Here is a 105,919-nt window from a genome sequence, read left to right as displayed (position 1 = left end):
GGCCCGCCGCTGCGCCTCAGCCGTCCTGCTACGGGCATCGCATGAGCAAGAGCGGTGTCTGGCTAGAACTGCGCGTACATCCTCACCAACATCTGCAAGCGCGCGCAGGACTGCTCCCTTCGTTTTGAAAAGCGCCGGATGATAGAACTTCACGCGTTTGCCCGTCAATGCTTCGACGAAACGCGACAGCTTCGCGGTAAACCCTGGGTAACAACTCCGATGCTTCGCCTCATGCCCGGTCACGATTAGGGATCCGCCTATGCTCCCTTGACCGTTCTCGGGAATCATGACCTTGTTTGCTCCCGACTCGATCGCCCCGAGGCCAGCCAGCAGATAAAACATAAACGGGCGCGACCTGAAGCTAGGCTCAGCTCTCCGCATCGGCTTCACGGAAACCGGAACCCGAACATACTGAATATGTTCAGACGTTCTGCGGTTCAAACCGTCGCCATGGTCAACGCCGGAGATATGGGTATCAGCAAAAACGCAGACCACTTCCGTGTCCGGATGCTCGCATTGCCAGAGACGAACTTGACCGTAAGAGTCCAACCCATGGCTGAACGGAACGAACAGGAGATCCCGGTTGCTCAGAGATATGTCGGATAGTGGGGATTGTCCTAAGGTCGGCGGACGGCCCGTACGCTCCGTGAAGGAGAACGACCATATATCCCCCGTTAAGTAGTTCAGGCAATGTACGAGCGAGTCTTGAACCGATTGTTGAAGCCAGATGTTGAGTCTGAAGACAGGAAGCTCAATGTGCAAATAACGCTCCCAGCCCTTCGAGTGGTGACGCATGAGCTTCCGGTCAGCGTATTTAACTGCGCCAATCAGTGTCATCAGATCGTGAGCAAGGCCATCCGATTGACGAAAACAATACGCGGAAAGACGATCCGGACGCACTTTGATGTCGTCGCCCAAACGCACTACGTGGACCTTGGCTGACTTTCGGACGCGCCGATCGGCGACACGGAAAAAGGCCGAGGGTGAATCGGCACGCGCAGCAGCTTGTTGTTTCATACACTGATGTCTAGAGGTAGATCTAAGACTTGGTCCTTGCTCAGCTTCTTCCGCGTACGGGAAGCGGGCTCCGAAGTAAAGTCAATTTCGGCAGCTAGTTTAGTCATGGCGCGCCTTAGTTGGACGCTCTGCCCTTCGTTAAACTGATCGGCGACACTGAGCGCACAGTGCTCAATGCCTTGGCGCGCACAGTCGCTGATGACAGTGGCTTGGACCACACGCTCCAGCTTATCTATCGGTCCACCATAAGCGACTTGTCGAGCGACCTCGCACACACTTCTCTCGAGCGGCCGGCTAGCGCTGACCTCAAAGCTATCCACAACGGCAAGAACGCTGTCGACGCCAAACAGACTCGAGCGAGCCTCCTCGACTTGGTGAACAAGCCCCGCAAACCACTCCGCACGCACGCCGTCCTCCCATTCGCGGCATGAAGCTCGATGAATTTCGAGCGCCGCTGCGCTCTGGTCCGGCATTTCGACCGCGCGCACGGCTTTCCGCCAGTGTGGTCGCAAGGCCACCGTCGTATGTAGATCGTCACGCATCCCCGCTCCTGAGGAGATCACATGTAATCATATTAGGCCATAAATTGACAATGTCAAATATTTTTATTTAAGAAATCCGACATTGTCATAATTGGTTCGACCCCAGTCTGGCCAGCCCGCTGTGTACCAGCCGTAAAACGGGCAGGGCCGCTGCGTGTTGCGGACCTGCCCATACATGTCCTGGCTGCGCGACGCACTGAGGCATGACACGTGCAGCCGACAGGAACCCGGAGTCAAGGCGATGCGTACAATTAGGGCCGCATCGTCAGGACCTCATCGAGATACAACGGCATTCTGTCCTTCTTTTTGTCAATCACTTCCAGTTCTAACAAAACGCACACGCCAACGATTGTGATCTCCTACCACAATCGGCTACCGTCGTCGCCTGCATACGCGGCAGAAGTACTCTCGAGCCTCCGATCCCCTCGAAACGCACGAATATACGATGCGCCCGACTCGATCGGTGATTCGCGGCAAAAAGCGATCACGTCCATGAAACCGTCGGTTTCCTCGTGAGCGATTTTCTGCCAAACTCGAAAAACAGAATCTTGGCTTGACGACGATTACTAACTTATCTAGGCCCAAGTCATTCGGGCAAGCACTTCGGGGAAAAAATGAACGAAATTGTGGCGTATTGCGCTGCGGCGAGCACCGTCGTAGTTGCGGGGGGTATCGGATACTGGTTCTCGCGCGTCCGATCAAAAGCGGCGTTCCATCGAACGCTTGCGCCCACCGTGCAAGCCACCGACGACGTCACGCCGCTTTCTACTGCGGTCTCGGAGCAATCGCTATCAGAGTCATCGGTGCTCGGCATCAATCTGGATTTCGTCGATTCGACGGGGAACGTGGTGTTCAATACACGGGAACTCCCTCACTTTCCGTCTGACGCAGTGATTCTCGATGATACACAAGGCGTAGCGCTCGCCCGTGGAAGACAACTGGCCGCCGACGTGTTCAAAGGTAGTCTCGGTCTGCCGAACAAGACGGTCGAGATAGTTTTTGATCCGGATATCCAACGCAAACTGGCAGAGGGCACACTCGAAGTCATGCCAGCAATCGGCGGTGGGACTCGCGCTATGGCGCGTCGGGTCGACAACGGACAGATCGCCGGTCATGGCCGAATTCTTGAAGGTGGTCGCGTGAGGCAAATGGCCGCCGGAGCATTCCAACTCCTGAGCATTGCCGTAGCGCAGTCGCATCTCGACGATATCAGTCGAAATCTCATTTCTATCAAAAACGAGATCGCAGGCATTCGCGAGCAACTGCATATCAACGACAAGTCGAGGCTCACTGGGACTGTCGACTATCTGAGTCGTGTCGTGGCCTTGATCCAAAAGATGGCGTCACCCGACGAGATCCGTAGCGAAAAGAAAGTCGAAATGGAAGCCATCTCGCGTGAGGTGTCAGCGTGGATCGAACAGATTCGGCTTGAAGTTGAGGCCTTCAACAGACGGGTAGCGAATGTAGACGATCAGGATACGTTTGGCGGGACAGAAACCACATATAAATCGCTCAAACAGCATGCCGACGCAGCTCGCACCATCCTCGAGAAGCATAACTTGGTCCTCCGCATTGTGGCCTTGATGCGCCTCTGCGAGGCATACATCGCTCCATTGGAAACAGACTCCTTACCGGAGTCCTGGACGAGTCAACCACCCGCTACAACCGCCGATTTTGAGCGGTCGATGATCACGCTGCGTGACAAAGCCAATCAATTACTTTCGCGCGCTCTATGGAATAAACAGGAGACGCTGGAGCAGCGCCGCAACAATGTGATTTCAATGACGGAGCAGCTCCTCGGAACAGCCAGGCAAGAGTTCGCAGGATACGATTCCCTCATGGATCGCATCAACTTCAATCTGAAGCGACTGGCGCAAAAGGATGGCAAGGTTCGGATGGCCGTCTCCTTTGATGCAGATAGCAATGTGAACTCAGTCGCGCTTGTTTGAGGCGCCCCCCCCATCGAATTGTTATTGATCCACGCGCGCATGCCATTTGACCCAGCGTACGTGGCTCCGCTAGAACCATAGCTGTAAAATGTAATAAGCTAGAGCCATGCACGTCTTCGTACCAGACACGAACTTCTTCCTGCAATGCAAAGACTACGATCAGCTCGACTGGTCGTTGGCAACCAGTGACTCCGAGATCACAATTGCCGTACCCCGTGTCGTGCAGCGAGAGATTGACCGTCACAAGGACGGTGGAAACGCCCGCCGCGCATCAAGAGCCCGGAAGGCATGGACAACATTTGCCCAGATTATCGATTCCGCTGACAACCGCATTACGACTCGGGCCAGGGGCTGCACCATCAGCCTTGAACTATTGATGCCGAAGCTGAAGGCCGACGACTTCCCTCAGCTTGACTTGCAGAGCCCAGACGATCAGATCATCGCAGAAGCCGTCTGGGTACAGCAGCAACGCCCTGATGCGACGGTGACATTTCTTTCGAACGATACACCCGCACTTACAACCGCGAAGTCGATGGCACTGCCGTTCCGCCGTCCGCCGTTGCAGTGGGCGCTACCGCCAGAGAAGGACGAACGCGACAAAACGATCGAGGAGCTACGCAAGAAGATCGATCTGCTGTCCAACCAGTATCCTGCGCTCACATTCACATTACCTGATATCCCTGACAATCGCATTTCGACACAAGCCATCTGGTTTCCGGCTCTGACTCGATCCGAGATCCAGTTCTTGGTGAAAGACATGAAAAGGCTGTTTCCGATGGAAACCCACTTCCCGCAAGACCCGCCAAAGCGTGAGAACGGCCGACACTTCGGCTTTGCAGCAATCGCAACCTCCCACGAGCGGTGGGAACCCGCCAGGCCGGAAGACATCGAACGGTATCAAAAAAAGTCCTATCCTGAGTGGCTGCGACAGATTCAATCGGAATTGGAAAACGTCCATCAGAGGCTAAATAATGAATCGCTTCTGAAGTTTACTGTCACCATCGAAAACGTCGGGAGACAACCAGCAATGAATTTTTTGCTCTCCTGTCGGACCGAGGGTTCAATCATCTTCGATGTGCCGAATACCAAGCAAGACGACGAGGAATCTGACGACAATAAGCCACTATTCTCCGATGTCCCTACACCGCCGAGCGGCAAATACGTGAATCTCATGGATCGATTCGTGCAGATACATTCCGTCCGGAATACTCCGTTCGGAATCGAGTTTGACCGTCTTATTCCTAGCCTAGCGGGCAGCCGAGCAATTGAACGTCGGGATCCGAATAGCTTGTACTGGAAACATACCCGTCCAATTAGCAAATCTAGAGAATGGGTGCTCGAGTGTGACACGTTTCGGCATCAGCATGAACCTCATACCCTCGAGATCATCGTCCGCCCCGATACCACAACCGGAGACACTGCTAGCGGCGCCATTCGGTGTTCGGCGCATGCGTCGAACCTGCCCGCGTGCACCGAACTCGTCATTCCCGTACGCATTCAGATCGAGCGTGGGAACACGCTACAGCGAGTTCGAGAAGAGCTATTCCGATTACGCTGAAGAACAGGCAACCGCCCCAACCACGCCCCGCTATCGCTTGCGCTCGTCTCGGAAATACGGCCTGTCAGTGGGGATGTACGCTGATGCACGCGGCCGCCCCTGAGCGCCGGTGGGAGCGCCAATGAACCAAAAACACTGGCGGGCTGCCCGCGTGATAGCAACGTAGGCAAGCCGGAGAATCTCATGGCGCTGGGCTGTGTCGAACGGCGTAATGTCGTTGTCGGCACCCAGCCCTGCCGCGATATATGCCTGATTCTTGTACGGTGAGTCCGTCATGTGGACACAGTCACCAATTAGAAATACCGCGTCTGCCTCCAACCCCTTCGAGCGATGGTAGGTAAGCAGCTTCAGACGCTGCTTCTTTTCCGGAAGACGCTTGTCGACTTTGATCAAGTCGGCCAGCAATTGCTTCATCGCCTCTCCGTCGTCGCCTCGACGAAATAGAACCATGACAGAGTCCCCCCTAGCATATAGCTCGCGGACACGCTCCGTGAGGGCCGCATCGTTTCGATCAAGCACCACCACCGGAACAGGATCCGCCGCCGCAATGCCTGCGGATCGAGCCTTCTTACCAGGAATCGCCGGCGCCGATCTAACGATGTGCTCGGCCGCATCGATAACGTACTGGTGGCTGCGAAAATTCTCGCTCAGCATCACCTGCGTCGTGGCAGGCGATTCGAATTCGCCCTCAAACTCGAGGAAATACTTTGGCGAGCTGCCCCGCCAGCTATAGATCGATTGCCAGTCGTCTCCCACACAAAGCAAGGAGCTGTGCATAGCGTTGCGCCCAGCATGCAGCGCCGCGCCACGACGTCGAATCTCGGTCAACACCGCTCGAACCCATGACACGATCTGCGGTGAGATGTCCTGGAACTCATCGACCATCAGGTGCGACATCGTGCGCAACACCGGACCTGGCACAAGACGCAAATTGGCTGGTGAGTGCTCTCCGAACAGCGCGAACATGCGATTGAATGTCATGATTTTCGGCTGCTGAGCATCCAGGTGACTTTCGAATGCCGGCCAGAAAATCGCCAAAGCCTCGAAGAACAAACGATCCGGATCAGACGAAGTGAATTTCATCTGACCGACGGTCGCAGGCACGTCAAGCCCTAGGTTTTCAATGAACGACGCCGCCGAGAAAAAACACTGCAACAGCGACTCGGGCCTGATTTCGCCTGCAATTTGGTACTCGAATCCCGGAGGCGCACTCGCGCCGTCGGCCAACCATCTCAGCAGACCATCCGTCGCGTTTGGCTCAGTAAGCCAGACAACAGGCACGTCGCAGCAAGCACGGAAGATTGTTTGCTTGAGCCCCAGTTCCTGCCCCAGTCGATATTTGCTTCCCGGCCTGCTGAACGCCGAACCTGGAAGTTTGTCAGGCATCAGTATCACGGGCATATCGAGAGCGGTGATTCTGCCGTGAACGTAAAACGTGCGCCCTTGGACCTTGATGACTTCGCGGCACTCAGTAACGCCAGCGATCGGCCATTTACCAGCGCTTCGCCATTCGGCTTCAACTGCGTCCATCACGGCAACGTCATTCTCCGAAGCATTCTTGATCAGCCGAAGCTTTTTCTTCACCTCCTCATCATGCTCAACCGGCGGAAGGATCAACGAGCGCCTGTACAGGATCTGGACGAGTGCACGAAATGCTTCGTTGTCAGCGTACAGCTTGGTGAAGGTCTCGTTCAAAAGCTCCTGTTGCAGACTGTTCAGGCGAGTTTCGAACGGCAGTCGATCTTCGTCCTCGCCATCGTCGACACTATCCCGCTTCTTGACGAACTCAAATGCACTCACCTTCGCGTACCCAGGCAAGCCTCGAACGAAGGTCAGAATCTTTGAATGAAAGGTACAAACAACGTCTTTCGCCTCTTTGAAAGGTAAGTCGATACCCCAAAGCGCAAACGTCTCGATCAGCTTCGCAACGAAGTCCCAGCGCGACATGTTCGTAAACGTCACGACAGTAAGCGACGACAGCTCGAATCCGAGATAGTGATGCAGTAGCAGTATGCGGAGCACCAGTGTCGTAGATTTCCCGGAGCCCGCCCCCGCCACAACACAGGTCGAAGGCGTCGTACTGAAGATCATTCGCCATTGATCGTCAGTAGGCTGCTTGTACGCCGGCAGCTTCGCCCGGACGTCTGCTATGACGCGTTGCCGGAGCGATTCATCGATCGGAAGGGACCAGCTATCAAACAGATTGTTGTCAATTCCCGGTCTTGCAAAATCCTTACTGCGCCGATCGACGACTTCCAAAACCTGCTTACCCTCTTCCAACCCTTCCGCATATCCAGCCTTATGCCCAGCCTTCTCACCTACCCCCTTTCCCTTCGCATAGCCAGCTACATGCCCCTGTTCAAATGAAGGATCATGCAACACTCCAAGGCGCGTCAACGCTCGCGAGAGCAACGATGCAACGAGTCGTACTCGGAAAGGTTGGTGTTTGCTGGAAGCAAGTGGCACCGACGAAAAGAATTCATTCTGATCAGCTTCGGACAAGATGACGCCTTACGTAGAAGTTCGTTGTTCAGTATCACGGCTTGGTCTATTCTGACATACGCAGCGGAGATGTGACGGATTGATTTTGACGTTTCACACAAGCAGATATATTCTCTACAATGTCACATCATCCTTTACACACAACAACGGATAGTCAATACAGATGACGACAAGCGAAAACATTGCCGCAGAAATAGCCGAGCTCGAGCAGAAGCTCAAAGAGCTCCGAAAAGCCGCCGACGAGCAACTCGCCCGAGAGAAGGCAAGCATCATCGGTCAAATCAATGAACTCATAGCCAAGTACAGCATCTCCCCCCAAGAACTGGCCTTCCCCAAAGCAACCAAGGGCAGTAAGGCACCGTCATCCAAATCTCAGAAAGGAACTCCTGGCAAGCCCAAATACCAGGATCCCAATACTGGAGCGACTTGGACGGGCAAGGGAAAACCCCCGGCCTGGATCCGAGATGTAGCTAATCGCGACCAATTCTTGATCCAAAACTGAAGAGTCGACGAGAAGGGACGCCCCTTCTCGTTATTTTCTCGGTGCGCACGCTACTTAGATTTTTTATCTAAAGTTGCGTTGCAACACTCACGAGCCATTTTTTCCAACCCTATTACGCACCAGCCCAATTATTCCGATAAAATCGACTTCCCAAAGCTATCGAACAGTTTCCATGCAGGTGCGTGTCGCATACGAACATAGCCTAACCGATGCGCCTGACGACTTCATCGTACGAGTGCCGTCTCAGCTCATCGATGACGTTCCAGCAAACATTCCCCCTGTACTGCTTCCCGAGTACGTCACGAACCTGATTCTTCAACGATCACCTCAGATCGGAAAGGTTCGTAATCTTCGGCTGCTTTGAGGCTGAAGATTGCCATGATGCGCGCAGTAGAGAATGGCATTCGATTGTCCTGTCGGACATAGGGTAGATAGACTACTTATTTTAAAGATCAGTCTCGTGGTCGACTCGACCACTTCGAGTTGAGAACTACGCTGCGTGTCCTTAGCGCCCACAAGGCGCATTGGACACTTCGCTATTTCAAAGTTAGATCTCATCCCTTCACAGGGACTCGATAAGTTGGCGCTCCACGAGGAGTCCTCGTTCCGCTCAATAAAATTAGTCGGTGACCTTTGAGGGTCACCGATAAAAGGGTAACGCTACGCTTATGCTTAGCAGCATAAGCTCCGCTAATTAGCCTCGACGTTGCTTCGCTCGTCTCGGAGAACGGGGTTGGTTCAAACCATAAGCAATGCAATAAATTTTTATACAAAACCCCATGTTCAATAAACAAATTGCTTCCGTGCAAACTATCGGGCTAAAGCCCTATCGTTCGAACGAAAGCAATTTGTTGCGTACTATGTGATTTCCCCGAAGGGGAACCTGTAGTCAATTTTGTACCATGCGCGCCGGGCGCCTGCTCATCACTGGTAGTTCAATCAAAAAATCAAAACGCCCCACCGTGCGGAATGATGCGCCACCCAAGCATCAACGCGCTCACCACAATCTTCCATCCATTCCATCGAGGTAGCATCGCAAGACACTGCACCGAGCGCATCGATTAAGGTGCCGTGGGCTCGTCATATGGCTGCATACGGGGTGCGTACGCTGCGCTTTTGACAATACAACCGATCGTGGTCGCGCAGCCACAAGCCACTTTTTCGCCCTATAAAAGGCGAAAAAGCGGTTGGGGCATGAACGGTTTCATCTATTTTGGAGAGACGTGCGCACAGATCTTCCGGAGGCGCACGATGAAAAGGGACGAACAAGGCACTTAGATCGACAACACGAGTCACGCCTACTCACATCAGGCAACGATAAGCATCGGCATTAGGTAATTTTTACCTATGCAAAGTCGGGAGAATCGATGTTGCGGGTCATTTCGACCGCTTCTTAGCACGGGAGGAGTCGTCGTGATAACGTGTGCGGCGCCACATTGAAATTAAGGACTTCGGTGTGCTTGAGCCTGCTTCAAAAATGGAAGAAATTCCTCCAAGCTACCGTCGTCCACAAGCCGGTATCCATGACCAGGAGGGGACAGATCAAGTAATACAAATTCCGTCCCTTTCGTTGAGGATCCGACTTTTTCCGATCTTCTACGAACTATGCTTCTCTCGTTCAGCCACGCGAGTACCGTATCGTAATAAGTTGGATTATTTTTCAGACCGAATCGATGACAAAACTCGCGAAGTTCGTTCGAACGAATTCTTATATTCGCATCACCAGTTGTCGCGCGTTCAGGAACTCGGCCACCATTAGCCGCCGCGACGCGATCCAGCAACTTTTTGTAGACGTACTTCGCAGCTTCCTTGATCGATTTATCAGGATTGAATATCCTTGAAAATTCGTCCAAATACCAGTTGGCAACCTTAATTGCATCAACAAGTGTTTGCTCACCTATCTCCATGGCAATATCGATTCGCATGTCATCTGAATCGGTATGAGTCACGCGCGCACTGGCGAAGAAGTGAAAAAGAGCGGCGAGTCTAGCAACATGCTCAGAATATCGATTGACAAATTCTCGTTCATAGACGTACTTACCACCGTCCGCCATTCCGCGCTCTTTTTCATCATGCTCTCTTTCCCATCGAAGCTGAGCAGCAGGCGAAAACCGCAGGCGTACTCTGTTCCGAGCACGTGCCGCGATATCAAAATTCCCAGCATCGAGAAGCTCTTGTATCCGGCTATTGAACCTGTCAATCCATACGGTCGAACGCTGCTCCGTGCTGTCAATTGTGCGCGTTCCATATACCGTCTCTGGTCGAGCGATTAGCATCCGAGGAATGAATCCGATCGTCTTTGCGCGCTCGCCCTTCTTCTCGAGAAAACTGTCAAATACCGATGGTTGGATCATTAGCGACATCGTTAGACGAGGATCACTCACTGAAAATGTATCTCGCGGCGTTCGCCCGACTACATCTATTCCCTGTCCATCCCAAATTCGGTCAAGCCGCGCCATATCGGAATCACTTCGCGCATTCAGAAAGTCAGCCGCCTCGTTGCTAACTAGTCCTGCTGCCGGCCAATTCTCACACAATCCACGCTCGATCTCACGTATCGAGATGGCGGAATAGAGCATGCGACGAAACTTCGGCTTAGGATTTTGAAACGGCCTCGAACGCAACTCGCCAAGCTCTTCCTCGACCTGTGCGAGACGTGCCTCTACGTCCGCAGCTTTGTCTTCGGAAGTACTGCGAGTCTTTCGAATGAGAGTCATCAGCGTTCGCTGAAGCCCGCGCTCCATATCCTGCCGGTTCTTTAGCTCTATTTCGTAGGCTGACTTCTGCCGCTCGTACTCTACTTTCGCACGTCTATCGTAGGCTTCTATAGTTGGTGTAACAGCCCTGTCGGCACGCGTTTTGCGCGCACCAGAGTCAGCCACCACGAGCATGAAAAGCGAGCAAACGGATGCTTCACCGAAACCTCGATCAACCAGCACAAGATCTTGACAAGCAACCGATACAGCCGCAAGTGTCGCTTGGACCGCAATAGGGGCAGCGAGCTTGTCTCTCCGACAGATTTCTATTACGGCAGCCCGAATACTCTCCGGTAGCGCGTCCAAAGGAAAATTCGTGGCAACTTTGTATTCAGGAAACGAAAGGGCATCATCCCCTTGATTCTCGTGTGCAGTAAGAAACGTCGACATTCTTGATATTTCCGCAGATCCGTAATCCGTCCAGTTCGCCGGGAAAATCATTTGATTGTCGCCGAGCGTCACCACATATTCCCAACATACGCATGCACTGGGCCGCTGTCACGGACTAGCGCTCTGAGTAACGATGGGGACCAACACGAAAAGGCGATTACTTGTCCGACACGGTTCCTTTCAGGATGCGGTCAACCGAGTCGAGCGGCCAAGCAAGGGATCTATTTGCCTGCTTGGCTGGCGCGACACCACGATAGTGGCCGTCTTCCGAATGGCGTTTGTAGATCGTCTGCGGCTGAACGCCGAGTGCAGCTGCAAGCTCTTCAGTAGTCAGGTGTTGACGAAGGGGATTGATTGCAACCTGTGCGTCCCCGACACTAGACGCTATAGGCACTACGGCAATTGAGCCACGGCGCGCCGCTTTAATCGCACGACGATCAATCTCGTTAAGCTTCTCCAGGATCAACTCAAGCGGCTGGGCCGTCTTCGCAGCATATAGAGCCACCTCGAACGGCAAATGACCGCTCGGGTAGCCAACCATATCTTTGAATACGTCGATCCACTGGAAGCGATGGTGGACAGCAAACCGCTCTTTAATCTCGTCCTCGACGCACCAGTCGATGAACTCGATGGGTTTCATTCCGATCTCGGAATCGCGTCCGCGATCTTCGCACCAGTCTTTCCACTGCTTCAAGATTGTTCGAGCTTCGTGATACTGGCCGATCCCGAAGCCAACAATCTCGGTGCCATCCAGGCTGACACCACCACTTTTCGGAAGCTCGGCACTGTCACCTTGCGGCTGAATGCCGGATAGCAGCAACGCCGCCATCACCGGCGTCCAATTCGCCATATCGAGATAGCCGCGCAGTGTCTCGTGTAGCTTCGCGCTGAATTCGATGATTTCCTGTGGCGTCTTCTGGCGCGTCACTCTTCACCCCGCTCCGTTATAGCACCGCCGGCCGATCTGGCCTGCCCGAGCGTCGTATCGTGCCACACCTGAAGCGGAACGGACACACGATGGCTGCCCTGCCCCTCGGCTTTACTGCGCGCCATCAGGAGGGCCATTCTGAAGTGGATTGAGCGCGATTTGCGTAGGCCGCGAACACCTACACGGCGCCTACATGAACTTCTTGATAAGCGGGCATAGGATTCGAAACGCAAGCTAACCCGTTGATTTCATTGGCCCGCCCTACACGATTCGAACGTGTGACCTACGGCTTAGAAGGCCGTTGCTCTATCCAACTGAGCTAAGGGCGGTCGGGGAGAAAAGACACGGCGTGACGCGGACCGCATTCGGCACGGGCTTTTGAGTCACGAAGCAGCAGTACCGCCCACTGCCCCACGACACCTCAAACCCCCGAAACAAAACGGGCCCGGCATGAAGCCGAGCCCGAAATTATACCCGATCATCGCACCAGATCACGCGAGACCGGTGCCCACGGCATCAAACCGGCTGCGGATGCAGCATGAACCAGCCGAGACAGAACACGCCGGCGATCACGCAATACACGCCGAACGACGCGAGCCGGCCGCGGCCTTCGAAATAGCGCATCAGGAACCGCACGCTCAGATACGCGGCGATCGCCGTCAGCACGCCGCCGAGCAGCGCATCGGCGAGCTGGTCGCGCGCATGGAACAGCTTCGGCAATTCCAGCACGCCCGCGGCAAAGATGATCGGCGTGCCGAGCAGGAACGAGAATTCCGCCGCCTTCTCCGCCGTCAGGCCGGCCACGTTGCCGGCGATCATCGTCAGCCCGCTGCGCGAAAAGCCGGGAATCAGCGCGCCGATCTGCGCGAGGCCCACGAAGAACGCCTGCTTGAAGGTCATCTTCTCGGGCGGCTGATGCGCGCGGCTGCGCTGGATGCGATCGCCGACCCACAGCAACACGCCGTTGACGATCAGCGCGACCGCGACGATCCGCAGATCGTGAAACACGCGCTCGATGCGCTTCTCGAGCAGCAGACCGACGATGCCGGTCGGGATCGTGCCGATGATCAGCGCCCACATCAGGTGCCCGTCGTCGTTCTTGCGGCCACCGAGTTGCGCGAAGAAGCCGCCGATCAGCGCGATCCAGCGCGCGCGGAAGTACCACAGCAGCGCCAGCGCGGTGCCCAGATGGAGCGCGACGAGGAACGGCAGCAGTTGCGGCGCGTGCTTGTCGATGTGCATGCCGAACAGCGCCGGCACGAGCAGCGTGTGGCCAAGGCTGCTGACGGGGAAGAGTTCGGTGACGCCCTGCAGGACGCTCAGGAATACCAGAAACCAGAGGCTCACGCGTCGGTCCTTTTAGTGAAGATTAAGCGGAAGGAAGGCGGACGACGCGATGCGCGTCCTGAAAAACGCGCCCCGATTATGCCGAGCCAGGATTACTGCGCCAAGGCATTTGGCAGGATATTGCGGCGATGCACACAAACACTTGCAATTTGTAAGCGAGCAGAAAGCAAAAAGCCCGCCATTTGCATGGCGGGCCTGTCGACTTCGGCAGGAATTGCCGTCAGCGGCCGAGCTGATAGAAAAATAATACCGTGCTGCCGGTAAACATGCCGAACAGTGCGATTCCCATTGCCATTGCCAGATCCATGGCCCCCTCCACGAAGTGTCATGACCCGGCAACATCACCGGTTTAGAGGCATTATCCCGACGGTTGACAGTGTTAAAAACTCGCAATTTCCCGAGAAGGGTTTTCCCCGAGCGGCCGCGGCCCGATAATGGAACGCACGTTGCTCCCCTCACCCGCCCAACCCGATTCGCCATGCCGATCTTCCAGCAACACGACATCCACGAACTTCACGCCGGCCCGTCGCTCGTCCGGGTCGCCCCGCAATTCGGCGGCCGCCTCCTGTCCTGGCACGTCGATGGCGAACCGGTGATCTTCTGGCCGGAAACCGCCGACTGGAGCAACCTCGCCCGCGTGCGCGGCGGCAATCCGCTGCTGTTCCCGTTCCTCGGCCGCCACCGCGTCGACGGCGAGATCGGCCGCTGGCGCGACGCGGCCGGCGTCGTCCGCGACCTGCCGATGCACGGTTTCGCGCGCGATCTGCCATTCGACGCGCACCCGTCGGCCGACGGCGCCGCGCTGTCGATGACGCTCGACGCGAACGACGCGCTGCGTGCGAGCTACCCGTTCGATTTCCGGTTCGAAACGACCTACCGGCTGGCCGACGCGCATACGCTCGACGTCGCGCTGACGACGACCAATCGCGGCGACACGCCGCTGCCCTATTACGCCGGCCACCATTTCTATTTCGCGCTGCCGCACGGCGAGCGGGCCGACACCGTCCTCGAGCTGCCGCCGACGCACCGTTGCCGACAGCGCGAGGACGGTTCGATCAGCCCGTCCGAACCGGGCCAGGCCCGTTACCGCCTCGACGATCCGGACATCCTCGATCGGTTCCATTGCCTCGACGGCCAGCCGTCCGCGCCGGTGCGCATCGTGATGCCGGGCCGCCGCCGCACGATCGACATCGCACTGGACGTGCCGGGCTCGATCCCGTGGTACGCGGTCACGACGTGGACCGAAAAGCCGGATTCGGATTTCTATTGCGTCGAACCGTGGCTCGGCCTGCCCGATGCGATCCACAACGGCCGCGGGCTGCGCATGCTCGCGCCGGGCGCGACCGAAACGGCCACGCTTCGGATCCGCGTCGCGCCGCTCGCCGGCTGATTCGACACGCACCGAACCGGGGCGCGGAGCCGCACCTGCCACCGAAACTGCGGTGCGCGGGTCGAACCCGTTAAAATCTGACGTTTTGTGTTGCCTGCCGCGTCACGCGCGGCGGGGTTTTGCGAGGTTCAATGTTCGGAACAACAACGAAGCGACTCTTCGCAGCCGCCTGCGCCGCCCTGCTCGTCGCGTGCGGCTCCGCGCCCGTCGGCCCCGGGTTCTATCGCGTCGAGCGTGGCGACACGTTGTACAAGATCGCGCGCGACAACCGCACGTCGGTACAGAACATCGTGCGCTGGAACCAGATGACGAACCCCGACGCGATCGATGTCGGCCAGGTGTTGCGCGTCGCACCGCCGCCCGGCACGACCACCGCGTCGAGGCCGTCGACCACCGGCACCGGCAGCGCGGGCCGTGTCCGCCCGGCACCGTCCGCGCCGGTCGAATCGGCCGTGAAGCCGGCCACGAGCATTGCGCTGATCTGGCCGGCGGCCGGCAACGTCGTGCGCACGTTCGACGGCTCGAAATCGAAGGGCATCGACATCGCGAATTCGCCGGGCACGCCGGTGGTCGCGGCCGCGCCGGGTGTCGTGGTCTACGCCGGTAACGGGCTGCGCGGCTACGGCAACCTGATCATCCTGAAGCACAACGCCGATTACCTGACAGCCTACGCGCACAACCGCGCGCTGCTGGTGAAGGAAGGCCAGTCGGTCACGCAAGGGCAATCGATCGCGGAAATGGGCAACAGCGACAGCGATCGCGTCGCGCTGCATTTCGAGCTGCGCTACGGCGGCCGCTCGATCGATCCGTCACGCTACCTGCCGGCGCGCTGAGCGCGCGACAGACGGCACGCGACGCCGGCGCGCATCGCGTGCCGTCGCGTCGAAAACGGAAAAAGTCGAGTCAGCGCTTGCGCAGACGTCCGGTGAAACGGCCGGACAACGGATCGACGTGACGAGCAAACGCCACCAGCACCCCGATTCCAATCAGGCTGAACCCCGCAGCTATCAGAAGCAAATCCATGGTCACACCACTGTTTTGTCTTGATGTTATGCGTCATTGTCGAATCGTGCACTGAGCCTCACCTATTGGACGAGTCCGAACATTCCCTATCAGGAAACACCATTGTCGATTCGTCTACGTGAATTCCTGATGTAAGCCGTTCACCCGACGCCACGCTCGACACCCGGAGACCATGCGATGCTGCCCGCCGCCGATTGCTACGACCAGCTCCTCTCCCGCTTCCAGTGGGGCATTCCGGCGCGCTACAACATCGGCGTGGACGTGTGCGACAAATGGGCCGACGGCAGCGGACGCCTCGCGCTGATCCACGAAACGGCGCAAGGCGACGTTTTCCGCGTCACGTTCGACGACCTGAGGAATGCTTCTAACCGGCTCGCGAACAGCTTTGCGCGCGCCGGCCTGCGGCGCGGCGACCGGATCGCCATCTTTCTCGCGCAAGGCCCCGAAACGGCGATCGCCCACCTTGCCACGTACAAGTTCGGCGCGATCGCGGTGCCGCTCTTCACGCTGTTCGGCGTCGATGCGCTCGAGTACCGGCTCGCGAACAGCGAGGCCGCCGCGCTCGTCACGGACGCGGCCGGCTACGCGAAGATCGCGCCGCTGCGCGCGCAACTGCCGGCGCTGCATACCGTCTACTGCATCGGCGACGATGCGCTCGACGCGCCGGGCGTACTGCGCTACGACGCGGCGCTCGCCGCCGAAGCGCCGGATTTCGTGCCCGCGGATACGGCCGCCGACGATCCGGCCGTGATCATCTATACGTCCGGCACGACCGGCAAGCCGAAAGGCGCGCTGCATGCGCATCGCGTGCTGCTCGGCCACCTGCCGGGCGTCGAGATGTCGCAGCAGTGCTTCCCGCGCGACGCACGCCTGTTCTGGACACCGGCCGACTGGGCATGGATCGGCGGGCTGCTCGACGTGCTGCTGCCGTCATGGCATCACGGCGTGCCGGTGCTCGCGCGCCGCTTCGAGAAATTCGACGGCGACGCGGCGTTCGCGCTGATGGCACGGCACGGCGTCACCCACGCGTTCCTGCCGCCCACCGCGCTGAAGCTGATGCGCGCCGTCGCGGCGCCGCGCGAACGCTACGCGCTGTCGCTGAAATCGGTCGCGAGCGGCGGCGAATCGCTCGGCACCGAACTGACCGCGTGGGGCCGCGACGCGCTCGGAGTGACGATCAACGAGTTCTACGGGCAAACCGAGTGCAACATGGTGCTGTCGTCGTGTGCGGCGCTGTTCGATGCGCAACCCGGCGCGATCGGCAAGGCGGTACCCGGTCATGCGGTCGCGATCGTCGATGCGGACGGCACGCCGCTGCCGCCCGGCGCCGAAGGCCGCATCGCGGTGCGCCGCCCCGACCCGGTGATGTTTCTCGAATACTGGCGCAACCCCGGCGCGACGCACGACAAGTTCGCGGGCGACTACCTGCTCACCGGCGATACGGGCACGATCGACGCGGACGGTTTCGTGCGCTTCGTCGGCCGCGACGACGACGTGATCACGAGCGCCGGTTACCGGATCGGCCCAGGCCCGATCGAGGACTGCCTGCTCACGCATCCGGCGGTGCGAATGGCGGCCGTCGTCGGCATGCCCGATGCGACGCGCACCGAGATCGTCAAGGCGTTCGTCGTGCTGAACCCCGGCCACGTCGGCGACGACACCCTCGTCAGCGCGCTGCAGGCGCACGTGCGCACACGGCTCGCCGCGCACGAGTATCCGCGTGCGATCGCGTTCGTCGACAGCCTGCCGATGACCGCGACCGGCAAGATCGTGCGCCGCGCGCTGCGCGATGCGTGAGCGGCCCGGCCGCGCTCGGCCCGCCCGGCCGGATGGTTTATAGTGGCGCCACGCAGCCTTTCCAAGAAACCGATGTCCTCTGATCAACACGCCACCGCGGGCGCGTCGCACAGCCCGCTCTACGCCAAACTCCTCGGCGAGACCGCCAAAATCGACTGGTGCGATCTCGAGCGCTTCTTCGCGCAGGGCAAGCTGTTGTCGATCGCACGCGACCTCGATCTCGTCAGCGTCGCGGAAGCCGTCGCCAGCGACGACGCCGAACAGGTCACGCGCTGGCTGTCGTCCGGCCTCGTCGCGCGCATGCCGGCAGAGACCGCCGCCGACTACGCGGCGCGCAATCCGGAGCTGTGGGCGGTCGTCGTGTCGCCGTGGGTCTGCGTGCAGGAACGCGCCTGACGCGTCCGCCATGTCCGACTCCGCCTTACCGCACGGGGCCGGCGGCGCGTCGGCCGCCGTCACGCATCGGCGCGTCCTCGCGCTCGCGTTCCCGATCGTCGTCGCGAACCTGACCCAGCCGATCCTCGGCGCCGTCGACACGGCCGTCGCCGGCCACCTCGACGGCGCGCAATATCTCGGTGGCGTCGCGCTCGGCGGGCTGTTCTTCAATTTCGTGTTCTGGGGCTTCGGCTTTCTGCGGATGGGTACGACCGGGCTCGTTGCGCAGGCACATGGCGCCGGCGACGCCGCCGGGATCCGCCTGAACCTGCTGCGCGCGCTGATCGTCGCGTTCGCGCTCGGCGCTGCGGTACTGGCGCTGCAGGTGCCGCTGCTGTCGTTCGCGCTTTGCGCGCTCGGCGGCAGCGATGCGGTCCGTGCGACGGCCCTCGCATACAGCCATGCACGGATCTGGAGCGCACCGTTCGCGCTCGCGAATTACGTGGTGCTCGGCTACCTGCTCGGCATGCAGCGCGTCCGCCTCGCGCTCGTCGCGCAGGTGTTCGTCAACGCGGTGAACATCGCCGCCGTGCTGCTCTACGTGTACGGCTTCGGCTGGGACATCGCGGGTATCGGCGCGGCGACCGCCACCGCGGACGCATGCGGCTTCGCGCTCGGCGCGTGGATGCTGTGGCGGCTGCGGCCGCGCGGCCTGGCGCCGCTCGCGGTACGCGCGCTTGCCGACCGCGACGCGCTCAGGCGGCTGATCACGCTCAATCGCGACATCTTCCTGCGCACGCTGTGCCTGCTCGGCGCGTTCGGGTGGTTCGCGCATCTCGGCGCGAAACAAGGCGACGCGACGCTTGCCGCGAATGCGCTGCTGCTGAATTTCCAGACCTTCATGGCATACGGCCTCGACGGATTCGCACATGCGGCCGAGGCACTCGTCGGCGCGGCGGCCGGCGCGCGCGATCGCCGCGCATTCCGGCAAGCCGTGCGCGTCACGCTGTTCTGGTCGGCACTCGGCGCGCTGCTGTTCGCGCTCGTTTACTGGGCAGCGGGGAGCTGGATCGTCGCGCGCCTGACCGACCAGGCCGAAATCCGCGCCGTCGCGCTGCACTACCTGCCGTGGGCCGCGATCTCGCCGATCGTGTCGGTCTGGGGCTTCCTGCTCGACGGCGTGTTCATCGGCGCGACGCAGACGCAATCGCTGATGCGCGCGATGGTCGTGTCGTTGTCGATCTTCATCGCGGCCACGCTCGCAGCCGTCGGAACGTTCGGCAATCACGGCCTCTGGTTCGCGCTGCTGCTGTTCATGGCCGCGCGCGGCGCGACGCTCGCGCGCTACCTGCCCGCGCTGTTGCGACGCATTGGCGCCGACCCGCAGGCCGCGTCCGCGGCCCGCGCGTGACGGCGGGCCGGCCGAGCGTTACTGCACCGGCTTCGGCGACGGCGCGTCGAGCATCGATGGCGGCGTCATGTCGGTCGGCACACCGTGATAGTCGGCGGGATCTTCCGGCGGGTGGCCGCGGCGCGCCTGGTGCGGATCGCTGCTGCAGGCGGCAAGGAGGGATGCGGCCAGCACGGCCAGCATGAAACGGGTCATCAGGTCAGGCTCCGGAAAACGGCGCGCCCATCGCACGCCGGGACCGCGCCGAGTCTAGCGGAAATCCGGTTTCGGGGTTGCGCCGCGCATGTCCTACTATGTACGCATGGCGCTGTGCCGTTGAAAGGAGGCTGCCATGTCGTCTGAAGAAATTGCGGGCCTGATCGGCCTGTTCATCGGTCTGATGGTGCTGGCCGCCCTGTCGTACTTCGAGTCACGCGAATACAAGCGCAGCCACGAAGGCGAAGGGATGATCCACCACTGGATGGCGGAACACCACCTGCTCGACTGGCGGCGCAAGCACTGAGCGCGTCGCGGCCGTCCGGCCCTCCCGCAGGGCTGCGCGAACGTGCCGCTCGGCGGTACGGTAGTCATTGCGTGTCGCTGAAATTATCGGGGCTCGATACGCACCCATGGACCGGATACACGAACGCCGTCGCGCAGGACTTGCCACGCGACGGCGCTCGCTTGCGTGCGCCACAGGTCACCGGCGCGACGCGGTTCAGACCGTTTAGCCCAGGAAGTGGCGGGCGTAGCGCGCGTTGATGTCGGACAGGCGGAATAGAGTCAGGAAATCCGCGCAGTTGAAGTCGGGATCCCAGGCCGGTGCGCCGCAAATCTTCGCGCCGAGCCGCAGGTAACCCTTGATCAGCGGCGGCGGCGCGACGACGGTGCCTGTCTGCAGTTCGTCGACCGGCAAAGCCGTGTGCGGGAACGCGCGATACTCGGGCGCCGTCAGCGAGCCCGCCGACAGTGACTGGTACAGGTTCGCCGCGTAGTGGCCGCCGTCGGCCATCGACACGCTCGCGCAGCCCAGCATCGTTTCATAGCCGTTCTGCATCATGTACGCGCCCAGGCCGCCCCACAGCGCCATGATGACGGCGCCGCTGCGGTAGTCGCTGTGCACGCACGAGCGGCCGACCTCGACCATCTTGCCGCGCAGGTGCGTGAGGCGCGACAGGTCGAATTCGCCTTCGGCGTACAGGCGGCCGACGCGTGCCGCCTGGTGCGGCGGCAGCACGCGGTACGTGCCGACGACTTTCAGCGTGTCGAGATCGCGGACCAGCAGGTGGTCGCAATATGCATCGAACGGATCGACGTCGAGACCTGACGGGCCGCTGACCTGCGCGCCCATTTCTTCGGCGAAGACGCTGTAGCGCAGGCGCTGGGCTTCGCGCAATTCGTCTTCCGTACGCGCCCATGCGGCGCGCAGGCGATATTCCGATGTGACGGTTTCACTGGCGCGCGGCAGGTGGCGCCGCGACGTGTCGAGGGGCAGCGAGGCAAAAGGGAGCGTAGGCGTCGGCAGTTCTCGCATTAGGCTTTCCTGATCGTAAGGAATAGGACGACATGCCCGCCAATGTAGTAACCGGCCGTGACCGTTACGTGGCACGACCATGTCTTTTCAATGACGTGTCGCCAAATTGACTTTAGCAGAAAGCTTGCAAAACCGTATGATCAATCCCTTCAAACCCATTCAGGCAAGCTTTACACGAGTTCGGGCGTCAAAACCGCCCGCAGCACGGCCTGCCGGCTGCCGTCGCGCGTGCGGCTCGCGAGCCACACGATTCCGCCCTTCTTGACGCTCCAGCTGTCGTCGTCGCCGGCGATCAATTGCGCGGCGACGCTGCCGAGCGTCGGCTGGTGGCCGACGATCACGACCGTCGGCGCGATGCCTTCCGGCCAGCCGGCCGCCGCCAACACGTCGTCGATGCTGCCGCCCGGCGCGAGCGCGTCGATGGTCCGGTACTGGTCGGTCAGTGCCTCGACGGTCTGCACGGTGCGCGCCGCCGGGCTCGCGAGGATCACGGTATTCGTCTCGAGCCGGCCGCGCAGCCATTTGGCCATCGCCTGCGCGTCCTTGCGGCCGCGCACGGTCAACTGCCGCGCGAGATCGCTCGTCGCGTAATCTTCGGCTTCGGCGTGGCGCCACAGGATCAGGTTCATCATGATGTCTCCTTGCTTCGGCGAGCGGTCGCGCGCGCATGCGTGCGGGCCGGCCGATTGTCCCGTGAATTGTCGCAAATCGCGGGCCGCTCACCGCCGCGGCATTTACCCGCATATCGTGATTGACCGATTCGGCCATTCGACGTTATTATCTTTGGCTCGTCGGAGCGTAGCGCAGCCTGGTAGCGCATCTGATTTGGGATCAGAGGGTCGTAGGTTCGAATCCTATCGCTCCGACCAAGGAATCAAAGGGGTTACATGCCAAAAGCGTGTAACCCCTTTTTCCGTTTACGGGCGCTTTTTACGAGCCCTTGAATCGCCTGCCGCTTTTCAGGACTCGCCGCAGCGCGGGCCGAGTACGCACCAACCGCCGCGTCGACGCGCCCGCGCCTCCTCGCGCAGCCCGCGCACGGAACTTGCTGGAACACGCGATAATACGTGTGAACAATCCGCATCCGCGCATGAAAAACAACATTCTCGAAACCGCTCTGTGTGCGTCGCTGCTCATGCTCGCCACCGCCGGCCCTGCGTCGGCGAAAGCGCTCGACGACGCGCTCGACTGCCATTCGACCGGCCACAAGTTCGTCGCGCCGCTGCTCGCGGCCGGCGACATCCAGTCGGAGCCGATGCACGTCGAATCGAATTCGGTCAATGCGTTCCGCACGAACCGCTCGCTGACCGCATACGGCTTCGGCGTCTACGTCGTGCTCGGCTACCAGGCGAACGACCCGATCTTCCGTCCGGGCGACGGCAAGCCGATCGGCGACTGGGCTTACGGTGTCGTCGTGCGCGGCACGAAAAGCGCGGTCGAGGAAGCCGTGCGCAAGGCCGGCAGCGACGCAACCGTCAAACAGGCTTTCCCGTTCCTGACCGCGATCGTCTGCTCGTCGGATTGAGCGGCCGGTCAGCGCCCGCGTTGCGCGGCCGCTGACGATCGTACGGAGCGACGCCTGACGGGCGCCGCCATCGGCACACTCCAGTGGAACCCGCCGTACCTTCCGGGCCCGCTATCGGGCCGCTATCGCCCTGTCACGCACCGGTATAAACCACGCGATACGGGATACCGACTTTCTCCCACTCCGCCGCCTCCTGGCTGAGGCTGTAGTCGGTCAACGGGTTCTGCTCGACCCACGCGTTCGGCAGGCGCACCTCGTACCCGCCCTTCTTCATCTGCGAAACGGAAATATCGGGCAGCCCCGCATCGGTCCGGCGCCGGCACAGCAGCGCCGCGAGCCGCAGGCAGAACAGCAGCGGCCACTCGACCTCGCGCGCCTGCGACAGCTTGCCGAGCTTGCCCGCATGGCCGAGCACGAGCGCGGCGAGCCGCGCCTGGTCGGTGCGCGAGAAACCCGGCATGTCCGCGTTGCTCGCGATATAGGCCGAATGCTTGTGATACGCGCTGTGCGAGATCGACAGGCCGATCTCGTGCAACGCGGCGGCCCAGCCGAGGAACATCCGCCCTTCCTCCCGCGCTTCCTCGTCGTCTTCCTCGAGCTCGTCGTAGAAACGCGCGGCGAGCGCACCGATCCGCTCGGCCTGCGCACGGTCGACGCCGTAGCGGCGCGTGAACCCCTCGACGGTCACCGCGCGCATGTCCTCGTGCTGCGTCCGGCCGAGCAGGTCGTACAGCACGCCGAGGCGCAGCGCGCCGTCGGTCGTATCGACGTAGTCGACGCCCAGCTCCTCGAACACCGCCAGCATGATCGCGAGGCCACCCGCGAGCACGGGCACGCGGTCGGGCTTCAGCGCGATCAGCTTCAACCGGTTGACGTTCTCCGACTTGATCAGCGCACGCTTCAGCCGCTCGAGGCCGCCGCGCGAAATGCCGTGCGTGATGCCCGGATCGTTGAAGCCGTTCGCCTCGACGAGCTCCGCGAGCGCGCGCGCGGTGCCGGACGAACCGATCGCCTGGTCCCAGCCGGCCTTCTTGTATTCGCTCGAAATGATCTGGATCTCGCGCTTGGCCGCGAGCTCGGCCTGCCGCATCGTGTATTCGTCGACGTTGCCGGCCGGGAAGAAGGTGCGGCTATGGCTCACGCAGCCGATATAGAGGCTCTCCATCACGATCGGCGTGTAGTGCGAGCCGATGATGAATTCGGTCGAGCCGCCGCCGATGTCGACGACGAGCCGCTTGCCGGCGCTCGCCGGCACCGAGTGCGCGGCTCCCGCATAGATGAGGCGCGCCTCTTCGCGGCCCGCGATCACTTCGATCGGGAAACCGAGCGCCGCCTCCGCCTCGCCGAGAAATTCGGCGGCGTTCTTCGCGACGCGCAGCGTGTTGGTCGCCACCGCGCGCACGTGATCGGGATGGAAATCGCGCAGGCGCTCGCCGAACCGCTTGAGCGCCTCCCAGCCACGCTCCTGCGACGCGCGATCGAGCATCTTGTCGCTCGACAGCCCCGCGGCCAGCCGAACCGGCTCGCGCAGCGCGTCGACGGGATAGATCTGGCTGCCCGCCGGCGTTTCCTCGACGCGCCCGACGATCAGCCGAAAGCTGTTCGAGCCGAGATCCACGGCAGCCAGCAAGTGGGGAGTTGTAACCATCAGAAGGGGGCTCCGTGCGCGTTCTTCCGCGGTAGCCGTTCCGGCCACCACGGGCGATCAATCAAAGGCGACATTTTAAGCGTGGAACGCTTGCCGCTGCCACGCTTCACGGGCATGCACACCGCGCCATTCCATATAGCCGAAACATTTATGCGACGAAAGCGTTCGGGCGTAGAATTTCCCGATATAAAACCATGATTGTCATCAGCACGTCATCGTACCGTGAGAGTTTCCGAGCGTCCTTTCGAATCATCGCCTGAATTACCCCCTACTCTGCCGATGTCCGTCCGTTACCCGCTTCTCAATCGTGAACTCGGCATCCTCGGTTTCAACGAGCGCGTGCTGGCCCAGGCGGCCGACCCGCAAGTCCCGTTGCTCGAGCGCCTGCGCTTCATCTGCATCACCAGCAGCAACCTCGACGAATTCTTCGAAGTCCGGATGGCCGGCCTGCAGGAGCAGATCCGCGACAATCCCGGCGCACTGACACCCGACGGCATGTCGTTGCAGCACGCATACGATCTCGTCGTCGAACGCGCGCAGCGGCTCGTGCATCGACAGTACACGATGCTGCACGAAACCGTGCTGCCGGCGCTCGAACAGGAAGGCATCTACTTCCACGCGAGCGACACGTGGAACGACGAGCAGCTCGAATGGGCGCGGCGCTACTTCCTCGACGAACTGCTGCCCGTGCTGACGCCGATCGGCCTCGATCCGGCCCACCCGTTCCCGCGCGTGCTGAACAAGAGCCTGAACTTCGTCGTCGAGCTCGAAGGCCGCGACGCGTTCGGCCGCCAGGCCGTGATGGGCATCGTGCAGGCGCCGCGCGCGCTGCCGCGCGTCGTGCGCATGCCGCATGCGCTGTCGGGTTTCGAGCATGGCTTCGTGCTGCTGAGTTCGTTCATGCAGCGCTTCGTCGGCGAACTCTTTCCGCAACTGGTCGTGAAGAGCTGCAACCAGTTCCGGATCACGCGCAACAGCGAGCTGTTCGTCGACGAAGACGAAATCACGAACCTGCGTGTCGCGTTGCAGGGCGAACTGCCCGCGCGCCACCTCGGCAACGCGGTACGCCTCGAGGTATCGGCCGACACACCGCTGCACATCGTGCGACGCCTGCTCGAGGAAAGCGAACTCGGCGACAACGATTGCTATCGCGTCGCGGGTTCCGTGAATCTGGTGCGCCTGATGCAGATTCCCGATCTTGTCGACCGCCCCGACCTGAAGTTCGCGCCGTTCATCGCGTCGACGCCGGCGGCAATCGCCAACGCGCCGACGATGTTCGACGCGATCGATGCCGGCGACATCCTGCTGCACCACCCGTACGAGAGCTTCCAGCCCGTGCTCGAGCTGTTGCAGCAGGCCGCGAAAGACCCGAGCGTCGTCGCGATCAAGCAGACGATCTACCGCACCGGCACCGACTCGCCGCTGATGGACGCGCTGATGGAAGCCGCGCGCAACGGCAAGGAAGTGACCGTCGTCGTCGAGCTGCTCGCGCGCTTCGACGAGGAGACCAACATCAACTGGGCGTCGCAGCTCGAAGCCGTCGGCGCGCACGTCGTGTACGGCGTGGTCGGCCACAAGTGCCACGCGAAGATGATGCTGATCGTGCGGCGCGTCGTGCAGGCCGGCAAGGCGTCGCTGCGCCGCTACGTGCACCTCGGCACCGGCAACTATCATCCGCGCACCGCGCGCCTCTACACCGACTTCGGGCTGATGACGGCCGAGCAGAAGATCTGCGAGGACGTGCATCACGTGTTCCAGCAATTGACCGGGATCGGCGGTGAACTGACGCTGCACGAGCTGTGGCAGTCGCCGTTCACGCTGCATCCGCGCATCATCGATTCGATCCGCGCGGAGATCGACAATGCGCAGGCCGGCAAGCGTGCGCGCATCGTCGCGAAAATGAACGCGCTGCTGGAGCCGTCGGTGATCGCCGCGCTGTACGAAGCGTCGCAGGCCGGCGTCAAGGTCGACCTGATCGTGCGCGGCGTCTGCGCGCTGAAGCCCGGGGTGCCGGGGCTGTCGGAAAACATCACGGTGCGCTCGATCGTCGGCCGCTTCCTCGAACACCACCGCATCTACTACTTCCACGCGGGCGGCGCCGAGCACGTCTATCTGTCGAGTGCCGACTGGATGGACCGCAACCTGTTCCGCCGCGTCGAAGTCGCGTTCCCGATCCGCGAGCGCAAGCTCAAGCGGCGCGTGATCGCCGAGGGGCTGTCGGTGTGCCTCGGCGACAACCAGTCGGCATGGCAGATGCACAGCGACGGCCACTATCGGCGCCGCCGCACCGGCAAGACGATCCGCAACGCGCAGCTCGGGCTGCTCGCGAAGTTCTGCTCGTGAGCCGCCGGTGCGATGCGAGTCGCGCCGACGCATCGCCATGAAAAAAAGCAACCCGCGGGTTGCTTTTTTTCGACCGCCGAGCCGCTACGCGATCATGCTTCGTAAGCGGCCGGCCGGATCGCGATGACGCGCGAGCCCGGGAACCGCGCGGTGAACGTACTGCCGCGCCCTTCCTCGCTCTGCACGTACAGATGCGCGTCGTGCCGCTGCAGCACGTGCTTGACGATTGCGAGCCCGAGGCCCGTGCCGCCGGTATCGCGCGAACGGCTGCGATCGACGCGGTAGAAGCGCTCGGTGAGCCGCGGCAGGTCGGCGGCCGGAATCCCGAAGCCGCTGTCCGTGACGGAGAACACGCCCTGCGCGCCCTCGCGCCGCCACGACACGACGATCTTGCCGCCGTCCGGCGTGTAGCGGATCGCATTCGTGACGAGATTCGCGAACGCGCTGAACAGCTCCGTCTGCGCGCCCGTGACGCCCAGCGTCTCGTCGATCGAGAACGCGATGTCGTGATGCCCGTTCGACAGCGTGTGCGCATCTTCCTTCAGGTGGTCGAACACCGCCCGCATGTCGATCGCGTGATCGACCGGCGGCTTGCTTTCGCCTTCCAGCTTCGCGAGCACCAGCAGGTCGGTCACGATGTGCCGCATCCGCGACGCCTGCTGCTCCATCATGTCGAGATAGCGCGCGCGGTCCTCCTCGTTCAGCGGCAGCTCGCGCATCGTCTCGAGGAAGCCCGACAGCACGGTGAGCGGCGTCTTCAACTCGTGCGACACGTTCGCGACGAAGTCGCGCCGCATCGCGTCGGTGCGCTCGAGCTCGGTGATGTCCTGCGTGAGCAGCAGCTTGCGGTTCTCGCCGTACGGAAACACCTGCACGGCCAGCACGTTCTGCCGCGCGTCGCCCATGCCGCGCATCAACAGCGTCTCGTCGTAATGCTGCGCATTCAGGTAGCGGACGAAATCGGGATGGCGCACCAGGTTCGTGATGTGCTGGCGCAGGTCGCGCTTCGCATCGAGGCCGAAATGGACTTCGGCGATCGCGTTGCACCACTCGATCTGGTCGTGGTCGTCGAGCATCGCGACGCCATTCGGCGAGGCCTGGATCGCCTGGATGAAGCGCGAATGCTGCTGCTCGACCTGCCGCACCTGCGCATGCCACTGCTTCGCGAGCTTGTGCAGACGATAGTAGATCTCGCCCCAGATGCCCGGCGCGCTCGGCACTTCGCCGTAGACGGGCGCATCGAGCAGGCGCCACAGACGCTGCGTATGGAAGGTGCTGAAAAAGCCCTGCGCGACCAGCATCACGACCACGAACACGAGGCCCACGGTCGGGCCGGCGAAGACGCCGACCAATACGCCGATCAGCACGAGCAGCACGAGCGACACCAGAAAGCGCGCCCAGATGATGTTCATGATTCAGCGTCCGAAAGAAGGAACGACACGCCGCGGCACACGGCATGCCCGAATACGTTACGCGTGCTTCGCGAGGCGGTAGCCGCTGCCGCGCACGGTTTCGATCATCGCATCGCAGCCGGCCGGTTTCAAGGCCGCGCGCAGTCGTTTGATGTGCACGTCGACAGTGCGCTCCTCGACGAACACATGGTCGCCCCACACCTGGTCGAGCAGTTGCGTGCGGCTGTGCACGCGCTCCGGATGCGTCATGAAGAAATGCAGCAGGCGGAACTCGGTCGGGCCGAGATCGAGCTTGATTTCGCTGCCGTCGCCGTGCGCGGCGACGCGATGCGTGGCCGGGTCGAGGCGCAGCCCGTTGATCGACACGACGTCCTCGGTCAGTTGCGGCGCGCGGCGGCGCAGCACGGCCTTGATGCGCGCCATCAGTTCCTTCGGTGAAAACGGCTTCGTCACGTAGTCGTCCGCGCCGATTTCGAGGCCGAGCACCTTGTCCTGCTCGTCGCCGCGGGCGGTGAGCATGATGATCGGAATGTGTTTGGTCCGTTCGTTGTTGCGCAGGTCGCGCGCGAACGCGATACCGGACTTGCCCGGCAGCATCCAGTCGAGCAGCACGAGATCGGGCAGCACGTCGCTGATCAGGTTCTGCGCCTGTTCGGCGTTGTACGCACGGATCGGGCAATGACCGGCGTGCTGGAGATTCACCGAGATCAGTTCGGAAATCGCGGGCTCATCTTCAACGACGAGAATGTTGCTGGGCATCGGCACCTCTGTTCTTCCTATGGAGTCGATTAACTGTTGGCTTCACGATCGAGCGTGTCGCGCGGCTGGTGCCGCACGTCGGTGCCCTTCACGATGTAGATGATGAATTCGGCGATGTTCTTCGCGTGGTCGCCGATCCGTTCGATCGCCTTCGCGATGAACAGGTAGTCGAGGCCCACCGAGATCGTGCGCGGATCTTCCTGCATGTACGACACGAGCTTGCGCACGAACGCGCGGAATTCCATGTCGATTTCCTTGTCGTCCTTGACGATCTGCGCGGCGGCCACCGTATCGAGGCGCGCGAACGCGTCGAGCGCGCGGCGCAGGATCGTCACGGCCATCTCGCCCGACACCTTGATCTCGGCGATGTTGACCGCACGCGCGGACGGCTCGTCGACCAGGCGGCGCACGCGCTTGGCGATCTTCTCGGCTTCGTCGCCGGCGCGCTCGAGGTTCGTAATCGTTTTCGAAATCGACATCAAAAGACGCAGGTCGCGCGCGGCAGGCTGCCTCCGCGCGATGATGTTGCCGCATTCCTGGTCGATGTCGACTTCCATCGCGTTCAGCGTTTCCTCGGCCGCGATCACCTTCTCGGCCGTATCGCGATCGAACTCGTTCAGCGCGCGCATCGCGCCGACGATCTGCGACTCGACGAGTCCGCCCATTTCCAGCACTTTCGACGACACGGCATTCAGGTCCGCGTCGAACTGGCTCGACAGATGTTTATCCGACATGGTTGTTGTTCTCCGTCATCAGCCGAAGCGGCCGGTGATGTAGTCTTCCGTTTCCTTGCGCACCGGCTTGATGAAGATCTTTTCGGTGTCGCCGAACTCGATCAGCTCGCCCAGGTACATGTAGGCCGTGTAATCCGAGCAGCGTGCGGCCTGCTGCATGTTGTGCGTGACGATCACGACCGTGTAGTCGCTCTTCAGCTCCGCGATCAGCTCCTCGATGCGGCCCGTCGAGATCGGGTCGAGCGCCGAGCACGGTTCGTCGAGCAGCAGCACTTCCGGACGGATCGCGATGCCGCGCGCGATGCACAGACGCTGCTGCTGGCCGCCCGACAGCCCGTAGCCGCTCTGGCCCAGCTTGTCCTTGACTTCGTTCCACAGCGCGGCCTTCGTCAGTGCCCACTCGACGCGGTCGTCCATTTCCGAGCGCGTGAGCTTTTCGAACATCTTCACGCCGAACGCGATATTGTCGTAGATCGACATCGGGAACGGGGTCGGCTTCTGGAACACCATGCCGATTCGCGCGCGCAGCAGCGAGATGTCGCGCTTCGTCGTCAGCAGGTTCTCGCCGTCCATCAGGATTTCGCCTTCGGCGCGCTGCTCCGGATAAAGCGCGAACATCTTGTTGAACGTGCGCAACAGCGTCGACTTGCCGCAGCCCGACGGGCCGATGAACGCCGTCACCTTCCCTTCGGGAATGCGCAGGTTGATGTTCTTCAGCGCGTGGAACTTGTTGTAGAAGAAGTTGAGGTTGTTGACCTCGATCTTCGCGTTCAGCGGCGCGAGCGGACGGCCGTGCGCCGCGTCTTGCGTGCCGGCGGGCGCAGCGGTGCGCTCGACGGGATTCAGGTGGCTTTCTGCCATATTCATCGGATTGCTCCGCCGTTACTTTTTCGAGAAGATCGAGCGCGCCAGGACGTTCAGTCCGAGCACCCCGAGCGTAATCAGGAACACGCCCGCCCACGCGAGCGACTGCCATTCCGCGAACGGGCTCATCGCGAACTTGTAGATCGTGACCGGCAGGTTCGCCATCGGCTGGCTCATGTCCCACGAGAAGAACTGGTTCGACAGCGCGGTGAACAGCAGCGGGGCCGTTTCGCCGGCGATCCGCGCGACCGCGAGCAGCACGCCCGTCACGATCCCGCCGACCGACGCGCGCAGCGTGATCTTCAGCACCATGCGCCACTTCGGCGTGCCCAGCGCGACGGCCGCTTCGCGCAGCGCGTTCGGCACGAGCTTCAGCATGTTCTCCGTCGTGCGGATCACGATCGGGATCTGCAGCAGCGCCAGCGCGATCACGCCGGCCCAACCGGAGAAGCGCCCCGACTTCGCGACGACGATCGCATACACGAACAGGCCGATGACGATCGACGGCGCGGACAGCAGGATGTCGTTGATAAAGCGGATGGTGCTCGCCAGCAGGTTCTTCTGCCCGTATTCGGCGAGATAGACGCCCGCGAGGATGCCGATCGGCGTGCCGACCAGCGTGCCGAAGCCGCACAGCAGCAGGCTGCCGACGATCGCGTTCGCGAGACCGCCGCCTTCCGTGTTCGGCGCCGGCGTCGATTCGGTGAACAGTTGCAGCGACAGGCCGCCGACGCCGAGGTGCACCGTCGTGTAGAGAATCCACACGAGCCACAACAGGCCGAAGGCCATCGCGCCGAGCGACGCGGTGAGCGCGATCGCGTTGACGGCCTTGCGCTTGCGTTGCAGGCGATTGCGCATCGCGTCGAGCGCGGCGCCGCTCGGCCCCGGGAAATTCATGATGGGCTCGCTCATTTCTTGCCCTCTCCCTTCTCGAGACGAAGCAACAGCAGTTTGGAGATGGACAGCACGATGAACGTAATCACGAACAGGATCAGGCCGAGCTCCATCAGCGCGGACGTATGCAGGCCCGGCTGCGCTTCCGCGAATTCGTTCGCGAGTGCCGACGTGATGCTGTTGCCCGGCGCGAACAGCGACACGCTGTCGAGCAGGTTGGTGTTGCCGATCACGAAGGTCACGGCCATCGTTTCGCCGAGCGCGCGGCCGAGGCCGAGCATCACGCCGCCGATCACGCCGGTCTTCGTATAGGGCAGCACGACCTTCCACATCACTTCCCAGGTCGTGCAGCCGATCCCGTATGCCGATTCCTTCAGCAGCACCGGCGTGACCTCGAACACGTCGCGCATCACCGATGCGATGTACGGGATGATCATGATCGCGAGGATCACGCCGGCCGCGAGGATGCCGATGCCGATCGGCGGGCCCGACGTCAGCGGACCGAGCACCCAAACGTCCTGGAACAGGCGGCCGAGCGGCTTCTGGAAGTATTCGGCGAAGATCGGCGCGAACACGAGCAGCCCCCACATGCCGTACACGATCGACGGAATCGCGGCGAGCAGCTCGATCGCGATGCCGAGCGGACGGCGCAGCCACACGGGCGCCAATTCGGTGAGGAACAGTGCGATGCCGAAACTGACGGGCACCGCGATGACGAGCGCAATGATCGACGTCACGATCGTGCCGTAGATCGGCACGAGTGCGCCGTAGATGTCCGAGTTGGGATCCCACTCGGATTGCCACAGGAAGCCGACGCCGAACTTCTGGATGGTCGGCATCGACGCAATGATCAGGGAAACGATGATCCCGCCGAGCAGCAGCAGGGTCACGATCGCGGCGAGCCGCGCAAGGCCGCCGAACAGGATATCCCCGAGACGGCTCGGCGCGCGCTGCTGCGCATTGTCGGGCGATCGGGAGGACGGGTATGAAATATCAGACATGGGTGCCTGCTTTTGATCGCCGGGCGCCGTAACGCCCGGCTTTACCGCACACACTGCCCGACCGGCACGGCCGGGCAGCGAACCGCTGCAATGCTTACTCGGCGGCGACCGGCTTGCCCGACGCGTCCGTCACCTTCGTCTTCCACTGCTTGCGGATTTCCGTCTCGACCGTCGCCGGCAGCGAGATGTAGTCGAGGCTGTCCGCAGCCTTCTCGCCGTTCTTGAACGCCCAGCTGAAGAACTTCAGCGTTTCCGCGCCCTGTTCCGGCTTGTCCTGCTTCGCGTGCAGCAGCACGAACGTCGCGCCGACGACCGGCCACGCTTCCTTGCCTGGCTGGTTCGTCAGGATCTGGTAGAACGACTTCGACCAGTTCGCGCCTGCCGCCGCGGCCTTGAACGTTTCCGTCTTCGGCTCGACCACCGTGCCCGTCGAATTCTTCAGGGCCGTGTAGGTCATGTTGTTCTTCTTCGCGTACGCCCACTCGACGTAGCCGATCGCACCCGGCAGGCGCTGCACGAAGGCCGCGACACCGTCGTTGCCCTTGCCGCCCGTGCCCGTCGGCCAGTTGACCGTCGTGCCTTCGCCGATCTTCGACTTCCACTCGTCGTTGACCTTCGACAGGTAGTTCGTCCAGATGAAGCTCGTGCCCGAGCCGTCGGCGCGGCGGACCACGGCGATGTCCGTATCCGGCAGCTTGACCTTCGGGTTCAGCGCGACGATCGCCGGATCGTTCCACTTCTTGATCTTGCCGAGGTAGATGTCGCCGAGCACCGGGCCCGACAGCGTCAGTTCGCCGGCCTTCACGCCCGGCACGTTGACGACCGGCACCACGCCGCCGACCACCGTCGGGAACTGGAACAGGCCTTCCTTCGCGAGCTCCTCATCCTTCAGCGGAGCGTCCGAACCGGCAAAATCGACCGTCTTCGCGTTGATCTGCTTCAGGCCGCCCGACGAACCGATACCTTGGTAGTTCACCTTCGCGCCGCCGGACTGCTGGTAGTCGGCAGCCCATTTCGTATAGATCGGCATGGCGAACGTGCTGCCTGCGCCCGTGATGTCGGCAGCTTGAGCGGCGACGGCGAAAAGCGCGCCAGCCAGGCCGGCAATCGCGGTTTGCATCAATTTCATGAGACCTCCAGTGTGTGAGCGGATGACTACGGCACCGCGAAGGTTAGGGGCTGCTCATGACGGTAATGTGACAATCGATGAAACTGGCGTGACAGTAACATGACTGGTTGAAAGGGAGTATCGGGTGGCGCGTCGGGGCGCGGGAGCGGCGCTGGCGGCAAGGATCGCCTGGCTCGGAGGGAGGGATGAACGCCGGGTTTTAAGCGACGTTCGGGCGCATCGTAGCGCAGCGTCGGCCGGAGGGAAAGCCCGGGCCGGCGGCAGGCAGGTTCCGGGGTCGGATGCCTGAGTCGATCGAAAGGACGCGGTTGCCGGCGCTTGCTTCTATTAGGTAGCGCAAACCTTTGCGTCTGACGAAACAACGGCGCCCGAGGGCGCCGGCGCGCGGGCGGCCGGACCGCCGCGCGCGCCTGGCCGGATCAGGCCGTCGCGGCGCGCACCGCGTCGGCGATCGTCTCCGCGTGGCGCACCGCATCGACGGCCTGCTGCGCTTCGACCATCACGCGCAGCACGGGCTCCGTGCCCGATGCACGGATCAGCACGCGACCGCTGCCGGCGAGCTCGGCTTCGGCGGCATCGATCGCCGCACGAATCGACGCACTGCCCTTCCAGTCGGCGCCCGGCTTCATCCGCACGTTGATCAGCTTCTGCGGGAACAGCGTGACGCCGTCGAGCACCTGCGCGAGGGTGCGACCGCTGCGCTTGAGCGCGGCCAGCACGAGCAACGCCGACACGATGCCGTCGCCGGTCGAGTGCCGGTCGAGCGACAGGATATGGCCCGACCCTTCCGCGCCGAGCTGCCAGCCGTGCTCGCGCAACTGCTCGAGCACGTAGCGGTCGCCGACCGCCGCACGGACGAATTTCACGCCCTCGCGCTGCAGCGCGACTTCGACGGCGAGGTTCGTCATCAGCGTGCCGACCGCGCCTTCGACCTTGCCGTCGGTCGCGATCCGGTCCTTCACGAGCACGTAGAGCAGCTCGTCGCCGTTGTACAGGCGGCCGGTCGCGTCCACGACCTGCAGACGATCGGCGTCGCCGTCGAGCGCGATGCCGAGATCGGCATGGTTCGCCCGCACCGCGCGTACCAGCGCGTCCGGCGCGGTCGCGCCGACGCCGTCGTTGATGTTGAAGCCGTTCGGCGCGACGCCGATCGGAATGACGTCCGCGCCGAGCTCGTGGAACACGTGCGGCGCGATCTGGTACGCAGCGCCGTGCGCGCAATCGATCACGAGCTTCAGCCCACGCAGGTTGAACGCGGCCGGGAACGTGCTCTTGCAGAACTCGATGTAGCGGCCGGCCGCGTCGTCGAGGCGGCGGGCCTTGCCGAGACCGTCGGACGCCGCACATTCGAGCGGCTTGTCGAGCCACGCTTCGATCGCGGCTTCGGTGTCGTCGGGCAGCTTGTTGCCGTCGGCCGAGAAGAACTTGATTCCGTTGTCGTGATACGGGTTGTGCGACGCGCTGATCACGACACCGGCCGACAGGCGCAGCGCCCGCGTCAGATACGCGACGCCGGGCGTCGGCATCGGGCCGGCCAGCATCACGTCGACGCCGGCCGCCGAGAATCCGGCCTCGAGCGCGGCTTCGAGCATGTAGCCCGACACGCGCGTGTCCTTGCCGATCAGCACGGTCGGACGCGAGCCCGCCGCGACGTCGGCCGAGCCGGCCAGTACCTTGCCGGCCGCATAGCCGAGACGCAACACGAAGTCCGGCGTGATGGGCGCTTCGCCCACCGTGCCGCGAATGCCGTCCGTGCCGAAATATCGACGTCCCATGGGGTCCTTCCTCCTTCGTCTTTCTGACTTGCTTATCGTTGCCGCGCGGCTGCGCGCACGGCATTCCATACTTTCAGCGCATCGACCGTCGCCGCGACGTCGTGCACGCGCACGATCGCGGCGCCCCGCTCGACCGCGCACAACGCGGCCGCCACGCTCGCCGCGACGCGCTCCATCGGCGGCTTGCCGCCGATCACCGCGCCGAGCATCGACTTGCGCGACATGCCCGCGAGAATCGGATACGCACGCCCGTCGGGCCGCGCGGGCGCCGTGTCCGGCAACGCGGCCAACAGCGCATAGTTGTCGTCGACAACCGCCTTGCCGAATCCGAAGCCGGGATCGACGCAGATCCGCTCTGCCGCCACCCCCGCGTCGCGCAGCGCCTGCGCGCGCGCGGCAAGGAAATCGCGCACGTCGGTCACGACGTCGCCGTAGTCGGGTTCGCCGACCTGCATCGTCTGCGGCTCGCCAAGCATGTGCATCGCACACAGGCCGCTATTGCCGTCGCGCACCGCATCGATCGCGCCCGGCTGGCGGAACCCCCAGATGTCGTTGATCAGGTCCGCGCCGGCGGCCAGCGCCGCGCGCATCACGGCCGGCTTGTAGGTATCGATCGACAGCGGCACGTTCAGCGGCCGCAGTGCGTCGACGAGCGGAATCACGCGCGCGAGTTCCTCGTCGAGCGGCACCGGCGGCGCGCCGGGACGCGTCGATTCGCCGCCGATGTCGATGAGATCCGCACCGTCGGCGATCATCCGCTCCGCCTGGCGCAGCGCATCGTCGCGCACGAGGAAGCGGCCGCCGTCGGAGAACGAATCGGGCGTGGCGTTGAGGATGCCCATCACGAGCGGGCGCTCGAACGTCAGTTCGAAGCGGCCGCACCGAAGCGGCGCGGGAATGAACGGGGACACTGCGGAATCGGACACGAGCAACGGGCGTGGATGAATGCAAAACGGGCCGGTGTGAAGCCACACCAGCCCGTGAACGGTGCTAAAGCGGAGATTATGCCGCCGGCGTAGCCGCGCCGGCGCGCTGCCGGGCTTGACCTCGGCGCTGCCGCCGCCCGACGAATCGCCGCCGACAGCCGGCGAGCTCTTCGGCGAGCGTGGCGGACGACCTTCCATGATGTCGTTGATCTGATCGGCGTCGATCGTCTCCCACTCCATCAGCGCGGCCGTCATCGCCTCGACCTTGTCGCGGTTATCTTCGAGCAGGCGGCGTGCGAGATTGTACTGTTCGTCCAGCACGCGGCGGATTTCCGAGTCGACCTTCTGCTGCGTCGCTTCCGAGATCGTGCGCGTGAAGCCGCGGCCGAACGGCGATGCATCGTTCTCGTCGTCGACGTAGACCATCGGCCCCAGTGCGTCGGTCATGCCGAATCGGGCAACCATCGCACGCGCGGTCTGCGTGGCCTTGTTGAAGTCGTCCGATGCGCCGGTGCTGACCAGGTTCATGAACAGCTCTTCCGCCACCCGGCCACCGAACAGGATCGCGAGGCGGTCCAGCAGGTAATCCTTCGAATACGTCTCGTTGTCATGCTCCGGCAACTGCCACGTGACGCCCAGCGCGCGACCGCGCGGGATGATCGTGACCTTGTGCACCGGGTCGGCCTTCGGCAACAGCTTCGCGATCACCGCGTGGCCCGACTCGTGGTACGCGGTGGCCCGCTTCGCTTCCTCGCGGATCACGGCCGACTTGCGCTCCGGACCCATGAAGATCTTGTCCTTCGCGTCCTCGAAATCCTGCATCTCGACGATGCGCTTGCCGCGACGGGCGGCGAACAGCGCAGCCTCGTTCACGAGGTTCGCAAGATCGGCGCCCGAGAAACCCGGCGTGCCGCGTGCGATGACCGCCGCGTCGACGTCGTTCGCGATCGGCACCTTGCGCAGGTGCACGCGCATGATCTGCTCGCGGCCGCGGATGTCCGGCAGGCCGACATAGACCTGGCGGTCGAAACGGCCGGGACGCAGCAGCGCCTTATCGAGCACGTCGGAACGGTTGGTCGCGGCGATCACGATCACGCCCGAGTTCGCCTCGAAGCCGTCCATCTCGACGAGCATCTGGTTCAGCGTCTGTTCGCGCTCGTCGTTGCCGCCGCCCATGCCGGCGCCGCGATGACGGCCGACCGCGTCGATTTCGTCGATGAACACGATGCACGGCGCATGCTTCTTCGCCTGCTCGAACATGTCGCGCACACGAGCGGCGCCGACGCCGACGAACATTTCGACGAAGTCCGAACCCGAGATGCTGAAGAACGGCACCTTCGCTTCACCCGCGATCGCGCGAGCGAGCAGCGTCTTGCCGGTACCCGGCGGGCCGACCAGCAGCACGCCGCGCGGAATGCGGCCGCCCAGCTTCTGGAATTTCTGCGGATCGCGCAGGAAGTCGACGAGCTCGGACACTTCTTCCTTCGCTTCGTCGCAGCCCGCGACGTCGGAGAAGTTCACCGCGTTGTTGTTCTCGTCGATCAGCCGCGCACGCGATTTCCCGAACGAGAATGCGCCGCCTTTGCCGCCCCCCTGCATCTGCCTCATCATGTAGAACCAGAACACGATGATCAGGATCGTCGGCCCGAGATAGTACAGCGCGGACATCAGCGCATTCGGCTCGTCGTCGGCCTTGCCGCTGACCTGCACGCCGTACTTCATCAGATCGCCGACCATCCAGATGTCGCCGGGCGACACGATCTGGTATTTCTGGCCATCAGCCGGAGTGACGGTGAGGTTGCGCCCCTGAACGATGACGTTCTTGACCTTGCCGTTCTTGGCGTCGTCCATGAACTGCGAATAGGACACGCCTTCCTGGACGCGGGGCTTGTCGAACTGCTTGAACACCGTAAACAGCACCAGTGCGATCACCAGCCACACCGCTGCCTTCGAAAACATATTGTTGTTCAAAGCACCACTCCTTCACTCGTAGACGAGCGCCTACATTTTCCTTGCGGCGCCCCTCGGTCATTCTAATCCAGTCCGACCACCCCTGCCATAAGCATTGACAACCGCCGCGATAGCGCTTCGCTTGTCCGGCAAGGGCCGGAGCCCGTTTGCGGCATCGCGCTCCGCATCAACGCGGATGCTTCAACTGCCGACCCAAAATGAACGTTTCGGACGATTTGTCGCGGGATGCCTTGGGCTTGCGCGGCGCGACAACCTTAAACTGCTGTTTGAACTTCTCGACGATCTGGCTGTAGCCGCTGCCGTGAAAGCACTTCACGAGCAGCGCACCGTCCGGCTTCAGATGGTTCTGCGCGAATTCGAGCGCCAGATCGCAGAGATGCTCGATGCGCGCCGCGTCCGCCGAGGCCACGCCGGAGAGGTTGGGGGCCATGTCGGAAATAACAAGGTCCACCGCGCGGCCTTCGAGCACCTCTTCAAGCTGGCGGAGCACGTCGTCCTCGCGGAAGTCGCCCTGCAGGAAGTGGACGTCGGCGATCGGCTCCATCGGCAGGATGTCGAGCGCAACGATCGTGCCGTCGATGCCGCCTTCGCGCTCCGCGTCGCGCTTCCTGCCCTGCGCGAGCTTGTTGCGGGCATACTGGCTCCAGCTGCCCGGCGTGGCGCCGAGATCGACGATCACCTGGCCCGGACGGATCAGCTTGTCCTGCTCGTCGATTTCCTTCAGCTTGTACGCGGCGCGCGCGCGATAGCCCTCCCGCTGCGCCATTTTGACGTACGGGTCGTTGATGTGGTCGTGCAGCCAGTGCTGGTTGAAGCGGTTTTTTGCCATTCGAGAGAGAGATTGCTGCCCATTGCTTCGTGAAGCCGCGCTTTTAGCGGATAATACGCGTCTTCTTCGCGCGGCTGCGGCCCCTTTTCAGGCCCAAGCCGCGATTTTACGTGGTTTCGGCGCACGGCTGACGCGGTAACGTTCCGCGATCGCTTTTCAGTCGGCGCGCCCTTATTTAGATTTCGACATTTCCATGCCCGCCCTTTCGCTTTCTCCCGCCGAGCGCTCCGCGCTGCGCTCCCAGGCCCATGCGCTCAAGCCCGTCGTGCTGATCGGCGCCGAAGGGCTGACCGACGCCGTGCTCAAGGAAATCAAGGTGCACCTCGACGCGCACCAGCTGATCAAGATCCGCGTGTTCGGCGACGAACGCGACGAACGCATCGCGATCTACGACGAGATCTGCGATCGCCTGAACGCGGCCCCGATTCAGCATATCGGCAAGCTGCTGGTGATCTGGAAGCCCGAGGCCGCGGTGGCGGCCCCGTCCCGCGGCCGTCGTGCCGGCGCGCTGCCGAGCGCGGCCGAAGCCGTCGACGACAAGAAAGGCCGTGCACCGCGCACCGTCAAGGTCGTCAAGGTGTCGCCGAACGCGAGCCCCGTACGCCGCCCGAGGCCGGTCAAGGTCACGGTGCGCGGCAACGAGCGCGTGACGGCAGGCGGCACCGTGAAGCGCGCGAAAAAGCGCCAGGCCAGCACGAAGCGGCCGTTCCAGGACAAGTAAAGCACCCATGCGGCACGGATTCCCGTGCCGCCCTGCCCGATCGTTGCGCAACGCGCAACGACGAGCGCTCAGGCGTCGCGCGCCGGCAGACGCCAGATCAGCATCAGCCCCAGCACGCTCTCGACGAGATAGAACACGCTCGACACGCCGTGCAGCATCCCGAAGCGGCTCGCATACGGCGAATTCGCGATATCGGTGCCCGCATCCATCGCGGCCACCCGCAGCGCGTTCATGAACGGCTGCAGCGCAAAATACCCGACCAGCACGCACACGACCATCGCGGCGACGATCCAGCGCACGCGGCGATATTCGGTGCTGCCGCGCCGCACCTGCTGATTCGACAACGCGAGCAGCAGCACGCCGCACACGACGCCGAGGATCGCCTCGATGCGGAACAGCTGGGCGGCGACCGAGCCGGCCGTCATCCGCTCCAGCGTCTTGAACAGGACGGGCGCGACCGCATACCCGATCGTCAGCAGGCTGCCGACCCACACGGCCGACAGCAGACGGAACACGCGATGCGGCATCACGTCGCCCCGCTTCAGATGTAGCTGACCGAGATGATTTCGTACTCGCGCACGCCGCTCGGCGCCTGCACGGCCGCGACGTCGCCTTCGGACTTGCCGATCAGCGCACGCGCGATCGGGGAGCTGACGGAGATCAGGCCGTGATCGATATCGGCTTCGTCGTCGCCGACGATCTGGTACTTGACGGTGTCGCCCGACTCGAGATCCTCGAGTTCGACCGTCGCGGCGAACACCACGCGGCCATCGGCGTCGAGCACCGTGGGATCGATGATTTGCGCGGCGGACAGCTTGGATTCGAGTTCCGCGATGCGGCCCTCGATAAAGCCCTGCTTTTCCTTCGCGGCGTCGTATTCGGCGTTTTCGGACAGATCGCCCTGTGCGCGGGCCTCCGCGATCGCGTTGATCACGGCCGGCCGCTCGACGGACTTGAGGCGCTGCAATTCATCGCGCAGTTGCTCCGCGCCACGCTTTGTCAACGGAATGGTGCTCATAAACGGCTCAATCGCTAAAAACGGCTATAAAAAAAATCACCGCGATTAAGCGCGCTTCCGATGCACTGGAAACACCGCCTAATCGCGGCACGTGTTGCTTCGACAGGTAACTGACTGCTTAGTTTAGGCGAGCGTGAAGACCTTGTAAATCATAGACTTCCAGATCCTTCAGGTAGCGCAAGCCTTCGACGGCCGCGCGCGCGCCCGACATCGTCGTGTAGTACGTGACCTTGTGCGCCTGCGCGCTCATGCGGATCGAACGCGAATCGGCGATCGCCTGGCGCGTCTCGTCGACCGTCGTGAACACGAGGGCGATCTCGCCGTTCTTGATCATGTCGACGATGTGCGGACGGCCGTCCTTCACCTTGTTCACGACCCTCACCGGCACGCCGGCCGCCTCGATCGCGGCAGCCGTGCCCTTGGTCGCGACGATCGGGTAGCCGAGGTCGTGCAGCATGCGCGCGACTTCGACGGCCTTCGGCTTGTCCGCGTCCATCACGGTCAGCAGCACCGTGCCCGACTCCGGCAGGCGCGAACCGGCCGCGAGTTGCGACTTGAACAGCGCTTCGCCGAACGTCTGGCCGACGCCCATCACTTCGCCGGTCGAACGCATTTCAGGCCCGAGGACCGGATCGACGGTCGGGAACTTGACGAACGGGAACACCGCTTCCTTCACGCTGAAGTACGGCGGCTCGACTTCCTTGGTCACGCCCTGCTGCGCGAGCTTCTGGCCGACCATCGCGCGCGCCGCGATCTTCGCGAGCGGCAGGCTGGTCGCCTTCGACACGTACGGCACCGTGCGCGACGCGCGCGGGTTCACTTCGAGCACGTAGATGACGTCCTGCTTCGAACCGTCCGCCTGCGGCACCTGCTGGATCGCGAACTGCACGTTCATCAGGCCGACCACGTTCAGCGCCTTCGCCATCGCGCCCGTCTGGCGCTTCAGCTCGGCCACGGTTTCCTTCGACAGCGAGTACGGCGGCAGCGAGCATGCCGAGTCGCCCGAGTGGACGCCCGCCTGCTCGATGTGCTCCATCACGCCGCCGATGAACACGGCTTCGCCGTCGCAGATGCAGTCGACGTCGCACTCGATCGCGTCGTTCAGGAAGCGGTCGAGCAGCACCGGCGAATCGTTCGACACCTTCACGGCCTCGCGCATGTAGCGCTCGAGGTCGCGCGGCTCGTGGACGATTTCCATCGCGCGGCCGCCGAGCACGTACGACGGACGCACGACCAGCGGATAGCCGATTTCGTCGGCCAGCGCGAGCGCTTCGTCTTCGGCGCGCGCGGTGCGGTTCGGCGGCTGGCGCAGGCCGAGATCCTGCAGCAGCTTCTGGAAGCGTTCGCGGTCTTCGGCCGCGTCGATCATGTCCGGCGACGTGCCGACGATCGGCACGCCGTGCGCCTCGAGGTCGAGCGCGAGCTTCAGCGGCGTCTGGCCGCCGTACTGGACGATCACGCCCACCGGCTTTTCCTTGTCGACGATCTCGAGCACGTCCTCGAGCGTCAGCGGCTCGAAGTACAGGCGGTCGGACGTGTCGTAGTCGGTCGACACCGTTTCCGGGTTGCAGTTGACCATGATCGTTTCATAGCCGTCCTCGCGCATCGCGAGCGCCGCGTGCACGCAGCAGTAGTCGAACTCGATACCCTGGCCGATCCGGTTCGGGCCGCCGCCCAGCACCATGATCTTCTTGTTCGTGGTCGGCTGCGCCTCGCACTCTTCCTCGTAGGTCGAGTACATGTACGCCGTTTTCGTCGCGAACTCGGCCGCGCACGTGTCCACGCGCTTGTAGACCGGGCGCACGTTCAGCTCGACGCGACGCTTGCGGACGTCTTCCGGCGTCGCGCCGAGCAGCTTCGCGAGACGGCGGTCGGAGAAGCCGCTCTGCTTCAGGTAGCGCAGTTCGTCGAACGTGAGCGACGCGAGCGTGCGGCCCGCGAGCGCCTTTTCCTTCAGGATGATCTGCTCGATCTGCTCGAGGAACCACGGGTCGATCGCGGTTTCCGCGAAGATTTCCTCGGCCGTCATGCCGATGCGGAACGCATCGCCGACGTACCAGATGCGGTCCGGGCCCGGCTCGTGGATCTCGATCGCGATCTCGTCGCGGTTGGTCGACTTCTCGTCGAGACCGTCGACCCCGACTTCGAGGCCGCGCAGCGCCTTCTGGAACGATTCCTGGAACGTGCGGCCGATCGCCATCACTTCGCCGACCGACTTCATCTGCGTGGTCAGGCGCGAATCGGCTTCGCGGAACTTCTCGAACGCGAAACGCGGGATCTTCGTGACGACGTAGTCGATCGTCGGCTCGAACGACGCCGGCGTCTGGCCGCCGGTGATTTCGTTCCTCAGCTCGTCAAGCGTGTAGCCGACCGCCAGCTTCGCGGCGACCTTCGCGATCGGGAAGCCGGTGGCCTTCGACGCGAGCGCCGACGAACGCGACACGCGCGGGTTCATCTCGATGACGACCATGCGGCCGTCCTTCGGGTTGATCGAGAACTGCACGTTGGAGCCGCCGGTGTCGACGCCGATCTCGCGCAGCACCGCGAGCGACGCGTTACGCAGGATCTGGTATTCCTTGTCGGTGAGCGTCTGCGCGGGCGCGACCGTGATCGAGTCGCCGGTGTGCACGCCCATCGGGTCGAGGTTTTCGATCGAGCAGACGATGATGCAGTTGTCGGCGCGGTCGCGCACGACTTCCATCTCGTATTCCTTCCAGCCGAGCAGCGACTCTTCGATCAGCAGCTCGCGCGTGGGCGACAGGTCGAGACCGCGCTTGCAGATTTCCTCGAACTCTTCGCGGTTGTACGCGATGCCGCCGCCCGAGCCGCCGAGCGTGAACGACGGACGGATCACGATCGGGTAGCCGCTGCCGCCCGTCTCCGCCATGATCTGCGCGTGCACCTTGGTCGCCTCTTCCATCGAGTGCGCGATGCCCGACTTCGCGGAACCGAGACCGATCTTGGTCATCGCTTCCTTGAACTTCTGGCGGTCTTCGGCCTTGTCGATCGCTTCCGGCGATGCGCCGATCAGCTCGACGCCGAACTTCTCGAGCACGCCGTGGTGATGCAGGTCGAGCGCGCAGTTCAGCGCGGTCTGGCCGCCCATCGTCGGCAGGATCGCGTCCGGGCGCTCCTTCTCGATGATGCGCGCGACGACTTCCCACGTGATCGGCTCGATGTAGGTCACGTCGGCCGTGTTCGGGTCGGTCATGATCGTCGCCGGGTTGCTGTTGACGAGAACGACCTTGTAGCCCTCCTCACGCAACGCCTTGCAAGCCTGCGCGCCCGAATAGTCGAACTCGCACGCCTGGCCGATGATGATCGGGCCGGCGCCGATGATGAGGATGCTCTTGATGTCTGTGCGTTTTGGCATGGCTTGTGAATTCAATAAGTAATCGTTGTCGTGGGTCGGCCGGCGGCGCTCAGCTCATGGTCGCGAGCGCCAGCTTCACCGAGAAACCGATGAACAGGCCGCCCACGCTGCTCGCCGCGCCTGCCGCGAGCTTGCGGCGGCGGCGGAAGTGCTCGGCGAGCCGCGCGCCCGCGAAGATCAGCGTGCTCAGGTACAGGAAGCTCGCGCATTGCGCGATCGCCCCGAGCACGGCGAACGACAGCGCGGGATGCGGGAATGCCGGGTCGACGAACTGGATGAAGAACGAGATGAAGAACAGGATGGCCTTCGGATTCAGCAGGCTCACGATCAGCGCTTTCCGGAACGGACGCTCGCCGTCGACCGCCTGCCGGGCCTCGACCGGCGCTTCGCCGCGCGCGCGCAGCTTGCTCCACGCGCTACGCAGCATCCCGGTGCCGATGTACAGCAGGTAGGCGGCGCCGCCGTACTTGACGACGGAGAACAGCAGCGGGTTCGCCTTCAGCAGCGACGCGACGCCCGCGGCCGACAGCACCATCAGCACCGTATCGCCGACGAACACGCCGCAGGCCGCGCGATACCCGGCCTTCACGCCGCGCTGCGCGGCGAGCGACAGCACGTACATCGAATTCGGCCCCGGCAGCAGGATGATGAAGATCACGCCGAACACGTAGGTCCAGATATCCGTGATGCCGAGTGCGTGGCCGAACATGATGTGAATCTCCCGTCCTTCGGTTGCGTCGATGACGTTAAGCGGTGCGCTGCTTCGCCGCGTCCATCAGCGCGGTGAAACGGTCGAACAGGTAGCCGATGTCGTGCGGGCCGGGCGACGCTTCCGGGTGGCCCTGGAAGCAGAACGCCGGCTTGTCGGTCAGCTCGAAGCCCTGCAGCGTGCCGTCGAACAGCGACACGTGCGTCACGCGCGCATTGGCCGGCAGCGAGTCGGCGTCGACCGCGAAGCCGTGGTTCTGCGACGTGATCACGACACGGCCGTCGCCGAGATCCTTCACCGGATGGTTCGCGCCGTGGTGGCCCGTCTTCATCTTCAGCGTCTTCGCGCCGACCGCGAGGCCCATGATCTGGTGGCCGAGGCAGATGCCGAAGGTCGGCACGCCGCGCTCGATGAATTCCTTCGTGGCCGCGATCGCGTAATCGCACGGCTCCGGGTCGCCGGGGCCGTTCGACAGGAAGACGCCGTCCGGATTCAGCGCGAGCGCATCGGCCGCGCTCGCCTGGGCGGGCAGCACCGTCACGTGGCAGCCGCGCTCCGCGAGCATGCGCAGGATGTTGTACTTGACGCCGAAGTCGTACGCGACGACGCGGTACTTCGGCGCTTCCTGCATGCCGTAGCCGCCTTCGAGACGCCATTCCGTCTGCTTCCACTCGTACGGCTTGGTGGTCGACACGACCTTCGCGAGATCCATGCCGGCGAGGCCCTCGAACGAGCGCGCGAGCTCGATCGCCTTCGCTTCGTCGTCGGAGCCCGTCAGGATGCAGCCACTCTGCGCGCCCTTGTCGCGCAGGATGCGGGTCAGCTTGCGGGTGTCGATGCCGGCGATCGCGACGACGCCTTCGTCGCGCAGGTAGTCGCCGAGCGTGCGGTCCATGCGGAAGTTCGATGCGAGCGTCGGCAGATCGCGGATGATCAGGCCGGCGGCATGGACTTTCGTGGCTTCGACGTCTTCGGCGTTGACGCCGACGTTGCCGATATGCGGATAGGTGAGCGTGACGATCTGGCGCGAGTAGCTCGGATCAGTCAGGATTTCCTGATAGCCGGTGATCGCGGTATTGAACACGACTTCGCCGATCGTATGGCCTTCGGCCCCGATCGAATAACCACGAAAGACCGTGCCGTCGGCGAGTGCAAGCAAGGCGGGAGAAAAAGACGGCAACACGGGAGGCTCCTTGGGGAACACCCTGCTGCCGACCTGTTTACCCTGCCGCGCAAGCGCCGCGCTGCGTGGGCGCGCGCGGTCGCTAGCTGGACGCGGCCTGCGTTGTCGAGACGCGAACCCGGCGCGTGGCGCACGAGGCTTCGCGGCATCGCCCGGCAGGCGGCGTGCGGCGGATGAACGGGATGAATGAGGTAGGCGCTAGGGTGCGAGGTTGATCAGCACAAACTTTCAAATTATAGCCTGAAAATGGCCCTATCTTCAATGGATATGGCCGTCCGATCGTGCGCGCACCGCGTTCGGCGGCGCAGCGCGCCGTGCCGCGGCCCCGTTTTCGCGGCCGCCTGCCCACCAGCGTACCGCCGGATCAGTGCGCTTGGCCAGCGCCGCCGCCGCGCGCGGGCCACACGTACCAGACCGCGCTCGCCAGTTGCAGCACGAGCAGCACGCCCCACGCGGTGAAATGCGCGGCGGCCGGATAACGGCCGTCGACCGCCGGCCAGTGCGACAGCACCGCGCCGACGCCGATCTGGAACGCGAAGATCAGCAGGAAGATCACGAGCGTGAGCGTCGTGTTCGCGCGGCCGATCAGATGGGCGGGAAAATGGCCGGCCATTACCGCGTAGGTCAGGATGCCCACGCCGCCGAACATCCCGTACGCGGCCCACAGCACGGCCGGCGGCAACGGCACGCGCGCGACGATCGCGAGTTGCGTCGCGACGAACAGCGCCATGCCGATGCCGCAAGTCGCGTAGACCGATACACCGCGCCGCTCGAGCACGCGCGCCGCCGCGCCGAAGCCGACGCAACCGGCCATCATCGCGAAACCGAGCACCGACACGAGGCGTGCGGCATGCGGCGCGTCGAACCCGCCGACATCGCGCAGATACGGCCCCACCCACAACGACTGCATCGCGTAGAACACGCCCTGCGTGACGACGGAAAACGACGCGATCTTCCAGAACGCGCGGCTCGTCAGGATGTGCCACGTGCCCTTGAACTGGCTGACGAGGCCGCCCTGATGGCGCGCCTGTTGCGCGTCGGGCGCCCCGAAGCCGATCGAGGCCGCGACGACTACCGTCAGCACCGCGAGGCCGAAACAGATCACGCGCCAGCTCGCCCAGCCGAGCAGCCAGGTCAGCGGCGAGCCGACCATCACGCCGCCGAGGCCGCCCACGGCCATCACCAAACCGTTCACGAGCGGCAGCCGGCCAACCGGGAAATGCTGCGCGAGCGCCTTGAACGCCGCACCGAGACACACCGATACGCCGACGCCGATCAGCAGCCGGCCGACCATCATCGTGCCGATGCCGTGCGCCGCGCCGAACACGGCCGCGCCGGCGGCCGCGAACAGCAGCATGCCGGCCGTCACGCGGCGCGGGCCGAAGTGGTCGAGCATCACGCCGGCCGGAATCTGCGCGCCCGCGAAGCCGAGGAAATAGAGGCTGGTGAGCAGGCCGAGATCGGCAGCCGACAGCCCGAGCTCGTGCGTGACGAACGGCGCGAAGCCCAGATTGACGCCGCGAAACACGTACGACACGAAATACCCGACCGAAAACAGCGCAAGCGCCCTCACCTGCATCGACGACATCGCCTCTCCTTGTTGGATGAAGACGCGCGACGCAGCGCCGCCGCGCACAAACGAAAACGCCGTCACCTCGGTGACGGCGTTTCGTCGAATTCGTCGGATGGTAGCGCAATCGTGCAAGCCTCCCCGGCCGCTGCGCCGCGCGCGACGGCCGCGCTTACTTCTTCTTGCCCTTGTGCGCGACGGTCTTGGCCGGCGCGGCTTTCGCGGGAGCGGCCTTCGCCGACTTCGCCGACTTCACCGACGACTTGACGGTGCCGCGCTTGCCGCCATGCGACTTGCCGCCCACCGCCAGGCTCGCGCGCTCGATGTGCGCACCGGCGGCCGACGTCGCGATCCGCTCCGGACCGGGTTCCGCCGGCACCGAACGGCCGACCGGCACGTGCAGCACGAGCGCCTGGCCCGGCATCACGAGATCGCGGTGCGTCCGGTTCCATGCCTTCAACTGGCCGACCGACACGCCGTAGCGGCCGGCGAGCGCCGCCATCGACTGCTTGCGACGCACGCGGATCAGCATCTTGCGCGTATCGGGAACGTCCGGCTCCATCGCGAGCGCGCCGTTTTCGGCGACGTCCGCGCTGATGTCCTCGTCGTCGTCATTGCCGCGCGGCACGACGATCGTCGAGCCCGGTTTCAGGCGCATGCCGGCCGGAATCTTGTTGACCGACATCAGCGTATCGGCGTCGACGCCGATCTTCTCGGCGATCGCAGCCGGGCGTGCCCGCTCGCTGACCGTATAGGTGGTCCAGGACGACAGCTGGCCGCTATACGACTTCAGGCCCTTCTCGAACGCGGACGCGTTGTCGAACGGCAGCAGGATCTGCGGCTCGGTCGCGCCGAGGATCACGGGCTTCGAGAACGACGGGTTCAGCGAGCGGAATTCGTCGAGCGGCAGGTTCGCGAGCTTCGCGGCCACCGCCACGTCGATGTCGCGCGACGTCGTGACCGTCACGAAATACGGGTGGTTCGGAATATCCGGCAGCGTCAGGCCATACTGCTGCGGGCTCGCGATGATGTTCTTCACCGCCTGCAGCTTCGGCACGTAGTTGCGCGTCTCGTTCGGCATCCGCAGGCTCTGGTAGTCGGTCGGCAGGCCGGCCGCCTGGTTGCGCGCGATCGCGCGCTGCACGTTGCCCTCGCCCCAGTTGTACGCGGCCAGCGCCAGATACCAGTCGCCGAACATGTCGTGCAGGCGGGACAGGTAGTCGAGCGCGGCGCTCGTCGACGCGAGCACGTCGCGGCGCTCGTCCTGCCACATGTTGCGCTTCAGGTTATAGGTGCGGCCGGTGCCGGGCATGAACTGCCACATGCCGGCCGCCTTCGCGACCGACAGCGCCTGCGGGTTGTACGCGGACTCGATGAACGGCAGCAGCGCGAGCTCGGTCGGCATGTGACGCGCCTCGAGTTCTTCGACGATGTGGTACAGATACTTCTGCGAGCGCTCGGTCATGCGCTGCACGTAATCGGGCCGCTGCGTGTACCAGGTCGTCTGCATGTCGACCAGATCGCTCTGCAGGTCGGGCATCTGGAAGCCGCGGCGGATGCGCGCCCAGAGATCGGAGTCCGCGGTGGTCAGGTCGCCGACGGACTGCTTGTCGACGTCGACGGTTTCTTTGGCGGTGGCTGATTTACGGAGGTAGTTGGACGCCGCCTGCGAATCGGCGGCGTTGTTGGCGACAGGGGGCTGGCTCGCACAAGCGGCGAGTAGCAGCACCACCATCGCACTCAATATAAGTCGCATGAAAATCTCTGCTTCCGACGGCTGGAAATTGCAGGCGATACTACGGAAGTGCGTGCTTCACGTCAATAAAAACACCGAAAACTCAGCGAAATCCTACATTTGGAGCAATTTTTACAGACACCGCTTGAGCTTCGGAATCCTCCGGAAAACGTCATCGGAACCGGTTTTTCCATTCGCGCATCAGCGTGAACGCGGCCAGACGATCCGTCACCGTTTCGTGCAGCTCGGCCGCGAGCGTCGCGTGGATCGCCGCGCTGTCGGCCCGCATGAACGGGTTGACGGCACGCTCGTGCGCGATCGTCGTGGGCAGCGTCGGCACGCCGCGCGCACGCAGCGCCTGCGCGTCGTCGCGCCACGCGGCGAGCGCCGCATTGCCCGGCTCGCACGCGAGCGCGAAGCGGATGTTCGACAGCGTGTATTCGTGCGCGCAATGCACGCGCGTGTCGTCCGGCAGCGCCGCGAGCGCGTCGAGCGACGCGAGCATCTGCGCGGGCGTGCCCTCGAACAGGCGTCCGCAGCCGCACGAGAACAGCGTGTCGCCGCAGAACACGTGCGGCGCCGCGTTGCCCTGCCCGGCCGCGCGTTCGCTGGCCGCCTGAAAGTAAGCAATGTGGCCGCGCGTATGGCCCGGCACGTCGAGCACGTCGAACGCGACGGCCGGCGCGTCGAGCGTCACGCGATCGCCGCCCGCAAGCGGTCGCGTGACCACGTCGATCGCTTCGGCCGCGGGGCCGTAAACGGGCAGCGGCGCATCGTCCGGTTGGCTATTACGCAGCGCCTCGACACCGCCGACGTGGTCGGCGTGGTGGTGCGTGAGTAAAATAGCGGTCAACCGCCAGCCTCGTTCGGCAAGAACCCGGCGTACGGGCGCGGCTTCACCCGGATCGACGGCGATCGCATCGCGGCCGTCCGAGACGAGCCAGATATAGTTGTCTTCGAATGCCGGAACCGGCACGTATTCCAGCTCGTTCATGGGCGCGCAATCATCGTTATGTCTGACCGTCAAATTATAGACTGGCCCGCCTGGACCGACTCGCCGCCCGGCCGTTACGTGCTGGGCTGGGAACAGGCGCAGCTCGACCGGATCGTGTCCGACGTCTTCGGATTCCACGCGCTGCAGCTCGGCCTGCCGCAGCTCGACGCGCTGCGCGAGAACCGCATGCCGTATCGCGGCCTCGTGCTCGACCCGGCGAGCGGCGCGAGCGCGCCGTATCAGTATCCGTGGGCACGCGAAGCGCACGCGGCGGGCCACGCGCCCGCCGATCGCAGCACGACCTGGTGCGACCTGCTCGACCTGCCGTTCGAATCGCAGAGCGTCGACCTCATCGTGATGCCGCACACGCTCGAATTCACGTCCGACCCGCACCGCCTGCTGCGCGAGGCCGAGCGCGTGCTGATGCCGGAAGGCCAGCTCGTGATCACCGGCTTCAACTCGCTGAGCCTGTGGGGCATGCGGCAGTCGTTCGGGCGCATGGCGAACCGCCCGTTCGTGCCGGCCACGCGCGACCAGATCGCGTTCATCCGGCTCAAGGACTGGATCAAGCTGCTCGGTTTCGACCTCGAACGCGGCCGCTTCGGCTGCTACCGGCCGCCGCTCGCCACCGACCAGTGGCTGGCCCGCTACGGCTTCATGGAGGCCGCCGGCGACCGCTGGTGGCCGATTTTCGGCGCCGTCTACATGGTGACGGCCGTCAAGCGCGTGCGCGGCATGCGCCTCGTCGGCCCGATCAAGATGAAGAAGCCCGTGCTCGCACCGGGCCTGACGCCGGCGGCCTCCCCGACCACTCACCAAGAACGTTCATGACAACCGACACCATCGACATCTATACCGACGGCGCCTGCAAGGGCAACCCCGGCCCCGGCGGCTGGGGCGCGCTGCTGCGCTACGGCAATCAAGAAAAGGAACTGTTCGGCGGCGAGCCGAACACGACCAACAACCGCATGGAGCTGATGGGGGTGATCGCCGCGCTCGAAGCGCTGAAGCGGCCGTGCCGCGTGATCGTGCATACCGACTCGCAATACGTGCAGAAAGGCATCAGCGAGTGGATCCACGGATGGAAGAAGAAAGGCTGGGTCACCGCGGCGAAGGCGCCGGTGAAGAACGCCGACCTGTGGAAGCGGCTCGACGCGCTCGTCGTGCAGCACGAGATCGAATGGCGGTGGGTCAAGGGCCATGCAGGCCATCCCGAAAACGAGCGCGCGGACGCGCTCGCGAACCGCGGCGTCGAATCGCTGGCCGCCTGAACACCGGCCGCCCTCCCCCGTTTTTCTTGCTTTTCCCGACATGCGCCAGATCATTCTCGATACCGAAACCACCGGCCTGAACGCCCGCACGGGCGACCGTCTCATCGAAATCGGCTGCGTCGAGCTGCTGAACCGGCGGCTCACCGGCAACAACCTGCACTTCTACGTGAACCCCGAACGCGACAGCGATCCGGGCGCACTGGCGGTGCACGGCCTCACGACCGAATTCCTGAGCGACAAGCCGAAATTCGCGGAAGTCGCCCACCAGATCCTCGACTTCGTGAAGGACGCCGAGCTGATCATCCACAACGCGCCGTTCGACCTGGGCTTTCTCGACGCCGAATTCGCGCGGCTCGGCCTGCCGCCGTTCACCGAGCATTGCGGCGGCGTGATCGACACGCTGGTGCAGGCCAAGCAGATGTTCCCGGGCAAGCGCAATTCGCTCGATGCGCTCTGCGACCGTTTCGGCATCAGCAACGCGCACCGCACGCTGCACGGCGCACTGCTCGACTCGGAGCTGCTCGCCGAGGTGTATCTCGCGATGACGCGCGGCCAGGACAGCCTCGTGATCGACATGCTCGACGACGCGGGCGTCGGCGGCGGCGCGGCGAATGGCCAGCGGGTGTCGCTCGCCGCGCTCGACCTCGCCGTGGTGATCGCGAGCGACGACGAGCTTGCCGCGCACCAGGCTCAGCTCGACGAGCTCGACAAGTCGGTCAAGGGCACCTGCGTGTGGCGCCAGTCCGCCGACACGGATACCGCCGAAGCAGCCTGACGCACGCGGCCCGCGCCGCGGCCGCGCCTATGCGCGCGGCTGCAGCGCGATGACGGCCATCCCGCCGAGCGCGAGCATCGCGCCCGCCATGTCCCAGCGGCTCAGCGCGACGCCGTCGACCACCCGCAGCCAGATCAGCGCCACCGCGATGTACATGCCGCCGTACGCGGCATACGTGCGCCCCGCCGCGCTCGGGTGCAGCGTCAGCAGCCAAGCGAACAGCCCGAGCGACAGCGCTGCCGGCACCAGCAGCCAGGCCGGTCGCCCCGCCTTCAGCACGAGCCACGGCAGGTAGCAGCCGACGATTTCGGCCAGCGCGGTAGCGGCGAACAGCGCCGCGATCCTCATCAGTTCGGTCATCCGGTTCCTCGCGAATTCAGCCCCGCGGCGGCGGCCGGCACGGCCGCGCCGCGCGCCGCCGATCATACCGGAGCGGGCCGCGGCGGATGCCCCGCCAGACGGGCGACTCCGGGCAATTTGCACGATCGTCCGTCATCGTGCTATCATGTCGCCTGTTTCAACATTCAATCTCTGTCTTTTCGATTTTGAGAGAAGTCCGTCCGCGCGTTGCGGGCCGGTGCCTCGATCGAAATTGCATCCACAGGAAAGCCCGCCCGACAGGCCCGCTTTTCTCGTTTCGTTGCCCCCCGGGGCGTTGCCGGAACGCCGGACCCATCGTCCGCACCGGCATCCGCCGCTTGCATCACGCGGCCCATTCTTCATGAGCGCACTGTCGCGACGGCCCATCGGGCCCGCGTCGAAGCAGCCCCTTGGCCCTTTGCTGCCCTGCGCGCAGTAAGTGCTTAAAGGCCTGCCCCGACGCGCAGCACACGACACCGCGCTCGCCGGCAAACCGTGTCGGACGGCCCGCCCGTTCCGGCGCTGTCAAAGGAGTGCATGACCTTGACCGCAACACACGTCAGCCCGACCGCTGTCTCTTCCCTCGCTTCGTCGTCCGGCGAAGCCCCGCTCGCCGCGGACGACATCACCGTCGTCGACCAGAGCCTGCTCAAGCGCGCCGTCAGCGCGATGGCCATCGGCAATGCGATGGAATGGTTCGACTTCGGCGTCTACAGCTATATCGCCGTCACGCTCGGCAAGGTGTTCTTCCCGTCCAGCAGCCCGTCCGCGCAGTTGCTCGCCACCTTCGGCACGTTCGCGGCCGCGTTCCTCGTGCGCCCGCTCGGCGGCATGGTGTTCGGCCCGCTCGGTGACCGCATCGGCCGCCAGCGCGTGCTCGCCGCCACCATGATCATGATGGCCGTCGGCACCTTCGCGATCGGCCTGATCCCGAGCTACGCGTCGATCGGCATCATGGCCCCGATCCTGCTGCTCGTCGCCCGCCTCGTGCAGGGCTTCTCGACCGGCGGCGAATACGGCGGCGCCGCCACCTTCATCGCCGAGTTCTCGACCGACAAGCGCCGCGGCTTCATGGGCAGCTTCCTCGAGTTCGGCACGCTGATCGGCTATGTGCTGGGCGCGGGCGTCGTCGCGCTGCTCACCGCGTCGCTGTCGCAGGAGGCGCTACTGTCGTGGGGCTGGCGCGTGCCGTTCCTGATCGCCGGGCCGCTCGGCCTGATCGGTCTCTACATCCGGATGAAGCTCGAGGAAACGCCCGCGTTCAAGCGCCAGGCCGAAGCGCGCGAAGCGCAGGACAAGGCCGTGCCGAAGACGCGCTTCCGCGAAACGCTGATGCGTAACTGGCGTGCGCTGCTGCTGTGCGTCGGCCTCGTGCTGATCTTCAACGTGACCGACTACATGGTGCTGTCGTACCTGCCGAGCTTCATGTCGTCGACGCTGCACTTCGACGAATCGCACAGCCTCGTGCTGGTGCTGCTCGTGATGGTGCTGATGATGCCGATGACGCTGTACGCCGGCCGCCTGTCGGACAAGGTCGGCCGCAAGCCGGTGATGCTCGCCGGCTGCGTGGGCCTGCTGGTGCTGTCGATCCCGTCGCTGATGCTGATCCACACGGGCACCACGGCATCGGTGTTCGGCGGCCTGCTGATCCTCGGCGTGCTGCTGTCGTGCTTCACCGGCGTGATGCCGTCGGCGCTGCCCGCGCTGTTCCCGACCGAGATCCGTTACGGCGCGCTCGCGATCGGCTTCAACGTGTCGGTGTCGCTGTTCGGCGGCACGACGCCGCTGGTGACCGCGTGGCTCGTCGACGTGACGCACAACCTGATGATGCCCGCGTACTACATGATGGGCGCCGCGCTGATCGGCATCGTGTCGGTCGTCGCGCTCGCCGAAACCGCGCGCCAGCCGCTGAAGGGCTCGCCGCCGGCCGTCGCGACGCGCCGCGAAGCGCACCAGCTCGCGCGCCAGTTGCGCGACGAGGACGACGAATCGGAAATCTACGGCGTCGCGACTCCCGCACGCGCGTGAGCGTCGCCCAATGAAAAAGCCCCGGCCGAAGCCGGGGCCCGATCGAACCCGATCCGCCCGACCGGCTTGCGCGGGCCGGGCTTTTTTCATTCAGTCGGCGTGCGCGTTCATGCGTGCGCCTCGCAGTGACGGCAGAAGATCAGCGCGCGCGACCGCGACACGGCTGCCTGCGCACCACGCGCGGCGACGATCATCCCGACCTGGCCGAGATTGAAATCGCGCTCGACCATCAGCTGCGTGAGCCCGGCAAGCGCCAACACGACGGACGGGTGGTACAGGCTCGATTCAATCAGGGCTTTCATCGTCGGCTCCATCTGGCAATGCGTGATTTGATGGAGTGGATTCTAGGGATCGGTCGCCGCCGGATAAACAGCGCGAATGCGAAGTCACTTGTCAGCGGCCGAGAACAATCGGCGGCGGCTTGCCGGACAACGGCGAGCGGCGTGCGACAGCCCGGCGGGCCGCTTCACAAGCTAGGCGAGCGGTGTGTCGACGAAGGCCGGCAGCGCTTCCGCCCGCGCGGAATGCGCGGCGAGCGCCGGATAACGGGCCGGATCGATCCGCGCGAGCACCGGGTAATTGGCCGCCATGAACTGCGTGAAGCGCCACGCCACCGCGACCGTCACGTCCGACTGCAGCAGTCGCGCGCCGCCGAACCAGCCGTTGGCGGCCGCGACCAGCGGTTCCAGCGCGCCGTATGCACCTTCGAGCTGGCTCAGCACGCGTTCGATCCACGGTTCGTGCTGCTTGTCCGATGGCCGCAACGCCTGCTCGTAGACGACCTGCACGGTTTTCTCAGCCGCGGCCAGCGCGAAGCCGATCGGCACCAGCGCGCGCAGCCGGGCCTCGACGGCGTCGGGCAGCAGGCGCCGCTCCGGCGCGGCCAGGTGGTCGAGATAGTCGACGATCAGCGACGAATCGAGCAGCGTCGCGCCGCCGTCGGTCACGAGCGTCGGCGCCTTGACGACGGGATTGACCCGCCTGAACTGGTCGATATGACGAAATACCGAGATCGACTCGTGTTCGAACGGCAGGTCGAGCAGCTTCGCCGAAATGGCGACGCGGCGCACGAACGGGGAATCCAGCATGCCGATCAGCTTCATCGCGAACGCTCCGCTTACGAGGATGGGGCCGACGACTGTAGCAGCGTCGCGCGGCAGCGCCTAGCGCTTGACCCGCATCAGCCAGCCGCGCATCGGGCTCGCACTGCCCGCCCCCTGCGACCATAATGCAGGTTCACGCTCCTTCAGCCCCAGGGTCCGCCATGTGGTACGCCGTCGTCGAGCAGCAGCGGGAATGGATGCGCGCGTGGCGCGCGGCGACGCGATATGCGTTCGACGCATGGCCGGCCGCGTCGCTGCCGCATGCCGCGTCGTCGTGCTACGACGACCTGTTCGAACCGCTGCTCGGCCCGCAGGCCGCGCCGCCGGGCTTCGACCTCGCGTGGCCCGACGTCGGCGAGCAGGTCGTCGCGCACACGCCGTTTTGCGACTTGCGGCGCTTCGCGCGCGCCGACGCGCGCCGCATGGTGCTGCTATGCGCGCCGCTCGTCGGGCACGCGGCCGTGATGATGCGGGAAACCGCCGAAACGCTGCTCGCCGACGGCGACGTCTGCGTGACCGACTGGCGCAATGCGCGCGACGTGCCGCTCGCGGCCGGCCGTTTCGGACTCGACGAATACGTCGCGATGCTCGACGGCTTCGTCGGCACCCTCCAGCACGACGATCGGCCGCTGCACGTCGTCGCCGTGTGCCAGGCGACCGTGCCGGCGCTCGGCGCCCTGGCGTTGCGGGCGGCGCGCGGCCTCGCGCCGCCCGCGAGCATCACGCTGATCGGCGGCCCGCTCGATGCGCGGCTGAACCCGAGCGCGCTCGGCGTCGCCGCGGCCGCCCATTCGCTCGACTGGTGCCGGCGCCATCTGATCGACGTCGTGCCGCCCGGCTTCGCGGGACACGGCCGCCATGTGTTCCCGACCTATCTACAGCAGGGCGAGATCGCCCTCCTGTATCCGCAACGCTTCCTGACGCTGATCGAGACCTATGCGCTGGCCGCTTCCCGCTTCGACATGGCCGGGCTCGCCGATGCACGGCGGGCGCTGCGTGAATACACCGCGCTGCTCGACATGCCGGCCGACTATTTTCTCGACACGGTCGACGTCGTGTTCCAGCGCATGTTGCTCGCGACCGGCGCGTGGCACGTGCGCGGCCGGCGCGTCGAACCGGCCGCGCTGCGCGACGTCGCGCTGCTGACCGTCGAAGGCGCCCGCGACGCGGTCACGGGCGCCGGCCAGACGCATGCGGCGCTCGACCTGTGCAGCGGCCTCCCGGCCGATGCGCGCCATCGCGTCGACGTCGACGATTGCGATCACTACGGGCTGTTTACGGGGCCACGCTGGCACGGCAACGTCCATCCGGCGATGCAGCGCGTATTCGCGCAGGCGGAAGCCGGCCGACCGCGCCCGCACCGGAACCGTCGGACGTGACGACGGATCAGGCGCGCGCCGCGTCGAGCAGCGCGCGCACCTCGTCGTCGCTCGTCTGCTCGAAGCGCGCGTAGAACTGGCTGATTCCGAACAACCGCGCCGGCTGCGACACCGCGACGAATGCATCGGCTAGGCCGTCGAACGCATGCGCCGCACCCGCCGGCGCGACCGGCGCCGCCGCGACGAGGCGCGCCGGATGGCGCTCGCGCAGCGCCTGCAGCGCGACGCGCATCGACGCGCCGGTCGCGACACCGTCGTCGACGACGATCGCGATGCGTCCGTCCACCGCCAGCGGCGGCGCCGCGCCGCGGTACAGCGCCTCGCGGCGCTGCAGTTCGGCGGTCTCGCGCGCGATCACGTCGGCGAGTTGCGCATCCGATACGCCCATCGCGCGGATCACCGAACGCTGCAGATGAATCGCGCCGCCCGTCGCGATCGCGCCCATCGCGAGCTCGGGGTCGAACGGCACGCCGAGCTTGCGCACGACCAGCACGTCGAGCGGCGCGCGCAGCGCGCACGCGACCGGATACGCGACGGGCACGCCACCGCGCGGCAGCGCGAGCACGACGACATCGGTTCGCCCCGCGTATTCGCGCAACGCGTCGGCCAACTGGCGGCCGGCATCCGCGCGATCGCCAAAACTGCTTTCGGTCACGATCGGCTCCCTGCCGTTGCGCCGGGTGCGCGCGAGCCGCGCCGGCGCCATGTCAACGAGCATGGTTCATCGGTCGCGCCGATGCAAGCAGGGTCATACCGGCGCGCGACGCGCCGCGGGAAAGGGTCAGAGGCCGGCGGCCTCCCGATACAGCCGCCAGAACGACTGCGCATAGGACTGCGCGAGTTCGGGCGCGCGCCGGAACACGTTCACCGTGTCGGCGTGCTCGGCCGCGCCGTCGGACAGCGTCGTCAGCGCGACGCTGTCGTCGACGATCATGAAGCGCGACGCGGGGCCGCCGTGCCGCGAATCGATCGCGACGTCGACACCGGCGGATTTCAGATAGCCGGCGCCGCTGGTCCGGCCCGCACGCGGCGAACGCACGAGCACGACGCGCACCTCGATCCCGCGCGCACGGGCCGCCCTCAGCGCGTTCGCGACCGCCGGCGGCACTTGCGTATAGCCGGCCAGCAGCACGCGGCGCTGCGCCTGTTCGATCAGATCGACGGTCGCGTCGACCGCCGCGTTGTCATACGAAAAGTACGTGCCGACCGATGCGGCATCGGACGGAATCTGGCTGGCGTGGGCGATCGTCGCGCAGAAAAACGCGGCGAAAAGGAAGGCGGCTGGTCTCATGGCGGGCGCCATTGTAGCGACGCCATTTCGCGTGACAAGAGGCGGCTTCGACGCTGCTGCGCCGGCGCAACACACCGTGCGGAACAGGTGCCCCGTGACTGTGTTTCAAGCCGGATTTCGACCCGCCGATCAGCCGGCCGCGACGCGCGCGAGCCAGCTCGTCACGCCGTCGACGGAACGGAAATCCGCGACGCTGCGCGCGGGCAGCGCGGGATACGCGCCGCCGGCCATTTCCGCCAGCGCCCGCCCGGGACCGAGTTCGAGAAACGCGCTCGCGCCGGCCTCAACGCATGCGGCGAGACAGGCCGCCCACTCGACCGGCTCCGCGATCTGCCGCGCGAGCTTGTCGAGGCCCGTATCGACATCGAGCACCGACGCGCCGTCAATGCCCGAGAACAGCCGCGTGCCGGGCAACGGCCGGCGCACGCGCGTCGCGGCCAGCGTCGCGCGGAATGCCGGCACGGCCGCCGCGAGCCGGCGCGTGTGCGACGCGATCCGCACGCAGACGGGCGCGACACGCAGCGCGCCGGCGCGCGCCGCGTCGTCGGCTACGGCGGCGACATCGGCGTGCCGCCCCGCGACCACGAACGCATCGCCGGGGTTCGCGATCGCGATGGCCGCGTCGCGACCGTCGCACAGCTGCGCCAGTCGCGCCCGCGTCAGGCCGCGCACGAACGCCATCCGCTCGTCGCCGCCGCTCGTGGCATCCATCTCGCGTGCACGCGCATCGGCCAGGTCGAGCGCGTCGTGCGGGTCGATCATCCCCGCGACGCTCCACGAGCCGACCTCGCCGACGCTGTAGCCCGCGACGCAGCGCCGGCGCGGCCACACCGCGCCGAGCAGCGCGGCCGCCGCGAGCGCCTGGACCGTGCAGAGAATCTGCGCGGCGCGGTTTTCCTGCAGCGCGTCGGGCCCGGCCCGCCGGACCCACGTGCGCGGATCGTCGCCGAGCAGCCGGCCCGCGTGCGCGAACAGTGCGTCGGCCTGCGGCGCCGATCCGGTCAGGTCGAACATGTCGGCACGTTGCGCGCCTTGCCCCGAGCACAGGATGGCCAGCGTCATCGCGCACATCCTTCGGCTTCGAGCGCATCGGCGAACACGCTCATCGCGAGCAGGTCGGCCGCGCCGCCCGGGCTCAGCCGGCGCGCCACGAACGCACGATGCGCGGCTACCGCGCGCAACCGCCAGTCGCGCGCGCGCACGCCGCCGCGCGCGACGAACGCGCGGGCGGTCGCGCGGGCGAAATCGAGGCCGTCCTGACCGCCCCGATGCAGCAGATTCGTGTCGTCGAGCGCGGCGATCAGCGCGAAGCACGCGTCGATGCGCGCGGCTTCCGGGTCGTCCGGCAGGTCGCGCTGGGCGCGGCGCAGCGCGGGCAGTCCGATCGCATACACGGTCGGGAAGCCGTCGGCCGCCTCGCGACGCGCACCGCCGACACCGTAGCGGCGGCTCGCGCGCTCGCCGTGGCTGTCCGGCAAACGCGGGCCGCCGAGGATCTCGACGCCCCAGCGGCGGGACACGAACGCACCGAGCGTCGTGCCGTCCGGTACGGCACCCGGCAACGCACGCCGGCCGGCGGCCGCGCACAGCAGCCCGAGCCCGAAGATCGCGCCGCGATGCGTATTGACGCCGCCGGTCGCGGCGAGCATCGCGTGCTCGGCCCGCAGGCCTATTTTGCGCAGCACGGCCATGTCGGCATCGCGCGCGCCCGCGTCGGCGAGTTCCGCGAAGTACGGGCGCAGCACGGCGGCGCTGCGCGCGAACGTCGTGGCGTCCATGTCCGCGTGACTGCCGGTGTCGACGTGACTGACGAGGCCCGGCTTCGGATAGGTGTCGATCTCGAGCACGAGGCTGCGCTCGGCCAGCGCGGCGATGCGCTCGGCCTCCGACGGCGACGCGACGCGGCAGGCAGCCCCGGCGTTCATTCGGTGCCTCCGATGAATGCATCGACGCGCATCAATTCGACGGTAGTCGCGGTCTTCACCGCGACTTCGGGCAGCCGCGCGTGCAGTTCCCGCCAGTTCGCACCCGCGCCGTCGTCGCGCAGCAGTTCGCCGTCGATACGCATCGGCGCGCGTGCGTCGATCGCCGCAAGACCGTCGAGCAGCGGCGCGAGCGACGCGGCGTCCGGCAGCGGGAACACGATGTCGAGATCGGACGACGCGCTCAGGTACGGCTCGCCGGTCAGCGCCTGCCAGGCGAGGCTGCCGAACACGCGGCCCTGCACGCCGCAGCGCGCGCCGAGCGCATCGAGCTCGCGCAGCGGCGCATGCCACGCGGCGGGCGCTACGGCGAGGACGTCCGCCAATGCCGGTAGCGGGCCGACCGTTTCGAGCATGTCGGCGGCCACGTTCAGCGCGATGCGCCGCTTGCCCGCCGACGGCGGCAGCGGCAGGCCGAGCGGCACGCGGCCGGCAGCGGCTTCATCCGGCGACGCGCGACGCACGATCAGCGGCCAGCCGCGCTCGGCCCATGCGCGTACGAGCGGATCGCCCGCGAGCGCGGGGTCACGGGCGAAGGCCGCGCCCCACCCGGCCGCCGTCAGCGTGACGAGCGTGTGGCGGCGCAGCGGCAGCTCAGCGTGCGGCACGCGCAAGGGCCTCGACGCGGGCGGCCACGTCGGTCGCGACCGGCCGGCCGCGCGCCGCGCGCCGGTCGACGCGCTCGGCCGGCTTGCCGAGCCATTCGCCGACCTGCGCGTCGAGCGCGCGGGACGGATCGAGCACGGCGTCGACGGCGCCCATCTTCACGAGGTTGTCGAGCCCCGGCGCGAACACCGGTGTCGAACGCGCCATCTCCTTCAGCACGTCGATCGGCAGCTTGGTCACGCGCGACATCGACGGCAGGTCCATCACCTCGGGTTCGGCGCCCGGCACCGCGAGCAGCGTGCGCGTCGCGAGCGCGGTCGCGATGAACGCGCCCGCGGCCGTGTGGCCGTACAGCACGCCGATCGTCCGGTGTCCGGCGAGATCCGCGTGCATCAGGCACTTTGCGAGATGCGACAGCCCTTCGTTCAGGCCGAGCAATTCGTCGCGCTTGCTCATCCGCTGGCTGTCGCTGTCGACCAGCACGACGATCGGCGTATCGCCGCCGCGCTCGATCGTGTCGAGCACGCGCGATGCGAGCGTCAGCGCCTCGTCGATGCCGAACGGCAGGCGGTCGGACACACCGATCACGTCGACGCGCGTGCCGGCCAGTTCCGCGTGGCCCGTCAGCAGGCCGCCATTGCGCACAATCGAATGGCCTCGGGGAAACAGCGAGTTCAGTACTTCATCGAGCGTCATGCTGCGGCTCCTGCAGTTGATCGGCGAGCTTCGCGAATGCATCGTCGGGCATGCCGGGAATCGCTTCCGGCTTGTCCGCGCCGAGCGCGCGCCAGACGTCGAGCGCATCCTTGCAGCCGCCGAACCGTTCGACCCGCGCGTCGAGACGCGCCTGTTCCGCGCGCAGCATCGCCGCATCGAACGTCGGCGCGCGGCCGATCAGGTCGAGCGCGGCCGCGCGGAACGCGTCCGGCGTATCGGCCACGTAACGATCGGCACCGCCGATCAGCCGCCGATGCTTGCCACCCATCGTGCGCCAGATCAGCGCGCGATCCTTCGAGTCGAATTCCTCGACGCCGCGATTGGTCTCGATCACTTCAGGCCCCGACACGCTGATGCGCCCCTGCTCCGACACCGCGAGCGCCGAACAGCACGCGGCGAGCAAACCGCCGCCGCCGTAGCAGCCCGCGCGCCCGCCGATCAGCCCGATCACCGGCACGCCGGCCGCGCGGGCTTCGACCAGTGCCCGCATGATCTCGGCAATCGCGAGCTCGCCGGCGTTCGCTTCCTGCAGCCGCACGCCGCCCGTATCGAACAGGATCAGCACCGGCTTGCCGACGTCGCGCGCGGCGCGCAGCAACCCGGTGAGCTTCGCGCCGTGCACTTCGCCGAACGCGCCGCCCATGAAGCGGCCTTCCTGCGCGGCGACGAACACCGGCCGGCCGTCGAGCCGGCCGTGGCCGACCACCATCCCGTCGTCGAACTGCTGCGGCAGGCCGAACAGCGGCAGGTGCGGGCTCGTCACGCGCTCGGCCGGCCCGAGGAATTCGCTGAAACTGCCCGCGTCGAGCAGCCCGTCGATGCGTTGCCGCGCCGATGCTTCATACCAGCTCGCCGCGTTCGCGACGAACGCGGGAGCGTCATGGATGTGACGAATGTCGCTCATCATGCGTTCCCCTCGATCGCGCGCACGGCCTGCGCGAGCCGCAGCGACACCATGTCGGGCCGCGCGCCGCCATCGTTGATCGACAGCTTCAGGCCGCCCGGCGTGCGCCGTTCGACGAAATCCGACACGACCGCCTGCCACACCGCGCCGAACCCGACGGCCGCGGTGCGGATGTCGATCTCGCATTCGTTGCCCGGCAGCACGCGCTCGACGAGCACCTCGAGATTGCCGGACGCGACCACGCCGACGAGCGCCGCGGCCTGCTCGCCCTTCGCGCGTTCGCGCGCGGTGAAGCGATAGTTCAACTGTTCCATGCCCTCTTCCTCACCAGTTGCGGAACCGGGCCGGCGGCGCGTAGAGCCCGCCCGACCAGTGCACGAGATCCTTGATCGAACGCGCGGCGAGCCAGCGGCGGTCGGCGTCGAGCGGATCGATGCCGAGATCCTCCGGGCGGCGGATCACGCCGCGCTCGCGCAGCCGCTCGACCATCCTCTTGTCGCGGCCGCGGCCGACGTCCGTATAGCCGGCCACGCCGCGGATCGCGTGCTCGCGTTCGTCCTTGTCGCGGCACATCAGCAGGTTCGCGATCCCTTCCTCGGTGACGATGTGCGTGACGTCGTCGCCGTAGACCATGATCGGCGCGAGGTCGAGCTGCAGCTTGTCGGCGAGCTTCAGCGCGTCGAGCTTCTCGACGAACATCGGCACGTTCTTGTCGCCGAACGTCTCGCCGATCTGCACGACGAGCTTGCGGCCGCGCCGCAGCGCCGCCGGCGTGTCGGGGTCGGCTTCGGCCCCCGCCTTCAGCCACGGCTCGCTCGGATGGCGCCGGCCGCGCGCGTCGCTGCCCATGTTCGGCGCGCCGCCGAAGCCGGCGATGCGCTCGGCGGTGACCGTCGACGAATGGCCGGACAGGTCGATCTGCAGCGTCGAGCCGATGAACATGTCGCACGCATAGAGGCCGGCCGTCTGGCAGAACGCGCGGTTCGAGCGCAGCGACCCGTCGGGGCCGGTGAACCACACGTCGGAGCGCGCGCGGATGTAGTCGTCCATCCCGACTTCGGAGCCGAAACAGTGAATCTGCTCGACCCAGCCCGATTCGATCGCGGGAATCAGCGTCGGATGCGGATTGAGCGCCCAGTGCGTGCAGACCTTGCCCTTCAGCCCGAGCTTCGCGCCGTAGGTCGGCAGCAGCAGCTCGATCGCGGCCGTGTTGAAGCCGATCCCGTGGTTCAGGCGCTTGATCCCGTACGGCTCGTAGATGCCCTTGATCGCGAGCATCGCGGTGAGGATCTGCGTTTCGGTGATCGCGGCCGGGTCGCGCGTGAACAGCGGCTCGACGTAGAACGGCCGGCCGGCCTCGACGACGAAATGCACGCGATCGCCCGGGATGTCGACGCGCGGCACCTTGTCGACGATGCGGTCGACCTGGGCGATCACGACGCCGTCCTTGAACGCGGTGGCCTCGACGACGGTCGGCGTGTCCTCGGTGTTCGGCCCGGTGTACAGGTTGCCGTCGCGATCGGCGCTCACGGCCGCGATCAGCGCGACCTGCGGCGTGAGGTCGATGAAGTAGCGGGCGAACAGTTCGAGATAGGTGTGCACCGCGCCGAGCGCGATCTTGCCGCCGAACAGCAGCTTCGCGATGCGCTGCGATTGCGGGCCCGAATACGCGAAGTCGAGCCGCTTCGCGATGCCGCGCTCGAACACGTCGAGGTGCTCGGGCAGCACGACGCCCGACTGCACCATGTGCAGGTCGTGGATCTTCGCGCTGTCGACGTCGGCGAGCGCGGTGGCGAGCAGATCGGCCTGCTTCTGGTTGTCGCCTTCGAGGCACACGCGATCGCCGGGCCGCAGCACCGCCTCGAGCAACGCGACGGCGTCGCGCGCGTCGACCCGCTTGCCCTGCGCGTAAGCCGCGCCGGCCGCGACGCGTGCATCGCGCGCCTGCCGCGCGTGATTCCATCCGGTCATGAACAGTTCTCCGCTTCGATGGTTCAGCGGCATTCTAAGCCTGGCGCCGCTGCCGATTGATGATGTTGCAGAATGCGACTCAGAGGACGCCGCGATGGATGCGGCCCGCGCGCGGGCCGCGTCGCATCGCCCTACGCGCCGACCAGCGCGCGCGTCGTGAAGAACAGCAGCGACGGCCCGAGCAGGCAGCCGACGCCGGTATGGAACGTCGCGACCAGCGCGCCGTACGGCACGAGCCGGCGGTCGGTCGCGGCAAGGCCCGCGCTCACGCCGCTGACGGTGCCGGCGAGCCCGCCGAAGATCATCGCGGAGCGCGGCGTCTTCAGCCCCATGAAGTTGGCCGCGACCGGCGTGCCGACCATCACGATGATCGCCTTCACGAGCCCCGTCGCGATGCTGAGCGCGATCACGTCGGAACTGGCGCCGATCGCCGCGCCCGTGACGGGCCCGACGATATAGGTGACGGCGCCGGCCCCGATCGTCGTCATGCTGACCGCGTCGGTATAGCCGAACGCGCGCGCGACGCACGCGCCGACGATGAACGGCAGCACGGTGCCGAGCAGCAGCGACACGACGCCGACGAGCCCGGCCTTGCGCGCCTCGGTCGGCTGCACTTCGAACGCGGTCGCGACGATCGCGAAATCGCGCAGCATCGCGCCGCCCATCAAGCCGATACCGGCGAACAGCTTGACGTCGGCCAGCCCCTTCTCGCCGCCGGTGAATGCGCCGCCGACGTAGGCGAGCACGAGGCCGATCACGATCGCGATCGCCGAGCCGTGGACGCGGCCGAACGTGAGCTTGCGCGACGCGATCGACGACAGCCACATGATCAGGCCGACCAGCGCGAACGACGCGACGAGCCCGTTGTGGGCGACGGTTTTTTCGAGCATCTGCAGCATGGCGGCCTCCTTCACTGTTCTTCGAATTGCGGCACGCCCGCGAAGGCCGTGTCGTCGCGCCCGGTGCGCGCGAGTACCGCGATGCAGCATGCGCAGATCGCGACCGCGCCGACGGCGGCCAGCAGCGCGACCGGCCCGCCCTTGAGCGCGGCGACCACGTTCTGGTTCGCGGCCATCGCGACGACCACCGGGATATACATCGCGCCCCAGAAACCGACGCCCGCCTCGGTCTCCTTCGGCATCCAGCCGCGCCGGTGCAGCCAGAGGCGCAGGCAGATCAGCAGCAGCATCGCGATGCCGACGCCGCCGACGTTGGTTTTCACGCCGATCGCGCTGCCGAGCAGGTCGCCGAGGAACAGTCCGGCCAGGTGGCAGAACGCCAGCAGCGCGGTTCCGTAGATGATCATGAGTCGTCTCCAGTCTCTTCGTGACGGGTGCCTGACGCGCGCGGGAGCCAGGCCCGCACGCCGATCCCGGGCGGACTGTCTGTCTCCTGCGGCGGGGCGCCGCGGCCCGGCGGCTCGTCGTGCGAGCACGTTCTCGGGGTCGATGGGATGATGCGGTTTCGGGCCGGACGCCGGATGGCTTAGACTGACCGATGCCATCGGCGGCGCGACACGGGCTACGCGTCCGGTGCCCCTCGTTGGCGGAGGCCGCACGGGCGCGTGATCCGATACTAGCGCCGCAAAATCCGGCCATTTATGAAGTTGTCGAAACCGATTCAGTGGATTTAGCAATGCGTCCGTTACCGCCCGAGTTGCTGCGCAGCTTCGTCGCCGTCGCCCAGTCCGGCAGCTTCACCGCCGCGTCCGAGCGCGTGAACCTGTCGCAGTCGACCGTCAGCCAGCATATCCGCCGGCTCGAGGAGCTGCTCGACCGGCCGCTGTTCGAGCGCGACACGCGCAACGTGCACCTGTCGCAGCACGGCGACGCGCTGTTCCGTTACGCGGTGCGCATCCTCGAGCTGATGGACGAGGCCGTCACGTCGGTCTGCGGGCCGCCGCTGTCGGGCAAGGTGCGGCTCGCGATGTCGGAGGATTTCGCGTCGGCGCACCTGACGGCCGCGCTCGCGAGCTTCGTGCAGCGCAACCCGGACGTCGAGCTGGCAATCTCGACCGGGCTGTCGGGCGACCTGTTCGACGCGCTCGACGAGGGCCGGCACGATCTCGTGTTCGCGAAGCGGATCGCCGGCAGCCGGCGCGGCCGTGTGATCCGCAGCGAACCGCTGTACTGGTGCACCGGCCCCGATTCGCGGATCACCGGCCACGAGGCCGTGCTGCCGCTCGCGATGCATCCGGAGCCGAGCGTGTCGCGCCGCCGCGTGCTCGAATCGCTCGAGGCCGTCGGGCGGCCGTACCGGATCGCCGTCGTGAGCAGCAGCGTCGCGGTGTTGCGCGCCGCCGCGAGCGCGGGGCTCGGCGTCAGCGCGTTCGCCGGCTACGTGATCCCGGCCGGGCTCGCGCGGCTCGACGCGGGCCTGCCGGAACTCGGCGAACTCGAATACGTGATCGATCGCCCGGCGGCCGCGTCGCGCTCGACGCTCGCGCTCGAAGCCACGCTGATCACGGCGGCGGCCGAGTTGTAACGGCACCGCAGGCATCGCACACAGGCGCGGGCGCGCCCGCGCCTGACAGCCTTGCCCGGAACGCGTCATCGTCCGCGCAGCACCCGCTCGCGACAATGGGCCCGATCCGAACGCACCGCGCATCGCCGCGCGCGTCCGGTACCCGTCCCCTTGCTCGGAGCCCGCCATGAAGAACGTCCTGCGATTCGCCGTCGCGACCGCTGCAGCCGCCTTGCTCTCCCCCGCCTTTGCCCAGACCGACGCGTCGGCCCCCGCACAACAGGGCCTGACGCGCGCGGAAGTCATCGACCAGCTCAAGCAGGCCTATCTCGACGGCCAACTGCCGACCAACGACGGCAACTACCCGCCGAATGCCGCGACGCGTGCGCGCAACCGCGAACTCGTGCAGGCCGCGAGCCCCGCGTGGCTGGCCCGCGTGCCGCCCGCCAGCCAGACGACCTCGCAGCAATGACCGGCGCCGCCGCGCCGGCGCGACGCGATCAGGATCACGGCAGGAAGCTGCGGCGCCGCGCGTCGATCAGTTCGACGAGCAACCGGTCGCGCTCCGCCGCCAGTTCCTGCATCGAGCGCTCGCCCTGGATCGCGCGCAGCGCATCGGTCAGCTTCCGATCGACTTCCGGATCGAACGACGGCGTGCCGAGGTCGTCCCACCAGCTCGTGATCGGCCCCGACAGGTGTTCGAGGAAATGCGCGATCCCGCCCGCGCCGCCGCCGAGGTGATAGGTCAGGCACTGCCCCATCAGCCCCCAGCGCAGGCCGGGCCCCCACGCGACGGCCTTGTCCGCATCGGCGACGCTCACGACGCCTTCGCCGACGAGGTGATACACCTCGCGGAACAGCGCGGCCGCGAGCCGGTTCGCGACGTGGCCGGTCATCTCCTTGTTCAGCACGATCGTCTGCTTGCCGAGCGCATCGTAGAACTGCTTCACGCGCGCGATCACGTCCTGGCCGGTCGCGTCGCCACCGACCAGCTCGACGAGCGGGATCAGGTGCGGCGGATTGAACGGATGCGCGATCAGGCAGCGCTCCGGATGCTTCGCGCACGCGGTCTGGATCTCGGACATCTTCAGGCCCGAGGAGCTCGACGCGATCGGCACGTGCGCGGGCAGCACGTCGTCCATCCGGCGGTACAGCGCGCGCTTCAGGTCGAGCCGTTCCGGGCCGTTCTCCTGCACGAAGTCGACGCCGTCCAGCGCGCGCACGAGATCGGCGTCGAACGACAGCCGCGCGGAAAGCTCGGCGGCCCGCTCGCCGAGGAAGGCGGCGAGCGCGTCGCGCAGCCGCGCGTCGGCGTGCGGCGCCGGGTCGGTCGCGACGACGTCGAAGCCTTGCGTCAGGTAGAAAGCGGCCCAGCTCGCGCCGATCACGCCGGCGCCGACGATCGCGATACGTCGAATGTCCATGGTTGTCCCGTGAGGTTGGTCTGCGGATATGTCGCGGCGATTGTCGCATCGAATCCCGCGCGCGCGCGTCGATGCAGATTGCAGATTCCCTCTTGAAATGCGTGATGGCGGCCACTAATTAAGCGTCGGCTGGCAGTGCCGCATGCAACGCACCGCCCCCGTTATCGATCCCGTGGAGCCGCCGTCGCGCCCGCCGCAGGCGTCGCGCCGTCGCGTCTCCCGCGTTCCCTGTTCAGGAGGACCAACATGAGCGGTATCCATCACGGCTACGACTTGTTCGACGAATTCGCCCGCGTACAGCGGCAGATGGCGAGCCTCCTCGGCGAACGCCCGTCGGGCATCCGCGCGGGGCGCGCCGGCGCGTTTCCCGCACTCAACGTCGGCGCCACCGACGACGCGATCGAGATCGTCGCGTTCGCACCCGGCATGGCCGCGGCCGACTTCGACGTGTCGATCGACAAGGATCTGCTGACGATCAGCGGCGAGCGCAAACCGGCGCCGCGCGAAGGCGACGACGTGCGCACGTATGCGCAGGAGCGCTTTCACGGCGCGTTCCGCCGCGTGGTCGAACTGCCGCGCGACGCGGACCCGGACCAGGTCAGCGCCCGCTACGAGAACGGCTGCCTGCTGATTCGCGTGGGCCGGCGCGAGGCCTCGAAGCCGCGTGCGATCACCATTCAGTAACCTTCAGGATACCGACATGAACACGAACCCGACCCTGGCCGAACGCCACCCGAGCACCGTTCACGCTGCCGCCGCCGAAGCCGCGCGCCGGCCCGCGATCACCCCGTCCGTCGACATCGTCGAGGACGCGCGCGGCGTCACGCTGCGAGCCGACCTGCCCGGCGTGCCGCGCGAGAACCTCGACGTGAAGGTGCACGACAATACGCTGACGATCGAAGCCGCGACGCAGATCGACACGCCGGCCGACCTGCGCGTGCGACATGCGGAAATCCGTTCGACGCGCTATGCGCGGTCGTTCGTGCTGAGCGCCGATCTCGACACGTCGCGGATCGACGCGAACCTGCGCGACGGCGTGCTGACGCTGACGATTCCGCGCCGCGAGGAAACGCGCCCGCGCCGCATCGACGTGACGGCCGGCAATGCGTAAGCGTCGACGCGTGTCCTGACGCGACGCGCATGAAAAAGCCCCGCGCCGGCGCGATGCCGGGCGGGGCTTTTTTTTGCATCGAGCCGCGCGCGATCAGCCACGCGGACGGCAGATTCAATCGAAATCGAACAAGTCGAACACCGACTTCTTGCGGCGCCGGCCGTCGTGCCGATGACGCTCGTCGTGCGAGCGGCCGTCGCGCCCCCAACCGTCGTCGCGCTCGCGCGGCGCATGCGCATCGTGTTGCGCCGGCGCGGCGTCGCGGCGGGCCGGCGCATCGCCAGTCTCGCGGGCGATCAGCTTGTCGAGCTCGCCGCGATCGAGCCACACGCCGCGGCAGCTCGGACAGTAGTCGATCTCGATCGACTGGCGCTCGGCCATCAGCAGGTCGGGCGTCTTGCAGACAGGACATTTCATCGCGTTTCTCCTTTCCGTGCGAATTTCATCCGGATTCCGTATGAGGCGCGCGAACCGGCCGCCGCGGCGGCCGGCGTCACCCGCGCCGGCTCAGTCGCGCGCCGCGTGCGCGGCCCGCCTCGCCTTCGCGCGCCGCGCCAGCATGTTCATGCCCTCGACGAACGCCGAGAACGCCATCGCCGCGTAGATGTACCCCTTCGGCACGTGCGAACCGAACCCTTCGGCGATCAGCGTCATGCCGATCACGACCAGGAACGACAGCGCGAGCATCACGATCGTCGGGTTGCGGTCGATGAAGCGTGCGAGCGGCTGCGCGGCGAACAGCATCACGCTCACGGCGACGATCACGGCGACGAACATGATCGGAACGTGCTCGGTCATGCCGATCGCGGTCACGATGCTGTCGATCGAGAACACGATGTCGAGCATCACGATCTGGCCGATCGCGGCCCACATCGTCAGGCCGGCCGCGCCGGCGGCCCCGCCCGCGCCGTCGCCGTCGTGCGACACGTGGTGATGGATCTCGGTGGTGGCCTTCCACACGAGGAACAGGCCGCCCAACAGCAGGATCAGGTCGCGCCACGAGAACGCATGGTCGAACAGCGTGAACACGGGTTCGGTCAGGCTCGCGATCCACGCGACGCTGCCGAGCAGCGCGAGGCGCATCACCAGCGCGAGCGCGATGCCGAGGCGCTGCGTGCGGGCGCGCTGCGCTTCGGGCAGCTTGTTGCTGAGGATCGAGATGAAGATCAGGTTGTCGATGCCGAGCACGACTTCCATCACGACGAGCGTCAGGAGCGCGGCCCAGACGGCGGGGTCGGCGGCAAGCGTCAGCAGGTAGTCCATGGGATGGGCCGATACGAAAGTGGAAAGCCCGATGATAGGCTACGCCAAAGTTCGAAAAAATCAGCGATAATCTGACTTTAGGTTCGGTTTTTCCGATATATCGCGCTGCGATGCTGAATTTTCGACATCTGTACTATTTTTGGGTCGTCGTGAAGGAAGGCGGCTTCGCTCGGGCGGCCGAGCGGCTCGACATGGCCGTGCAGACGATCAGCGCGCAGGTGCGCGAGCTGGAGAAATCGCTCGGGCACCAGTTGCTGCGCCCGGCGGGGCGCGGCGTCGCGATGACCGACGCCGGGCAGGCCGCCTTTGCGCGCGCGGAAGTCATCTTCGAGATGGGGCGGCAGATCCCCGACGACGTGCGCGCGGCGGCCAGCCAGCCGACCGTGCGGCTCGCGGTCGGCCTCGCGGACGGCATCTCCAAGCTCGCCGCGCACGCGATCCTGGCCCCGGTGCTCGACACGCCCACGCTGCGGCTGCTGTGCCACGAAGGCGAGCACGACGCGCTGCTCGCGGAGCTCGCGCTGCATCACCTGGATCTCGTGCTGGCCGGCCAGGGTGCGCCGTCGGGGTCGAATCTGCGCGTGACGAGCGAGCGGCTCGTCGCGTCGCCGGTCGACTGGTACGGGCCCGCGGCGCTCGTCACGCCGGCCGCGCGGCAGCGCTTTCCACAGTGCCTGGCCGACCTGCCGGTGCTGTTGCCGACCGCGCATTCGGCATTGCGCGCGCGTCTCGACCTGTGGCTGGAAAGCGAACGGATCGTGCCGCGCGTGGCCGGCGAGTTCGAGGACAGCGCGCTGATGGCCGTGTTCGCGGCGCGCGGCCTCGGCGTGTTCCCGCTGAGCGAACTCGGCGCGAACGATGCGTCGCTGCTGCGCGGGCTCCGGCGGCTCGGGCGCGCGGGCGACGTGACCGAGGAAATCCATGCGATCCGCTCGCGGCGCGGCGAACATCATCCGCTGACGTCGCAATTGCTGGCCGCGGCGCGCGGCGCGCCGGCCGACTGAAGCGAGCGCGACATCAAAGGAAACTATAATGTCGCCCCGGCCATACGAGACGTGCGCGCGCATTAATCCGGGCCTCCCCGTTGCGCCGCCGCTTGCCGAGCCTTCTGAAAGACGCCATGCACAATCGATTTCGCCTGTTTTCCGTTTCGTGCGCGCTCGCGGTCGCGACCGTGCTGGCGGCATGCTCGTCGCCGCCCAAGCCGATCTATCAGCAGGAACAGTTCGACGCGACCACCAGCCCTTACGCGCACACGTTCCACGCGAAATCCGACGCGGCCTGCGAGGCCGCGCGGCGCGCGCTGCTGAGCCAGGGCTACGTGGTGTCGTCGTCGCGCAACGACGCGGTCGACGGCAGCAAGAATTTCCAGCCGAGCAACGACATGCACGTCGTGATCGAGTTTCACGTCGTGTGCGCGGACGCGACGGCGGACGGCGCGTCGAGCATCGCGTACGTGAACGCGGTGCAGGACCGCTATACGCTGAAGAAATCGAATACGTCGGCCAGCGTGGGCTTGAGCGTGTTCGGCTCGCTGTCGCTGCCGATCGGGTCGAGCGACGACGCGCTCGTCAAGACCGCGAGCGAGACGATTCCCGCCGGCGTGTTCTATGAGCGCTTCTTCACGCTCGTCGACCATTTCCTGAAGATCGACCCGGCGCGCCGCGACCGCGCGACCGTGAAGGCCGCGGAGAAGGAGCCCGTCGCGCCGCTGCCCGAGCCCGCGCCGACGCCGCAGGGTGAACCGCTGAAGATGACGACGCCGGTCGTGCCGACGCCGCCCGCGGCGCCGGTGCCGCTGTCGGCGACGGGTGTCGCGCCGGGGTCGGGCGCGAATGCCGTGCCGGCCGCAGCATCGGCCGTCGCGGCGCCGGCTGCGATGCGTGCGGCGCCGCCGACGGCGGCGTCAGGAGCGGTGCCGGCTTCGGCGGCGGCACCCGCGGCGGCTTCTGCGCCTGCACCGGCTTCGGCCGCCGGCCCGGCGCCGGCATCGCCCCCTGCTCCGGCTCCCGCGTCGGGTGCCGCACCGGCTTCGGCGCCCAAGCCGGTTTCCGGTCCGGCAACCGCGCCCGCACCCGCACCTTCGTCGACCTCCGGTTCGACGGCGGCGCCGGTTTCCCCGCCCCCGGCTCTTCCGGAACCGGCCGCATCCGCGGCCACCGCTATGCCGTCCTCGTCTTCGACCGCGCCTTCGTCAGCGGCGTCCACACCCGCATCGCTCTCGGCATCGGCATCGCCGCCGTCGAGCGCATCGCCTGCGCCGGCTGCCGCGGTCACATCATCCACGCCGTCCGGCGCGAGCGCGGCCACCACGAACTGATCTCGCGCCCGTACCGTCGCGCCCGGCCGCATGCGGCGCGGCGCGACGATACGCATCCCTTCCGCCTTATTCCCTGAAGTCGTTTCCGCTCATCCGGCTGTGCGCCGGCCGCGATTGGCCGCGCGGGATTGACGACAGGGCAACATCGACGCGCCACACTCAGCCACGGGCGCCCCAGACTCGCAGTCGCCGCGCGCGACAATCGCAAGCGACCTGCCGTGTCGCGACCGCGCTGTTTGCCGACGCCCTCGCCTACCGCAACGTCGCGCGCAGCGTCTGCAGATCCTCGACGGGCGTGGTCACGCCGCCGCAGACGATCACCGCGATGTCCGCTGCCGACTCGAGCACCGGCACCGGCCGCTCCAGCGCGGCCAGCGCCGCGCCGCACGCGGGCTCGACGACGATCCTGTGTTCGTCGAGAAACCGCAGCGACGCAGCCACCGCGTCGGCATCGGACACGACGACCGGATGAATCGCGTGGCGTGTCGCCCATTCGACCGCCGCGTCGCACGGCCGCTTCGCGCCGAGCGTCGTCGCGATGCTCGTGATGGCCGCCAGCTCGACCGGACGCCCCTGCGCGACCGAACGCGCATAGCAGTCGGCGCCCTCCGTCTCGGCCGCGACGACCGGCACGTCGTGCCAGCCGTTGCGCGCCAGCCCTTCGAGCACGCCGCACAGCAGACCGCCGCCGCCGACCGCGAGCACGACCGCGTCGGGCTTCGGGCCGGCCGCCGCCATCTCGTCGATCATCGTCGCGTGGCCCTGCCACAGCATGCGATCGTCGAACGGATGCACGAACGCGTCGTGCGCGTCGAGCCCCGACTGCGCGAACGCGTTCGCCTCGGCCCAGCTCGCGCCGTGCACGACGAGTTCCGCGCCCTCGACGCGGATCAGTTCGCGCGCCCGCCCGGACGTGCTTTCCGGCACGACGACGCGCACCGGCACGCCGAGCTCGCGGCCGCAGTACGCGACCGCGATACCCGCGTTGCCGCCCGACGACGACACGAATCGCCGCGCGCCGGCGGCGTGCCGCGCCTCGCACACGGCGCCGATGCCGCGCAGCTTGAACGAACCCGACGGCTGCAGCGCCTCGAGCTTCAGCCGGATGGTCGTGCCGAGCCGACGGGATGCGATCGACGAACGGATATAAGGAGTCGGGATATGAAGCGGCATGGGACGGAACGCTATGAGGATGGAGAAAACGCGCGTGATGCGCGACGGAGCGAATACGGCAATGACGGTCATCGTACGCCGGGCCAGCCATGCTTTCCAATACCATCGAATGGCATTTGCTATGCTCCACAGGCATACCCATCCACCCCATCCGACACCTCACCGCATGCGCCAGATCGAACTGCGTCACCTGCGCTACTTCGTCGCCGTCGCCCAGGCCGGCAGCGTGATGGCCGGCGCCCGCGCGGCCGGCATCGTCCAACCCGCGCTGTCGCGACAGATTCGCGAGCTCGAGGACGCGATCGGCACACCGCTGCTGATTCGTCGCGCGACGGGCGTCACGCTCACGGCGGCCGGCACGAGCTTCCTGCACGATGCGACCGGCCTCCTCGCGATGCTGCAGGACAGTCGCGAGCGCGCGTTGCGCAGCGCGGCCGGCCAGTTCGGCGAACTACGGCTCGGCGCGCTGCCGAACTGCCTGCCGCTGCCGGTCGTCGCGAACGTCCTCAAGGCGTTTCGCGATGCGTGCCCGGACGTGAAACTGTCGATCGCGCCGATGCTGTCGGCCGAACAGGCGAGCGCGCTGATGCGCGGCCAGCTCGACGCCGGGATCATGGCGTGGCGTCGCGAGGAAGCGCCGCACCTGACGGGCGTGCGGTTGCTGAGCGACCGCTTCGTGCTCGCGATGCCCGCGCCGTCGGGCGGCCGCTTCATCGCGCCACGCACGCTGGCCGACGTCGCGAACGAGCCGTTCGTCTGGTTCGATGCACAGCGCTCCGCCGCGCACCACCGGTTCCTGATGACTCAGTGCGAGCAGGCCGGCTTCACGCCGCGCATCGCGCAGGTCGGCAGCGACATCCCGACGCTGATCGGCCTCGTCGCGGCCGGGATGGGCTGCGCGTTCGTGCCGGAGAGCGCGTCGCCGACCTGCCCGCGCACGGTCCGGCTCGTCGCGCTCGACGAGCTCGCGAGCCGCTTCGACATCGAGTTCGTGTTCGACGGCGCGGCGGCGGCCCCGTCGCCCGTCGTCGCGCGGTTTCTCGCGGCGGTCCGCGATGCGGCCGGCGAACCGGGCTGAACGGACGACGGCTGCATCGGCGCGCGATCGGGCGATGCGACTTGCAGCGCCGGCCGATGGACGGAATCGCTCCTCCGCGATCTCGTCGTTTTCGCTGTTTTTGCGCACTAAACGACACCGCCGTGCCGCCGAAAAATCTTTCAGAACGCCGACGGACGGCGTCACGACGACGCTATTTTCAAATTGACACCAAAAACGGCCGTTTAACGCCGATTCGAATCGTCCTGGCCCGAAATATACTGCCCGCGCATCCAATTCCTCGTGCCAAAGAGAGGATGCGTTTCCGCCCCGGCCACGGCCCCCCTGTGGTCGGGGCTTTTTTCTTGTCGCGCATCGAATCACGTCCCACACGTCGCCCACGCGCCGCATTGTTGACATGAAATCAAGATAATTTCGTCCCGATGCGGCTTTTTCCGCAAAAGTAACGCAGGCACACTTCGAGCTGTCCTCAATGGCGTCGTGCCGTTGTCGCCCGCTTACAGGAGCCCGCCGCGTGAACCCCACGACTTCCTCTCCGCCCCGCCCGGGCGGCAGCGCCGCGCTGCCGCTGCTGGCGCTCGCCGCCGGCGCGTTCGGCATCGGCACGACCGAGTTCTCGCCGATGGGCCTGCTGCCCGTGATCGCCGACGGCGTGCACGTGTCGATTCCGCAAGCCGGCATGCTGATCAGCGCGTATGCGATCGGCGTGATGGTCGGCGCGCCGCTGATGACGCTGCTGCTCGCGCGCTGGTCGCGCCGCGCCGCGCTGATCGCGCTGATGTCGATCTTCACGATCGGCAACCTACTGTCGGCCGCCGCACCGGACTACACGACGCTGCTGCTCGCCCGCCTCGTGACGAGCCTCAACCACGGCGCGTTCTTCGGGCTCGGCTCGGTGGTCGCGGCGAGCCTCGTGCCGCGCGAGAAGCAGGCCAGCGCGGTCGCGACGATGTTCATGGGCCTGACGATCGCGAACGTCGGCGGCGTGCCGGCCGCGACCTGGCTCGGCCAGATGATCGGCTGGCGCATGTCGTTCGCGGCGACCGCGGGCCTCGGCCTCGTCGCGATCGCCGGCCTGTTCGCCGCGCTACCGAAGGGCGAAGCCGGCAAGATGCCCGACCTGCGCGCCGAACTCTCCGTGCTCACGCGCCCGGTCGTGCTCGGCGCGCTCGCGACGACGGTGCTCGGCGCCGGCGCGATGTTCACGCTCTATACGTACGTCGCGCCGACGCTCGAGCACCTGACGGGCGCCACACCCGGCTTCGTGACCGCGATGCTCGTGCTGATCGGCGTCGGCTTCTCGATCGGCAACATCGCGGGCGGGCGTCTCGCCGACCGCTCGCTCGACGGCACGCTGATCGGCTTCCTGTTGCTGCTGATCGCGACGATGGCCGCGTTCCCGCTGCTCGCCTCGACCCACGCAGGCGCCGCGATCACGCTGCTGGTCTGGGGAACCGCGACGTTCGCGGTCGTGCCGCCGCTGCAGATGCGCGTGATGCGCGCGGCCCATGAAGCGCCGGGCCTCGCGTCGGCCGTCAACATCGGCGCGTTCAACCTCGGCAACGCGGTGGGCGCCGCCGCCGGCGGTGCGGCGATTTCGGCCGGGTTCGGCTACGCGGCGGTGCCGCTCGTCGGCGCGCTGATCGCCGCCGCCGGGCTCGGCCTCGTCACGCTGCAGGTCACGCAGCGTCGCCGCTCGCCGGCCGCCGCGAATTCGTAAGCGCGGGCACGTCCGGACTGCCGGGAACCTTCCGCTCGCTTTTTTACGGCCGCGCGATGCGGCCGTTTTCATTTTCGGCGTGCGGTCGGTTCCGACGGCTCAAGTCAGCGTCCCGCGGCGAACCCGCCGAAGAACGCGCGCGCGTTCGCGTCGAGACTTTCGAGGTGATAGCCGCCCTCCTGCACGATCACCGTCGGCAACCCGAGCGAGCCGATCGCACCGCCGAGCCGCCCGAGCCCGTCGGTCGTGACCGCGACCTGCGATTGCGGATCGTCCTGGTAGATGTCGAAGCCGAGCGCGAGCACGAGCGCCTCGGGCTGGAAGCGCGCGAGCGCGCGCAGCGCGTCGTCGAGCCGCTCGAAGAACGTCGATTCCGGCGCGCCGTGCGGCATCGGCAGGTTGAGGTTGAAGCCGTCGCCGGCGCCCACCCCCGTCTCTTCCTCGTAGCCCGCGACGACCGGGTAGAAGTTGGTCGGGTCGCCGTGAATCGATACGTACAGCACGTCGTCGCGGCCATAGAAAATCTCCTGCACGCCCTGCCCGTGATGCATGTCGGTATCGAGAATCGCGACGCGGCGATGGCGGCCGAGCAGCGCCTGCGCGGCGATCGCCGCGTTGTTCAGGTAGCAGAAGCCGCCGGCCGCGTCGCGGCGCGCATGATGGCCGGGCGGCCGGCACAGCGCGTAGGCTTCGCACGCGCCGTCGTTGACGTCGGCCGCGGCGGCCAGCGCGCCCTGCGCGGACCAGTACGCCGCGCGCCACGTGTTCGCGCCCACCGGGCAACTGCCGTCGGCGAGATAGCGCGCGGCTTTCGCGAGCACGCCGCGCAGCGGGTTCGGATCGCGCACGAACACGTTCGACATCACTTCGTCGCCCCAGTCGTCGGGCATCCGTTTCCAGTCGCGGTGCGCATCCTCGAGAAAGCGCAGGTAGTTCATGTCGTGCACGGCCGCGATCGGCGCGGTGCCACGGTCGGCCGGCTCGCGCACGTCGAAATCGAGCGACCGCACGGCCGCGACGAGTCGCGCCGCCCGCTCAGGCACTTCCTGCGGCTCGCGCATCCGGCCGCGCGACAGATAGCTGCGCGGATGGTGCAGCAGTTGTTCGGGATGGAAATAGGTTTTCATCGGAGTCCTCGTCGATTCGCCGGATCAGGCACCGTGCGCGGCAACCGCCGCGTCGACGCGCGCCGCGATGCCCGCGCGCGCCAGCACCGCCTGGAGCAGCACGTTCGCGCCGCGCGTCACGTCGTCGGGCAACGCATCCTCGGCTGCGTTGTGCGACAGGCCGTCGACGCACGGAATGAACACCATCGCGGTCGGGAAACGGCGCGCGAGCAGGATCGCATCGTGGCCGGCGCCGCTCACGATCCGCTCGTGCGTGTAGCCGAACGCGGCGGCCGCCTGCGCGACCAGCCCGACGCAATCGCGATCGAACGGCGTCGCCGGGCTGCGCCAGCAGGTGTCGATCGCCAACTGCACGCCGCGCGCGGCAGCAATGCGAGCGCACGCTTCGCGCAGGTCGCGCTCCATCGCATCGACTTCGGCATCGTCGTGATGCCGCAGGTCGACCGTGAACGTCAGCTCGCCGGCGATCGTGTTGCGCGATGCGTTGCGGATGCCGACCTGCCCGATCGTCGCGAGCCCGCGCGGTGCATAAGCGGCGACGATCCGTTCGAGTTCGAGCGCCATCTGCGCGCTCGCGAAATACGCGTCCTTGCGATACGGCATCGGCGTCGTGCCCGCGTGCGCGGCCACGCCCGTCACCGTCACGTCGAGCCAGCGGATCGCCTGCCCGCCCGTGACGATGCCGACCGTCGTGCCGTTCGCCTCGAGCACGGGCCCTTGTTCGATATGCGCCTCGAAATACGCGTCGACCGCGCCACCCGTTGCGCGCGTGCCGCGATAGCCGCATGCGTCGAGCGCCACGCCGAGCGTGATGCCGTCGGCATCCTGCTTCGCGAGCGCGTCGTCGAGCGGCAACGCGCCCGTGAACACGGCCGAGCCGAGCATCGCCGGCGCGAAGCGCGCGCCTTCCTCGTTGGTCCACGACACGATCTCGAGCGGCTTGTCGGTCGCGATGCCCGCGTCGTTCAGCGTGCGCACGAGTTCAAGCGCGGCGAGCACGCCGTAGACGCCGTCGAAGCGGCCGCCTTCGGGCTGCGTGTCGAGATGGCTACCGATCAGCACCGGCGCGGCATGCGCATCGGCGCCGTCGCGCCGCGCGAACAGGTTGCCGACCGCATCGACGCTGACCGTGAGCCCCGCGTCGCGGCACCATTGCGCGAACAGGTCGCGCCCGCGCCGGTCGTCCTCGGTGAGCGCGACGCGCCGCACACCGCCGCGCGGCGTCGCGCCGACGCGCGCCATGTCGGCCAGGCTCTGCCACAGGCGGGCGCCGTCGATTTCCAGCAGGTCGTTCATATGGATTCCGGATCGATTCGTTCGTTGAGGTTCAGTGCGAGCCGAGCGCTTCGGCGGCGGCCGGCTGCGCCGCGCGGCGCGCGTCGAGCGCGACGATGCAGAGCAGCGAAATGCCGGCGAGACACGTGTAGAACACCGCGAGCGGCCACCACTGGCCCGTGAAGCGATGCGCGAGCCACGTGCCGACGAGCGGCGTCAGGCCGCCCGCGATCGCGCCGCAAATCTGGTAAGCGAGCGAGATCGCCGAATAGCGCACGTGGGCGGGAAACACGTCGCTGACGAAGCCCGCGATCACCGAATAGAAACCGGCCATGCACACCACCGCGAGTGCGATGCCCGCGATCAGCGACGCGGACGTACCGCCCTGCACGAGCATGAACATCGGATACGGCGACAGCATCGCGAGCAGCGCCGCGAGCTTCAGGAAGCGCGCGCCGCCGATACGCTCGGCGATCCACGCGGCAAGCGGCTGCGCGAAGAACTGGATGATCGCGACCGCGAACAGGCTGTCGAGGATCAGCGAACGCGACACGCCGACGTATTGCGTCGTGTACGCGATCATGAACGTGTTCGTGAAATAGACGCCCGCGATGCCGATCGTGTTCGCGCCGATGCAGAGCAGCACGAGCCCCGACGCCGAACGGAACACTTCCGCGACCGGCAGCTTCACCGTGCGGTGGGTTTCCTTCACCCGCGCGAATTCCGGCGACTCGTTCACGCCGAGCCGGATCAGGATGCCGACCACCAGCAGCACCGAACTCGCGAGAAACGGCAGGCGCCAGCCCCACGCGAGGAAGTCGGCCTTGTCCATCGACGTGACCGCGCGGAACGCGATCAGCGACAGGATCAGCCCGGCCGGGCTGCCGAGCTGCGCGAACGACGCGAAAAACGTGCGGCGCCCTTGCGGCGCATGCTCGCCCGCCATCAGCACCGCGCCGCCCCATTCGCCGCCGACCGCGATCCCCTGCACGACGCGCAGCGCGACGAGCAGCACCGGCGCGAGGACGCCGACCTTCGAATAGGCGGGCAGCAGCCCGACGCACACGGTCGCGACGCCCATCATCATCAGCGTCGTCATCAGCGCCTTCTTGCGGCCGATGCGGTCGCCGAGATGGCCGAAGATCACGCCGCCGAGCGGACGCGCGAAGAAGCCGACCGCGAACGTCGCGAACGACGCCATCGTGCTGACGAACGGGTCGTGCGACGGGAAATAGAGCTCGCCGAACACGAGTGCGGCCGCGGTCGCGTAGATGTAGAAGTCGTACCACTCGATCATCGTGCCGATGAAGGCGGCCGTCGCGGCGCGTGCCGGCTGGCGGGCGGAAGGAAGGGAGTGAGTCATGCGGGCTCCTGACGCGCGCCGCGGCGGCGCGACACGCAATATCGGGTGACGGCCGTCTGTCGCGGCGTCGCGCCGCACGCTGCGGCGCCCTTCCTTTATCGGTGGCCGCAAATCATTAGTCAAATTTCAAGTTATTATTCGCTGTATAAATTCAACTAATGCCTGCTCGCCGCCTGCCCGGAGACCCGATGCGCCCCGACCTCGCCCCGTTCCTGAACGATCGCCTCGACTGGAACCTGCTGCGCACCTACCTGGTGATCATGCAGGAGCGCAGCGTGAGCCGCGCGGCCGCGCGCCTGCACGTCACGCAGCCGGCCGTGAGCCAGGCGCTGCGGCGGCTCGAGGAGACGCTCGAGCGCCGGCTGATCGAGCGGCGCGGCGCGCACTTCGCGCCGACGCCGGCCGGCGAAGCCGTCTACCGGATCGCGAGCGACATCTACGGCGGCATCTCGCGCCTCGAAACCGAAATCGACGACAGCACGGCCGACCTGACCGGCTCGATCCGGCTGCTGACGGTGAGCCGTATCGAATCGCCCGTCTACGACGAATTCCTCGCGGACTTCCATCGCGCGTATCCGCGCATCGATCTGCAGATCGAAGTGATGCGTTCGTCGGACATCCTCTCCTCGCTGCTGCAGAAAACGGCCACGGCCGGGCTCGGCCTGTGCCGCACGCCGCACGACAAGCTGGAGATGCGCTGCTTCCTGCGCCAGCGCTATGCGATCTATTGCGGCCGCCATCACCGGCTGTTCGGACAGACGCAATTGCGGATGGACGATCTGCTCGCGGAGAATTTCGTGTCGTTCACGAGCGACCAGATCGGCGACAGCCTGTCGCCGCTCACCGTGTTCCGCGACCAGAAGGGCTTCACGGGGCGCATCGTCGCGTCGTCGCCGAGCCTCGACGAAGTGCGGCGGCTGATCTTCGCGGGCTACGGGATCGGCTGCCTGCCCGAGCACATCGTGCGCGACGACATCGCGCAGCAACGGCTGTGGCGGTTGCCGCCCGACGACGGGTTCGTCGACGTCGACGTGTTCCTGCTGTGGCATCGCGATCGCAAGATGAACGCGGCCGAGCATGCGTTTCTCGACGCGATGGAGCGTTGCATGCAGCGCTACTCGCTCGCGGAGCGGCTCGGGAAATGACGGCCCGAACGCGCCCGGAGAAAGCGCCGGGCGCATCCGGCCCGGCGCGTCGCGCCGCGTGTGTACGTCAGAAGCGATGCACGATGCCGAGCTGCACGCCGCGTGCATTCGCGCCCGGATACGCGAGCGGCAGGCCGGGGTTCGCCGCGCCGGCGAGCGTGTAGCCGGCCTGGTTGCGGTTGCGCAGGTACGACAGCGCGCCGTAGAAGCTCGTGCGCTTCGACAGGTCGTACTCGTACATCAGCCCGAGCTGATCCGCATGGTTGCCTTGCGACGACTGGTCGTGCAGGTACGCGTAGCCGAGCGCGACATAGTTGGCCGGGTTGAACTGGTATTTGACCGACAGCCCGTACACGCGCGAATCGATTCCGAGATCCGCCCACTTCACCGCGGAGAAACCGCCATACAGGGTGGCCTTGCCGATTTCGTAGGACGCACCGGCCATGATCGTGCGATCGGTCGTGGTCGCCGCCGCGTTCTTCAACCACTGCCCCGCGACGAATGCGCCGAACGGACCGTGTTCGTAGGTCAGGTCGAACTGCTGGCTGGAGCCGGCCGAGCGCACGCCGCCCGCATCGCCGAACCCGAAGTACAGCCCGCCCTGGAAACCGGCGATCTCCGGGCTCTGGTACGACAGCGTATTGCTCGTGCGGAACGCGAACACGGTCAGGTTGTCCATGCCGGACGCCTGCGTGACGCCGCCGAACGCATCCTGCCCGCCCTGGTCGTTGAACAGCGGCGAATTCTGTCGGCCCGCGCGCACCTTGCCCCACTGCCCCGCGATGCCGACCCATGCCTGTCGGTTGAACATGCTGCCCGCGCTCGCGAGCGAGCCGTCGTTCGGATTGAAGCCGTTTTCCAGCGCGAATTCGATTTTCTGGCCGCCGCCGATCTCCTCGCCGCCCTTCAGCCCGAACCGGCTGCCCCACTGGCCGCCCGAGTTGATCGCGGCCGTATAGCCGTTGCCCGTATTCACGACCTGCGCGAATTCGTCGATCACGCCGTACAGCGTGACGCCGTCCTGCGCGAGCGCGGCGCCCGAAGCGGCGGCGCAAGCGGCCGCGACGGCCATCCGAAGACCGGCATGCGCCGATCGCACCCGGGAACGATGTCCTCGCGCGTTCATTTTATTAGCCATACTATTCAATGAAAGGAGAATGGAACGATGCCGGGCACGGTGGTCCGCCATGCCGGCATCGTGGATAACGAAGGTGATGTGTGATGCGGTTGCCGGTCGCGCCGGTTCGGCGCATCGGGCCGCTCAGGCCGCTCAGGCCGGCGGCAAACCGGCCCGACCAACGACGTGATACGCCGGTGTCAGACCTCGCCGCGTTCGAGCGGCAGGATCAGGCGTTCGGGAATGCTGCGCCGCGACGCACGGGCGGCGACGTAATACAGCGCGGCCGGCACGACGAGGCCGAGGATCCACGAGATGTCGGTGCCGCCGAGCGCGTCGACGAGCGGCCCCGTGTAGATGTGCGTCGACATGAACGGCAGCTGCACCAGGATGCCGACCACGTAGATCGTGATCGCCATCACGTTCCAGCGGCCGTAGCGGCCATCGGGATCGGACAGCGCCGGCACGTCGTAGCGCGAACGCGTGAAGCAGTAGTAGTCGACCAGGTTGATCGCGCTCCACGGCGTGAAGAACGCGAGCAGGAACAGGATGAACGCGGTGAATTCCTTCAGGAACGAATGGCGGCCCGCGAGCGCGATCAGCGTCGATACGCAGATCATCCCGAAGATGTACACGAGGCGGCTCTTCGACGATACCGCGCCCTTGCCGCGAAAGCCGCTGACGATCGTCGCCATCGACATGAAGCTGCCGTACGCGTTGAGCGCCGTCACCGTCACCTTGCCGAACGCGATGCTGAAATACAGCAGCGCGGCCACGGCGCCCGTCGAGCCGAGGCCGACGATGTACGCCACCTCATGGTGCGCGAACTGGCTGCCGGCGAGCGCGGCCGCGAACACGCCGAATACCATCGCCGCCTGTGCGCCGATCACCGAGCCGAGACCGACCGCGACGAACGTCGCGACCGACGACGTCGAGCGCGGCAGGTAGCGCGAATAGTCGGCCACGTACGGGCCAAACGCGATCTGCCACGACGCGGACAGCGACATCGCGAGCAGGAAGCTCGCGAGCGAGAAATGCCGGTTCGCGAGCAGCGAGCCGACGTCGTGGTTCGCGAACAGTTGCGCGAACATGTAGACGAACGCGACGATGCCGACCACGCTCGCGATCCGGCCGACGAAGTGGATCGCGCGATAGCCGAACACGGTCAGCACGACGATCACGGCCGCGAACAGCAGGATGCCGGCCGCGTCGTCGACGTGCAGCAGTTGCGCGACGGCCTGCCCGGCCAGCACCGAGCCGCTCGCGGAAAAGCCGATGTACATCAGGCACACGAGCACGATCGGGATCATCGCGCCATACACGCCGAACTGCACGCGGCTCGAGATCATCTGCGGCAGCCCGAGCTGCGGCCCCTGCGCGCCGTGCAGCGCCATCACCGCGCCGCCGACGAGCTGGCCGAGCAGCAACGCGAACAGCGACCAGAACACGTCGCCGCCGAGCACGACCGCCAGCGCCCCCGTGACGATGGCCGTGATCTGCATGTTCGCCGACAGCCACAGCGTGAACTGGCTCAGCAGGCCGCCGTGGCGCTCGGCGTCGGGAATGAAGTCGATCGAGCGTACCTCGATCAGTCCGCCGGCTTTTCCACTGGAATTCGTTGACACGGGTCAATCTCCAAAATACTCAGGACCACACATGGTTTGAACGGGACAGGAAGCTGCGAGCCGCCCTTTCGGCTCGGCGGATGCGGGGCGCCGTGGATCGCCGGCATGCGCCACGCATGCACGGTCAGCACGCTGGCGCGCAAGCGGCACGACGTGTGCCGACATTGCCAGCGGATGATCTTGTATATACAACTTGCGAGATATCGGTGATTACCCGGAATCGATCGATTTTCGAAATCGTCCGAGTCATTGCGGCACGCCAGCGCAGTATTGCCGCGAATCGGGCGTCGGAAAAATGAAAGCTCGGTCGGCCGGAGGCCGATCGAGCGCAGCGGTCACCGCACGGAAAACGGACAGACTAGCGGGCGAGCGCACCGCCCGCGCGGCATCAGACGAGCCGGTCGGACGTGACGACCTGCACGCCCGGCCGTGCGTCGATCGCCGCATCGAGCAATGCGCGCGCAATCCGCGACGCGGGATTCACGCGCCACTTCGCCGGCAGCACCGGCGCGGCGGCGCTCAGCGCGAACACGAACAGCCGCTCGCCGAACCGGAACTCGTCGCGGCTGCCGCCGATCAGGCCCGGTCGCACGTACGTGAGCGAATCGAAGCCGACGTCGGCGAGCGCCTGCTCGACCTCGCCCTTCACGCGGTTGTAGAAGATGCGCGACGCAGCGTCCGCGCCGAGCGCGGAATTCAGCACGTAAGTCGGCGTGCCGTGCCGGTGCGCGAGCCGCGCGACCGCGAGCGGATAGTCGTGGTCGACGCGCCGGAAGGCCGCCTTCGAACCGGCGGCCCGCATCGTGGTGCCCAGTGTGCAGACCACGGCATCCGCGTGCCACCAGTCGGCCGTGTCGGGCAAATGGTCGAAATCCACTGCCCGTGCGCGCATCTTCGGATGCGGCGACAACGGCCGGCGCGCGACGACGATCACCTGGTCGACCCGCGCATCGGCCAGCGCGGCTTCGAGGACGTGGCGCCCGACGAGTCCGGTCGCGCCGACGAGCAGCAGTTTCATGTCCGTTCTTCCGTGTGGAGCCTGCGTTGGCGGACCGAGGCGGCCCGGTTTCCGGCTATCGACATGATCGTCGGCCCACGTGGCGGCGGCAACCCTCCACGCGTCTCGAAAAATTACGGCGCTGTCGGGTGCGGCCCCGCGCGATCGAATACGGCCCGGCCGGCGCTGCTGCTGCGCGCGTTCCTGGCCCGCGCGCGGGTACCGGCAACGCGATCGGATCGGCTTGGGACTGGCGCGAGCGGATACCGAATGAAACGACATGAAGTACATCAGACGCCGCAGGCGCCGCCGATGCGGGCGAGACGCACCGGCAGCGCTCCGTCAGGCTCGAACGTCAGACATGCAGCGCATGTCCGAGGGCGCGCAACGCCGCTTCCTGAAGCGCCTCGCCGAGCGTCGGATGCGCGTGGATCGTGCCGCCGATGTCTTCCAGCCGCGCGCCCATCTCCAGCGACTGCGAGAACGCCGCGGCCAGCTCCGACACCCCGCGCCCGACCGCCTGCCAGCCGACGATCAGGTGATTGTCGCGCCGCGCGACGACGCGCACGAATCCGTCGGTCGCCTGCAACGTCATCGCGCGCCCGTTCGCGGCGAACGGGAACGATGCGCTCAGACAATCCACGCCGGCCGCGTGCGCATCGTCGGGCGACCAGCCGGCCGTCACGATCTCGGGATCGGTGAAGCACACGGCCGCAATCGCCGCGGGCGTGAACTGGCGACGCCGGCCGGCGATCAGCTCGGCCACCATCTCGCCTTGCGCCATCGCGCGATGCGCGAGCATCGGTTCGCCCGCGACGTCGCCGATCGCCCACACGTTGCGCATCGACGTGCGGCATGCGTCGTCGATCCGCAGCGCGCGGCCGTTGCGATCGAGCATCAGCGTCTCGAGTCCGAAGCCGTCGACGCGCGGCCGGCGGCCGACGGCAACCAGCACGCGATCGGCCGGGAGCGTCTGTTCGGCGCCGTCGGCCGCCTGCACGCGCACCGCGCCGTGCGCATCGAGCCCGAGCACCTTGTGGCCGAGCCACAGCCGCACGCCGAGCCGCGCGAGCGAATCGGCCACCGGCCGCACGAGTTCCGCATCGTACGCGGGCAGCACGCGCTCGGCCGCCTCGACGACGCTGACGTCGACCCCGAGCTTGCGATAGACGGTCCCGAGTTCGAGCCCGATATAGCCGGCCCCGACGACGACCAGCCGCTTCGGCAGCGTCGCGGGCGACAGCGCGTCGGTGGACGACACGACGTGCCCGCCGAACGGCATCGACGGCAGCTCGACCGGTTCGGAACCGGTCGCGAGCAACAGGTGTTCGCAACCGATCCGCACCGTATGGCCGCCGGTCGCGACCTCGACGGTCTTGCCGTCGATCACGCGCGCTTCGCCGTGCAGCACGCGCACGCCGTTCTTCTTGAGCAGCGCGCCGACGCCGCGCGTCAGACGATCGACGATGCCGTCCTTCCACGCGACGCTTTTCGCGATGTCGATCTCCGGCGTACGCACGCGGATCCCGAGCGCGCCTTCGCCGGCATGGCCGCACGCCTGTTCGAACGCGTCGGCCACGTGGATCAGCGCCTTCGACGGAATGCAGCCGATGTTCAGGCACGTGCCGCCGAGCCGGTCGCGCTCGACGAGCACGGTCGGAATGCCGAGCTGGCCGGCGCGAATCGCGGCGACGTAGCCGCCCGGGCCGCCGCCGATGACGAGCAGTGTGGTGTGTTCGTTCTTCATCGGCTCACTCCACGAACAGCAGCGCCGGGCGTTCGAGCACCGCGCGCACGGCCTGGATGAATTCGGCCGCGTCCGCGCCGTCAACGACGCGATGATCGAACGACGACGACAGGTTCATCATCTTGCGCGCGACGATCGCGCCGTCGCGGATCATCGGCCGCTCGACGATCCGGTTCACGCCGACGATGCCCACTTCCGGATGATTGATCACCGGCGTCGACACGATGCCGCCGAGCGCGCCGAGGCTCGAGATCGTGATCGTCGAGCCGCTCAGCTCGTCGCGCTGCGCACGGTTCGCGCGCACCGCGTCGGCGAGCCGCGCGATTTCGGCGGAGATCGACCACACGTCGCGCGCTTCCGCATGACGCAGCACGGGCACCGTGAGGCCGCCGTCCGTCTGCGTCGCGACGCCCATGTGCACCGCGCCGTGGCGCGTGACGACGCCCGCTTCGTCGTCGAAGCGCGCGTTGATCTGCGGGAAGTCGCGCAGCGCGATCACCATCGCGCGGATCAGCAGCGGCAGCGGCGTGAGCTTGCCGCGCGTGTCGCCATAGCGGCGGTTCAGTTCCGTGCGCAACGATTCGAGTTCGGTCACGTCGATTTCCTCGACGTAGCTGAAGTGCGGGATGCGGCGCTTCGCTTCCTGCATCTTGCGCGCGATCGCGCGCCGCAAACCGATCACCGGCACGTCGGTTTCGTCGTGGCGTTCGTCGTAGCCGTGCGGTTGCGAAGATGCACGCGCCGTGCCGCCGCCGGTGCGCGCATACGCATCGAGATCCGCGTGCAGGATGCGCCCGGCTTCGCCGGTGCCGCGCACGTAGCGCAACTCGATGCCCATGTCCCACGCACGCTGACGCACGGCCGGCGACGCGAGCGGCCGTTCGCCCGGCGCGAGCGCCGCGCGCGGCTGCGCGGCCGGCTCGTCGCGGCGCGGTTTCGCCGGTGCGCGAGGCGCCGCGGGCTGCGCAGGCGGCTCGGCCGATGTGTCGGCCACCGGCTTCGACGGCGCCGCCGCCACGACCGGTGCGGTTTCTACCTGTGTTTCTCGCACCGGTGCCACGGCCTTCAGGTTGCCGTCGCCTTCGACTTCCAGCCGAATCAGCTCGCTGCCGACCGCCATCATCTCGCCGATCCGGCCGCCCAGCTCGATCACCTTACCCGTCACCGGCGACGGAATCTCGACCGCCGCCTTGTCGGTCATCACGTCGGCGAGCGGCTGATCTTCGTTGATCGTCTGCCCGACTTCCACATGCCAGGCCACCAGCTCGACCTCGGCGATCCCTTCGCCGATATCCGGCATCTTGATGACATGAATCCCCATCTCACGCCTCCATCACGCGTCGCAACGCTTCACCGACCCGGGTCGGCCCCGGAAAGTACGCCCATTCCTGCGCATGCGGATACGGGGTGTCCCAGCCCGTCGTGCGCTCGACCGGCGCTTCGAGGTGGTAGAAGCAGTGTTCCTGGACCAGCGATACGAGCTCCGCGCCATAGCCGCAGGTGCGCGTCGCCTCGTGCACCACGACGCAGCGCCCGGTCTTGCGCACCGACGCGACGATCGTGTCGAGATCGAGCGGCCACAGCGTGCGCAAGTCGATCACTTCCGCGTCGATGCCCGTCTCCTCGGCCGCGGCGAGCGACACGTGCACGGTCGTGCCGTAGGTCAGCACCGTCACGTCGCTGCCAGGCCGCACGACGGCGGCCGTATCGAGCGGCACCGTGTAGTAGCCTTCGGGCACCGCGCTCGCCGGATGCTTGAGCCACGACGTCACGGGCCGCTCGTGATGGCCGTCGAACGGCCCGTTGTACAGCCGTTTCGGTTCGAGGAAGATCACCGGATCGTCGTTCTCGATCGATGCGATCAGCAGCCCTTTCGCGTCATACGGGTTCGACGGCATCACCGTGCGCAACCCGCACACCTGCGTGAACATCGCCTCCGGGCTCTGGCTGTGCGTCTGTCCGCCGTAGATGCCGCCGCCGCACGGCATCCGGATCGTCATCGGCGCGGTGAACTGGCCGGCCGAGCGGTAGCGCAGCCGCGCGCCTTCCGACACGATCTGGTCGGAGGCCGGATAGAAATAGTCGGCGAACTGGATCTCGCAGACGGGCCGCAGTCCATACGCGCCCATCCCGACCGCCGCGCCGACGATCCCGCCTTCGGAGATCGGCGCATCGAACACGCGCGACTTGCCGTATTTGTTCTGCAGCCCTTCGGTACAGCGGAACACGCCGCCGAAATAGCCGACGTCCTGCCCGAACACGACCACGTCGCTGTCGCGCCCGAGCATCACATCCATCGCGGAGCGCAGCGCCTGGATCATCGTCATCGGCTGCGTCGCCGTATCCGTCTCATGTTGCGCCATGATCACGCTCCCAGTTCCTGGCGCTGACGGCGCAGGTGCGCGGGCAGCTCCTTGTAGACGTCGTCGAACATCGAGGCCGGCGACGGAATCCGGTCGTCGGCCAGCGTCCCGTACTTCTCCGCTTCCTTCTGTGCGGCGATCACCTCGGCCTCGAGCTCGGCCGTCAGTGCGTCGTGCGCGCTGTCCGACCAGATGCCCTTCACGATCAGGTGACGCTTGAAGCGCTCGACCGGATCGCCGAGCGGGAAATGGGACCAGTCGTCGCTCGGCCGGTACTTGGTCGGATCGTCCGACGTCGAATGCGCGCCCGCACGGTAGGTCACCCACTCGATCAGCGTCGGGCCGAGGTTGCGGCGCGCGCGTTCGGCCGCCCAGCTCGATGCCGCGTAGATCGCGAGGAAGTCGTTGCCGTCGACGCGCAGCGACGCGATCCCGCAGCCGACGCCGCGGGCGGCGAAGGTCGTGCCCTCGCCGCCCGCGATCGCCTGGAACGTCGAGATCGCCCACTGGTTGTTGACCACGTTCAGCACGACCGGCGCACGGTACACGTGCGCGAACGTGAGCGCGGTGTGGAAATCGGCTTCGGCCGTCGCGCCGTCGCCGATCCACGCGGACGCGATCTTCGTGTCGCCCTTGATCGCCGACGCCATCGCCCAACCGACCGCCTGGATGAACTGCGTCGCGAGGTTGCCGGAAATGGAGAAAAAGCCCGCTTCGCGGTCCGAGTACATCACCGGAAGCTGGCGCCCCTTCAGCGGATCGCCTTCGTTCGACATCAACTGGCAGATCATCCGCTCGAGCGGCACGTCGCGCGCGATCAGGATGCTCTGCTGCCGGTAGGTCGGAAAGCACATGTCGCCGTCGCGCAGCGCCATCGCGTGCGCGGCGCCGATCGCCTCTTCGCCGAGGCTCAACATGTAGAAGGAGATTTTCTTCTGGCGCTGCGCGATCATCATGCGCGCGTCGAAAATGCGGGTCTTGAGCATCGCGCGCAGCCCGGCGATCAGTCGCGCATCGTCGAGATCGGGGGCCCACGGGCCGACGGCCTTGCCGCTGTCGTCGAGCACGCGCACGAGGCTGCGGGCGAGATCGGCGGTGTCCGCCGCGGCTACGTCGATCGGCGGGCGGCGGACGGCGCCGGCCGGCGATAGATGCAGATAGGAAAAATCCGTCTTGCAGCCCGGGCGCCCGGTGGGCTCCGGCACATGCAGACGCAATGGCTCTGACAGGCTCATCGTGTCGTCTCCACGCTCGATTGTGTCTCACGCTGTTTGGGAACGCGCGGGCCGGTTGCCGGCCTGCGCGCGAGCTGACGCGCGGATAAGCGCGCCAACCTTGGAAATCTATGCCCGGCAGCGGCGGGCGTCGATGCCCAAGCCGCTCGTTCGTCGTGAGCAGATTTGCCATGGCCGATCGCGGCGGCGGGCGAATGCGCCGCGTGGAGTCGGCGCGGGACGGCTTTGCTGCGGTGCGGGGTCGCGGGGCCGGCAGCGATCGGCACTCGGGAAGCGGACGCATCGGTATGCGTCGCGATCATGTGAGGATACGAAGCAAAAGACCCCGCGAAATCCTGGATTTCAGTGGGGTCTTTCGTCGGATTCGAGCGCTCGTGCGTCGGTTTACCGGCCTACTGCGGCACGCGATCGATCATGCGTCGGGACGAAAAAGATCGAAGCGGCTGTCGGGCGTCACGTGCACGTAGGCCGACGGGCCGCCCGCGCGAAGAATGATGCCTGCGCCGAACGTGTCGAAGATGCCGTCCTTCAGCAGGTCATGGCGGATATGGACCGCGACGACCTCACCCAGCACCAGCGTGGCCGGCGTCTCGACGCCGCGGTGATCGCGCAGCCGGATCACGTCCGTCACCTTGCACTCGAAGTTCACGCCGCTTTCCGCGACGCGCGGCACGTCGACGAGGCGCGACGGCACCGCGGTCAAGCCGCCGAGTTCGAACTCGTTCACGTCGTACGGCACGGCGGCGCAGGTCTGGTTCATCCGCTCGGCGAGATCGCGCGTCGCGAGGTTCCACACGAACTCGCCGGTCTCCTGCACGTTGCGCACGCTGTCCTTCGCGGTGGTGCTCGAAAAGCCGATGATCGGCGGCCGATAGTTGAACGCGTTGAAGAAGCTGTACGGCGCGAGGTTCAGCGTGCCGTCGCTGCCGCGCGATGAAATCCAGCCGATCGGGCGCGGGCCGATGATCGCGTTCAACGGGTCGTGCGGCAGGCCGTGGCCTTGCGACGGTTCGTAATAGTGATGGGTCGAGTCGGTCATGACGGGTGGTCCGGCGAGAGGCAAACGATGACGGAAGCGGTCGCCGGGACGTGTTGGCCGATGGCGACGCAGGCGTCCGGTGCGACGTGCGTGCCAGTATCACATGGCGCGGTTTTCGGCGCAGTGGCGCGCATCGCGAGCCGCGCGGGCGTGCCGCTGCATGGGCGTGCGCCCAATAAAAAACCCGCGAGCGCTGGATTTCTCGCGGGTTTCCTGCGCCTTCGTCGAATCGAATCGAATCGAATCGCGGGGACGCAATCGATGGTGCCGGGGACCGGACTCGAACCGGCAAGCCAGTTAAGGCGGCGGATTTTCGTCACACTGCTTCTTTCAAAGCCGGCGTCGCGGGCGCGAGCCGTTCGTGCGCTGGACTATGCCTTCACCGTCGCGCGCGGGCGTGACCGCTGCCCGTGCGCCTTAGGCGCCCCCCGTCTAGTCTCTACACCTTCCTCGCGGATGCCGCGAGGCTTGGCTCGGCGTTGCCTCGATGCGCACATCAGGGGTTTCGCCGAATTTGAAGGGTTCTGCACCGACCGTTTCCGGCTGGGCACTCAATCGTTTAAGTCCGCTATGTTTACCAATTTCATCACCCCGGCAACAGGGCGGACGCGATTCTACCATTGCTCGCGCATGCGTTCCCTTATTCCGCAACGCCGCATCGCGATACCGGCGCCACCGCATCGCTTGCTCCCGCGCCGCGACCGCCGCCGATACAATCGACCGCGCGTCGTCCACCGCCCCCACCGTCTGACGTTTGTATCGTGCTTTTCGCGAAACAAGCGTCGCGTGCGTCATCGCGAAGTCACAAACGTTTTCGATAATTCCCCGGCCGAAAACGTTTACATCGCACGATTTCATGACCTCGACCATCAAGGACGTCGCCGCCCTCGCGGGCTTCTCGATCGCCACCGTTTCGCGTGCGATCAACGCGCCGCATACCGTCAGCCCCGCCACGCTGCAGACGATCCGCTCCGCCATCGACGCGCTGCAGTTCCGCCCGAGCCCACTCGGCCGGCAACTGCGCGGCGAGCGCACGCGGCTCATCGGCGTCGTCGTGCCGACGCTGTCGAACCCGGTGTTCGCCGACTGCCTGCAAGGCATCGACGAACTCGCGACCGCGGCCGGTTTCAAGCTGATCCTGATGACGACCGAATACGACGCGGCGCGCGAGCGTCATGCGATCGAGACGCTGCGCGAGCAGCGCGTCGAAGGGCTGATCCTCACCGTCGCCGATGCGGACACGCACCCGCTGCTCGACATGCTCGACCACGACGGCCCGCACTACGTGCTGATGCACAACGACCCCCGACGCCGCCCGTCGGTGTCGGTCGACAACCGCCGCGCCGCGTATGACGGCGTGCAACGGCTGACCGCGCACGGCCATCGCCGCGTGCTGATGCTGGCCGGTTCGCTCGCCGCGTCGGATCGCGCACGCCAGCGTCATCTCGGTTATGCGCAGGCGCTCGAGGAAGCCGGCGTGGCGCCGCTGCCGCCCGTCGAAGTCGACTTCAACGCGCCCGAGCTGCCCGATGCGGTGCTTGCGCATCTCACCGCGCACGCCACGCGCCCGACCGCCCTCTTCTGCAGCAACGACCTGCTCGCGATGGTCGTGATGCGCGGCCTGCGCCGCGCGGGTTTCTCGATTCCAGACGATCTGTCGGTGCTCGGCTTCGACGGAATCGCGATCGGGGAACTGCTCGCGCCGCCGCTCGCGAGCGTCGCGACGCCGAACCGCGACATCGGCCGCCACGCGTGGCAGCGTCTCGTCGAATGCATCGGCGGCGCGGCGATCGAGCGCACGTCGACGATCCTGCCGCACACGGTGCGCGACGGCGCGACGATCGCGCCACCGGCCACCGACCTGCAACTGCGCAAGGCCTGAACGCCGAACGCACGCGCCGAGCGGTCACACATACCCCATAACCTCAGCGCCACACCCACTCGCCCGGAGATTCACCGTGTCCTTTCGCCTGACCTCGCTGCTGCGCGCGCTTGCCGCGCCGCTCGCCCTCGCCGCGCTCGTCGCCGGCGCCCCCGCCGCCCACGCCGACGAAACGGCGATCTGCTACAACTGCCCGCCCGAATGGGCCGACTGGGCCGCGCAGATCGCCGCGATCAAGCAGAAGACCGGCATCCGCGTGCCGTCCGACAACAAGAACTCGGGCCAGGCGATCGCGCAGCTGATCGCCGAGCAGAAGAGCCCGGTGGCCGACGTCGTCTACCTCGGCGTGTCGTCGGCGTTCCAGGCGAAGGACAAGGGCGTGATCGCGCCGTACAAGCCCGCGCACTGGAACGACATCCCCGCGAATCTGAAGGACCCGCAAGGCTACTGGTTCGCGATCCACTCGGGCACGCTCGGCTTCTTCGTGAACAAGGACGCGCTCGACGGCAAGCCGGTGCCGCGTTCGTGGGCCGACCTGCTGAAGCCCGAATACAAGGGCATGGTCGGCTATCTCGATCCGTCGAGCGCGTTCGTCGGCTATGCGGGCGCGGTCGCCGTCAACCAGGCGCTCGGCGGCAGCCTCGACAACTTCAAGCCGGGCCTCGACTGGTTCCGCAAGCTGAAGGCGAATGCGCCGATCGTGCCGAAGCAGACGGCCTATGCCCGCGTGCTGTCCGGCGAGATTCCGATCCTGCTCGACTACGACTTCGATGCGTATCGCGCGAAATACAAGGACAACGCGAACGTCGAGTTCGTGATTCCGAAGGAAGGCACGATCGCGGTGCCGTACGTGATGAGCCTCGTGAAGGGCGCGCCGCACGACGCGAACGGCAAGAAGGTGCTCGACTTCGTGCTGTCGGACGAAGGCCAGAAGCTGTGGGCCAACGCCTACCTGCGCCCGGTGCGCGCGCAGGCGCTTGGCGCCGACGTCGCCGCGAAGTTCCTGCCGGCGAGCGAATACGCGCGGGCGAAGGCGGTCGACTTCGGCAAGATGGCGGCCGGCCAGCAGGCGTTCGGCCAGCAGTACCTGCAGATCATGCAGTAAGCGGCCGGCCCCACGTCATGCTCGACCTGACTTTTCCGCTGCGCTGGCGCGTCGCACTCATCGCGCCGGCGCTGGCGGTATTCGCCGCGTTCTGGCTGCTGCCGATGGCGTCGCTCGTGCAGGTGTCCGCCGACGGCGCCTTCTTCTCGCACTACGCGGCGCTGCTCGGCAACGCGCGCTACATGAAGAGCCTCGGCGAGACGGTCGCGCTGTCCGCGGGCGTCACGCTCGCGACGCTCGCGCTGTCGACGATCTCGGGCCTGCTGCTCGCGCGCCGCGAATTCGCCGGCAAGCGCGTGCTGCTCGCGCTGCTCACGTTTCCGCTCGCGTTCCCGGGCGTCGTCGTCGGCTTCATGGTGATCATGCTCGCCGGGCGCCAGGGGCTGATCGGCATGCTGTCGACGAAGCTCACCGGCGACAAGTTCGTGTTCGCGTATTCGGTGGCCGGCCTGTTCATCGGCTACCTGTACTTCTCGATTCCGCGCGTGATCGTCACCGTGATCGCGGCCGCGTCGAAGCTCGACACGTCGCTCGAGGAAGCCGCGCGTTCGCTCGGCGCGTCGCCGTGGCGCATCTTCGTCGACATCGTGTTGCCCGCGCTTGCGCCCGGCCTGATCGCGGCCGGCGCGATCTGCTTCGCGACCGCGATGGGCGCGTTCGGCACCGCGTTTACGCTCGCCACCGATCTGAACGTGCTGCCGATGACGATCTATACCGAATTCACGCTGAACGCGAACATCGCGACGGCAGCCGGCCTGTCGATCGTGCTCGGCATCGTCACCTGGGCCGTGCTCGCGCTCGCGCGCCGCTTCACCGGTCACACCGCCGCCGCCGCGGCCTGAGGATTTACGCATGCAATCGCTTTCCGGCTCTTCCGCGCCGTCGCCGGCGCCCGCTCCGACTCCCCTGCACGCGACACGCGCCGCCCGGCATGCGCCGCGCGTCACCGGCGCACGTGCGATCGCCGCGCTGCAATGGGGCGTCACGCTGCTGCTGGGCGCGTTCCTGATCGTGCCCGTCGTGATGTCGGTGCTCGCGGGGCTGACCGTCAACTATTTCCGCGGCCTGTCGAGCGGCCTCACGCTGCGCTGGCTCGAACAGGTGTGGCAGCAGTATCACGGCTCCGTCGCGCTGTCGATCTACGTCGCGTTCGCGACGCTCGCGATCGTGCTCGCGGTCGGCGTGCCGGCCGGCTATGCGCTCGCGCGCAGCAAGAGCCGCATCGCGCGTGCGATCGAGGAAGCGCTCGTGCTGCCGGTCGCGCTGCCGGGTCTGGCTTCGGCGCTCGCGCTGCTGGTCGTGTACGGCGGCTTCACCGCGTTCCGGATGAGCCTGTGGTTCATCGTCGTCGGCCACGTCGTGTTCACGCTGCCGTTCATGGTGCGCGCGGTCGCGGCGGTTGCTGCCGGCGCCGACCTGCGCACGCTCGAGGAAGGCGCGGCCAGCCTCGGTGCGTCGTTCGTCACGCGCTTCGTCACGATCGTGCTGCCGAACCTGCGGCCGGGGATCGTCGCCGGTGCGCTCGCGGTGCTCACGCTGTCGATCGGCGAGTTCAACCTCACGTGGATGCTGCATACGCCCGACACCAAGACGCTGCCGGTCGGGCTCGCCGATACGTACGCATCGCTGCGCCTCGAAGTCGGCAGCGCGTACACGATCCTGTTCCTGCTGATGACGCTGCCGCTGCTCGTCGCGATGCAGTGGCTCGGCGTCGATCCGTCCGGTACGCGCGCGCTGAAGAAGCGCCCGCGCTGAATTTTCTTGCAGACATGAAACTCGATTCCACTCCCATCACCCTGACCGGCTGCGCGAAGACGTTCCGCGGCACACGCGTGCTCGAACCGCTCGACCTGTCGATCGGCGCCGGCGAAACGCTCGTGCTGCTCGGGCCGTCCGGCTGCGGCAAGACCACCACGCTGCGCCTGATCGCGGGCCTCGACACGCCGGACGCCGGCGGCACGATCGCGTTCGGCGACGACGACGTCACCGCACTGCCGATCGAGCGCCGTCAAGTCGGCATGGTGTTCCAGAACTACGCGCTGTTTCCGAACCTGACGGTGCGCGGCAACGTCGGCTACGGGCTGAAGATCCGCAAGACCGAGCCGCGTGCATTGCGCGAACGCGTCGACGAATTGCTCGCGATGATGCAGCTCGACGCGCATGCGGACAAACCGGTCGATCAACTGTCGGGCGGCCAGCGGCAGCGCGTCGCGCTGGCGCGCGCGCTCGCGGTGCGGCCGCGCGTGCTGCTGCTCGACGAACCGCTGACCGCGCTCGACGCGAAGCTGCGCGACGTGCTGCGCCGCGACATGAACGCGCTGCTGCGCGAGCTCGGCGTGACGACCGTCTACGTGACGCACGACCAGGCCGAAGCGATGGAGCTCGGCGACCGGATCGTCGTGATGGGCGCGGGCCGCATCGAACAGATCGGCACGCCGCGCGAGATCTACTACCAGCCCGCGAACCGCACGGTCGCGCAGTTCATCGGCACGCTGAACCGGCTCGCGGGCCAATGGCGCGACGGCGCGCTCGAGACGACGGGCGGCGCGATCGTCACGCCGCATGCGGCCGACGAATGGTTCTTCCGCCCCGAGGATGCGCAGCTCGCCGATCCCGCGCATGCGCCGCTGCGCGGTGCGGTCGGCGCGTGCGCGTTCCTCGGCGAACGCACGCGGCTCACGATCGAGCATGCGGCGCCGGACGCGCTCGTGATCGACGTGCCGGGCCGCATCGCGCTCGCGCGCGGCACGGCGGTCGGCCTCACGATCGCGCCGGAAGGCCTGATCGCGCTCGGCGCGTAAGCCGTCGATCGGGCATCATCCAGGCAGCCCCCACGCGGCGCACGCCGCCGCGACAACAACCAGACGATTCCGAGGAACGACGATGCTGCTTGCTCAAATCAGCGATCTCCACATCAAGCGGCCGGGCCAGCTCGCGTACCGCCGCGTCGACACGGCGGCCGCGCTCGCGCGCTGCGTCGAGAAACTGAACGCACTCGTGCCGCGCCCCGACGCCGTGCTCGTCACCGGCGACCTGACCGACTTCGGCCACGACGAAGAGTACGGCAACCTGCGCGGACTGCTCGATGCGCTCGAGATTCCGTATTACCTGATGATCGGCAATCACGACGACCGCGCCGGTTTGCGCCGCGCGTTCGCCGATCGCGCCGAGCTGCAGGACGGCGAATTCGTGCAGTACGCGCTCGACGTCGGTACGGTACGCGTTCTCGCGCTCGATTCGCAGGTGCCGGGCGCGAGCCACGGCGACCTGTGCGACGCCCGGCTCGCGTGGCTCGCCGCGCAGCTCGACGCCGCGCGCGACCGGCCGGTGATCGTCGCGCTGCATCACCCGCCGTTCGCGTCCGGCATCGGGCACATGGACAAGCTGCGTCTCGCGCCCGCCGCCGCCGCGAAACTCGATGCGCTGCTGCGCGGCTATCCGAACGTCGAGCGCGTGCTGTGCGGTCACGTGCACCGCACGATGTTCACGCGCTTCGGCGGTACGCTCGCGTGCGCGGTGCCGTCGCCCGCGCACCAGGTCGCGTTCGACTTGCGAGTCGATGGGCCGTCCGCGTTCCGGCTCGAACCGCCGGCGTTCGCGGTCCATCGTCATGCGCCCGATACGGGGATGATGTCGCATCACGTCTATGTGGACGAAGGCGCCGGACCGTATCCGTTCTACGAGCCGACGGGCGAGCTGGTCGACTGACGACGCGAAGCGCGTGCCGCGACGGGCGGCGGCCGGCCGGTTATGCCGGTTATGCCGGTTATGCCGGTTATGCCGCCGGCAAGATTCGCGTCGCTCCGGTATGATCGGCAGCCTCGACCGGCGCCCGGCCTGACTGCGCACCCGACGCGTGCGCCGCCTGCCGCGCCGCCCACTCCGTTGCCGCCGCCATGTCCACCGCCTCCACCGACCGTCCGACCGACGCCCCCTCGCCCCACTATTCGCGCAGCCTGCTGTTGCTGCTCGCGACGATCGCGGGCGTATCGGTCGCGAACATCTACTACAACCAGCCGCTGCTCGACAGCTTCCGCTCGTCGTTTCCGGACGGCGCGTCATGGATCGGCGCGGTACCGACCGCGACGCAGCTCGGCTATGCGGCCGGCATGTTCCTGCTCGCGCCGCTCGGCGACCGCTTCGATCGCCGCGGATTGATCCTGCTGCAGATCGCCGGGCTGTCGATCGCGCTGATCGCGGCGGCCGCCGCGCCGTCGCTCGTCGTACTCGTGGCCGCGAGCCTCGCGATCGGCATCCTCGCGACCATCGCGCAGCAGGCCGTGCCGTTCGCCGCCGAAATCGCGCCGCCGGCCGAACGCGGCCACGCGGTCGGCACCGTGATGAGCGGCCTGCTGCTCGGCATCCTGCTCGCGCGTACCGCCGCCGGCTTCGTCGCCGAGTATTTCGGCTGGCGCGCGGTGTTCGCCGCCTCGGTCGCGGCGCTCGTCGCGCTCGCCGTCGTGATCGTGCTGCGGCTGCCGCGCAGCTCGCCGACGTCGACGCTGTCGTACGGCAAGCTGCTTGGCTCCATGTGGCATCTGGCCGCCGAACTGCGCGGGCTGCGCGAGGCATCGCTGACGGGCGCCGCGCTGTTCGCCGCGTTCAGCGCATTCTGGCCGGTGCTCACGCTGCTGCTCGCCGGCGCGCCGTTCCATCTCGGCCCGCAGGCAGCCGGCCTGTTCGGGATCGTCGGGGCCGCCGGCGCGCTCGCCGCACCGTATGCGGGCCGCTCCGCGGACACGCGCGGCCCGCGCGCGGTCATCTCGCTCGCGATCGCGCTGCTCGCGCTGTCGTTCGTGATCTTCGCGCTGTCGGGTTCGAGCCTCGTCGGGCTCGTGATCGGCGTGATCGTGCTCGACGTGGGCGTGCAGGCCGCGCAGATCTCGAACCAGTCGCGCATCTATGCGCTGAAGCCGGAGGCGCGCAGCCGCGTGAACACGGTGTACATGGTGTGCTATTTCATCGGCGGCGCGCTCGGCTCGTCGGCCGGCGTCGCCGCATGGCGCGCATTCGGCTGGACCGGCATGTGCGCGGCCGGGCTGTTGTTTACCGCGCTCGCCGGCTGGTCCCACCACCGCGGCGGCCGGCGCGGCTGAACGCGGCCGGCTGCTGCCGCGGCATCACGCGTCGGTGCGCGAGACGACCGGCTCGGCGGCGGCGGGCGGCGGCGCGAACGCCGGGGCCGGGTCGATCACCGCGGCGGGATCCATCACCGCCGCGGGCGTCGGCACCGCGAGCGGGACGGCCGAAGGCGCGAGGATGGGCGCCGCATCCGGCGTGGCGATCGGCTCGGCGACAGGCGAAGCGTCCGCCGTCACCGCCTGCTCGGCCGCCACGACCGGCGCACTGGCAGCCGCGGTGGCGGCCGCGGGCCGGCGCGCCGGATCGAACACGAACGACAACCCGACGCTGCCGAGAATCGCGACGGTCGCGACCACGGTCGCCATCGTCACCGGTTCGCCCAGCAGCAGCGCGCCGAGCGCGACCGCGACGATCGGGTTTACGTACATGCAGCTGCTCGCGATGATCGGGCTCGTGTGGCGAATCAGGTAGCCGTACGCGACGTACGCGGCCATCGTGCAGAACACCATCAGGTACACGAACGCGAACACGGGCCCGACGGCCAGCTGTTCGACGCGTTCGCCGAGCAGCCACGCGACGATCGTCGACATCAGGCCGCCGAGGCCGATCTGCAGCGACGTCGACAGGAACAGGTCGGACGGCAGCTTGAGCCGCGTCGCGAGATGCGCGCCGCCCGCCCAGAACAGCGCGCCGGCCAGCACGCAGATCGTGCCGAGCGCCGAGTTCGAGGCGGCCGAGCCGCCCGAATTCAGCACGACGATACCGACCATCCCGAGCGCGACGGCTGCCCATTCGCCCTTCGTCACCGGCCGCCCGGCGACCGCCGCGATCACGGTCGCGAACAGCGGCACCGTGGCCACCATCACCGCGGCCGAACCGCTGCTGACCGTGCGCATGCCGAGCGCGATCGTGCCGGACGACAACGCGACGAGCATCGTGCCGACGATCGCCGAGTTGCGGATTTCCAGCAGCGTCGGCCACTCGGGCTTGCGCCGCAGCGCGAAGATGAACAGGCCGATCCCGCCGAGCAGGTTGCGCAGCCCCGACAGCAGCAGCGGCGGGAACGACTGCAGCGCGAAATGCAGCCCGCTGTAGGTCGAACCCCAGACGAAATAGATGAAGACGAGCGCGAGCGCCACGCGGCCGCCGCGGCTTTGCGGCAGGCGGATCCGGAACGAAAGGCGGGCGAGGAAATCGAGGAGGCGGTCGAGCGGCGTCATCGTGCAGCCCGCCCGCGCGTCACGCCGCGTGCCCCGCTGAAAGACGCCGGCGATGCCGGCAAACGGTCCACGCGGGACCGGGAAGGCAGAGCGAACGTGCGGAACGACATGACAGTGCGAACGGCGACGAAAAAGAACCGGCAAGCGGCGGCAAAAGGGCAAAAACGGGGCAAAAAAACGTGTGCAACCGCGCGGTTGCACACGCTCGGCATTATGGCATCAAGGATTCGAAAGCATCGTCGGACCTGTCTGAAAGATATCGACTGATGTTTCGGCGCGACATTTTTTCGTGCGCAGGACGGGCGAAATGCGGGGCCGGACACGCGATGCGCGAATGGCCGGCGTGTCGACGAGCCGCCCTGCGTCGCCATTCGCAGCCGTCGATCCAGCATCGGCCGGACGACCAGTCAGGTGCGCCGGCGCTTCGCGTCGCGGCTATCGTGACGGACGGCATGCCCGCGCGCCGCCGTGTGCAGCCGTTTTCCGACACTCATATCGCCCATACAAAATTTTGTATAACTCAGATATACTGCCACCGAAGCCGGTCGTTTTCGTCGGCACCGCGCTGGCCGATCTACGCGGCTTTCCGCTACCCGCACGGCGCGAAGCCGGCCACCAGATCGACCAGATACAGCGCGGCCTCGCGCCCGACGACTGGAAACCGATGCGCACCATCGGCATCGGCGTGCGGGAAATTCGCCTGCGCGATGCGAGCGGCGCATTCCGGATCGTCTACGTCGCGACGTTCGCCGAAGCCGTCTATGTGCTGCACTGCTTCCGCAAGCAATCGTCGCGCACGAACAAGACCGATATCGACCTCGCCGCCCGCCGCTACCGGTCGCTGATGATGGAGTTGAAACGATGACCAATGAACGTTACGCGAACGTCTGGGACGCAATCGAAAGCGAGCCGGCGGAGGCCGCGAACATGAAGCTGCGCTCCGAATTGATGATCGCGCTCAAGCAGCGCATCGCGCGGCTCGAACTGAGTCAGGCCGAAGCCGCGAAGCAGCTGGGCGTCACGCAGCCGCGCGTGTCCGACCTGCTGCGCGGCAAGATCAACCTGTTCGGGCTCGACGCGCTCGTGAACATGGCCGCGGCAGTCGGCCTGCGCGTCGATCTGCAGGTGCGCGAATCCGCGTGACGCGGGCGCACGCCGCGCGCATCGCTCACGATCCGCCGAACCAGTTGTAGCCCTGATCGACCCAATAGCCGCCCGGGAACGTATCGGTCACGAAGATTTCCATGATGTGCTTCGGGTTCTTGTAGCCAAGCTTGGTCGGCATCCGCAGCTTCATCGGGAAGCCGTACTCGGGCGGCAACTGGCGGCCGTCGTACTCGAGTGCGAGCAGCGTCTGCGGATGCAGCGCGGTCGGCATGTCGATGCTTTCGTAGTAATCGTCCGCGCACTTGAAGCCGACGTATTTCGCCTGTGTGTCGGCGCCGGCGCGCGCGAGGAATGCGCCGAACGGCGTGCCGCCCCAGCGGCCGATCGCACTCCACCCTTCCACGCAGATATGCCGCGTGATCTGTTCCGCGTGCGGCAGCGCGCGAAGCTCGTCGAGCGTCCACACGCGCTTGCCCGTGACACGGCCGGACAGCACGAGGCGGTAGGTCGACTCGTCGACGTGCCGCACTTCGTCGATCCCGTAGTACGCGTTGAACGGAAACGGCCGCGTGATGTCGGCTTCGGTGTAGGTCGGCGCGAGCTGGTTCGGGTTGAACAGCCACGCCTGCACGCGATCGTTCATGCGCGACACTTTCTCGAGGAACGTGTTGACCGACGCGTCGTCCTGCAGCGTGCAGCCGGTCAGCATCGCCAAGCCGCCGAGCGTCAGCACGCGCCGGTTGAACAGCCGTCGCGACGGCATCTCGAGTTCGCGGCGCACGTCGAGCTCGAGCGACTTCCGGTCCAGCGTCCAGCGCGGCTCGCCGCGGTTTTTTTCGGATTCCGACATGATGATTTCCTTCGCCCGCGAAGCGGGTCAGCGGCCACGCAGCATCGCGAGCAGCGAGCGCGGCACCAGCAACGCCATCGCGACGTGGACGGCAACGAATGCGACCAGCAGCGCCATCGCCCAGAAGTGCACGATGCGGGCGTTGTCGTAGCCGCCGAACAGTTCACGCAGCAGCGGGAATTGCACCGATTTCCAGATCGTGAGCCCGGACAGCACCAATAAGACGAGATCGACGATCGCGGTCAGGTATGCGGCACGCTGCACCGCGTTGTAGACGCTCAGGTCGTCGTGCGACAGCCGGCCGCCGAGCGCGGCGCGCACGTCGCGCCACACCGACGCGGGCGTCACGGGCAGCAGCTTGCGCGCGAAGCGCCCCGTCGCGATCGACATCGCGAGATAGAACAGGCCGTTGCCGACCAGCAGCCACATCGCCGCGAAATGCCATTGCAGCGCGCCGCCGAGCCAGCCGCCGAGCGTGATGCCGTGCGCGAACGTGAACGACGGATAGATCGGCGACGCGTCGTAGATGCGCCAGCCGGACAACGCCATCAGGATCGCCGCGAGCGCGTTGAACCAGTGGCTCGCGCGCACCCACCGCGGATGGATCGTCGGCGCGGGCGGCGGCGCGCTCGTGCGGTCGGTGACAGGAACCGTTTGCATGATGATGACTCCGGGGATGATGCGACGGGATGCGACGCGCGCCGACGAGCGGCCGGCCGCGCCCCGTCCGCATTCGTCAGTTCGACGGGCTCATGGCGTCCTTTTTCATCGCGTCGCCCTTCTTCATCGCGTCGTGGCCCATCGCATCCTTCTTCATCGCATGCTTCTTCATGCCGTCCTTCTTCATCGCGCCGTCCTTGGCCATCGCATCGTCCTTGGCCATCGCGTCGTGGCCCATCGCGTCCTTCGACATCGACATGCCGTCCTTCGACATCGCATCGTTCTGCGCATGGGCGCCCGTCGCGATCGTGGCAAGTGCGGCGACACAGGCGGCGAGGAATACGTTTTTCATGACATCTCTCCACTACATGGGTTTAGGAGCCGAATAGACGGAGCACGCCGCCGGAAATGACAGCGATGCCAAAAAAAATTCTAGGCGCTGAAAATGAAGACGCGAATGCCGCACCGCCTGGCGCGATCCGGCCCGGCCGGGACGCCGTTCGGCAGTCGGGATTGCTGCGGCGCACCCTGCCCCGTCCGCCGGCCGCGAACGGCCCGCCGCCCGCCGGCATCGGCTTCGCACCCGGTTGAAACCACCGCCAAGCCGGTGTATCGTGTGCCCTTGCTAACGCGGGGGTCCTGCAATGCGTTCGGTCAAACAACCGGCATTGCGGGTGAGAAATACCCTTTGAACCTGATCTGGATAATGCCAGCGCAGGGAAGCGTACGGATTTCGCCGCCATCCTTCTGACGAAATCCGCCGCCTCACCAAGCCTCGTCTCCTGCTTAGCTCGAGCCCCACATTCGTCAAGGGCTCCGGGCAAGCGCCGAAGCGCCTGTCCGGCGCCCGCACAGGAGATTGCATGAACGCCAACCCGAAGTTTCTGTCTGCCGACGCCCACGTCGACGCCGCCGCCGTCGCGCCGCTGCCCAATTCGCGAAAGGTCTATGTAACCGGCTCGCAGCCCGACATCCGCGTGCCGATGCGTGAAATCACGCAGGCCGACACCCCGACCGGCTTCGGCGGCGAGAAGAATCCGCCGATCTACGTGTACGACACGTCGGGCCCCTATACCGATCCGGACGCGAAGATCGACATCCGCGCGGGCCTGCCCGCGCTGCGCCAGCGCTGGATCGAAGCGCGCGGCGACACCGAAGTGCTCCCCGGCCTGTCGAGCCGGTACGGCCTCGAGCGCGCGGCCGACCCGGCCACGGCCGAGCTGCGTTTCCCCGGCCTGCACCGCAATCCGCGCCGCGCGCAGGCCGGCAAGAACGTCACGCAGATGCACTACGCGCGTCAGGGCATCATCACGCCGGAAATGGAATACATCGCGATTCGCGAGAACCAGCGCCGCGCCGAGTACATCGAGAGCCTGAAGTCGAGCGGCCCGAACGGCGCGAAGCTCGCCGCGATGATGGGCCGCCAGCACCCGGGCCAGGCGTTCGGCGCCGCGGCCTTCGGCGCGAATGCGCTGGCGGAGATCACGCCGGAATTCGTGCGCGACGAAGTCGCCCGCGGCCGCGCGATCATCCCCGCCAACATCAATCACCCGGAATCCGAGCCGATGATCATCGGCCGCAACTTCCTCGTGAAGATCAACGCGAACATCGGCAACTCGGCCGTCACGTCGTCGATCGGCGAGGAAGTCGACAAGATGACGTGGGCGATCCGCTGGGGCGGCGACACGGTGATGGACCTGTCGACCGGCAAGCACATCCATGAAACCCGCGAGTGGATCATCCGCAACAGCCCGGTGCCGATCGGCACGGTGCCGATCTACCAGGCGCTCGAAAAGGTCAACGGCAAGGCCGAGGACCTGACCTGGGAAATCTTCCGCGACACGCTGATCGAGCAGGCCGAGCAAGGCGTCGATTACTTCACGATCCACGCGGGCGTGCGCCTGCAGTACGTGCCGCTCACCGCGAACCGGATGACGGGCATCGTGTCG

At 66.3% G+C, this 105,919-nt stretch carries 98 protein-coding genes, 2 tRNA genes and 1 riboswitch (1 of these 101 running past the window's edge); of the genes, 38 read left to right on the top strand and 62 right to left on the bottom strand.

Annotation, left to right across the window (positions count from 1 at the left end):
• Window positions 1–1,017, bottom strand: a 1,017-nt coding sequence (locus AC3IFE_RS28810; protein WP_489193519.1) for a hypothetical protein, incomplete at its 3' end; no start/stop codon positions are given.
• A complete protein-coding gene (locus AC3IFE_RS28805) occupies window positions 1,014–1,559 on the bottom strand; it encodes a hypothetical protein (RefSeq protein WP_489193517.1) in 546 nt (181 codons plus the stop codon). The genes AC3IFE_RS28805 and AC3IFE_RS28810, both read right to left, overlap by 4 nt.
• A gap of 614 nt (window positions 1,560–2,173) precedes the next feature.
• On the opposite strand from AC3IFE_RS28805, the gene AC3IFE_RS28800 reads away from it, so the two are divergent.
• Window positions 2,174–3,508: a hypothetical protein gene (locus AC3IFE_RS28800; RefSeq protein WP_489193515.1), complete on the top strand. Its 1,335-nt coding sequence runs from the start codon at window positions 2,174–2,176 to the stop codon at window positions 3,506–3,508.
• Between the two features lie 106 nt (window positions 3,509–3,614).
• Window positions 3,615–5,066: a PIN domain-containing protein gene (locus AC3IFE_RS28795; RefSeq protein ID WP_489193513.1), complete on the top strand. Its 1,452-nt coding sequence runs from the start codon at window positions 3,615–3,617 to the stop codon at window positions 5,064–5,066.
• A gap of 30 nt (window positions 5,067–5,096) precedes the next feature.
• Here the strand turns inward: AC3IFE_RS28795 and AC3IFE_RS28790 are convergent, their stop codons facing one another.
• Entirely contained in the window at window positions 5,097–7,568 is a 2,472-nt protein-coding gene (locus AC3IFE_RS28790; protein ID WP_489193511.1) for a UvrD-helicase domain-containing protein, read from the bottom strand.
• Window positions 7,569–7,731: 163 nt separating this feature from the next.
• Here AC3IFE_RS28790 and AC3IFE_RS28785 point away from each other — a divergent pair, with 163 nt between their 5' ends.
• Window positions 7,732–8,070: an H-NS histone family protein gene (locus AC3IFE_RS28785; protein ID WP_489193509.1), complete on the top strand. Its 339-nt coding sequence runs from the start codon at window positions 7,732–7,734 to the stop codon at window positions 8,068–8,070.
• Between the two features lie 172 nt (window positions 8,071–8,242).
• Window positions 8,243–8,434, top strand: coding sequence for a hypothetical protein (locus tag AC3IFE_RS28780; RefSeq protein ID WP_489193507.1), 192 nt, complete (start codon window positions 8,243–8,245; stop codon window positions 8,432–8,434).
• A 1,078-nt stretch (window positions 8,435–9,512) separates the two neighbouring features.
• Here AC3IFE_RS28780 and AC3IFE_RS28775 read toward each other — a convergent pair.
• The 4 genes from AC3IFE_RS28775 to AC3IFE_RS28760 all read right to left on the bottom strand — a co-directional run bounded on the left by AC3IFE_RS28775 (window position 9,513) and on the right by AC3IFE_RS28760 (window position 13,491).
• On the bottom strand, window positions 9,513–11,288 hold the full coding sequence (locus AC3IFE_RS28775; protein ID WP_489193505.1) for a YfjI family protein: 1,776 nt from the start codon (window positions 11,286–11,288) through the stop codon (window positions 9,513–9,515).
• A gap of 85 nt (window positions 11,289–11,373) precedes the next feature.
• Window positions 11,374–12,144: a hypothetical protein gene (locus AC3IFE_RS28770; RefSeq protein WP_489193503.1), complete on the bottom strand. Its 771-nt coding sequence runs from the start codon at window positions 12,142–12,144 to the stop codon at window positions 11,374–11,376.
• 252 nt (window positions 12,145–12,396) lie between these two features.
• Window positions 12,397–12,473 (bottom strand) — tRNA-Arg (locus AC3IFE_RS28765).
• A 187-nt stretch (window positions 12,474–12,660) separates the two neighbouring features.
• The gene (locus tag AC3IFE_RS28760; protein ID WP_089467148.1) at window positions 12,661–13,491 is read right to left on the bottom strand and encodes an undecaprenyl-diphosphate phosphatase; all 831 of its coding nucleotides are present in this window, start codon (window positions 13,489–13,491) and stop codon (window positions 12,661–12,663) included.
• A 478-nt stretch (window positions 13,492–13,969) separates the two neighbouring features.
• Between AC3IFE_RS28760 and AC3IFE_RS28755 the strand changes: the two genes are divergently transcribed.
• From AC3IFE_RS28755 to AC3IFE_RS28735, 5 genes are all read left to right on the top strand, one after another.
• Window positions 13,970–14,881 carry an aldose epimerase family protein gene (locus AC3IFE_RS28755; protein ID WP_489193501.1) on the top strand — a complete coding sequence of 304 codons (912 nt, stop codon included), beginning with the start codon at window positions 13,970–13,972 and terminating at the stop codon, window positions 14,879–14,881.
• Between the two features lie 131 nt (window positions 14,882–15,012).
• Window positions 15,013–15,714, top strand: a complete 702-nt coding sequence (locus AC3IFE_RS28750; protein WP_489193499.1) for a peptidoglycan DD-metalloendopeptidase family protein — start codon at window positions 15,013–15,015, stop codon at window positions 15,712–15,714.
• 367 nt (window positions 15,715–16,081) lie between these two features.
• Entirely contained in the window at window positions 16,082–17,701 is a 1,620-nt protein-coding gene (locus AC3IFE_RS28745; RefSeq protein WP_489193497.1) for an acyl-CoA synthetase, read from the top strand.
• Window positions 17,702–17,773: 72 nt separating this feature from the next.
• Window positions 17,774–18,097, top strand: coding sequence for a DUF2288 domain-containing protein (locus tag AC3IFE_RS28740; protein ID WP_069617121.1), 324 nt, complete (start codon window positions 17,774–17,776; stop codon window positions 18,095–18,097).
• A gap of 10 nt (window positions 18,098–18,107) precedes the next feature.
• Complete coding sequence (locus AC3IFE_RS28735) at window positions 18,108–19,487, top strand: MATE family efflux transporter (protein WP_489193495.1); 1,380 nt, start codon at window positions 18,108–18,110, stop codon at window positions 19,485–19,487.
• A gap of 18 nt (window positions 19,488–19,505) precedes the next feature.
• Here AC3IFE_RS28735 and AC3IFE_RS28730 read toward each other — a convergent pair whose 3' ends face one another.
• The gene (locus tag AC3IFE_RS28730; protein ID WP_301739428.1) at window positions 19,506–19,682 is read right to left on the bottom strand and encodes a hypothetical protein; all 177 of its coding nucleotides are present in this window, start codon (window positions 19,680–19,682) and stop codon (window positions 19,506–19,508) included.
• 136 nt (window positions 19,683–19,818) lie between these two features.
• On the opposite strand from AC3IFE_RS28730, the gene AC3IFE_RS28725 reads away from it, so the two are divergent.
• Entirely contained in the window at window positions 19,819–19,989 is a 171-nt protein-coding gene (locus AC3IFE_RS28725) for a hypothetical protein (protein WP_175768670.1), read from the top strand.
• Between the two features lie 204 nt (window positions 19,990–20,193).
• Here AC3IFE_RS28725 and AC3IFE_RS28720 read toward each other — a convergent pair whose 3' ends face one another.
• Together AC3IFE_RS28720 and sixA are read right to left on the bottom strand one after the other, a co-directional pair.
• The gene (locus AC3IFE_RS28720) at window positions 20,194–21,000 is read right to left on the bottom strand and encodes a GNAT family N-acetyltransferase (protein WP_034206968.1); all 807 of its coding nucleotides are present in this window, start codon (window positions 20,998–21,000) and stop codon (window positions 20,194–20,196) included.
• 170 nt (window positions 21,001–21,170) lie between these two features.
• A complete protein-coding gene (gene sixA / locus AC3IFE_RS28715; RefSeq protein WP_489193492.1) occupies window positions 21,171–21,632 on the bottom strand; it encodes a phosphohistidine phosphatase SixA in 462 nt (153 codons plus the stop codon).
• A gap of 160 nt (window positions 21,633–21,792) precedes the next feature.
• Between sixA and AC3IFE_RS28710 the strand changes: the two genes are divergently transcribed.
• Both AC3IFE_RS28710 and AC3IFE_RS28705 read left to right on the top strand, forming a co-directional pair.
• A tRNA-Pro gene (locus AC3IFE_RS28710) sits at window positions 21,793–21,869 on the top strand.
• 221 nt (window positions 21,870–22,090) lie between these two features.
• A complete protein-coding gene (locus tag AC3IFE_RS28705; RefSeq protein WP_089467923.1) occupies window positions 22,091–22,525 on the top strand; it encodes a hypothetical protein in 435 nt (144 codons plus the stop codon).
• A 133-nt stretch (window positions 22,526–22,658) separates the two neighbouring features.
• On the opposite strand, the gene ppx is transcribed toward AC3IFE_RS28705, so the two are convergent.
• Complete coding sequence (gene ppx, locus AC3IFE_RS28700) at window positions 22,659–24,173, bottom strand: exopolyphosphatase (RefSeq protein ID WP_489193489.1); 1,515 nt, start codon at window positions 24,171–24,173, stop codon at window positions 22,659–22,661.
• A 279-nt stretch (window positions 24,174–24,452) separates the two neighbouring features.
• Here ppx and ppk1 point away from each other — a divergent pair, with 279 nt between their 5' ends.
• Complete coding sequence (gene ppk1 / locus AC3IFE_RS28695; protein ID WP_489193487.1) at window positions 24,453–26,516, top strand: polyphosphate kinase 1; 2,064 nt, start codon at window positions 24,453–24,455, stop codon at window positions 26,514–26,516.
• 92 nt (window positions 26,517–26,608) lie between these two features.
• Here the strand turns inward: ppk1 and phoR are convergent, their stop codons facing one another.
• From phoR to AC3IFE_RS28645, 10 genes are all read right to left on the bottom strand, one after another.
• Window positions 26,609–27,928 (bottom strand): phosphate regulon sensor histidine kinase PhoR, encoded by a 1,320-nt coding sequence (phoR, locus tag AC3IFE_RS28690; protein WP_489193485.1) that lies wholly within the window; start codon window positions 27,926–27,928, stop codon window positions 26,609–26,611.
• Between the two features lie 57 nt (window positions 27,929–27,985).
• On the bottom strand, window positions 27,986–28,687 hold the full coding sequence (gene phoB / locus AC3IFE_RS28685) for a phosphate regulon transcriptional regulator PhoB (RefSeq protein ID WP_006750313.1): 702 nt from the start codon (window positions 28,685–28,687) through the stop codon (window positions 27,986–27,988).
• Window positions 28,688–28,716: 29 nt separating this feature from the next.
• The gene (phoU, locus tag AC3IFE_RS28680; RefSeq protein ID WP_089467139.1) at window positions 28,717–29,421 is read right to left on the bottom strand and encodes a phosphate signaling complex protein PhoU; all 705 of its coding nucleotides are present in this window, start codon (window positions 29,419–29,421) and stop codon (window positions 28,717–28,719) included.
• 18 nt (window positions 29,422–29,439) lie between these two features.
• Window positions 29,440–30,288: a phosphate ABC transporter ATP-binding protein PstB gene (gene pstB, locus AC3IFE_RS28675; protein WP_050015221.1), complete on the bottom strand. Its 849-nt coding sequence runs from the start codon at window positions 30,286–30,288 to the stop codon at window positions 29,440–29,442.
• Window positions 30,289–30,303: 15 nt separating this feature from the next.
• Window positions 30,304–31,197 carry a phosphate ABC transporter permease PstA gene (gene pstA / locus AC3IFE_RS28670; protein ID WP_089467138.1) on the bottom strand — a complete coding sequence of 298 codons (894 nt, stop codon included), beginning with the start codon at window positions 31,195–31,197 and terminating at the stop codon, window positions 30,304–30,306.
• Entirely contained in the window at window positions 31,194–32,180 is a 987-nt protein-coding gene (gene pstC, locus AC3IFE_RS28665; protein ID WP_089467137.1) for a phosphate ABC transporter permease PstC, read from the bottom strand. Before pstC ends, pstA begins: the two co-directional genes overlap by 4 nt.
• A 94-nt stretch (window positions 32,181–32,274) precedes the next feature.
• On the bottom strand, window positions 32,275–33,309 hold the full coding sequence (gene pstS / locus AC3IFE_RS28660; protein WP_089467136.1) for a phosphate ABC transporter substrate-binding protein PstS: 1,035 nt from the start codon (window positions 33,307–33,309) through the stop codon (window positions 32,275–32,277).
• Window positions 33,310–33,728: 419 nt separating this feature from the next.
• Window positions 33,729–35,084: a phosphoglucosamine mutase gene (glmM, locus tag AC3IFE_RS28655; RefSeq protein ID WP_089467135.1), complete on the bottom strand. Its 1,356-nt coding sequence runs from the start codon at window positions 35,082–35,084 to the stop codon at window positions 33,729–33,731.
• 32 nt (window positions 35,085–35,116) lie between these two features.
• Complete coding sequence (gene ftsH, locus AC3IFE_RS28650; protein WP_489193479.1) at window positions 35,117–37,981, bottom strand: ATP-dependent zinc metalloprotease FtsH; 2,865 nt, start codon at window positions 37,979–37,981, stop codon at window positions 35,117–35,119.
• 166 nt (window positions 37,982–38,147) lie between these two features.
• Complete coding sequence (locus AC3IFE_RS28645; RefSeq protein WP_089467133.1) at window positions 38,148–38,810, bottom strand: RlmE family RNA methyltransferase; 663 nt, start codon at window positions 38,808–38,810, stop codon at window positions 38,148–38,150.
• Window positions 38,811–39,003: 193 nt separating this feature from the next.
• On the opposite strand from AC3IFE_RS28645, the gene AC3IFE_RS28640 reads away from it, so the two are divergent.
• Window positions 39,004–39,531: a YhbY family RNA-binding protein gene (locus AC3IFE_RS28640; protein ID WP_089467132.1), complete on the top strand. Its 528-nt coding sequence runs from the start codon at window positions 39,004–39,006 to the stop codon at window positions 39,529–39,531.
• 68 nt (window positions 39,532–39,599) lie between these two features.
• Here the strand turns inward: AC3IFE_RS28640 and AC3IFE_RS28635 are convergent, their stop codons facing one another.
• From AC3IFE_RS28635 to gloB, 8 genes are all read right to left on the bottom strand, one after another.
• The gene (locus AC3IFE_RS28635; RefSeq protein ID WP_089467131.1) at window positions 39,600–40,058 is read right to left on the bottom strand and encodes a DUF4149 domain-containing protein; all 459 of its coding nucleotides are present in this window, start codon (window positions 40,056–40,058) and stop codon (window positions 39,600–39,602) included.
• Between the two features lie 14 nt (window positions 40,059–40,072).
• Complete coding sequence (greA, locus tag AC3IFE_RS28630; RefSeq protein ID WP_006476345.1) at window positions 40,073–40,549, bottom strand: transcription elongation factor GreA; 477 nt, start codon at window positions 40,547–40,549, stop codon at window positions 40,073–40,075.
• A 118-nt stretch (window positions 40,550–40,667) separates the two neighbouring features.
• The gene (carB, locus tag AC3IFE_RS28625) at window positions 40,668–43,922 is read right to left on the bottom strand and encodes a carbamoyl-phosphate synthase large subunit (protein ID WP_489193475.1); all 3,255 of its coding nucleotides are present in this window, start codon (window positions 43,920–43,922) and stop codon (window positions 40,668–40,670) included.
• 49 nt (window positions 43,923–43,971) lie between these two features.
• Window positions 43,972–44,631 carry a leucine efflux protein LeuE gene (gene leuE / locus AC3IFE_RS28620; RefSeq protein WP_301739431.1) on the bottom strand — a complete coding sequence of 220 codons (660 nt, stop codon included), beginning with the start codon at window positions 44,629–44,631 and terminating at the stop codon, window positions 43,972–43,974.
• Between the two features lie 37 nt (window positions 44,632–44,668).
• Window positions 44,669–45,814: a glutamine-hydrolyzing carbamoyl-phosphate synthase small subunit gene (carA, locus tag AC3IFE_RS28615; RefSeq protein ID WP_089467128.1), complete on the bottom strand. Its 1,146-nt coding sequence runs from the start codon at window positions 45,812–45,814 to the stop codon at window positions 44,669–44,671.
• Window positions 45,815–46,178: 364 nt separating this feature from the next.
• Window positions 46,179–47,468, bottom strand: coding sequence for an MFS transporter (locus AC3IFE_RS28610; RefSeq protein ID WP_489193472.1), 1,290 nt, complete (start codon window positions 47,466–47,468; stop codon window positions 46,179–46,181).
• A gap of 88 nt (window positions 47,469–47,556) precedes the next feature.
• Complete coding sequence (locus AC3IFE_RS28605; protein WP_089467126.1) at window positions 47,557–49,140, bottom strand: transglycosylase SLT domain-containing protein; 1,584 nt, start codon at window positions 49,138–49,140, stop codon at window positions 47,557–47,559.
• Window positions 49,141–49,291: 151 nt separating this feature from the next.
• Complete coding sequence (gloB, locus tag AC3IFE_RS28600) at window positions 49,292–50,113, bottom strand: hydroxyacylglutathione hydrolase (protein WP_489193469.1); 822 nt, start codon at window positions 50,111–50,113, stop codon at window positions 49,292–49,294.
• A gap of 18 nt (window positions 50,114–50,131) precedes the next feature.
• Between gloB and AC3IFE_RS28595 the strand changes: the two genes are divergently transcribed.
• From AC3IFE_RS28595 to dnaQ, 3 genes are read left to right on the top strand one after another with little or no spacing between them, the layout of a single operon-like run.
• Complete coding sequence (locus AC3IFE_RS28595; RefSeq protein WP_301739435.1) at window positions 50,132–50,944, top strand: class I SAM-dependent methyltransferase; 813 nt, start codon at window positions 50,132–50,134, stop codon at window positions 50,942–50,944.
• Entirely contained in the window at window positions 50,941–51,384 is a 444-nt protein-coding gene (gene rnhA / locus AC3IFE_RS28590; protein WP_301739436.1) for a ribonuclease HI, read from the top strand. Before AC3IFE_RS28595 ends, rnhA begins: the two co-directional genes overlap by 4 nt.
• Before the next feature lie 40 nt (window positions 51,385–51,424).
• Window positions 51,425–52,159, top strand: a complete 735-nt coding sequence (gene dnaQ / locus AC3IFE_RS28585; protein WP_089467122.1) for a DNA polymerase III subunit epsilon — start codon at window positions 51,425–51,427, stop codon at window positions 52,157–52,159.
• A 27-nt stretch (window positions 52,160–52,186) separates the two neighbouring features.
• Here dnaQ and AC3IFE_RS28580 read toward each other — a convergent pair whose 3' ends face one another.
• Window positions 52,187–52,519, bottom strand: coding sequence for a YnfA family protein (locus AC3IFE_RS28580; protein WP_089467922.1), 333 nt, complete (start codon window positions 52,517–52,519; stop codon window positions 52,187–52,189).
• A gap of 537 nt (window positions 52,520–53,056) precedes the next feature.
• Here AC3IFE_RS28580 and proP point away from each other — a divergent pair.
• Window positions 53,057–54,547 (top strand): glycine betaine/L-proline transporter ProP, encoded by a 1,491-nt coding sequence (gene proP, locus AC3IFE_RS28575; protein ID WP_489193466.1) that lies wholly within the window; start codon window positions 53,057–53,059, stop codon window positions 54,545–54,547.
• Window positions 54,548–54,654: 107 nt separating this feature from the next.
• Here proP and AC3IFE_RS28570 read toward each other — a convergent pair whose 3' ends face one another.
• Together AC3IFE_RS28570 and AC3IFE_RS28565 are read right to left on the bottom strand one after the other, a co-directional pair.
• The gene (locus tag AC3IFE_RS28570; protein ID WP_089467120.1) at window positions 54,655–54,861 is read right to left on the bottom strand and encodes a hypothetical protein; all 207 of its coding nucleotides are present in this window, start codon (window positions 54,859–54,861) and stop codon (window positions 54,655–54,657) included.
• Window positions 54,862–55,020: 159 nt separating this feature from the next.
• Window positions 55,021–55,650 (bottom strand): glutathione S-transferase family protein, encoded by a 630-nt coding sequence (locus tag AC3IFE_RS28565; protein WP_489193463.1) that lies wholly within the window; start codon window positions 55,648–55,650, stop codon window positions 55,021–55,023.
• Window positions 55,651–55,811: 161 nt separating this feature from the next.
• Here AC3IFE_RS28565 and AC3IFE_RS28560 point away from each other — a divergent pair, with 161 nt between their 5' ends.
• Window positions 55,812–57,029, top strand: a complete 1,218-nt coding sequence (locus AC3IFE_RS28560; RefSeq protein WP_489193461.1) for a polyhydroxyalkanoate depolymerase — start codon at window positions 55,812–55,814, stop codon at window positions 57,027–57,029.
• 7 nt (window positions 57,030–57,036) lie between these two features.
• On the opposite strand, the gene AC3IFE_RS28555 is transcribed toward AC3IFE_RS28560, so the two are convergent.
• The 11 genes from AC3IFE_RS28555 to madL all read right to left on the bottom strand — a co-directional run bounded on the left by AC3IFE_RS28555 (window position 57,037) and on the right by madL (window position 65,806).
• On the bottom strand, window positions 57,037–57,684 hold the full coding sequence (locus AC3IFE_RS28555) for a phosphoribosyltransferase (protein WP_301739474.1): 648 nt from the start codon (window positions 57,682–57,684) through the stop codon (window positions 57,037–57,039).
• Between the two features lie 126 nt (window positions 57,685–57,810).
• On the bottom strand, window positions 57,811–58,332 hold the full coding sequence (locus AC3IFE_RS28550) for a phospholipase D-like domain-containing protein (protein WP_489193459.1): 522 nt from the start codon (window positions 58,330–58,332) through the stop codon (window positions 57,811–57,813).
• A gap of 117 nt (window positions 58,333–58,449) precedes the next feature.
• A complete protein-coding gene (locus tag AC3IFE_RS28545) occupies window positions 58,450–59,382 on the bottom strand; it encodes an acyltransferase domain-containing protein (RefSeq protein ID WP_489193457.1) in 933 nt (310 codons plus the stop codon).
• Window positions 59,379–60,245 carry a triphosphoribosyl-dephospho-CoA synthase MdcB gene (gene mdcB, locus AC3IFE_RS28540; RefSeq protein WP_489193455.1) on the bottom strand — a complete coding sequence of 289 codons (867 nt, stop codon included), beginning with the start codon at window positions 60,243–60,245 and terminating at the stop codon, window positions 59,379–59,381. Before mdcB ends, AC3IFE_RS28545 begins: the two co-directional genes overlap by 4 nt.
• Window positions 60,242–60,910 carry a malonate decarboxylase holo-[acyl-carrier-protein] synthase gene (gene mdcG, locus AC3IFE_RS28535; protein WP_089467920.1) on the bottom strand — a complete coding sequence of 223 codons (669 nt, stop codon included), beginning with the start codon at window positions 60,908–60,910 and terminating at the stop codon, window positions 60,242–60,244. Before mdcG ends, mdcB begins: the two co-directional genes overlap by 4 nt.
• Window positions 60,897–61,604 (bottom strand): biotin-independent malonate decarboxylase subunit gamma, encoded by a 708-nt coding sequence (gene mdcE / locus AC3IFE_RS28530; RefSeq protein WP_489193453.1) that lies wholly within the window; start codon window positions 61,602–61,604, stop codon window positions 60,897–60,899. The genes mdcG and mdcE overlap by 14 nt, the downstream gene beginning before the upstream one ends.
• A complete protein-coding gene (locus AC3IFE_RS28525) occupies window positions 61,591–62,532 on the bottom strand; it encodes a biotin-independent malonate decarboxylase subunit beta (protein WP_489193451.1) in 942 nt (313 codons plus the stop codon). Before AC3IFE_RS28525 ends, mdcE begins: the two co-directional genes overlap by 14 nt.
• Window positions 62,529–62,843 (bottom strand): malonate decarboxylase acyl carrier protein, encoded by a 315-nt coding sequence (gene mdcC, locus AC3IFE_RS28520; RefSeq protein WP_489193449.1) that lies wholly within the window; start codon window positions 62,841–62,843, stop codon window positions 62,529–62,531. Before mdcC ends, AC3IFE_RS28525 begins: the two co-directional genes overlap by 4 nt.
• Before the next feature lie 10 nt (window positions 62,844–62,853).
• Window positions 62,854–64,500 carry a malonate decarboxylase subunit alpha gene (gene mdcA, locus AC3IFE_RS28515; protein ID WP_489193447.1) on the bottom strand — a complete coding sequence of 549 codons (1,647 nt, stop codon included), beginning with the start codon at window positions 64,498–64,500 and terminating at the stop codon, window positions 62,854–62,856.
• A 131-nt stretch (window positions 64,501–64,631) separates the two neighbouring features.
• Window positions 64,632–65,399: a malonate transporter subunit MadM gene (gene madM / locus AC3IFE_RS28510; protein WP_027808885.1), complete on the bottom strand. Its 768-nt coding sequence runs from the start codon at window positions 65,397–65,399 to the stop codon at window positions 64,632–64,634.
• Window positions 65,400–65,410: 11 nt separating this feature from the next.
• Window positions 65,411–65,806 (bottom strand): malonate transporter subunit MadL, encoded by a 396-nt coding sequence (gene madL, locus AC3IFE_RS28505; protein ID WP_089467112.1) that lies wholly within the window; start codon window positions 65,804–65,806, stop codon window positions 65,411–65,413.
• Between the two features lie 329 nt (window positions 65,807–66,135).
• Between madL and AC3IFE_RS28500 the strand changes: the two genes are divergently transcribed.
• Together AC3IFE_RS28500 and AC3IFE_RS28495 are read left to right on the top strand one after the other, a co-directional pair.
• On the top strand, window positions 66,136–66,984 hold the full coding sequence (locus tag AC3IFE_RS28500; RefSeq protein WP_089467111.1) for a LysR substrate-binding domain-containing protein: 849 nt from the start codon (window positions 66,136–66,138) through the stop codon (window positions 66,982–66,984).
• Window positions 66,985–67,150: 166 nt separating this feature from the next.
• Window positions 67,151–67,435, top strand: a complete 285-nt coding sequence (locus tag AC3IFE_RS28495) for a DUF4148 domain-containing protein (RefSeq protein WP_489193443.1) — start codon at window positions 67,151–67,153, stop codon at window positions 67,433–67,435.
• A gap of 34 nt (window positions 67,436–67,469) precedes the next feature.
• Here AC3IFE_RS28495 and AC3IFE_RS28490 read toward each other — a convergent pair whose 3' ends face one another.
• Window positions 67,470–68,387, bottom strand: a complete 918-nt coding sequence (locus AC3IFE_RS28490) for a 3-hydroxyacyl-CoA dehydrogenase NAD-binding domain-containing protein (protein ID WP_489193441.1) — start codon at window positions 68,385–68,387, stop codon at window positions 67,470–67,472.
• 246 nt (window positions 68,388–68,633) lie between these two features.
• Here AC3IFE_RS28490 and AC3IFE_RS28485 point away from each other — a divergent pair, with 246 nt between their 5' ends.
• Both AC3IFE_RS28485 and AC3IFE_RS28480 read left to right on the top strand, forming a co-directional pair.
• Window positions 68,634–69,071, top strand: coding sequence for an Hsp20/alpha crystallin family protein (locus AC3IFE_RS28485; RefSeq protein WP_089467108.1), 438 nt, complete (start codon window positions 68,634–68,636; stop codon window positions 69,069–69,071).
• A 16-nt stretch (window positions 69,072–69,087) separates the two neighbouring features.
• The gene (locus AC3IFE_RS28480) at window positions 69,088–69,498 is read left to right on the top strand and encodes an Hsp20/alpha crystallin family protein (protein ID WP_301739445.1); all 411 of its coding nucleotides are present in this window, start codon (window positions 69,088–69,090) and stop codon (window positions 69,496–69,498) included.
• A 114-nt stretch (window positions 69,499–69,612) separates the two neighbouring features.
• Here AC3IFE_RS28480 and AC3IFE_RS28475 read toward each other — a convergent pair whose 3' ends face one another.
• Both AC3IFE_RS28475 and AC3IFE_RS28470 read right to left on the bottom strand, forming a co-directional pair.
• Window positions 69,613–69,915, bottom strand: a complete 303-nt coding sequence (locus tag AC3IFE_RS28475) for a TFIIB-type zinc ribbon-containing protein (RefSeq protein ID WP_089467106.1) — start codon at window positions 69,913–69,915, stop codon at window positions 69,613–69,615.
• Window positions 69,916–70,005: 90 nt separating this feature from the next.
• Entirely contained in the window at window positions 70,006–70,761 is a 756-nt protein-coding gene (locus AC3IFE_RS28470) for a TerC family protein (protein WP_489193438.1), read from the bottom strand.
• A 110-nt stretch (window positions 70,762–70,871) separates the two neighbouring features.
• On the opposite strand from AC3IFE_RS28470, the gene AC3IFE_RS28465 reads away from it, so the two are divergent.
• A complete protein-coding gene (locus AC3IFE_RS28465) occupies window positions 70,872–71,765 on the top strand; it encodes a LysR family transcriptional regulator (protein ID WP_301739448.1) in 894 nt (297 codons plus the stop codon).
• 116 nt (window positions 71,766–71,881) lie between these two features.
• Window positions 71,882–73,081, top strand: coding sequence for a DUF2242 domain-containing protein (locus AC3IFE_RS28460; protein ID WP_489193436.1), 1,200 nt, complete (start codon window positions 71,882–71,884; stop codon window positions 73,079–73,081).
• A gap of 252 nt (window positions 73,082–73,333) precedes the next feature.
• Here the strand turns inward: AC3IFE_RS28460 and AC3IFE_RS28455 are convergent, their stop codons facing one another.
• Window positions 73,334–74,254: a pyridoxal-phosphate dependent enzyme gene (locus AC3IFE_RS28455; RefSeq protein WP_489193434.1), complete on the bottom strand. Its 921-nt coding sequence runs from the start codon at window positions 74,252–74,254 to the stop codon at window positions 73,334–73,336.
• Between the two features lie 166 nt (window positions 74,255–74,420).
• Between AC3IFE_RS28455 and AC3IFE_RS28450 the strand changes: the two genes are divergently transcribed.
• Window positions 74,421–75,332 (top strand): LysR family transcriptional regulator, encoded by a 912-nt coding sequence (locus AC3IFE_RS28450; protein WP_089467102.1) that lies wholly within the window; start codon window positions 74,421–74,423, stop codon window positions 75,330–75,332.
• 493 nt (window positions 75,333–75,825) lie between these two features.
• Window positions 75,826–77,031 carry an MFS transporter gene (locus AC3IFE_RS28445; protein ID WP_489193432.1) on the top strand — a complete coding sequence of 402 codons (1,206 nt, stop codon included), beginning with the start codon at window positions 75,826–75,828 and terminating at the stop codon, window positions 77,029–77,031.
• 104 nt (window positions 77,032–77,135) lie between these two features.
• Here AC3IFE_RS28445 and AC3IFE_RS28440 read toward each other — a convergent pair whose 3' ends face one another.
• The 3 genes from AC3IFE_RS28440 to AC3IFE_RS28430 are packed head-to-tail and all read right to left on the bottom strand — an operon-like array spanning window position 77,136 to window position 80,796.
• On the bottom strand, window positions 77,136–78,158 hold the full coding sequence (locus AC3IFE_RS28440; RefSeq protein WP_489193431.1) for a histone deacetylase family protein: 1,023 nt from the start codon (window positions 78,156–78,158) through the stop codon (window positions 77,136–77,138).
• A gap of 24 nt (window positions 78,159–78,182) precedes the next feature.
• Window positions 78,183–79,454, bottom strand: coding sequence for a Zn-dependent hydrolase (locus tag AC3IFE_RS28435; RefSeq protein ID WP_489193429.1), 1,272 nt, complete (start codon window positions 79,452–79,454; stop codon window positions 78,183–78,185).
• Between the two features lie 31 nt (window positions 79,455–79,485).
• Window positions 79,486–80,796 carry an MFS transporter gene (locus AC3IFE_RS28430; RefSeq protein WP_489193427.1) on the bottom strand — a complete coding sequence of 437 codons (1,311 nt, stop codon included), beginning with the start codon at window positions 80,794–80,796 and terminating at the stop codon, window positions 79,486–79,488.
• A gap of 188 nt (window positions 80,797–80,984) precedes the next feature.
• On the opposite strand from AC3IFE_RS28430, the gene AC3IFE_RS28425 reads away from it, so the two are divergent.
• Window positions 80,985–81,941: a LysR family transcriptional regulator gene (locus AC3IFE_RS28425; RefSeq protein WP_489193425.1), complete on the top strand. Its 957-nt coding sequence runs from the start codon at window positions 80,985–80,987 to the stop codon at window positions 81,939–81,941.
• A 67-nt stretch (window positions 81,942–82,008) separates the two neighbouring features.
• Here the strand turns inward: AC3IFE_RS28425 and AC3IFE_RS28420 are convergent, their stop codons facing one another.
• The 8 genes from AC3IFE_RS28420 to AC3IFE_RS28385 form a co-directional block, all read right to left on the bottom strand.
• Complete coding sequence (locus AC3IFE_RS28420) at window positions 82,009–83,067, bottom strand: porin (RefSeq protein ID WP_489193423.1); 1,059 nt, start codon at window positions 83,065–83,067, stop codon at window positions 82,009–82,011.
• Window positions 83,068–83,258: 191 nt separating this feature from the next.
• Window positions 83,259–84,683, bottom strand: coding sequence for a purine-cytosine permease family protein (locus AC3IFE_RS28415; RefSeq protein ID WP_489193422.1), 1,425 nt, complete (start codon window positions 84,681–84,683; stop codon window positions 83,259–83,261).
• Between the two features lie 388 nt (window positions 84,684–85,071).
• Entirely contained in the window at window positions 85,072–85,701 is a 630-nt protein-coding gene (locus tag AC3IFE_RS28410) for an NAD(P)H-binding protein (protein WP_489193420.1), read from the bottom strand.
• Window positions 85,702–86,035: 334 nt separating this feature from the next.
• Window positions 86,036–87,427 carry a dihydrolipoyl dehydrogenase gene (gene lpdA, locus AC3IFE_RS28405; protein ID WP_089467093.1) on the bottom strand — a complete coding sequence of 464 codons (1,392 nt, stop codon included), beginning with the start codon at window positions 87,425–87,427 and terminating at the stop codon, window positions 86,036–86,038.
• 4 nt (window positions 87,428–87,431) lie between these two features.
• The gene (locus AC3IFE_RS28400) at window positions 87,432–88,748 is read right to left on the bottom strand and encodes a dihydrolipoamide acetyltransferase family protein (protein WP_489193418.1); all 1,317 of its coding nucleotides are present in this window, start codon (window positions 88,746–88,748) and stop codon (window positions 87,432–87,434) included.
• A 1-nt stretch (window position 88,749) separates the two neighbouring features.
• Window positions 88,750–89,790, bottom strand: a complete 1,041-nt coding sequence (locus AC3IFE_RS28395) for an alpha-ketoacid dehydrogenase subunit beta (protein ID WP_089467091.1) — start codon at window positions 89,788–89,790, stop codon at window positions 88,750–88,752.
• 2 nt (window positions 89,791–89,792) lie between these two features.
• Window positions 89,793–91,025: a 3-methyl-2-oxobutanoate dehydrogenase (2-methylpropanoyl-transferring) subunit alpha gene (locus AC3IFE_RS28390; RefSeq protein ID WP_089467090.1), complete on the bottom strand. Its 1,233-nt coding sequence runs from the start codon at window positions 91,023–91,025 to the stop codon at window positions 89,793–89,795.
• A gap of 412 nt (window positions 91,026–91,437) precedes the next feature.
• Window positions 91,438–92,064 carry a flavin reductase family protein gene (locus AC3IFE_RS28385; RefSeq protein WP_089467089.1) on the bottom strand — a complete coding sequence of 209 codons (627 nt, stop codon included), beginning with the start codon at window positions 92,062–92,064 and terminating at the stop codon, window positions 91,438–91,440.
• A gap of 856 nt (window positions 92,065–92,920) precedes the next feature.
• Here AC3IFE_RS28385 and AC3IFE_RS28380 point away from each other — a divergent pair.
• The 7 genes from AC3IFE_RS28380 (at window position 92,921) to AC3IFE_RS28350 (ending at window position 100,147) form a co-directional block, all read left to right on the top strand.
• Window positions 92,921–93,946: a LacI family DNA-binding transcriptional regulator gene (locus tag AC3IFE_RS28380; RefSeq protein WP_489193415.1), complete on the top strand. Its 1,026-nt coding sequence runs from the start codon at window positions 92,921–92,923 to the stop codon at window positions 93,944–93,946.
• 76 nt (window positions 93,947–94,022) lie between these two features.
• Window positions 94,023–95,051, top strand: coding sequence for an ABC transporter substrate-binding protein (locus AC3IFE_RS28375; RefSeq protein WP_089467068.1), 1,029 nt, complete (start codon window positions 94,023–94,025; stop codon window positions 95,049–95,051).
• Between the two features lie 17 nt (window positions 95,052–95,068).
• Window positions 95,069–95,893 carry an ABC transporter permease gene (locus AC3IFE_RS28370; protein ID WP_489193413.1) on the top strand — a complete coding sequence of 275 codons (825 nt, stop codon included), beginning with the start codon at window positions 95,069–95,071 and terminating at the stop codon, window positions 95,891–95,893.
• 10 nt (window positions 95,894–95,903) lie between these two features.
• Entirely contained in the window at window positions 95,904–96,806 is a 903-nt protein-coding gene (locus tag AC3IFE_RS28365) for an ABC transporter permease (RefSeq protein ID WP_489193411.1), read from the top strand.
• A 14-nt stretch (window positions 96,807–96,820) separates the two neighbouring features.
• A complete protein-coding gene (locus AC3IFE_RS28360; RefSeq protein WP_489193409.1) occupies window positions 96,821–97,852 on the top strand; it encodes an ABC transporter ATP-binding protein in 1,032 nt (343 codons plus the stop codon).
• 82 nt (window positions 97,853–97,934) lie between these two features.
• Window positions 97,935–98,759: a phosphodiesterase gene (locus tag AC3IFE_RS28355; protein WP_489193407.1), complete on the top strand. Its 825-nt coding sequence runs from the start codon at window positions 97,935–97,937 to the stop codon at window positions 98,757–98,759.
• 188 nt (window positions 98,760–98,947) lie between these two features.
• A complete protein-coding gene (locus tag AC3IFE_RS28350) occupies window positions 98,948–100,147 on the top strand; it encodes an MFS transporter (RefSeq protein WP_089467064.1) in 1,200 nt (399 codons plus the stop codon).
• Window positions 100,148–100,171: 24 nt separating this feature from the next.
• On the opposite strand, the gene AC3IFE_RS28345 is transcribed toward AC3IFE_RS28350, so the two are convergent.
• On the bottom strand, window positions 100,172–101,353 hold the full coding sequence (locus AC3IFE_RS28345; protein WP_489193405.1) for an EamA family transporter: 1,182 nt from the start codon (window positions 101,351–101,353) through the stop codon (window positions 100,172–100,174).
• Window positions 101,354–101,864: 511 nt separating this feature from the next.
• Between AC3IFE_RS28345 and AC3IFE_RS28340 the strand changes: the two genes are divergently transcribed.
• Window positions 101,865–102,218, top strand: coding sequence for a type II toxin-antitoxin system RelE/ParE family toxin (locus AC3IFE_RS28340; RefSeq protein ID WP_489193528.1), 354 nt, complete (start codon window positions 101,865–101,867; stop codon window positions 102,216–102,218).
• On the top strand, window positions 102,215–102,496 hold the full coding sequence (locus AC3IFE_RS28335; RefSeq protein WP_053526311.1) for a helix-turn-helix domain-containing protein: 282 nt from the start codon (window positions 102,215–102,217) through the stop codon (window positions 102,494–102,496). The genes AC3IFE_RS28340 and AC3IFE_RS28335 overlap by 4 nt, the downstream gene beginning before the upstream one ends.
• Window positions 102,497–102,521: 25 nt before the next feature.
• Here AC3IFE_RS28335 and AC3IFE_RS28330 read toward each other — a convergent pair whose 3' ends face one another.
• The 3 genes from AC3IFE_RS28330 to AC3IFE_RS28320 all read right to left on the bottom strand — a co-directional run bounded on the left by AC3IFE_RS28330 (window position 102,522) and on the right by AC3IFE_RS28320 (window position 104,322).
• Complete coding sequence (locus tag AC3IFE_RS28330; protein WP_489193403.1) at window positions 102,522–103,310, bottom strand: molybdopterin-dependent oxidoreductase; 789 nt, start codon at window positions 103,308–103,310, stop codon at window positions 102,522–102,524.
• Between the two features lie 27 nt (window positions 103,311–103,337).
• Window positions 103,338–103,970, bottom strand: a complete 633-nt coding sequence (locus tag AC3IFE_RS28325; RefSeq protein ID WP_489193401.1) for a cytochrome b/b6 domain-containing protein — start codon at window positions 103,968–103,970, stop codon at window positions 103,338–103,340.
• 76 nt (window positions 103,971–104,046) lie between these two features.
• Window positions 104,047–104,322 carry a pentapeptide MXKDX repeat protein gene (locus AC3IFE_RS28320; protein WP_175881832.1) on the bottom strand — a complete coding sequence of 92 codons (276 nt, stop codon included), beginning with the start codon at window positions 104,320–104,322 and terminating at the stop codon, window positions 104,047–104,049.
• Window positions 104,323–104,592: 270 nt separating this feature from the next.
• Window positions 104,593–104,709, top strand: a riboswitch (TPP riboswitch).
• Window positions 104,710–104,833: 124 nt separating this feature from the next.
• Here AC3IFE_RS28320 and thiC point away from each other — a divergent pair.
• On the top strand, window positions 104,834–105,919 hold the 5' portion of the coding sequence (gene thiC, locus AC3IFE_RS28315) for a phosphomethylpyrimidine synthase ThiC (protein ID WP_089467059.1). It continues 846 nt past the right edge of the window; only the first 1,086 of its 1,932 coding nucleotides appear in the window; the start codon lies at window positions 104,834–104,836; its stop codon lies beyond the right edge, outside the window.

The sequence above is a fragment of the Burkholderia sp. APQ4-4ca genome (assembly GCF_057837105.1).
This window is presented reverse-complemented; position numbering and strand designations above follow the sequence as displayed.

Bases quoted from the DNA above. Each gene is read 5' to 3' on its own strand.
- AC3IFE_RS28425 (WP_489193425.1), top strand. From the start codon at position 80,985: ATGCGCCCCGACCTCGCCCCGTTCCTGAACGATCGCCTCGACTGGAAC.
- rnhA (WP_301739436.1), top strand. From the start codon at position 50,941: ATGACAACCGACACCATCGACATCTATACCGACGGCGCCTGCAAGGGC.
- AC3IFE_RS28420 (WP_489193423.1), bottom strand. From the start codon at position 83,067: ATGAACGCGCGAGGACATCGTTCCCGGGTGCGATCGGCGCATGCCGGT.
- gloB (WP_489193469.1), bottom strand. From the start codon at position 50,113: ATGAACGAGCTGGAATACGTGCCGGTTCCGGCATTCGAAGACAACTAT.
- AC3IFE_RS28525 (WP_489193451.1), bottom strand. From the start codon at position 62,532: ATGATGAGCGACATTCGTCACATCCATGACGCTCCCGCGTTCGTCGCG.
- AC3IFE_RS28360 (WP_489193409.1), top strand. From the start codon at position 96,821: ATGAAACTCGATTCCACTCCCATCACCCTGACCGGCTGCGCGAAGACG.
- AC3IFE_RS28345 (WP_489193405.1), bottom strand. From the start codon at position 101,353: ATGACGCCGCTCGACCGCCTCCTCGATTTCCTCGCCCGCCTTTCGTTC.
- AC3IFE_RS28735 (WP_489193495.1), top strand. From the start codon at position 18,108: ATGTCCGACTCCGCCTTACCGCACGGGGCCGGCGGCGCGTCGGCCGCC.
- AC3IFE_RS28580 (WP_089467922.1), bottom strand. From the start codon at position 52,519: ATGACCGAACTGATGAGGATCGCGGCGCTGTTCGCCGCTACCGCGCTG.
- AC3IFE_RS28645 (WP_089467133.1), bottom strand. From the start codon at position 38,810: ATGGCAAAAAACCGCTTCAACCAGCACTGGCTGCACGACCACATCAAC.
- AC3IFE_RS28480 (WP_301739445.1), top strand. From the start codon at position 69,088: ATGAACACGAACCCGACCCTGGCCGAACGCCACCCGAGCACCGTTCAC.
- AC3IFE_RS28565 (WP_489193463.1), bottom strand. From the start codon at position 55,650: ATGAAGCTGATCGGCATGCTGGATTCCCCGTTCGTGCGCCGCGTCGCC.
- madL (WP_089467112.1), bottom strand. From the start codon at position 65,806: ATGATCATCTACGGAACCGCGCTGCTGGCGTTCTGCCACCTGGCCGGA.
- AC3IFE_RS28440 (WP_489193431.1), bottom strand. From the start codon at position 78,158: ATGAAAACCTATTTCCATCCCGAACAACTGCTGCACCATCCGCGCAGC.
- AC3IFE_RS28545 (WP_489193457.1), bottom strand. From the start codon at position 59,382: ATGACGCTGGCCATCCTGTGCTCGGGGCAAGGCGCGCAACGTGCCGAC.
- mdcB (WP_489193455.1), bottom strand. From the start codon at position 60,245: ATGAACGCCGGGGCTGCCTGCCGCGTCGCGTCGCCGTCGGAGGCCGAG.
- ppk1 (WP_489193487.1), top strand. From the start codon at position 24,453: ATGTCCGTCCGTTACCCGCTTCTCAATCGTGAACTCGGCATCCTCGGT.
- AC3IFE_RS28465 (WP_301739448.1), top strand. From the start codon at position 70,872: ATGCTGAATTTTCGACATCTGTACTATTTTTGGGTCGTCGTGAAGGAA.
- AC3IFE_RS28390 (WP_089467090.1), bottom strand. From the start codon at position 91,025: ATGAGCCTGTCAGAGCCATTGCGTCTGCATGTGCCGGAGCCCACCGGG.
- phoU (WP_089467139.1), bottom strand. From the start codon at position 29,421: ATGTCGGATAAACATCTGTCGAGCCAGTTCGACGCGGACCTGAATGCC.
- sixA (WP_489193492.1), bottom strand. From the start codon at position 21,632: ATGATGAACCTGATCCTGTGGCGCCACGCCGAAGCCGAAGATTACGCG.
- AC3IFE_RS28395 (WP_089467091.1), bottom strand. From the start codon at position 89,790: ATGGCGCAACATGAGACGGATACGGCGACGCAGCCGATGACGATGATC.
- lpdA (WP_089467093.1), bottom strand. From the start codon at position 87,427: ATGAAGAACGAACACACCACACTGCTCGTCATCGGCGGCGGCCCGGGC.
- mdcC (WP_489193449.1), bottom strand. From the start codon at position 62,843: ATGGAACAGTTGAACTATCGCTTCACCGCGCGCGAACGCGCGAAGGGC.
- AC3IFE_RS28330 (WP_489193403.1), bottom strand. From the start codon at position 103,310: ATGTCGGAATCCGAAAAAAACCGCGGCGAGCCGCGCTGGACGCTGGAC.
- AC3IFE_RS28785 (WP_489193509.1), top strand. From the start codon at position 7,732: ATGACGACAAGCGAAAACATTGCCGCAGAAATAGCCGAGCTCGAGCAG.
- AC3IFE_RS28750 (WP_489193499.1), top strand. From the start codon at position 15,013: ATGTTCGGAACAACAACGAAGCGACTCTTCGCAGCCGCCTGCGCCGCC.
- AC3IFE_RS28705 (WP_089467923.1), top strand. From the start codon at position 22,091: ATGAAAAACAACATTCTCGAAACCGCTCTGTGTGCGTCGCTGCTCATG.
- AC3IFE_RS28725 (WP_175768670.1), top strand. From the start codon at position 19,819: ATGTCGTCTGAAGAAATTGCGGGCCTGATCGGCCTGTTCATCGGTCTG.
- AC3IFE_RS28605 (WP_089467126.1), bottom strand. From the start codon at position 49,140: ATGCGACTTATATTGAGTGCGATGGTGGTGCTGCTACTCGCCGCTTGT.
- proP (WP_489193466.1), top strand. From the start codon at position 53,057: ATGACCTTGACCGCAACACACGTCAGCCCGACCGCTGTCTCTTCCCTC.
- AC3IFE_RS28455 (WP_489193434.1), bottom strand. From the start codon at position 74,254: ATGCCGCTTCATATCCCGACTCCTTATATCCGTTCGTCGATCGCATCC.
- AC3IFE_RS28355 (WP_489193407.1), top strand. From the start codon at position 97,935: ATGCTGCTTGCTCAAATCAGCGATCTCCACATCAAGCGGCCGGGCCAG.
- carB (WP_489193475.1), bottom strand. From the start codon at position 43,922: ATGCCAAAACGCACAGACATCAAGAGCATCCTCATCATCGGCGCCGGC.
- phoR (WP_489193485.1), bottom strand. From the start codon at position 27,928: ATGAACATCATCTGGGCGCGCTTTCTGGTGTCGCTCGTGCTGCTCGTG.
- AC3IFE_RS28400 (WP_489193418.1), bottom strand. From the start codon at position 88,748: ATGGGGATTCATGTCATCAAGATGCCGGATATCGGCGAAGGGATCGCC.
- AC3IFE_RS28325 (WP_489193401.1), bottom strand. From the start codon at position 103,970: ATGCAAACGGTTCCTGTCACCGACCGCACGAGCGCGCCGCCGCCCGCG.
- AC3IFE_RS28640 (WP_089467132.1), top strand. From the start codon at position 39,004: ATGCCCGCCCTTTCGCTTTCTCCCGCCGAGCGCTCCGCGCTGCGCTCC.
- pstS (WP_089467136.1), bottom strand. From the start codon at position 33,309: ATGAAATTGATGCAAACCGCGATTGCCGGCCTGGCTGGCGCGCTTTTC.
- AC3IFE_RS28560 (WP_489193461.1), top strand. From the start codon at position 55,812: ATGTGGTACGCCGTCGTCGAGCAGCAGCGGGAATGGATGCGCGCGTGG.
- AC3IFE_RS28720 (WP_034206968.1), bottom strand. From the start codon at position 21,000: ATGCGAGAACTGCCGACGCCTACGCTCCCTTTTGCCTCGCTGCCCCTC.
- madM (WP_027808885.1), bottom strand. From the start codon at position 65,399: ATGCTGCAGATGCTCGAAAAAACCGTCGCCCACAACGGGCTCGTCGCG.
- AC3IFE_RS28805 (WP_489193517.1), bottom strand. From the start codon at position 1,559: ATGCGTGACGATCTACATACGACGGTGGCCTTGCGACCACACTGGCGG.
- AC3IFE_RS28635 (WP_089467131.1), bottom strand. From the start codon at position 40,058: ATGCCGCATCGCGTGTTCCGTCTGCTGTCGGCCGTGTGGGTCGGCAGC.
- pstC (WP_089467137.1), bottom strand. From the start codon at position 32,180: ATGTCTGATATTTCATACCCGTCCTCCCGATCGCCCGACAATGCGCAG.
- AC3IFE_RS28365 (WP_489193411.1), top strand. From the start codon at position 95,904: ATGCAATCGCTTTCCGGCTCTTCCGCGCCGTCGCCGGCGCCCGCTCCG.
- AC3IFE_RS28460 (WP_489193436.1), top strand. From the start codon at position 71,882: ATGCACAATCGATTTCGCCTGTTTTCCGTTTCGTGCGCGCTCGCGGTC.
- AC3IFE_RS28755 (WP_489193501.1), top strand. From the start codon at position 13,970: ATGCCGATCTTCCAGCAACACGACATCCACGAACTTCACGCCGGCCCG.
- AC3IFE_RS28470 (WP_489193438.1), bottom strand. From the start codon at position 70,761: ATGGACTACCTGCTGACGCTTGCCGCCGACCCCGCCGTCTGGGCCGCG.
- AC3IFE_RS28380 (WP_489193415.1), top strand. From the start codon at position 92,921: ATGACCTCGACCATCAAGGACGTCGCCGCCCTCGCGGGCTTCTCGATC.
- glmM (WP_089467135.1), bottom strand. From the start codon at position 35,084: ATGGGACGTCGATATTTCGGCACGGACGGCATTCGCGGCACGGTGGGC.
- AC3IFE_RS28490 (WP_489193441.1), bottom strand. From the start codon at position 68,387: ATGGACATTCGACGTATCGCGATCGTCGGCGCCGGCGTGATCGGCGCG.
- AC3IFE_RS28730 (WP_301739428.1), bottom strand. From the start codon at position 19,682: ATGACCCGTTTCATGCTGGCCGTGCTGGCCGCATCCCTCCTTGCCGCC.
- AC3IFE_RS28350 (WP_089467064.1), top strand. From the start codon at position 98,948: ATGTCCACCGCCTCCACCGACCGTCCGACCGACGCCCCCTCGCCCCAC.
- AC3IFE_RS28495 (WP_489193443.1), top strand. From the start codon at position 67,151: ATGAAGAACGTCCTGCGATTCGCCGTCGCGACCGCTGCAGCCGCCTTG.
- greA (WP_006476345.1), bottom strand. From the start codon at position 40,549: ATGAGCACCATTCCGTTGACAAAGCGTGGCGCGGAGCAACTGCGCGAT.
- pstB (WP_050015221.1), bottom strand. From the start codon at position 30,288: ATGAATATGGCAGAAAGCCACCTGAATCCCGTCGAGCGCACCGCTGCG.
- AC3IFE_RS28800 (WP_489193515.1), top strand. From the start codon at position 2,174: ATGAACGAAATTGTGGCGTATTGCGCTGCGGCGAGCACCGTCGTAGTT.
- AC3IFE_RS28475 (WP_089467106.1), bottom strand. From the start codon at position 69,915: ATGAAATGTCCTGTCTGCAAGACGCCCGACCTGCTGATGGCCGAGCGC.
- AC3IFE_RS28740 (WP_069617121.1), top strand. From the start codon at position 17,774: ATGTCCTCTGATCAACACGCCACCGCGGGCGCGTCGCACAGCCCGCTC.
- AC3IFE_RS28450 (WP_089467102.1), top strand. From the start codon at position 74,421: ATGCGCCAGATCGAACTGCGTCACCTGCGCTACTTCGTCGCCGTCGCC.
- mdcA (WP_489193447.1), bottom strand. From the start codon at position 64,500: ATGACCGGATGGAATCACGCGCGGCAGGCGCGCGATGCACGCGTCGCG.
- AC3IFE_RS28595 (WP_301739435.1), top strand. From the start codon at position 50,132: ATGTCTGACCGTCAAATTATAGACTGGCCCGCCTGGACCGACTCGCCG.
- AC3IFE_RS28745 (WP_489193497.1), top strand. From the start codon at position 16,082: ATGCTGCCCGCCGCCGATTGCTACGACCAGCTCCTCTCCCGCTTCCAG.
- phoB (WP_006750313.1), bottom strand. From the start codon at position 28,687: ATGCCCAGCAACATTCTCGTCGTTGAAGATGAGCCCGCGATTTCCGAA.
- AC3IFE_RS28795 (WP_489193513.1), top strand. From the start codon at position 3,615: ATGCACGTCTTCGTACCAGACACGAACTTCTTCCTGCAATGCAAAGAC.
- pstA (WP_089467138.1), bottom strand. From the start codon at position 31,197: ATGAGCGAGCCCATCATGAATTTCCCGGGGCCGAGCGGCGCCGCGCTC.
- AC3IFE_RS28385 (WP_089467089.1), bottom strand. From the start codon at position 92,064: ATGACCGACTCGACCCATCACTATTACGAACCGTCGCAAGGCCACGGC.
- AC3IFE_RS28320 (WP_175881832.1), bottom strand. From the start codon at position 104,322: ATGAAAAACGTATTCCTCGCCGCCTGTGTCGCCGCACTTGCCACGATC.
- ppx (WP_489193489.1), bottom strand. From the start codon at position 24,173: ATGGTTACAACTCCCCACTTGCTGGCTGCCGTGGATCTCGGCTCGAAC.
- AC3IFE_RS28550 (WP_489193459.1), bottom strand. From the start codon at position 58,332: ATGGCGCCCGCCATGAGACCAGCCGCCTTCCTTTTCGCCGCGTTTTTC.
- AC3IFE_RS28500 (WP_089467111.1), top strand. From the start codon at position 66,136: ATGCGTCCGTTACCGCCCGAGTTGCTGCGCAGCTTCGTCGCCGTCGCC.
- AC3IFE_RS28570 (WP_089467120.1), bottom strand. From the start codon at position 54,861: ATGGAGCCGACGATGAAAGCCCTGATTGAATCGAGCCTGTACCACCCG.
- AC3IFE_RS28410 (WP_489193420.1), bottom strand. From the start codon at position 85,701: ATGAAACTGCTGCTCGTCGGCGCGACCGGACTCGTCGGGCGCCACGTC.
- dnaQ (WP_089467122.1), top strand. From the start codon at position 51,425: ATGCGCCAGATCATTCTCGATACCGAAACCACCGGCCTGAACGCCCGC.
- AC3IFE_RS28435 (WP_489193429.1), bottom strand. From the start codon at position 79,454: ATGAACGACCTGCTGGAAATCGACGGCGCCCGCCTGTGGCAGAGCCTG.
- leuE (WP_301739431.1), bottom strand. From the start codon at position 44,631: ATGTTCGGCCACGCACTCGGCATCACGGATATCTGGACCTACGTGTTC.
- AC3IFE_RS28335 (WP_053526311.1), top strand. From the start codon at position 102,215: ATGACCAATGAACGTTACGCGAACGTCTGGGACGCAATCGAAAGCGAG.
- AC3IFE_RS28780 (WP_489193507.1), top strand. From the start codon at position 8,243: ATGCAGGTGCGTGTCGCATACGAACATAGCCTAACCGATGCGCCTGAC.
- AC3IFE_RS28430 (WP_489193427.1), bottom strand. From the start codon at position 80,796: ATGACTCACTCCCTTCCTTCCGCCCGCCAGCCGGCACGCGCCGCGACG.
- mdcE (WP_489193453.1), bottom strand. From the start codon at position 61,604: ATGACGCTCGATGAAGTACTGAACTCGCTGTTTCCCCGAGGCCATTCG.
- AC3IFE_RS28485 (WP_089467108.1), top strand. From the start codon at position 68,634: ATGAGCGGTATCCATCACGGCTACGACTTGTTCGACGAATTCGCCCGC.
- AC3IFE_RS28370 (WP_489193413.1), top strand. From the start codon at position 95,069: ATGCTCGACCTGACTTTTCCGCTGCGCTGGCGCGTCGCACTCATCGCG.